The organism is Paenarthrobacter sp. GQ52 (assembly GCF_059759005.1).
Map to the genome: position 1 here is coordinate 288358 of NZ_JCAXEJ010000002.1, position 115343 is coordinate 403700.

86 protein-coding genes and 7 pseudogenes (2 of these 93 only partly in view) are annotated in these 115343 nt (G+C 60.0%); 45 read left to right on the top strand and 48 right to left on the bottom strand.

Going from position 1 to position 115343, the window contains the following annotated elements; translation table 11 throughout:
• Positions 1–1334, top strand: the 3' portion of a protein-coding gene (nhaA, locus tag AC6CH8_RS04880) for a Na+/H+ antiporter NhaA (protein WP_498189061.1). Its footprint begins 10 nt before the window's first position; only the last 1334 of its 1344 coding nucleotides appear in the window; the start codon falls outside the window, past its left edge; its stop codon occupies positions 1332–1334.
• Positions 1335–1411: 77 nt separating this feature from the next.
• On the opposite strand, the gene AC6CH8_RS04885 is transcribed toward nhaA, so the two are convergent.
• Positions 1412–2935, bottom strand: coding sequence for a SulP family inorganic anion transporter (locus tag AC6CH8_RS04885; RefSeq protein WP_498189063.1), 1524 nt, complete (start codon positions 2933–2935; stop codon positions 1412–1414).
• Positions 2936–3114: 179 nt separating this feature from the next.
• On the opposite strand from AC6CH8_RS04885, the gene AC6CH8_RS04890 reads away from it, so the two are divergent.
• The 3 genes from AC6CH8_RS04890 (at position 3115) to AC6CH8_RS04900 (ending at position 6165) form a co-directional block, all read left to right on the top strand.
• A complete protein-coding gene (locus tag AC6CH8_RS04890; RefSeq protein ID WP_498189064.1) occupies positions 3115–3495 on the top strand; it encodes a MerR family transcriptional regulator in 381 nt (126 codons plus the stop codon).
• A gap of 109 nt (positions 3496–3604) precedes the next feature.
• Positions 3605–4546 carry an ABC transporter ATP-binding protein gene (locus AC6CH8_RS04895; protein WP_498189066.1) on the top strand — a complete coding sequence of 314 codons (942 nt, stop codon included), beginning with the start codon at positions 3605–3607 and terminating at the stop codon, positions 4544–4546.
• Positions 4546–6165, top strand: a complete 1620-nt coding sequence (locus tag AC6CH8_RS04900) for an ABC transporter permease (RefSeq protein WP_498189068.1) — start codon at positions 4546–4548, stop codon at positions 6163–6165. The genes AC6CH8_RS04895 and AC6CH8_RS04900 overlap by 1 nt, the downstream gene beginning before the upstream one ends.
• Before the next feature lie 55 nt (positions 6166–6220).
• On the opposite strand, the gene AC6CH8_RS04905 is transcribed toward AC6CH8_RS04900, so the two are convergent.
• The 3 genes and pseudogenes from AC6CH8_RS04905 to AC6CH8_RS04915 all read right to left on the bottom strand — a co-directional run bounded on the left by AC6CH8_RS04905 (position 6221) and on the right by AC6CH8_RS04915 (position 8879).
• A complete protein-coding gene (locus AC6CH8_RS04905) occupies positions 6221–7507 on the bottom strand; it encodes a glycosyltransferase (RefSeq protein ID WP_498189069.1) in 1287 nt (428 codons plus the stop codon).
• A 170-nt stretch (positions 7508–7677) separates the two neighbouring features.
• A pseudogene (locus AC6CH8_RS04910) lies at positions 7678–7926 on the bottom strand (hypothetical protein); the annotation flags it as partial.
• An 11-nt stretch (positions 7927–7937) separates the two neighbouring features.
• Positions 7938–8879 carry a LysR family transcriptional regulator gene (locus tag AC6CH8_RS04915; RefSeq protein ID WP_091551424.1) on the bottom strand — a complete coding sequence of 314 codons (942 nt, stop codon included), beginning with the start codon at positions 8877–8879 and terminating at the stop codon, positions 7938–7940.
• A gap of 120 nt (positions 8880–8999) precedes the next feature.
• On the opposite strand from AC6CH8_RS04915, the gene AC6CH8_RS04920 reads away from it, so the two are divergent.
• From AC6CH8_RS04920 to AC6CH8_RS04945, 6 genes are all read left to right on the top strand, one after another.
• Positions 9000–9992: a DUF1852 domain-containing protein gene (locus tag AC6CH8_RS04920; protein WP_498189070.1), complete on the top strand. Its 993-nt coding sequence runs from the start codon at positions 9000–9002 to the stop codon at positions 9990–9992.
• 20 nt (positions 9993–10012) lie between these two features.
• Positions 10013–11059, top strand: coding sequence for a methionine synthase (locus tag AC6CH8_RS04925; protein WP_498189072.1), 1047 nt, complete (start codon positions 10013–10015; stop codon positions 11057–11059).
• 2 nt (positions 11060–11061) lie between these two features.
• Positions 11062–11634, top strand: coding sequence for a flavin reductase family protein (locus AC6CH8_RS04930; RefSeq protein ID WP_498189074.1), 573 nt, complete (start codon positions 11062–11064; stop codon positions 11632–11634).
• Between the two features lie 1022 nt (positions 11635–12656).
• Positions 12657–13325: a hypothetical protein gene (locus tag AC6CH8_RS04935; RefSeq protein ID WP_172325766.1), complete on the top strand. Its 669-nt coding sequence runs from the start codon at positions 12657–12659 to the stop codon at positions 13323–13325.
• 6 nt (positions 13326–13331) lie between these two features.
• Complete coding sequence (locus AC6CH8_RS04940) at positions 13332–13565, top strand: cold-shock protein (RefSeq protein ID WP_172325765.1); 234 nt, start codon at positions 13332–13334, stop codon at positions 13563–13565.
• Between the two features lie 930 nt (positions 13566–14495).
• Entirely contained in the window at positions 14496–15494 is a 999-nt protein-coding gene (locus AC6CH8_RS04945) for a DUF4192 domain-containing protein (protein WP_498189077.1), read from the top strand.
• Between the two features lie 526 nt (positions 15495–16020).
• Here the strand turns inward: AC6CH8_RS04945 and AC6CH8_RS04950 are convergent.
• The 12 genes from AC6CH8_RS04950 to AC6CH8_RS05005 all read right to left on the bottom strand — a co-directional run bounded on the left by AC6CH8_RS04950 (position 16021) and on the right by AC6CH8_RS05005 (position 32569).
• Complete coding sequence (locus AC6CH8_RS04950) at positions 16021–17484, bottom strand: APC family permease (protein WP_498189079.1); 1464 nt, start codon at positions 17482–17484, stop codon at positions 16021–16023.
• Positions 17485–17614: 130 nt separating this feature from the next.
• A complete protein-coding gene (locus AC6CH8_RS04955) occupies positions 17615–18289 on the bottom strand; it encodes a TetR/AcrR family transcriptional regulator (protein WP_498189257.1) in 675 nt (224 codons plus the stop codon).
• 51 nt (positions 18290–18340) lie between these two features.
• Positions 18341–19006 (bottom strand): carboxyltransferase domain-containing protein, encoded by a 666-nt coding sequence (locus tag AC6CH8_RS04960; protein WP_498189081.1) that lies wholly within the window; start codon positions 19004–19006, stop codon positions 18341–18343.
• Between the two features lie 613 nt (positions 19007–19619).
• Positions 19620–22559 carry an FAD-binding and (Fe-S)-binding domain-containing protein gene (locus AC6CH8_RS04965; protein ID WP_498189083.1) on the bottom strand — a complete coding sequence of 980 codons (2940 nt, stop codon included), beginning with the start codon at positions 22557–22559 and terminating at the stop codon, positions 19620–19622.
• A gap of 124 nt (positions 22560–22683) precedes the next feature.
• The gene (locus AC6CH8_RS04970; protein ID WP_402937213.1) at positions 22684–23652 is read right to left on the bottom strand and encodes a sugar ABC transporter substrate-binding protein; all 969 of its coding nucleotides are present in this window, start codon (positions 23650–23652) and stop codon (positions 22684–22686) included.
• A gap of 89 nt (positions 23653–23741) precedes the next feature.
• Positions 23742–24740: an ABC transporter permease gene (locus AC6CH8_RS04975; RefSeq protein WP_354226314.1), complete on the bottom strand. Its 999-nt coding sequence runs from the start codon at positions 24738–24740 to the stop codon at positions 23742–23744.
• Entirely contained in the window at positions 24737–25621 is an 885-nt protein-coding gene (locus tag AC6CH8_RS04980) for an ATP-binding cassette domain-containing protein (protein WP_402937215.1), read from the bottom strand. Before AC6CH8_RS04980 ends, AC6CH8_RS04975 begins: the two co-directional genes overlap by 4 nt.
• Before the next feature lie 630 nt (positions 25622–26251).
• Positions 26252–27259, bottom strand: coding sequence for an inositol 2-dehydrogenase (gene iolG, locus AC6CH8_RS04985; protein ID WP_498189087.1), 1008 nt, complete (start codon positions 27257–27259; stop codon positions 26252–26254).
• A 41-nt stretch (positions 27260–27300) separates the two neighbouring features.
• Complete coding sequence (locus AC6CH8_RS04990) at positions 27301–28764, bottom strand: APC family permease (RefSeq protein WP_498189089.1); 1464 nt, start codon at positions 28762–28764, stop codon at positions 27301–27303.
• 141 nt (positions 28765–28905) lie between these two features.
• On the bottom strand, positions 28906–29964 hold the full coding sequence (locus AC6CH8_RS04995) for a D-2-hydroxyacid dehydrogenase (protein WP_498189091.1): 1059 nt from the start codon (positions 29962–29964) through the stop codon (positions 28906–28908).
• Positions 29961–31721, bottom strand: coding sequence for an IlvD/Edd family dehydratase (locus AC6CH8_RS05000; RefSeq protein ID WP_498189093.1), 1761 nt, complete (start codon positions 31719–31721; stop codon positions 29961–29963). Before AC6CH8_RS05000 ends, AC6CH8_RS04995 begins: the two co-directional genes overlap by 4 nt.
• A 53-nt stretch (positions 31722–31774) precedes the next feature.
• A complete protein-coding gene (locus AC6CH8_RS05005; protein WP_498189095.1) occupies positions 31775–32569 on the bottom strand; it encodes an SDR family NAD(P)-dependent oxidoreductase in 795 nt (264 codons plus the stop codon).
• 161 nt (positions 32570–32730) lie between these two features.
• On the opposite strand from AC6CH8_RS05005, the gene AC6CH8_RS05010 reads away from it, so the two are divergent.
• The gene (locus AC6CH8_RS05010; RefSeq protein WP_402937225.1) at positions 32731–33915 is read left to right on the top strand and encodes a Gfo/Idh/MocA family protein; all 1185 of its coding nucleotides are present in this window, start codon (positions 32731–32733) and stop codon (positions 33913–33915) included.
• Positions 33916–33985: 70 nt separating this feature from the next.
• On the opposite strand, the gene AC6CH8_RS05015 is transcribed toward AC6CH8_RS05010, so the two are convergent.
• From AC6CH8_RS05015 to AC6CH8_RS05060, 10 genes are all read right to left on the bottom strand, one after another.
• Positions 33986–35341: an aldehyde dehydrogenase family protein gene (locus AC6CH8_RS05015; protein ID WP_498189097.1), complete on the bottom strand. Its 1356-nt coding sequence runs from the start codon at positions 35339–35341 to the stop codon at positions 33986–33988.
• An 89-nt stretch (positions 35342–35430) separates the two neighbouring features.
• Positions 35431–37380: a 3D-(3,5/4)-trihydroxycyclohexane-1,2-dione acylhydrolase (decyclizing) gene (gene iolD / locus AC6CH8_RS05020; protein ID WP_498189099.1), complete on the bottom strand. Its 1950-nt coding sequence runs from the start codon at positions 37378–37380 to the stop codon at positions 35431–35433.
• Positions 37381–37580: 200 nt separating this feature from the next.
• Complete coding sequence (locus AC6CH8_RS05025) at positions 37581–38714, bottom strand: Gfo/Idh/MocA family protein (RefSeq protein WP_498189101.1); 1134 nt, start codon at positions 38712–38714, stop codon at positions 37581–37583.
• 84 nt (positions 38715–38798) lie between these two features.
• On the bottom strand, positions 38799–40559 hold the full coding sequence (locus AC6CH8_RS05030) for a hydantoinase B/oxoprolinase family protein (protein ID WP_498189103.1): 1761 nt from the start codon (positions 40557–40559) through the stop codon (positions 38799–38801).
• A 2-nt stretch (positions 40560–40561) separates the two neighbouring features.
• Positions 40562–42652, bottom strand: coding sequence for a hydantoinase/oxoprolinase family protein (locus AC6CH8_RS05035; RefSeq protein ID WP_498189105.1), 2091 nt, complete (start codon positions 42650–42652; stop codon positions 40562–40564).
• Positions 42653–42683: 31 nt separating this feature from the next.
• Positions 42684–43583: a fumarylacetoacetate hydrolase family protein gene (locus tag AC6CH8_RS05040; protein WP_498189107.1), complete on the bottom strand. Its 900-nt coding sequence runs from the start codon at positions 43581–43583 to the stop codon at positions 42684–42686.
• A 2-nt stretch (positions 43584–43585) separates the two neighbouring features.
• Positions 43586–44875, bottom strand: coding sequence for an aspartate aminotransferase family protein (locus tag AC6CH8_RS05045; RefSeq protein ID WP_402937235.1), 1290 nt, complete (start codon positions 44873–44875; stop codon positions 43586–43588).
• An 18-nt stretch (positions 44876–44893) separates the two neighbouring features.
• On the bottom strand, positions 44894–45841 hold the full coding sequence (locus tag AC6CH8_RS05050; protein WP_402937237.1) for a C-terminal binding protein: 948 nt from the start codon (positions 45839–45841) through the stop codon (positions 44894–44896).
• A 225-nt stretch (positions 45842–46066) separates the two neighbouring features.
• Complete coding sequence (locus tag AC6CH8_RS05055; RefSeq protein ID WP_498189110.1) at positions 46067–47869, bottom strand: sigma-54-dependent Fis family transcriptional regulator; 1803 nt, start codon at positions 47867–47869, stop codon at positions 46067–46069.
• Positions 47870–47901: 32 nt separating this feature from the next.
• Positions 47902–48084 (bottom strand): hypothetical protein, encoded by a 183-nt coding sequence (locus AC6CH8_RS05060; protein ID WP_498189112.1) that lies wholly within the window; start codon positions 48082–48084, stop codon positions 47902–47904.
• A 227-nt stretch (positions 48085–48311) separates the two neighbouring features.
• Between AC6CH8_RS05060 and AC6CH8_RS05065 the strand changes: the two genes are divergently transcribed.
• The gene (locus AC6CH8_RS05065; protein ID WP_498189114.1) at positions 48312–48971 is read left to right on the top strand and encodes a TetR/AcrR family transcriptional regulator; all 660 of its coding nucleotides are present in this window, start codon (positions 48312–48314) and stop codon (positions 48969–48971) included.
• 1171 nt (positions 48972–50142) lie between these two features.
• The gene (locus AC6CH8_RS05070) at positions 50143–51060 is read left to right on the top strand and encodes a hypothetical protein (protein ID WP_498189116.1); all 918 of its coding nucleotides are present in this window, start codon (positions 50143–50145) and stop codon (positions 51058–51060) included.
• A 124-nt stretch (positions 51061–51184) separates the two neighbouring features.
• Here AC6CH8_RS05070 and AC6CH8_RS05075 read toward each other — a convergent pair.
• The 3 genes and pseudogenes from AC6CH8_RS05075 to AC6CH8_RS05085 all read right to left on the bottom strand — a co-directional run bounded on the left by AC6CH8_RS05075 (position 51185) and on the right by AC6CH8_RS05085 (position 54161).
• Positions 51185–52329: pseudogene (locus tag AC6CH8_RS05075) on the bottom strand (IS3 family transposase).
• A 99-nt stretch (positions 52330–52428) separates the two neighbouring features.
• Positions 52429–52752, bottom strand: coding sequence for an SdpI family protein (locus AC6CH8_RS05080; RefSeq protein ID WP_498189118.1), 324 nt, complete (start codon positions 52750–52752; stop codon positions 52429–52431).
• A gap of 467 nt (positions 52753–53219) precedes the next feature.
• Complete coding sequence (locus AC6CH8_RS05085) at positions 53220–54161, bottom strand: LysR family transcriptional regulator (protein WP_498189120.1); 942 nt, start codon at positions 54159–54161, stop codon at positions 53220–53222.
• Positions 54162–54281: 120 nt separating this feature from the next.
• Between AC6CH8_RS05085 and AC6CH8_RS05090 the strand changes: the two genes are divergently transcribed.
• Genes AC6CH8_RS05090 through AC6CH8_RS05100 form a run of 3 tightly spaced genes read left to right on the top strand, consistent with a single transcriptional unit; the run spans position 54282 to position 56916 of the window.
• The gene (locus tag AC6CH8_RS05090) at positions 54282–55274 is read left to right on the top strand and encodes a DUF1852 domain-containing protein (RefSeq protein ID WP_498189122.1); all 993 of its coding nucleotides are present in this window, start codon (positions 54282–54284) and stop codon (positions 55272–55274) included.
• A 20-nt stretch (positions 55275–55294) separates the two neighbouring features.
• A complete protein-coding gene (locus AC6CH8_RS05095; RefSeq protein ID WP_498189124.1) occupies positions 55295–56341 on the top strand; it encodes a methionine synthase in 1047 nt (348 codons plus the stop codon).
• 2 nt (positions 56342–56343) lie between these two features.
• A complete protein-coding gene (locus tag AC6CH8_RS05100; protein WP_498189126.1) occupies positions 56344–56916 on the top strand; it encodes a flavin reductase family protein in 573 nt (190 codons plus the stop codon).
• 1100 nt (positions 56917–58016) lie between these two features.
• Here the strand turns inward: AC6CH8_RS05100 and ctaD are convergent.
• Positions 58017–59767 (bottom strand): annotated as a pseudogene (gene ctaD / locus AC6CH8_RS05105) (aa3-type cytochrome oxidase subunit I).
• A gap of 5 nt (positions 59768–59772) precedes the next feature.
• Entirely contained in the window at positions 59773–60600 is an 828-nt protein-coding gene (gene ctaC, locus AC6CH8_RS05110) for an aa3-type cytochrome oxidase subunit II (protein WP_498189259.1), read from the bottom strand.
• 204 nt (positions 60601–60804) lie between these two features.
• On the opposite strand from ctaC, the pseudogene AC6CH8_RS05115 reads away from it, so the two are divergent.
• Positions 60805–61956 (top strand): annotated as a pseudogene (locus tag AC6CH8_RS05115) (Nramp family divalent metal transporter); the annotation flags it as partial.
• 1639 nt (positions 61957–63595) lie between these two features.
• On the opposite strand, the gene AC6CH8_RS05120 reads toward AC6CH8_RS05115, so the two are convergent.
• The 3 genes and pseudogenes from AC6CH8_RS05120 to AC6CH8_RS05130 form a co-directional block, all read right to left on the bottom strand.
• The gene (locus AC6CH8_RS05120) at positions 63596–66478 is read right to left on the bottom strand and encodes an aminotransferase (RefSeq protein ID WP_498189128.1); all 2883 of its coding nucleotides are present in this window, start codon (positions 66476–66478) and stop codon (positions 63596–63598) included.
• A 405-nt stretch (positions 66479–66883) separates the two neighbouring features.
• Positions 66884–68557 (bottom strand): annotated as a pseudogene (locus AC6CH8_RS05125) (amidase); the annotation flags it as partial.
• A 1249-nt stretch (positions 68558–69806) separates the two neighbouring features.
• Complete coding sequence (locus AC6CH8_RS05130) at positions 69807–70301, bottom strand: TetR/AcrR family transcriptional regulator C-terminal domain-containing protein (protein ID WP_350224300.1); 495 nt, start codon at positions 70299–70301, stop codon at positions 69807–69809.
• An 18-nt stretch (positions 70302–70319) separates the two neighbouring features.
• On the opposite strand from AC6CH8_RS05130, the gene AC6CH8_RS05135 reads away from it, so the two are divergent.
• The 11 genes from AC6CH8_RS05135 (at position 70320) to AC6CH8_RS05185 (ending at position 81946) form a co-directional block, all read left to right on the top strand.
• Positions 70320–70442, top strand: a complete 123-nt coding sequence (locus AC6CH8_RS05135) for a hypothetical protein (protein ID WP_498189261.1) — start codon at positions 70320–70322, stop codon at positions 70440–70442.
• A 594-nt stretch (positions 70443–71036) separates the two neighbouring features.
• Positions 71037–71573, top strand: a complete 537-nt coding sequence (locus AC6CH8_RS05140) for a nuclear transport factor 2 family protein (RefSeq protein ID WP_441864201.1) — start codon at positions 71037–71039, stop codon at positions 71571–71573.
• Positions 71574–72902: 1329 nt separating this feature from the next.
• Positions 72903–74447: an ABC transporter substrate-binding protein gene (locus tag AC6CH8_RS05145; protein WP_498189131.1), complete on the top strand. Its 1545-nt coding sequence runs from the start codon at positions 72903–72905 to the stop codon at positions 74445–74447.
• A gap of 123 nt (positions 74448–74570) precedes the next feature.
• Positions 74571–75575 (top strand): ABC transporter permease, encoded by a 1005-nt coding sequence (locus AC6CH8_RS05150; RefSeq protein ID WP_285241541.1) that lies wholly within the window; start codon positions 74571–74573, stop codon positions 75573–75575.
• Positions 75572–76474, top strand: a complete 903-nt coding sequence (locus AC6CH8_RS05155; RefSeq protein ID WP_285241540.1) for an ABC transporter permease — start codon at positions 75572–75574, stop codon at positions 76472–76474. The genes AC6CH8_RS05150 and AC6CH8_RS05155 overlap by 4 nt, the downstream gene beginning before the upstream one ends.
• Entirely contained in the window at positions 76471–77454 is a 984-nt protein-coding gene (locus tag AC6CH8_RS05160) for an ABC transporter ATP-binding protein (protein WP_285241539.1), read from the top strand. Before AC6CH8_RS05155 ends, AC6CH8_RS05160 begins: the two co-directional genes overlap by 4 nt.
• Positions 77451–78254 (top strand): ABC transporter ATP-binding protein, encoded by an 804-nt coding sequence (locus tag AC6CH8_RS05165; protein WP_285241538.1) that lies wholly within the window; start codon positions 77451–77453, stop codon positions 78252–78254. Before AC6CH8_RS05160 ends, AC6CH8_RS05165 begins: the two co-directional genes overlap by 4 nt.
• A 106-nt stretch (positions 78255–78360) precedes the next feature.
• The gene (locus tag AC6CH8_RS05170; protein WP_498189134.1) at positions 78361–79098 is read left to right on the top strand and encodes an alpha/beta hydrolase domain-containing protein; all 738 of its coding nucleotides are present in this window, start codon (positions 78361–78363) and stop codon (positions 79096–79098) included.
• Between the two features lie 32 nt (positions 79099–79130).
• Complete coding sequence (locus tag AC6CH8_RS05175; protein ID WP_498189136.1) at positions 79131–80762, top strand: amidohydrolase; 1632 nt, start codon at positions 79131–79133, stop codon at positions 80760–80762.
• A 122-nt stretch (positions 80763–80884) separates the two neighbouring features.
• On the top strand, positions 80885–81343 hold the full coding sequence (locus AC6CH8_RS05180) for a DUF3237 domain-containing protein (protein ID WP_434326567.1): 459 nt from the start codon (positions 80885–80887) through the stop codon (positions 81341–81343).
• Positions 81344–81388: 45 nt separating this feature from the next.
• Positions 81389–81946: a MarR family winged helix-turn-helix transcriptional regulator gene (locus AC6CH8_RS05185; protein ID WP_434326566.1), complete on the top strand. Its 558-nt coding sequence runs from the start codon at positions 81389–81391 to the stop codon at positions 81944–81946.
• A 71-nt stretch (positions 81947–82017) separates the two neighbouring features.
• Here AC6CH8_RS05185 and AC6CH8_RS05190 read toward each other — a convergent pair.
• The 10 genes and pseudogenes from AC6CH8_RS05190 to AC6CH8_RS05235 all read right to left on the bottom strand — a co-directional run.
• Positions 82018–82631: pseudogene (locus AC6CH8_RS05190) on the bottom strand (transposase); the annotation flags it as partial.
• An 80-nt stretch (positions 82632–82711) separates the two neighbouring features.
• The gene (locus AC6CH8_RS05195) at positions 82712–84187 is read right to left on the bottom strand and encodes an alpha/beta hydrolase domain-containing protein (RefSeq protein ID WP_498189139.1); all 1476 of its coding nucleotides are present in this window, start codon (positions 84185–84187) and stop codon (positions 82712–82714) included.
• A gap of 26 nt (positions 84188–84213) precedes the next feature.
• The gene (locus AC6CH8_RS05200; RefSeq protein WP_434326564.1) at positions 84214–84588 is read right to left on the bottom strand and encodes a nuclear transport factor 2 family protein; all 375 of its coding nucleotides are present in this window, start codon (positions 84586–84588) and stop codon (positions 84214–84216) included.
• An 81-nt stretch (positions 84589–84669) separates the two neighbouring features.
• Positions 84670–86286: an amidohydrolase gene (locus tag AC6CH8_RS05205; protein WP_441864183.1), complete on the bottom strand. Its 1617-nt coding sequence runs from the start codon at positions 86284–86286 to the stop codon at positions 84670–84672.
• Positions 86283–87992 (bottom strand): dipeptide ABC transporter ATP-binding protein, encoded by a 1710-nt coding sequence (locus AC6CH8_RS05210; RefSeq protein WP_498189142.1) that lies wholly within the window; start codon positions 87990–87992, stop codon positions 86283–86285. Before AC6CH8_RS05210 ends, AC6CH8_RS05205 begins: the two co-directional genes overlap by 4 nt.
• Before the next feature lie 74 nt (positions 87993–88066).
• Entirely contained in the window at positions 88067–89632 is a 1566-nt protein-coding gene (locus AC6CH8_RS05215; protein WP_434326561.1) for an ABC transporter substrate-binding protein, read from the bottom strand.
• Positions 89633–89646: 14 nt separating this feature from the next.
• Entirely contained in the window at positions 89647–90618 is a 972-nt protein-coding gene (locus tag AC6CH8_RS05220; protein ID WP_434326560.1) for an ABC transporter permease, read from the bottom strand.
• Positions 90615–91565: an ABC transporter permease gene (locus AC6CH8_RS05225; RefSeq protein ID WP_498189144.1), complete on the bottom strand. Its 951-nt coding sequence runs from the start codon at positions 91563–91565 to the stop codon at positions 90615–90617. The genes AC6CH8_RS05220 and AC6CH8_RS05225 overlap by 4 nt, the downstream gene beginning before the upstream one ends.
• A 5-nt stretch (positions 91566–91570) precedes the next feature.
• Positions 91571–93277, bottom strand: coding sequence for a CocE/NonD family hydrolase (locus tag AC6CH8_RS05230; RefSeq protein WP_434326558.1), 1707 nt, complete (start codon positions 93275–93277; stop codon positions 91571–91573).
• Between the two features lie 24 nt (positions 93278–93301).
• Complete coding sequence (locus AC6CH8_RS05235) at positions 93302–94609, bottom strand: NtaA/DmoA family FMN-dependent monooxygenase (RefSeq protein WP_285241525.1); 1308 nt, start codon at positions 94607–94609, stop codon at positions 93302–93304.
• A gap of 461 nt (positions 94610–95070) precedes the next feature.
• Here AC6CH8_RS05235 and AC6CH8_RS05240 point away from each other — a divergent pair, with 461 nt between their 5' ends.
• The 4 genes from AC6CH8_RS05240 (at position 95071) to AC6CH8_RS05255 (ending at position 98685) form a co-directional block, all read left to right on the top strand.
• The gene (locus AC6CH8_RS05240; protein ID WP_434326557.1) at positions 95071–95646 is read left to right on the top strand and encodes a MarR family winged helix-turn-helix transcriptional regulator; all 576 of its coding nucleotides are present in this window, start codon (positions 95071–95073) and stop codon (positions 95644–95646) included.
• A 37-nt stretch (positions 95647–95683) separates the two neighbouring features.
• Entirely contained in the window at positions 95684–96829 is a 1146-nt protein-coding gene (locus AC6CH8_RS05245; RefSeq protein WP_498189147.1) for a flavin reductase, read from the top strand.
• A gap of 48 nt (positions 96830–96877) precedes the next feature.
• The gene (locus AC6CH8_RS05250) at positions 96878–97099 is read left to right on the top strand and encodes a hypothetical protein (RefSeq protein WP_498189149.1); all 222 of its coding nucleotides are present in this window, start codon (positions 96878–96880) and stop codon (positions 97097–97099) included.
• Positions 97100–97563: 464 nt separating this feature from the next.
• Positions 97564–98685, top strand: coding sequence for an agmatine deiminase family protein (locus AC6CH8_RS05255; RefSeq protein ID WP_498189150.1), 1122 nt, complete (start codon positions 97564–97566; stop codon positions 98683–98685).
• Positions 98686–99343: 658 nt separating this feature from the next.
• Here the strand turns inward: AC6CH8_RS05255 and AC6CH8_RS05260 are convergent.
• Positions 99344–99931, bottom strand: a complete 588-nt coding sequence (locus AC6CH8_RS05260) for a PadR family transcriptional regulator (RefSeq protein ID WP_498189152.1) — start codon at positions 99929–99931, stop codon at positions 99344–99346.
• Positions 99932–100095: 164 nt separating this feature from the next.
• Between AC6CH8_RS05260 and AC6CH8_RS05265 the strand changes: the two genes are divergently transcribed.
• Positions 100096–101190 (top strand): aromatic ring-hydroxylating oxygenase subunit alpha, encoded by a 1095-nt coding sequence (locus tag AC6CH8_RS05265; RefSeq protein ID WP_285241522.1) that lies wholly within the window; start codon positions 100096–100098, stop codon positions 101188–101190.
• A 35-nt stretch (positions 101191–101225) separates the two neighbouring features.
• Positions 101226–102236 carry a PDR/VanB family oxidoreductase gene (locus tag AC6CH8_RS05270; protein ID WP_285241521.1) on the top strand — a complete coding sequence of 337 codons (1011 nt, stop codon included), beginning with the start codon at positions 101226–101228 and terminating at the stop codon, positions 102234–102236.
• Positions 102237–102441: 205 nt separating this feature from the next.
• Here the strand turns inward: AC6CH8_RS05270 and AC6CH8_RS05275 are convergent, their stop codons facing one another.
• Entirely contained in the window at positions 102442–102831 is a 390-nt protein-coding gene (locus AC6CH8_RS05275) for a MarR family winged helix-turn-helix transcriptional regulator (protein ID WP_434326552.1), read from the bottom strand.
• 203 nt (positions 102832–103034) lie between these two features.
• On the opposite strand from AC6CH8_RS05275, the gene AC6CH8_RS05280 reads away from it, so the two are divergent.
• The 8 genes and pseudogenes from AC6CH8_RS05280 (at position 103035) to AC6CH8_RS05315 (ending at position 108792) form a co-directional block, all read left to right on the top strand.
• Positions 103035–103967, top strand: a complete 933-nt coding sequence (locus AC6CH8_RS05280; RefSeq protein ID WP_498189155.1) for an SDR family NAD(P)-dependent oxidoreductase — start codon at positions 103035–103037, stop codon at positions 103965–103967.
• A gap of 16 nt (positions 103968–103983) precedes the next feature.
• Positions 103984–104877, top strand: a complete 894-nt coding sequence (locus AC6CH8_RS05285; protein ID WP_498189157.1) for an amidohydrolase family protein — start codon at positions 103984–103986, stop codon at positions 104875–104877.
• 150 nt (positions 104878–105027) lie between these two features.
• Positions 105028–105171, top strand: a complete 144-nt coding sequence (locus tag AC6CH8_RS05290) for a hypothetical protein (RefSeq protein WP_285241517.1) — start codon at positions 105028–105030, stop codon at positions 105169–105171.
• Between the two features lie 63 nt (positions 105172–105234).
• Positions 105235–105690 carry a MaoC family dehydratase gene (locus AC6CH8_RS05295; protein ID WP_285241516.1) on the top strand — a complete coding sequence of 152 codons (456 nt, stop codon included), beginning with the start codon at positions 105235–105237 and terminating at the stop codon, positions 105688–105690.
• Between the two features lie 8 nt (positions 105691–105698).
• Entirely contained in the window at positions 105699–107228 is a 1530-nt protein-coding gene (locus AC6CH8_RS05300; RefSeq protein WP_498189160.1) for an acyl-CoA synthetase, read from the top strand.
• Positions 107229–107544: 316 nt separating this feature from the next.
• Positions 107545–107973 (top strand): annotated as a pseudogene (locus AC6CH8_RS05305) (NAD-binding protein); the annotation flags it as partial.
• A gap of 163 nt (positions 107974–108136) precedes the next feature.
• Positions 108137–108352, top strand: a complete 216-nt coding sequence (locus AC6CH8_RS05310; RefSeq protein WP_498189161.1) for a carboxymuconolactone decarboxylase family protein — start codon at positions 108137–108139, stop codon at positions 108350–108352.
• A 122-nt stretch (positions 108353–108474) separates the two neighbouring features.
• Positions 108475–108792: a putative quinol monooxygenase gene (locus tag AC6CH8_RS05315; protein ID WP_434326549.1), complete on the top strand. Its 318-nt coding sequence runs from the start codon at positions 108475–108477 to the stop codon at positions 108790–108792.
• A gap of 732 nt (positions 108793–109524) precedes the next feature.
• On the opposite strand, the gene AC6CH8_RS05320 is transcribed toward AC6CH8_RS05315, so the two are convergent.
• The gene (locus AC6CH8_RS05320; RefSeq protein ID WP_441996129.1) at positions 109525–110679 is read right to left on the bottom strand and encodes an FAD-dependent oxidoreductase; all 1155 of its coding nucleotides are present in this window, start codon (positions 110677–110679) and stop codon (positions 109525–109527) included.
• A 129-nt stretch (positions 110680–110808) separates the two neighbouring features.
• Here AC6CH8_RS05320 and AC6CH8_RS05325 point away from each other — a divergent pair, with 129 nt between their 5' ends.
• The 3 genes from AC6CH8_RS05325 (at position 110809) to AC6CH8_RS05335 (ending at position 114561) form a co-directional block, all read left to right on the top strand.
• Positions 110809–111939, top strand: a complete 1131-nt coding sequence (locus AC6CH8_RS05325; RefSeq protein WP_498189163.1) for a tyramine oxidase subunit B — start codon at positions 110809–110811, stop codon at positions 111937–111939.
• A 157-nt stretch (positions 111940–112096) separates the two neighbouring features.
• On the top strand, positions 112097–112888 hold the full coding sequence (locus tag AC6CH8_RS05330) for a cyclase family protein (RefSeq protein WP_498189165.1): 792 nt from the start codon (positions 112097–112099) through the stop codon (positions 112886–112888).
• Positions 112885–114561: a thiamine pyrophosphate-binding protein gene (locus tag AC6CH8_RS05335; protein WP_498189166.1), complete on the top strand. Its 1677-nt coding sequence runs from the start codon at positions 112885–112887 to the stop codon at positions 114559–114561. Before AC6CH8_RS05330 ends, AC6CH8_RS05335 begins: the two co-directional genes overlap by 4 nt.
• Positions 114562–114808: 247 nt before the next feature.
• Here the strand turns inward: AC6CH8_RS05335 and AC6CH8_RS05340 are convergent, their stop codons facing one another.
• Positions 114809–115343, bottom strand: partial view of an APC family permease gene (locus AC6CH8_RS05340; RefSeq protein ID WP_498189168.1) — the end only. It continues 1028 nt past the right edge of the window; 535 of the gene's 1563 nt are visible here — the last part of the coding sequence; the start codon falls outside the window, past its right edge; it ends in the stop codon at positions 114809–114811.

Consider the following 115343-nt stretch of genomic DNA (forward strand, 5'->3'; position numbering starts at 1 on the left):
AGCACTTTGCCAGTCCGCGTCCTTCCATCCTGAGTCGGGGCAGCTATTCGGAGTCCTTGCGTATTGGGGCGATCCTGCGTAAGGAAACAGTGGGCGGTGCTTTGCTTGTTGCAGCCGCAGTCATCGCGCTGATTTGGGCCAATTCGCCGGCGTCGGAGAGTTACTTTGCTCTCCGGGACCACAAGATCGGCTACGAACCGTGGCATCTGGAGCTGAGCCTTGGTGCCTGGGCTGCTGATGGTCTCCTGGCTATTTTCTTCTTCCTGGTAGGTCTTGAACTCAAACGCGAGTTCGTAGCCGGTGATCTTCGACAATTCAGCAAATCCATCGTTCCGGTTGCGGCAGCAGCAGGAGGTGTAGCCATCCCTGCGGTGATGTACGTCCTGGTGAACCTAGCGAGCCCTGAAACCCTGAGGGGATGGGCCATCCCCACGGCCACTGACATTGCCTTCGCGGTGGCTGTGCTGGCGATCATCGGTTCACACCTGCCCAGCGCGCTCCGGATTTTCCTGCTGACCCTGGCAGTTGTCGATGACCTGATTGCAATCAGCATCATCGCCATTTTCTACACCAGCGATCTCCAAGCCCTCCCGCTGTTGTTGGCCCTGGCACCGTTGGCCATGTACACGTTCCTGGCCCAAAAATACAAGCGCTTCTTCGGCACCAGGCCATTAGCTGCGTGGCTGATTCTGCTCCCGTTGGGAATCGTGACCTGGGCCTTGGTGCACGCGTCAGGTATTCACGCCACGGTGGCGGGGGTGCTGCTGGGATTCGCCATACCGGTGATCCGGTCCAAGGCCAGCGGGGGGCCGGAAGCCGGTCCAGGCCTGTCCGAGATCTTCGAACACCGCTTCCGTCCGATTTCTGCCGGTATCGCCGTGCCGATTTTTGCTTTCTTTTCAGCTGGCGTCGCCGTTGGTGGATGGGATGGTTTGGGGTCGGCACTGACCGATCCCGTAGCTCTGGGCATCATCCTGGCGTTAGTGCTGGGCAAACCCATCGGAATCCTTGGAACCACTTGGGTGCTGACAAAAGCTACCAGGGCGTCCTTGGACAAGTCCTTTAAGTGGGTGGATGTGTTCGGTGTTTCAGTGCTTGCCGGTATCGGCTTTACCGTATCCCTGTTGGTCGCAGAACTGAGCTTCGGGCAGGGCAGCGCCCATGATGATCACGCCAAGGTTGGGATCCTGGCGGCCTCACTGATCGCAGCGGCCTTGGCGTCCATCATCCTGAGCACCAGAAACCGTCAATACCGACTTGCGGAAGCCGAAGAGGCCGTCGACACCGATCACGACGGCATCCCAGATGTCTACGAGCACGACCAGCGCAGCTGAATCGCATCCCTGGTCCGGCAAAGCCGTGGGCACCTTCCCATGCCGGGAAGGTGCCCACGGCTCCTTAAGTGAGAGCGTTAGTGCCCTCCGCCCAACTTCCCGCCAAGGCGTTGGCGCATCAGGATGCTGGCGTCGTTGAGACCGACAATTTGCACGTCTTTGCCATGGCGGTGGTATTTCTCGGTGATTGCGTCCAAGGCGGCGATGGTGGAGGCGTCCCAAAGGTGGGAGGCTTGCATGTCGATGATGATGTGGTCCGGATCGTGCGCGTACTCGAACTGAGTGAAGAGGTCATTGGAGGAGGCGAAGAACAACTCTCCATCGACGGTGTAGGTAGCCGTTTCATGGCCGTTTACGGTGGTGATGGTGCGTTCGACGGTGACGAAGTGCGCGACCCTGCGAGCGAACAGGACCATGGCGACGATGACGCCGATTCCTACACCGATGGCGAGGTTGTGGGTTGCGACCACGACGGCGACGGTGGCTACCATGACGAGGGTTTCGCTTTTGGGCATCATCTTCAGGGTGCGGGGGTGGATGCTGTGCCAATCGAACGTGGCCCAGGAAACGAAGATCATCACAGCGACCAGTGCAGCCATCGGGATCAACGAAACGATGTCTCCAAGGGCGACCACCAGGATCAGCAGGAAGACGCCGGCAAGGAAGGTGGAGATACGGGTCCTGGCCCCGGAGGCTTTGACGTTGATCATGGTCTGGCCAATCATCGCGCAGCCGCCCATTCCGCCGGTGAAGCCGGTGACGATGTTGGCCACGCCCTGTCCCCAGGCTTCGCGGGATTTGTGGGAGCGGGTGTCAGTGACGTCGTCCACCAATTTGGCGGTCATCAAAGACTCAAGTAGACCCACGAACGCCATCGCCAGGGCGAAAGGGAAGATCACCTGAAGGGTCTCAAGGCTGAAGGGCACGTTCGGGATAAAGAGCGTGGGCAGGGATTCCGGCAGTTCTCCCTTGTCTCCGACGGTGGGTACCGCGATAGATGCCAGGACTGCGATCAGCGTGAGCACCACGATCGCGACCAGTGGCGCGGGGACGGCCTTGGTGAGTTTCGGCAGTCCGAAGACGATAACCAGGCCGAGCACTGTGAGCGGGTAGACCATCCAAGGGACACCGAGGAGTTCCGGGACCTGGGACATGAAGATCAGGATCGCCAGGGCGTTGACAAAGCCCACCATGACCGAGCGGGGAATGAAACGCATGAGTTTCGCGACGCCGAGCAGGCCCAGGATCACTTGGAAGATGCCGGCGAGGATGACTGCCGCGATGAAATAGTCAATGCCGTGGGACTTCACCAGCGGCGCGATGACCAGGGCGATCGCTCCGGTGGCGGCGGAGATCATGGCCGGGCGTCCACCGACGAAGGCGATAGTCACGGCCATTGTGAAGGATGCGAACAAGCCGATCCTCGGATCGACGCCAGCGATGATCGAGAAGGCGATGGCTTCCGGAATCAGCGCCAGCGCGACGACCAGACCAGCGAGGACCTCGGTCTTGAGCCGGCGCGGCGATCTGAGGGTCTCGCGGACTGATTGGAGTTGTTCAGGGGTGAAGGGCGGGGCTTCCCCTGCGGTTTTGGCGGCCATTGCTGGCTCCGTTCATAGGTCATGAAGGCACATCGGTGTCTTCGCTTTTTCGAAGAATGAAGGGGGCGCGGCGTCGCGCCGGGATTGAGGGGAATTACGCTTGAAGGTCTCACCGCTCACCAAAAACTCTACCCTAACGTGATGGTAGAGTTTAACTCGGACAAGGATCGGAGGCCCTGATGATGGCCAAGGCCAGCAGCACGACCATGCACATCGGTGAACTGGCAGAACGGACCGGCCTGTCCCTGCGCACCATCCGGCACTACGACGAAGTGGGTTTGCTTCCGGCCACGTCCCGTACCGACGGCGGCTTCAGGGTCTATTCAGAAGAAGACTTCGAACGCCTCATGGTGATCAAGCAGATGAAACCGTTGGGGTTTTCGCTGGAGGAAATGGCTGAAATTCTCGAGCTTCTTTCCTTCGAATCAGTGGCGGATGCCGGTGATTCCCGGGCCAAGCTCGCCGCGTTCCTGGAAAAGGCAGTGACTCAACGAGCCAAGATGGCGCGAAACCTGATCCAGGCCGACGAGTTTATCGACAGGCTGAACGCGCTGCCCTAACGGCACCTCTTCCCCGGCGGACTGCAGAGACGTAGGCTGTGGATTGGAGAGCCGGGAAGCCTGGTCGGCCCGCTGGGTGAGGTGCCCGCGGAACGGCTCTGGTGTCCGCTTGGGTCGTTGGACCGAGGACAGGATCTCCGCCACGCCGTCATTTTCAGACCCAATCATCGACGCTACGCAGCTGGTCAAAGCTTTCGGCAGGTCACGTGCCCTTGACGGGCTGGACCTAAAAGTAGGCCCCGGCGAAGTCCACGGCTTCCTGGGACCCAACGGGGCCGGGAAATCAACAACGCTGCGTGTCCTTCTCGGACTAATGCGCCCAACCGCAGGAACAGCCCGCGTTTTCGGTCTCGATCCCTGGCAAGACCCCGTCCGCGCCCACCGCGACGTCGCCTACGTTCCGGGGGATGTGAGCTTGTGGCCGAACCTTTCCGGCGGCGAAGTCATTGATCTGCTGACAAGCCTGCGCGGGGGCGTCGATGAACGGCTCCGCCGGGACTTGATCGAAGAATTCGAGTTGGATCCGCGGCGCGAGGCAAGGACCTATTCAAAGGGAAACCGCCAAAAGGTAGCCCTGATCGCGGCGTTCGCGCGACCTGCGCGCCTGTATCTACTCGATGAGCCCAGCGCCGGTTTGGATCCTGTTATGGAGGCTGTCTTCCGTGGGCAGGTTCAACGCGTCACTGCGGAGGGTGCCACGGTGTTGCTGTCCAGCCACATCCTTAGCGAGGTTGAAGAGCTCTGCGACCGGGTGACGATCATTCGTGCAGGACGTGTCGTGGAATCAGGAACCTTGGACGGGTTGCGGCACCTGAAACTCACCCACTTCAGGGTTGAAGCCGCCGACCCGGGACTGTTTGAGTCCCTGCCGGGCGTGCAGGATCTTTTAGTCGACGGCGGAGTGGTTGAGTTCGACGTGGACCTGGCCGATCTTGCACAGGTACTGCGGGCGACCGCATCAGCAGGGCTCAGTGGGCTGTCCGTATCCCCACCGTCGCTAGAGTCCCTCTTCCTCAGCCACTACAGCGGCCAGAACAGTCAGGAGCGCTGATGTCCGGGGTGATGGCCCTGCTCCTGGTGCAGGCGCGAAGGGAACGGGTCCTGCTGCCCGTCTGGATCCTGAGCATTGCCTTTCTGGGTTTTGTCATCGCCAGTGCCGTAGCCACCGAATTCGGTGACGAAGCATCCCGGACAGCCATCATCACAGTGGCTGGGGCAAGCCCGGCGTTCCTATTCGTCCGGGGAGTTCCCGACGGGACCAGTATCGGGGCGGTGGTGTTCTTTCAGGGATATGCGTTCACCGCTGTCCTCGCAGGGTTGATGAGCACCTTCCTGGTCATCAGACACACGCGCGCAGATGAAGAACTCGGACGAGCGGAACTGATCGGCTCCGTTCCGGTCCGCCGGGCCGCACCAATCACGGCAACCCTTGTTCTCGGGGGCGCGGCGAACATGGTTCTGGCAATCTGCGTGGCAGCCGGTTTCGCTGCCGCGGGATTGCCCGTGCCCGGTGCCATCACTACCGGGGCGGCAGTGGGTGCGGTGGGCACGTTCTTCGTAGCCGTCAGTGGACTCGTGGCGCAGATCATGCCCTCAGGACGGGCAGCCAACGGCGCAGCCGCCGCCTTGGTGGGTGGAGCTTATTTCGTGCGGGGTATTGGCGACGCGTTCGGTACGCCGTCCGCTGATCTGACCCAGGTGACCAGTGGATGGTTTTCGTGGTTTTCCCCTATCGGTTGGGGGCAACGTTCCAGGCCTTTCACGGTGGCTGATCCCACACCGCTGCTGGTATTGACGGTGGTAAGCCTTCTTCTGGCCTTGGCCGTAGTCGTTCTCAGGAGCAGAAGAGACTTGGGCGAGAGTCTGCTGGCCGAACGCACCGGACGGGATCGGGCCGCGGCCGGTTCATCTTCTTTCCTGGGCTTGGCGTGGCACCAACAACGGTTCACGCTCCTGGAATGGTGTGTCTTCGCGGCCCTCCTTGGCAGCATCGCCGGCGGGCTTGGACCTGTAGTCACCAACGTCATCGGCGGCAATCAGTCGCTTCGCGAGCTGATTCTCCGGCTCGTACCCGGCGGCCAGGGAGAACTCATCGACATTTTCACCACAGCACTGCTGGGCATCGCAGGCGTCCTCGCCGCCGCCGCAGGCATACAGGTTGTGCTGCGGCTCCGGGCAGAAGAAGAGGAGGGACGAGCTGAACTACTCCTGGCGGCGCCACGTTCTTCGGCTCGCTGGCTCGCCGCGAACCTGATCCTCGCCACGACTTCTGCCGTCATAGTCGCTGTGGTCGCGGGAACCGCAGCGACGGCAGGTCTTGCCCTGTCAGGTGTATCAAGTGGACCGCCCGGCTTGCTAATTGGCGCCGCCCTGGCACATGTACCGGCCGCCGTCGTTTTCGTATCCCTCACGGCCGTGGCCTTCGCAGCTGTTCCCCGGGTGAGCATTGCCTTGGGCTGGGGGTTCTTGGCTGTCGGGCTGGTATTGGGACAATACGGCGAACTGATGCGCCTGCCTGCATGGCTCCAGGACCTTAGCCCCTTCAGCCACACAGCGGCGATGCCCGTCGAAGCGTTCGACCCCATAGCCGCCCTCACCATGACCGGCATTGCCCTGGCCGGGGCAGGAATAGCCGGCTACCTGCTCAGACAGCGGGACCTCGCAGCATAAGCCGCTCCCGTAGTCAGCTCGTGAGCCGTGGCAGCACAAGCTGGGGCCGCCGAAATCACGCCCATTTAGGGGTCCGGGACGATGGATCCGCGATCTGTTCCAAGGCAGCCACACCGGCGGCGAGGCCGTTCTCCGCCCGGACTGCGGCTCCCACCTCCTCGGCACGTGAAGCGTAGGAGGCGGTGTTGACGAGGTCGCCGAGGCTGCCGACCAAACGCGTGCGGAGATGCCTCGCGGGCACCGGGGCGGGCCCGACGCCAAGCGCGTGAACCCTTGCGCCCCAGAAGGGCTGGTCCCCCAGGAAAGGCACAATCAAGGTGGGCCGCCCCGCCCGGATGCCGGCCGCCGTCGAGCCTGCACCGCCATGGTGAACCACCGCCGCGACCCGTGGAAAGAGCCATTCGTGGGGAGCGCCCTTCAGGACCAGGACATCGTCCGTTCCGGTCTCCCCCGGCGCGATGCCGCCCCACCCGGTGGCGACGATTCCGCGGAGGCCGTTGGCCCGCAGCGCGAACAGAACCGCGTCCCGGCGCCCTCTCGCTCCCTTGCCGAACCCCATGGAACCGAACCCAACGTATACAGGAGGCTCGCCTGCCGCGAGGAAATCCACCAGCCGTGCGGGTGGAACCCAAGCGTCGCCGCTGTCCTCAGGAAACCAATAACCGGTGACGTGCGCCGACGGCGGGTAGTCATCGGGAATGGGCACAACATGTTTGCTGTAGGGGTACAGGACGTGGACCGGACTGCCGTCCGGGTTTATGAGTGGGTCGGCAAGGCGACGGAAGCGACTCAAGCCGATGTCGCGTCGGAACTCGCTGATCATGCCGCCGTACATGATCCCGCTCATCCGGCGGAATTCGTACGACGCACGGTTTCCCAGCGCACCGAAGGAGGCGCCGCCGAAGAACGGCATCGCGTGCGCCCGCGTCGGGGTAAAAAACGGTATCGGGAGGGAAAGCACACCAGGCACTCCCAAGGCCTCTGCGATGTGCGGCCCGGCAAGGCACTTGGGGTGGTAGACCACGACGTCGGGGCGCGCAGCCTGAGCGGCCGCCCAACACTCAGCGTTCAACTCCCGCATGGCTGAGGTCATGATGCCGAGCGTTCGGAGCGCATCCCGGGCACCACTCAGCTCGGGCATCACCTCCTGAAGGAGGCGCAGCATCCTGGAGCCAGCAGGTCGGTGTGTGATGGTCCCGGGTTCGGCGTGTGGCACCAAATCCGCGAATCCTTGGGGGACAGCAAGAGTGACGTCATGTCCCGCGCGGGCAAGTGCTCCGGAGAAGGCGGCGTAAGGCTGTATATCCCCGCGGGTTCCGAACGACATGATCAAAACATGCATGGCAGGCTCCTGTGGACGGACTCTTCACCGCCCGGAGACGGGGCAGCATCGCCGCCGACCAGACTTCCCGGCACACCTCTTCGGATGCTACACCCTCATGGGTAGTCATTGACCAAAACGGGAGAGGCGAACCTTTCGCAGGTCCGCCCCTCCCCCGCAGTGAAGTGCAGTTACGTGCTGGTGGCGTCCTGCACTTTACCGACAAGTTCTTCGATGATGTCTTCGAGGAACAGCACGCCAGTGGTGTTGACGGCGGCGTCGAAGACCCTTGCCACATGGGCGCCGCTGCGGAGCATGGAGGCCAGCTCGTCCTCGAGTTCGCTGCCGCTGTAGGCGGAGGCGAGTTTGCGGACCCGTTTGGCGGGCACTGGCTGGGCGAACTTTTCGCGGGCGGTCAGGTCCATGACGTCTTTGAGGTGCTCACCTGCGGTCAGTCGAGTAGCGCTACGCCGAACTCAGCGACGACGGCCCGCAATTCCCTGAGGTAGTGCTGCGCTTGGTCGGTGAGCGGAATCGCGGCATGACCGATCCAACCGATCTCGATGCGTTCGTCAACGTCGAGCGGGATGGCGACGATCTCCGGGTCGAGCTCCCCGCTGATGATGCCCGTGGAGATCGTGTAGCCGTGGAGCCCGATCATGAGGTTGAAGATTGTGGCACGGTCAGAGACCCGGATCTCCTGCTTACTGGACATGGTGGAGAGAATCTCCTCGGCGAAGTAAAAGGAATTGTTCGCACCTTGATCGAAGGTCAGCCGCGGCATCCCGGCGAGATCATCGAGGGTCGCACGCTCTTTCGAAGCGAGCGGGTTGTTCCGTGCAACAAAAATGTGAGGATCGGCGAGGAAAAGCGGAGTAAACGCCAGCCCGGATTCCCGGAGCAGCTTGTCGATGACCTTCCGGTTGAAATCGTTCCGGTAGAGAATGCCTATCTCGCTGCGCAGCGTCCGGACATCCTCGATGATGTCCCAGGTGCGGGACTCACGGAGCGAGAACTCGTATTCGGCCACGTCAGTGGCCTTGACCATCCGGACGAAGGCGTCCACCGCGAACGAGTAGTGCTGCGTTGACACCCCGAGCAGACGTCGCCGCGGTGGCCTGCCAAGGTATCGCTGTTCAAGGAGAGCGAACTGTTCGACGACCTGCCTCGCGTAGCCAAGGAACTCTACCCCGTCAGCGGTGAGGGTGGCCCCGCGGGCGGAGCGAACCAGGAGCGCACGGCCCACCCGGGCCTCAAGGTCCTTCATCGACGCGGACATCGTCGGCTGCGCAACGTAGAGAAGATCGGCAGCCGCGGAGATCGAGCCCTCCGCTGCAACTTCTATGAAGTACCGGAGCTGCTGCAGGGTCAATCCACTCGAAATCTGAGCCATAGGAAAATTCTATATCAACGCATAGCAACCACTAGTTACCTGATACCCCTCCTAAAGCTGCACCATGGATACATCACCTTCGGAAAGGCCGTCTCCGGCCCATCAACGGAATGGCAGCACATGGCAGACGACTTCACCTTCAGCATCACCACGACCCCCTTCGACGAGGACTACTCCCCCTCGGAAGGCTCGCGGATCACCACGAATTTCGCCAACCTCGCACGCGGCGAGCACCGCCAGGAGAACCTCCGCAACGCCTTGACCATGATCCGGCGCCGCTTCAACGATCTCGCAAGCTGGGACAACCCGGACCGGGACCGTTACACGCTCGAGCTTGAGATCGTTTCCGTGCAGATAGAGTTCACTGCCGAAGGCACCGACCAGAAGTTCCCCCTGTTCGAGGTTCTCGACATCCAGATCGTCGACCAACTGAACGGGGTCCGCCACCAAGGGATCGTGGGGAACAACTTCTCCTCCTACGTCCGTGACTTCGACTTCAGCGTCGTACTGCCAGCGGCAGCAGCGGAGGCAGGCAAGCCCACCGTTCCCGAGAACTTCGGCGATCTGCACGGCAAACTGTTCCAACAATTCCTCGATTCGACGGCATGCCAGGAACGCTTCCCGCAACCGCCAGTGGTGTGCATCAGCGTCTCCACGACCAAGACGTACCGCCGAACGGAAAACCATCACCCCGTCCTGGGCGTCGAGTACCAGCAGGACGAGTTCTCACTGACCGACGCCTACTTCGCAAAGATGGGGCTGCAGGTCCGCTACTTCATGCCACGCGGCAGCGTAGCGCCGCTGGCCTTCTATTTCCGCGGCGACCTACTCAACGACTACACCAACCTGCAGCTCATCGGCACGATCAGCACCATGGAGACGTTCCAGAAGATCTACCGCCCGGAAATTTACAACGCGAACTCCGCCGCCGCCGTCGTCTATCAGCCGAGCCTGGGCGAGCAGGATTACTCGCGGACCCAGATCGATTACGACCGCGTCGAGCGCAGTCAGCTCGCGGTCATTCAGGCGAAGTACACGGAGGAACACTTCATCACGCCCCACAAGGATCTATTGGACCAGTGGACCGCCAAATACCCCGCTCTCGTCAACTGACCCACGGAGAATCGTCAATCATGAACACACTTTTGCCCACCACCGTTGTTGGAAGCCTGCCCAAACCATCGTGGCTCGCACAGCCGGAGACTCTGTGGTCCCCGTGGAAGCTGGAGGGAGATGCGCTGCTCGAGGGCAAGCAGGATGCGCTGCGCATCGCCATCCATGAGCAGAGCCGACGCGGCATCGACATCGTCAGCGACGGCGAGCAAACCCGCCAGCACTTCGTCACCACCTTCATCGAGCATCTGAGCGGGGTCGACTTTGAACAGCGCAAGACCGTGCGCATCCGCGATCGCTACGACGCGAGCGTGCCGACCGTCGTCGGACCCGTGCGCCGCGAGCGGCCCGTATTTGTCGACGACGCAAAGTTCCTCCGTGCAACCACCGACCGGCCGATCAAATGGACTCTTCCCGGTCCCATGACCATGGTGGACACGCTCTTCGATGACCACTACAAGAGCCGCGAGAAGCTGGCCTGGGAGTTCGCTGCGATCCTGAACCAGGAAGCGAAAGAACTGGAGGCGGCCGGCGTGGACATCATCCAGTTCGACGAGCCCGCGTTCAACGTTTTCCTCGATGAGGTCAAGGACTGGGGCGTGGCTGCGCTTGAGAGAGCGGCAGAAGGGCTGCGTGCGGAGACCGCCGTGCACATCTGCTACGGCTACGGAATCAAGGCGAACAATGACTGGAAGGCGACGCTCGGCTCACAGTGGCGGCAGTACGAGGAAACGTTCCCGCTGCTTCAGAGCTCCAGCATCGACATCATCTCGCTGGAATCCCAGAACTCCCACGTGCCCATGGACCTCATCGAGCTCCTCCGCGGCAAGAAAGTCATGCTCGGGGCAATCGACGTCGCGAGCGAAACCATCGAGACCCCGGAGGAAGTCGCCGACACCCTCCGCAAGGCCCTGCAGTTCGTTGATGCGGACAAGCTCATTGCCAGCTCCAACTGCGGCATGGCCCCGTTCCCCCGGGACGTCGCACTGGCCAAGCTGAGTGCCCTCAGCGCAGGGACGAGAATCGTTCGCGAGGAACTCGCCCGCTCCACCCCCAAGGTGTCCTAGCGATGTTTCATGCCTACCCCCCAGACACCTGGCTGGGGGCTCCGAACCAAAGCTTCCCGTCCTCCCTCTCTGCCGACGAATTCAAAGCACTGTTCCGTGGCCACCCGGGAGGTGTCGCCGTCATCACGGCGGATGCCGGCGCAGGACCGGTGGCACTGACAGTATCGTCCGTGGTGTCAGTGAGCGCGGAACCTCCCTTGCTGATTTTCTCGGTCTCGGCACTGTCCTCTGCGTCAGAGGTGCTTTCGCGCGCCGAAACCGTCGTGGTGCACCTGCTGGACGCGCACGACGTCGACCTGGCGAAGTTCGGAGCGACCCCCGGCGCCGACCGCTTCAACCAGACGCACCGTTGGTCGGCCTTGGCAACCGGCGAAGCAGTATATGACGACGTCCGCGCCTGGGTGCGCTGCGCCGTCATCAATCGCATGGAGGTAGGGACCTCCACTATCATCGCCGTTCACGCCCTGGAGTCCCGCATGATGCGTGACGTGTCAGCGGGCGAACCCGGCGACGCATTGGTCTACCACAACCGCTCATGGCACCGCCTGGGCGAGCACTCCAAGCTCGAAGGCTAAGCGCCGCGACAACAACGGCGGGGCGCCAAGGCAAACGGACTACGACGGCGGGAGGAAAACTCCCGCCGTCGTCCTCGTTAAGATCGGAACGTCTTAGCGGCACCGTGCTGGCGATCGATGAGTTCCATCATGTCTCCGGGGACACCGAAGCGAACCCCTCGGCGTGATGACCGCATATCGAAGAGTGCCGGAGGCACTTGTCGACTTTGTACACACGTTAAGGCAAAAACCCCCTCTGACGAGAGGGTATGCCGTGCCCGAGGTGGGACTCGAAGGCGATTCCGAAGCTTGGGAACACTGGGAAGTGGCGGAAACATGCGGAGTCCGGGGCAGTCCGGCGGATGTACGGGCGAGTCCGAGGCCGGAGGTGTGGACTTTGTCCACACTTCCCTTTTTGCTTGATCGAACACCGCGGGGGCACTTGACGCGTCCCCGGAGTCACGCAACGGACGGAGCGGCGAGCCCGAAAATGGGGGCTCTACGGACGGAACTTTGACGCCCCAGACGCTGGCAGGCCACCGTCATCGCTCGGCTTACGTCGACCCGCGTCAACATGACCTCACAGGAGCCAGAGTAAGCATCAAAGCGGAGGAAATACCCCGAAGCTAGCCGGCCCTCAGAATATGGGGCAGTGCGGGGTCATCTCACGCATTAGCCCTCGAAACAACGGCGGAGTTATAGCAGTAATCCACTGATATAGGATCAGCCGAGGCTGTCGCCATGCTGCAAGACACCGATCGCCGCAGTACACGTCCGGACTCACGGATGTGGCGGCATGCACGGAGCGCAACAGCCTGCCTGGGACGCGGCCCAAGGATTGACAACCTCGGGCTCACAAAAGGGTTTCCGGAATGGGCTCCCCGCTCGCATCCGCTCCAGAAGATCATCGCGCGCGAACAGGCTACATGGATGCCGAACCTGGACCAGACACTTTGACTATCAACAAATCGTCGCCTAGCGTTGACAAAATTAGTCAACTATATGGGGGAAGTATGTCAATGAAAAGATTCAGGATGGCGAGCGTGTTGATCGCGATTGTCATGGCAGCCGGCTCGACCTCCGCTGCGGCCTTACCAGGCCCCGGCATTGAGCCTAATCTCTCGCCCGAAAATGCCCAGAAGATGCAGGAACTTCGCGGCGGCGACGGGCAAAACTGCGTCAGCTCTTCTACCGTCAAGATTCAAGTTGACGGGCGCGAGGGTGAGTTCACGCTCGACGACAAGGGAAATCTCGTATCCGGATCCGGTGAGCCAAAGTTCTCCGGTTGCTCATCGGAGAACAGCCGAGAAGCGAATACCTCGGGAGCGACTGCAGCCGCCTCGACATTCTCATACGCATTCGGGCCCGGCCGAACGACCTATGCAGCATCAGACGCGAACTCGAACTTCTGGGCACAGCAGAGTTATGCCAGCGGCCTGACCACGGCCTACCGATGGGAGCCTTCGGCTGGCGTGAGAGCTATTATCTATGGTGATGCGCTACAGGCGTACGCATTCAAGTCGCCGGACAACTGCTCGTACAATAAACCAGGCTACGACGCTGACTACATTTACCACTGGTCCTGCACGGGGCAAAGTAATCTGAACGCCTACTACATGTGGGGGCAGTGGTCATTCCGGGCATCCGGACCAGGTTGGTCGGGTACTGCAGATATCAACTGGGACTTTTCATACCAAATAACGTACGTCTAGGAATCAATGCAAAAGTCAAAGGGCATTGTGAAGTACTGGAATCCCGAAGAGGGTTGGGGATCAATCGTTATTGAAGGCTCCAGATTGGAATGTTTCGCTCACTTCTCCGCGATTCTTCAAAGCGAACATGAGTTCTTGGAGCTAATGCCAGGAGAAGAAGTTGAACTGGAATGGCACGAGGCGGAGCAGGATGGTTTCCACGCAGTCGCTGACCGTGTCGAAAGAAATCCACCAAAGTAGGCCTCAAGACCAAAGGGCGGCGTCCGCTGGACGCCACCCTTTGGTCTGCTTAGGTGGATCGCATCTGAGCAGTATCCCCGGACGCTCGACGGGGAAGCGCGTGGCTACCCAGACTCGTGTCCCGCCAACGTTAGGATGCCGCTGCAGCCTAGCTCACAGCGATGATTCTCACTTACGCTGCCGGGCAAGCGAGTCGCGAGCCAGTCAGGCAAGTCCGCACCCGCTACCGAGTTCTGGCTAGCGACCAAGAGACTTCCCTTAGTTCGACAGTTCTCCTATTGAGCCACAGCAGCCTGAAGCGGCCCCCCCCAGCGGTTGCGATGTTCAACCTACCAGCCAGATAGCCCATCAGAAGTCTCGTCCATCTCGGGGCAGGACGAAAGGCACATGTAGGTCGACCGCTCGGAAGAACAAGTCCGCACTGGCTAGTTCGTTAGCGATCGTCTGCGCGTTCCAGTCTGATGTGAGCAATGACCGGTCCCTCAATACCGATAACGGCGCATATGTCGGAACTAGACACGGTCCCCGGCCCCATCCTGCGCAGCAAACCCGCTCAACGATGGCAGACGCCGGAAAATAGGGTCGCTCCCGTCATGCCGCCACACCTCAACCTGCCCATGAACAGCCAGAAGCAACAACGCTGTTTGTCATTCTGATCTCCCGATCATCGCTAGATGGGCCTCCGCGCAACCATGACGTCACCACGCCGATTCCGAACCTTGGAAGTTAGCCCAGCGATCCCGCGTCACTTGGCCCCTTCCGAGGACCTGCCCCGGTCACCCTAGTTACGTTCCAGCTCCGTATCAACGCACAAGACCCCGATCAGAACGGCGCAAAGGCCAACGACAAAACGCACGCACAAAGGAACAGGACAATGAATGCGCTCACCATCAAAGACCCGGCAGACTTGCTGAGCTTCACCCGGCAGACTTGCTGAGCTTCATCGGGCACACCCTAGGGTTCTGGCCCCAAGAGAGTCTGGTCTGCATCACCCTGGACAAAGGCAAGGTCGGCGCCACCCTCCGCATCGACCTCCCTCGCCAATCCGGAACAGAACTCCCCTACGCCCGCACCGTCAGCAGCTACCTCACCAGCGACACCAGCGCGACAAGCATCGTCTTCGCCCTCTACACCTCAGCCCACTGTGAACCCGGCCAATCCAAACCACATGCAGCTACCATCGCCGCACTCACCGGGGTCCTCGCAGAAAACGACATCACCATCCGCGACGGAATCTTCGTCAGCGACGACACCCACTCCCCCTACGACAGCGAACCAGGACAAGACATCAGCCTGCCCATCAGTACCACCGAATACAGCCGCGTCAACGCCGAATTCATCTACCGCGGCAGCACCATCGAACCCACCAACCGAATCATCCTCCCGACGCCAACCCACGAAGCAGACCACGCCATCGCCGTCGAAAAACGCATGAAGACCATCCGATCACAGGCACCGCATCAAGCCGCGCTACAAGCCACCAGACTCTGGACAGCCATGCTCGACAGCAACGACTTCCCCAGCGACGAGAACTGCACCACGCTCATCGCGTACTTCCAATTCCCCCACATCCGCGACCGCCTCATGGCAGACATCCCCGGCATCGACGAACCACCACAGCACATCCTCTTCGCCCAAACCCAGTCCACGCCCAAATGGTCGAGGGTTGAGTGGGCCCAACAACTCCTCATCCACGCATACACCCGGACGAGCCCACAACACGCAGCACCTATCCTCACCACCATCGGCTACATCAACTGGTGGGAAGGCCGAGGATCCAAAGCACACCAATACATGCAACTCGCCCTAGACACAGACCCCGGCTACCGCTTCGCACGACTCACCGACCAAATGCTCGGCGCAGGAATCATCGCAGGCTGGAACACCAACAAAAACACCGCCTACAAAACCCGACTCGACATGCCCTGAAGGTTACAGCCGACCGATGATGCTCTGCGGGGTATCGGACTAGGGCTGGGCATCTACACAGTCCCGTGTCCAAGCCCTGGCACCGTCCGGGAGATTGAGTTCATGGATCGGAGCGTGGAAGTGATATTAACGAACATCCATCGATCATCCACCGTCCCACCATCCGAAAAGTCAAAACGCCGAAGCGCAATGAGTCCACCCGCTACTGGCGCGAAAAGCCTGGCTAGTGATCGATGCCGATGTGATCCTTCGGCTCAAGTGCCCACGCAACGCGATGGAGTATCGTTGCAACGCGCCCGCGTAGGGCATCCAACCAACGCGGTGAAGATTTTTCAGCGTAAGGGACGACAGGAGCGTTTGGCAGAGCACTGGTTGCGGTTTCAAAGGCGCTTTGCGCAGCTTCTTGTCGAGCGAGTAGAAGAGCGAGCGGGTAATAGCTGTTCATTCGAGCCTCCAATAATGGGAACGGCAACTAGCGGAGCATTTTCGGTAAGGAATTTCAGATTCCGGCAAGTCCTATCCAGGATCAGTCGACATTCTCCCGGCCCAGCCTCGCATAAACGTTGGGACGCTTGGTTCGGAGGAAGAGGGCGTACAGGATGCCACCCAAAAACAGCGCGAAGGTGAAACTCATGAAGATCACAGTGAGAGCGGCTGAACCGCCAATGAGTTCCGGGTAGTTGGCGATCGCCAAGTAGGTGATGACCCCTAGGAAAACGACACTGATCAGTGGCGCTATGATGCTCTTCCAAAGAGACTCCGGAGCAAACCGGCGGCGGCGAAGGAAGTAGACGAATACCGCAAAACTCGTGATAAACATCAGCAGCAGCACAGCAAAAGTGCCGCTTCCGCTTGCGATCGGATAAAGGTCATCCGGCGAGACACCCAGCGCTGTGAAGATGACCGTGGCGGCAGCCCAGATGAGTCCAACAGCCAAGGCCGAAATATAGGGAGACTTGTGCTTGGGGTGCACCCGACCGAGAACCGACGGCAAAGCATGATCGGTGGCCAATGCGAAGCTATATCTGGCAGCAATGTTCTGAATCGAAAGCATGCAAGCGAGTACCGAGGTGATAAGCAGCACTACAGCGACATCGGCAAAGACTTTTCCGACCAACGCCCCAACGGCGTCATCGAAGAGATTCACCGTGTTCGCCTCCGCTGCCGACTGCACATTCTCGGGTCCCAAAAACGCGATAAACGCCCACGCAGCGACTGCGTAGAAGAGCCCGATGCCGACGACGGCAATATAGGTGGCCCGGGGTATGGTCCGGTCGGGATTCTGTACTTCGTCCCGATAGATGACGGTGGCTTCAAATCCGAAGAAGTTACCGACGGCGAACAGGAGCGCCAAGCCTAGGGTTGCGTCACTTGGAGAGGGAAGGGCAAAGACCGCTCCCTGCACCGCCTCCATCCCCATTGCTAAGAACGACGCAATGTCAAACGTCACCACCACGGCCACTTCCAAAAGCATGACGACGGTGAGCACCTTCGCCGAGAGATCGATGCGGTTATACGCGAGGAGTGTGGTCACGGCTACAATGCCTAGCGCATACCAATACCAAGCGACATCCGGGCCATTCAGGGAATTCATAACGAAGCCCTGAAGGGTCACACCGAAGAACGAAGGTGCAAAGAATCCGATGAAGATGTAGCCAAACAGCGCGAGAAAGGCGCCTCCAAGACCGGCAGGCTTTCCCAATCCGGCCGTAACGAAGGAGTAGAAGCCGCCTGGTCCTTTGACACTGCGACTCATCTTCACGAAGCCGACAGAAAATATCAGCAACATCAGAGTAATAAGTACATAGATGGCAGGTGCTGTCTGCCCGCTGAACATCAAGAGAACCGGCAGAGTTCCGGCCACTGTGGCCAGAGGTGAGGAGAAGGCCAGCACGTTCATTACCAGCTCTCCCACCCCCATGTTGCCGCTGAGCCGGGTTTCTTGGGTATGACGCGTCGCCTGAGGAGCGTCAATTGTGGTGTTATTCATGTCGTCCCCGTCACTGAGTTGTGAGTTCTGAATCACAGTATCGACGCCGATTGCCGTGGTGGTGTGCCAGCTTGAGACACCGCTTGCAGCGGCGCAGTCGCCTGGGGTCGGCAACGGAGGACGCCGCTGACTAAGCGGGGCTGCGAATTCCGCTGTTGACTTTGAGGAGGGTGCGTGTCAGCGCAACAGAACGGTCGCCTAGCTGAGCAAGCTCCCCATCACTTCCGCTCCAATCGGCCCATCGCCGGGCACCATCCAGGAAAGTAAATATCACTCGGACGGTCTGAACAGATAGCTCGAAGCCCATCTCCTCCGCTGCGGCAATGAACATGTGCTCGTGCAGCCGCACCCATTGGTCAAGATCGGCGCGGACCTCGTCTTTGAGGAATCGTGCAACTTTGTCAGTGGCGACCAATAGGTCCCAGAGACCTGGTTCAGGTCTCTGGAGCTGTTGGGCCAGGTGGCCTCTAACGAGCGCAGCCCAGTATTCCTCGGCTGACGTCGCCTTCTCTGCTCCCGCAAGAAGGTCAAAAGCGAAGGCATGTGTAAACGACCGGAGCGCCTCAGCTACGATCTCGTCTTTTCCCTCGGGAAAGCTCGAGTAGATGCTGGGTGCCTTCACGCCTACCTCCCGAGCTAAAGTTCGCATGGTGACTGACTCAAAGCCGCGGGCCGTGGCGAGTCGCAGGAAGCCTGCCACGATTCGGCGCCGGGCCGGAGTCTGAATTGACCAATCACGCCCCGCCAAGAACCTTCTGACAGCGGCATTTGCTTGCACACGCGGCGATTCGCTCACATCATCCACTCCGTTTATCAACAATGATAACTCCAGCTTAGCTAACGAACACTCGTTAGCCTAGGGGGATGAATCTAACCGTCCTCTCAGCCATACATGATCGCCCATTCTCAAGAGCACGGCGGCTCTCAAGAGCACGGCGGCCTCGACCGAATTGTTGTTCACCCGTCCCAAGATGAGTTCGTCCGAATAAGATGCGCGGCTGGCAATAGTCAGGCCAGCCCCAGACAGTGTCAGCGACCCCGGATGCACAGCCCGTTTGCATCTGCTCGCCTGTACGGTTTGGAGACCACCGTCCGACCATGGCAATTCGAGGAGCGCAGATGCCCCGGGCTCCGAAAACATTCTTACAGTGTGTCTACTTCGGCAGATCCGCCTGATCAGGGTGTTCTCCGATGTACCTAAAAGAACACCTGCCACAGCCAGGTCCGGACCGGCTGGACCTCCAAACGTGACCGGCAAGATGTGCGTTGCTGGGCAATGCTTACCAGAGTCATAGGTGACCGTTGAATAGGCAGCCGCTAGGAAGGCCTTGAGGTCCTGCGCATCTATAGAACGCTCGTCGTATTCGAGAAGGACGCCATCCTTCATCTTCTTGAAACTATTGATAGCGACTGATTCAAGGGACTGGACGGCCTCCACAAACGCTTCTACTGGCGGTCGCGGAAAGGCTGGAGCCAGTATTTCCACCAGCAGCTTTCCCGGTTCACAGGCAATGAAAGCCATATCTTGGAGATTCACAAAGCCCTCAGATCTCCGCGCGAGGAAGGAAAGCGGCCGTAGCGCTTGAACACAGTGCCAGGAACAAGCGCTACGGACCGCAGCTTGCAGGGCTAAATGCCCCGAGTTGGCCACGGCCACACATCGCTCGTGTCGCGGCCCTCCGACATCTCCTGCAGGAGTCGATGAACAGTCCTGCCAGAGCGCTTTGGTGCATGGTCGGTGCGCTCTCCGGGATCCGTCTCACTGGAGTGAGGTGAGGTTCGCAGCCACTCAACGTGCCGTCCTTGTGCGAGCTTCCTGTTCATCATCGGGATCAACCCTTAAGAATTAGCTGTGCCGTTTGGTCCCTTCCAGTTTGGGTTTTTGCGGACCCTTCCATCCGTGTCAGTTTGAGACACCGCAAAAGAACTCAGCGACCCAAACGCGAGCTGATACTGATAACGAAGATGAAGATCCCAGATGCAGCAATCAGAAGCGCCGCTGCACCAGGCGGCACGCTGTGGACACCTCGCATCGTTGCTGTCGCTCGCGGTTGAGGCCCAGGCTTGGTCAAATGGTCGCCGACTAAACGCAGCCCGGCAGCAACTAGGACCAGGAAGATGCCGAAGTACTCCATTTAGCCAACCCAGCCGGCGCTATTCGGATCCAGCGCCACGGCCAGATGCTTGGTTGTGTAATCCGCGTCTACCTGCGAGACCTGCATGGCACAGCTAAAACCGTCCGTGAGAACAAGCGCCGAGCTATCCCCTGTCGCAAGGGCAGGAATGATCGAGTGCTCAGCGACTTTCATCGACATGTCAAAGTGCTCAGCCTCGAAACCGAAGTTGCCGGCCACCCCACAGCATGAGGACGATTCCACCAGTTTGGAAACCCCCCAGGCTTCCAGGACCCGTTTCTGGGCGCCCGAGCCGAACACGGCATGCTCATGGCAGTGCGTTTGCAATACTGCTGATTCAGGCGGCAAGGCCTTCGGTTTCCATCCTCCCGCAACGGCTTCATCCAAGGCGACTGCGAAGGATCGCACCCTGGCCGCGACCCTCGCAGCAGCGGCGCCGCCGACCAGTTTCGGACCTTCGTCGCGGATGGTGGCAGCGCAACTGGGTTCGAGGACAACAATGTCCCGGTCTGTGCCGTCGTCGAGCTTGCTGATCAACCGGGCCAGCCGTCGTCGAGCCCCTCCGCGCTGACCCGTGGAGATCCAGGTCAGACCGCAACAGGCGTCCGGCGTACAGCCTACGGTTTTGCCTGTGTCACCGAGCACTCGGGCAGCGGCCGGAACTACCTCGGGCCTGAAAGCGCGGGTGAAGCTGTCTATGAACACTAGGATTTCGGCGTTTTCCACGAATTTGGCCTCAGTCACCCGCCTTCGGATCTTGCCATTAGCCGCAAAAGCGGGAAGCCGTCGTCGAGCACTGATGCCCAACCACTCCCCCACAAGCCTGAAGGGCCGGAATGAGGTTCCCAAGTTGGCCAGTGGCGCCACCCGCGTCAGCACTGGAAGCCACCGGGGCAGCCACCCGATGGAGTAATGCGTGAAGGGCCGGATCCGTCCACGATAGTACTCATCGACCAATTCTGATTTCGCCTCGGCAATGTCTACGCCAGTTGGGCAGTCAGTGGAACAGGCTTTGCAAGATAGGCAAAGGTCCAGGGCCTCCCGGACTTCCGGGCTTGACCAACCATCCTTGCTGCTGCCATTTGCACGGGTCAGTTCCTGTAATACCCGGGCCCTGCCGCGAGTCGAATCCTTTTCATCCTTCGTAGCCCGGTAACTGGGGCACATGAACCCCCCGGTGGTGGAACGGCATCTGCCTACGCCGATGCAGGCGTGGGTATTGCCCACAAAAGGACTCGAGACCGGTAGCAGTTCGCGATTTCCAGAGGAAAGTACGACGGCGCCACCCGGGTCTGCGCTTAGCTCAGCATGGTTGGGTCCGGGTTTGACGACACCTTCCAAAGCCAGCGATGCATCGAAGGGAAGTGGATGAACGATGATCCCGGGGTTGAGAATTCCGGCCGGATCCCAGAGGTGTTTGAAGGCCCTGAAGATGCCCATCATCTCCTTGGAATACATCACTTCCAGCAATTCGCTGCGTGCCCTACCGTCGCCATGTTCACCGGACAGAGAGCCGCCATGAGCCACTACCAGCTTGGCCGCTTCACGGGTGAAGTCACCAAATACCTGGCGTCCAGCGTCGCTGCGAAGATCGTAGTCCAGCCGCATGTGAACGCAGCCCGCCCCAAAGTGGCCGTACATCAGGGCGGTGTATCCGTACCTTTTCACCAGTGGAAGGAGGTCCGACAGATAGTCGGCAAGCCGTTCCGGGGCTACCGCAGAATCTTCCCAACCCGGCCACGTTTGCACTCCGTCGATCCGCAGGGACGAGAGTCCGGCGCCGTCTTCACGCACACGCCACAGTTTTGCCCGCTCAACGGGGTCGGCGACGATCCTGAAATCAACAACGCGCCCATTCCCGCCGAGCCTGTCAGCCAGTTCCTGACACGAAGCGCCCGCCTGCTGCAAGGTGTCAGCCGAAAACTCCACCATGAGGAAAGCGCTGCCATCAGGCAACGACTCAACGCTGGCGGCTCCTCGCCGGTGCCGCATGATGTCCACGATAGAGACGTCCAGCCCCTCGATAGCGCTCGGCTTTGCAGCCAAAATGGAAGTGACATCACGTGCGGAATCGATGGTGTCGCGGTAGCCCAAACACAGCAGGGCTGTGCTGAGGGGCTTCGATACGAGGCCCACCTGTGCCCGCACAACAACTGCGCACGTACCTTCGCTGCCAGCTAATGCCGCGGCCACATCAAATCCGTGTTCCGGCAGCAGGTGGCCCACGTGGTAACCAGAGACCTGCCGGGGAATGGTCTGCAGCTCAACGCGGAGCCTGGCCATGTTCTCAGCGGCCAAGGCTTTCAGGCAGTCCGTGAGTTCCAGCGCTCGGGCAACTGAGTGGGTGTCAGTTTCGTCAACAGCGCGGAGGAAATTACGCCCGGCCTTCAAGTAGGCACCGTCCGCCGTGACCAGCTCCACTTCCCGCACATGATGCGTCATTCGCCCATAGGCCACCGAGTGATTTCCGCAGGCGTCATTGCCGATGGAACCGCCGATGGTGGCCCGGGTCAGAGAGGAAGGGTCCGGTGCAAATGTCAGAGTCCCCGTCGTGGACTTTTCAACGTGCGCGCGCAGCTCACCGAGGACAACCCCTGCGTCGGCCCAAACTGTCCTATCTTCGGCGTCGAGAGCTCCTACCGTCTTCATGCGGCGAGAGAGGTCCATCACCAAACCGTCGCCGATGGCGTTCCCGGCCATCGAGGTACCCCCGCCGCGCGTAGTCATGGGAACTCCCAGGGCCGAACATACGCGCATAACTGTTCGTACGTCGTCGACGTTCCTTGGGAAGGCGACAGCGGCAGGTCTTACCCGATAATTCGATGCATCGTAGGAGTACTCAGACCGCCTTCGCGGAGAGTCGTCCACCTCTACGCCGTGATGTTCCAACCGGGCGAGCAACTGCCTCAGAGCCGTGTCGCCGTTGTCACCATGGGACATGGTTGCGTTCTCCATTCGTAGGGTTCCGGAAGAAGTGTAGGCAGCTGGGGCACGCGCCAGACTGTGCCAAAACAGAACGGGCACAGCGGACGAATCCGCTGTGCCCGCTGGACTGATCAGCTGCTTACTTCAAGAACTCGGAAAGGTTGTCCTTGGTGATGAGCGTGAACGGCAGAGTGTAACGATTCTCCACATTTCCACCATTGAGGAAGTCAGTTACAACCTCAACTGCCTTGACGCCCTGCCCAGCAGAATCCTGTCGGACCGTAGCTGACATTGTTCCGGCTTTGATGTCCTGCATGGCTGGTTCAGTACCATCAACGCCAACTACTGCCTTGAACTCGGCCGTCCGTCCCGCGTCAGCAATGGCAGAGGCTGCACCAATAGCCATCTCGTCATTGTTGGCCACTACGGCATCGATTTGGCCGGCGCCAAAGCGCTGAAGGGTGTCTTCCATATTGCGCTTGGCGTCGTCACGGCTTCCCTTCGCCTGGAATTCCGCCACGACCTTGAAATTCTTGTTGATCTTGCTGTCGAAGCCGTTCTTGCGGCGATCGGTCCAGGAGGCGCCGTAAATGCCGGCGGCGAACACGATATTGCCGCCTTCCGGAAGGGCCTTGTTCAGGTACTCGGCCTGCATTTCACCGGCCACGGTGTCATCCACGCCAATGTAGCTCTTGTACTCAACGTCTGAACCTTCGGCGAACTCGGTGGACAGGATGAATAGTGGAATGTTGGCGGCAATGACGCGCTTTGCCGCATTCTGGCTGGCCTCGCCGTCCAACGGCTGCATGATGACGGCGTCAACCTGTCGGGTGAGGAGATCCTCAACCTGGTTCAGTTCACTGCCTACGTCCTTCTTGGAGTCGGTGATGTTGAGCTTGACGCCCTTTTCATCAGCCGTCTTCTTCATGGCGTCCGTCATGTGCGCCAGATCCGGGTCCTGAAGGTCAAGCACCACAACGCCGATGTTGTAGGACTTGCCTGCAGCCTCCGAGGTCCCGGGGGTACTGCTGCCCCCGCAGCCGGTGAGAGTGAGAGCTCCCGCGGCCAGCATAGCTGTGGTCACGGCGAGCTTCTGTCGCATTCCCATGATTGTTCCTTTCAGTGGTTCTGATTGCTTAGGAGATTGTTGGTTCTATGGACCCCGGTTGCTTTGGGGCATTTCGGTTGTTGTAGTGGCTAGTCCGACTTCCACCGGTTCAGGAGGACGGCGAGGACCAGGATGATGCCTTGGACACCTTGCTGGTAGTACGACGAGACACCCATCAGGTTCATGCCGTTCATGACCACACCCAGCAGGAGGACCCCGATGACCGTTCCGCGAATGGTTCCTACGCCACCGAAGAGACTCGTTCCTCCAATAACGACGGCGGCAATCACCTGAAGTTCGTATCCGGTGCCAGCAACCGGCGCGGCGCCGTCCAGACGCGCGGTGAGGACCAGACCTCCCAGAGCGGCTGTCACGCCACCAATGAGGTATACGGTGAAGAGCACGCGGCTGGTGGAGATGCCCACTTTCTTGGCGGACTCTTCGTTGCCACCTACGGCGTAGACGTGAGAACCGAATTTGGTTCGGCTGAGTACGAACTCGCAGATGACGGCGGCGATCAAGAAGATGATGACCGGGACGGGAACCGGACCGATGAAGCCCGAACCAAGCCATTCAGCAGGTCCGCTGAGTCCGGAGACAACCTGCCCGTCCGTCATGACCAGGACTGCCGTGCGGGCGATCGCCATTGTCGCCAGTGTTGCCAGGAAGGGCAGGATGGCCCCCCAGACCACCAACGCTGCGCTCAGGAATCCGACCAGCAGGCCTACTGCGAGGCCTGCAACCAGCGGCAGCCAGAAGGCGCCTCCGCTTGCCGGCGCCAGCAATGCGAAGGTCATACCGGCCAAACCCACAATCGAGCCGACAGACAGGTCGATGCCGGCGGTGATCATGATGAACGTCATCCCTAAGGCGATCAGCCCTATGATGGAGGACTGCCGGACGACGTTGACTATGTTGTTCAGGGTCAGGAAGTTTGGCGCAGCGACGGCGAGGAAGACGAGGATTACTACGAAAAGGATGATGATCCCATAGTCACCAATGAAGCGCTTGACTTTGGTGGCAGTCATTCCTTCTTTGAGGTCGGCGGGTCCGAGCTTGGTCTTGATGTTTTCCATTGTGAGACTCATGAGTGGCTCCCATTCGTAGTACCTGGAGTGGCCAACGCATCAACGACATCCATTGATGAGGTGCTTCCGATTTTGCGGCGTTCTTCCGGGATGCCTGCACCGTCGTCGATGTAGTCGTCCAGCGTGCCGTGGGAGATGAGGTGTGCCACCTGTGCTTCGGTAACTTCACCTACCCGGAAGCGGCCCACTACTTGGCCTTGGCGCATGACTGCGAAGCGGTCCGCCACGGCAAATGCCTCATCCAGTCGGTGAGTGATGATGATGACCGCGATGCCGAGATCTTTGAGTCGCTGGGTCACTTCAATGAGCTTGTCCACCTTGGCTACCGACAAGTTTGCCGTTGGCTCATCCATGATGATTAGGCGGGCATCGAATGCCAGTGCCCTGCCAATCGCGACTGCCTGGCGCTGTCCGCCGGACAAACGCTTGACCTTAAGCCGCGGATTGATGGGAATGTCCAAACGTTCGAGCACCCGCTTGGTTTCGAGTTCCATCTTTTTGCGATCGATGATCCGCAATAGGGGGCCGAGGATGTTTTTCTGTGGTTCCCGGCCCAGGAAAATGTTGGACCGAACATCCAAGTTATCCGCCAAAGCGAAGTCCTGATAGACCATCTCCACGCCCTGATCGCGGGAAGCCGACGGGGTTGGGAACTCTGTCGCCTTACCGTCCAGTTCAATCGAACCTCTATCTGGTTGATACACACCCGTAAGTACCTTCATCAGCGTAGATTTGCCGGCGGCGTTGTCGCCTAGCAGGGCAAAGGTTTCGCCGGGCTGGACATCGATGCTGACGCCGCGCAGCGCGGACACCGCTCCGAATGTCTTGTGTATGTCCTTGAGGGCGACCAGTGGAGGGGTCGCCGGTGGTGCTTCGGTCATCTCATCCTCGTTCGTTAGGGCCATGTGAATGATCCGGTGAAACACTTGAGTCGCGGTCAATCAAACTACGTTGTTTGACCTGCTGAGTCGGGATGGTGCTAAAGCCCCGAATCCGCGTGACCTTCGCCACACTGTTTCACTTACTAGAACTTTGACGGACTGGCGTTCAGAGGATGTGTGCCACTTTGGAACACGGAAATGATACGTTTCAACTACAAGCCAAATGTAGCTTCTAAAGTGAATAAAGGACGCTAGAAGCAGTTACTTATGGCCACACGACAAGGCTGTAGCCATCGGCTTTGTGAAATAGTCGACGCTCACCTAACGAAAGAACCCAAACGATATCACCGTCGGGAGTCCTATCGTCAACGTATCCGTCATAGGGTGGCCATCCAGGCCTCTGCAAGCGGACAGCGTCCCCTGGCTCCGTCTTCTCCCAGAATCCGGCTGGCGGTGTCCAGCTGGCCCGCATTTCGTTCTCTGACTTATGTGCTGCGTTCATTTGTCCAGTTACCGATCCTTCCCATTGGCAACGGATCACCAAGGTTCTTCCAATGAAAATGCCTGCTCTGGGCCGCAAATGTCGTTGCGAGAACATCTGCGGCCCAGGCAGGCGGCCTTGTTACCTGATTAGCTCAGGTCTACTTCAACGGCAGTACCGGTTCGGGCGGATTTCTCGGCGGCATCCGCAAGAATCAATGCAGCGCGGCCGTCCTCGAACCCGGGACTCCTGGAAGGCAGTCCTCGAACAGCACGGAGGAACTCTGCAACTTCCAGACGGTAGGCCTCTGCATAGCGCTCCAGGAAAAAGTCCTGGTAGGGCCCTATGGATTCAACGGATCGAGGTCCCCAGTGCCGAACGAGGTTGTCATTTTTATTCCCCACCTGTAACAGTCCCTTTGACCCGAAGGCTTCGATCCGCTGGTCATAACCGTATGCTGAGTGGCGTGAATTGATGATCGTCACTAGTTCGTCGTTGGACCCCCTCAAGGTGACAACGGTGGAATCGTAGTCATCCGCGAGACGGATGGCGTCGCTGAATACATTTGCACCTTGCGCTGAAACTTCAACGATGTTTGGGACGAAGTACCGCGCCATATCAAGGTCATGGATGGTCATGTCCCGGAAAATACCGCCGGACTGGGGAAGATAGGCTGCCGGCGGCTCGCCCGGGTCCCGGCTGGTGATCAGCAACTGCTCCAAGGCCCCGATTTCTTCGGCAGCCACGCGGCGTTTCAACTCCACAAAATGGCGGTCAAAGCGCTTGTTGAAGCCAAGGGCAACCGGAACGTCCGATCCTGCGGCTTTATCCCGGAATGTATTTACGCGGGAAATCTCCAAGTCGATTGGCTTTTCACACAGCACGGGCACATTGGCGTCGATTGCCTTCTCTACGAGGTCAAGATGAGTCGCGGTAGGAGAGGCCACGATGACAGCATCGATCTCCCCGGAGGCGAACACTTCATCAGGATCGTCGGTAACTCGACCACCGAATTCGGCAGCTGTTTGTTTTGCCCCCTCAATGAAGGGATCACAAACCCAGGACAGCGTTGCCTCGTCCAATGTGGCCAGGCTCATGGCATGAACTTGGCCTATACGCCCGGTTCCGAACAGGCCGACTCTGATCTGTTGCGTCATTGCAGATCTCCAGTTGTTGATGGGAAGTATGTTTTTGTTTGTTAGTCGACTTTTTGCCGGCCCAGGCGCGCATAAACATCAGGCCGTTTGGACCGCAGGAGATATGCGTAGACAATCCCGCCGAAGAACAAGGCAAAAGTGAAGCTCATGAAAATGGCAGTCATGACTGCAGAGCCGCCGATAAGTTCCGGGTAATTTGTGATGGCCAAGTAGGTGATGAGCCCCAGAAAAAAGACGCTGACAATCGGAGCCACGATGGTCTTCCAGACCGACTCCGGGTCCACACGCCGGCGGCGAACGAAATAGACAAGCACGGCAAAGCTGGTGATGAACATCAGAAGCAGGACTGCGAAGGTGCCACTCCCGCTTGCGATCGGGTATAAGGCCTCCGGGGCAACGCCAATGACGGTGAATACGACGGTTGCGACGGCCCACAGTAGGCCAACAGCCAACGCTGAAAGGTAGGGCGACTTATGACGGGGATGCACCCGGCCTAGAATCGAAGGCAGCGCTCCGTCGGCGGCCAGCGAGAAGCTATACCTGGCGGCTATGTTTTGGATCGAGAGCATTGACGCCAGGATCGAGGTGATGAGCAGGACAATCGCGATATCCGCAAAAATCTTTCCAACCAACATCGTCGCGCCGTCATTGAACAAGTTCACTGTGTTTGCTGCAGCTTCGCCTTGGACTTTGTCAGGGCCGATGAAGGCTGTGTAAGCCCAGGCCGCCACGGCGTAGAACAATCCGATTCCCACCACTGCAATGTAAGTGGCCCTGGGAATGGTGCGGTCCGGGTTTTTGACTTCGTCTCGGTAGATCACTGTCGCTTCGAACCCGAAGAAGTTTCCGACGGCGAACAACAGAGCCAGCCCCAAACCGGCATCTGTAATCCATGGCATGGAGAAGCCGATTCCCTGAACCACTTCTGCTGATCCCGTAGCGAAAGCCGCTACGTCGAAAATGATGACCACTGCTGATTCCAACAGCATGACAACAGTCAGAACCTTGGCAGAGAGGTCAATCCGGTTGTAGGCCAGGAGGGTAGTGATGGCGATGATGCCAAGCCCATACCAATACCAGGGGATGTCCGGGCCGTTCAGTGTGTTGACCACAAAGCTCTGGAGCGTCAGCGCGAAAAGTGAGGGAGCAAAAAATCCAATAAAGATATAACCGAAGAGCGCCAGCAGCGCTCCCCCAAGGCCAGCAGGCTTACCGAGTCCAGCCGTGACAAATGAATAGAAGCCGCCCGGAGCTTCAACGCTGCGGCTCATCTTGACGAAGCCAACTGAGAAGATCAGCAGCATGAGCGTCACCAGAAGGTAGATGCCCGGTGCCGTGTGGCCGCTGAAGAGAAGCATCACGGGCAGTGTACCCGCAACTGTTGTCAGCGGCGAGGAAAAGGCGAGCACGTTCATCACGAGCTCGCCAACGCCCATGTTTCCGCTGAGCTTATGTTCCTGGGGTTGGGTCGGCGTTTTCGTCGTACCTCTTGTTGTGCTTGACATGTAATCCTCGTCACGAAATTTAGAGTGCTGAATCACACTATCGACGAGGATAGTGAAAGCACTGTACCAGCTTGAGACACGGGATCCCATGGGATATTCCAGCCTGTTCAATTCTCGGAATATCCCATGGGAGCGCCTTTATCAGGTCCTGTTCTGCGCTGTAATCGAAGCGGACGGATCAAGCTTTTTCAGGTCCACAACGTCCTTCAACGGCTCATGGGCCTTCCACCGCCTCAGGTTCAGGGCAAAACAGTCCACCACTTTTCCCCTCCAACCGATCAGGTCACCGGAGGCATGCGGAGACACCAAGATGTCCCGTCGGCCCCACAGGGGGTTAGCGGCGTCCAACGGCTCATGCTCAAAGACGTCCAAGGCCGCCCCACCCACGTGCCCGGAGTCAAGAGAGTCCATAAGGTCTTGCTCTACCACTACCGCCCCTCGGCCCACGTTCACCAAACGAGCCCCAGGCTGCATTTTTCTGAATCGGGATGAGTTGAACAAACCGCGGGTTTCTTCTGTAAGCGGCAAGGTGAGCACCACATCATCAGCGTTGCCCAGAAGCCGGTCAAGATCATCAAAGCCGGAGATCTGTCCCAGTTGTGAATCATTTCTCGCAGATCGACCCACAATGTCAACGTCCATTCCAGCAGCACGAAGGAGAAGAACGGTTTCGCGGCCCACCGGCCCCGGCCCCACCACCAGGACCTTGCGCCCCAACAGCGGCTGGGTTTCGCGGTGCTGCCACGTCCGGGCCTGCTGAAGCTCGATGGTGCGGCGCAGGTCTTTGGTGAACATCAGCAATACCCCGAGTACCCATTCAGCTATGGGACGCTCGCACACGCCGCGGGAGTTGCTGACGACAATGTCGCTGTCGATGATCTCGCGGGTCATGAGGCTGTCAACACCGATGCTGGACGTGTGTATCCAGCGCAGTTCGCCGGGTCCTACCTCTCGAAGAAGTTTGGTCCGGAAATCGTTGAGGAACAGGATCTCTGTTCCTGGCTGGGCTGCCCGAAACTCATCTGCAGTCCGCACCACTGAGACATCAGCCTCAGCTTCCAGCCGTTCCAGCGGAGGCAGCGGCCGGCCCTCCTGAACAATTACCAGCACTTTCGGTCGTGACACAGATTCCTCTTCGCCGAACTTCCCCTCAACGGCACTCCCCCGGTTGTTCTCGTGTTTGGACGCGTAGCTGCTCACCAGCCGCCCTGCCAACCGCTCATAAGGCCATAGGGCAAGCGCTGTGGCTCCTCATCGGGAAGGCCCTTCAGGAAGTCGAAGTCGCAGCCTTCGTCGGCTTGGTTGACGTGATCTATAAAGAGCCGTCCGTAGCCCCGCCGATATTTCGGCTCAGGCAGTTTGAGTTCCGCGAGCCGGTTCTCGATCTCCTCGGCTGGAATATCCAGGTCCAGACGCTGGTTCTCTACGTCCAGCACAATAGGATCCCCGTCCCGCACAATCGCTAGCGGTCCACCTACCGCGGCCTCGGGAGACACATGCAACACTGTGGTTCCAAAGGCGGTGCCGCTCATCCTGGCATCGGATATACGGACGATGTCACGGATACCGCGCCGCAAGAGCCTCTCAGGTATAGGCAACATACCCCATTCAGGCATCCCGGGAGCTCCCACGGGCCCGCTGTTCCGCAAGACCAGAACGGAGTCCTCGGTGATGTCCAACTCGGGATCGTCAATCCGGCGCCCAAGGTCGTAAATGTCCTCGAACACCACCGCCGACCCCTTGTGCTGCAGCAGATCCTTCGACGCCGCACTACGCTTGATCACCGCCCCGTTGGGCGCGAGGGAGCCGCGGACTACGGCGATGCCTCCGGAGGCATCAAACGGGGCTTCAAGGGTGCTGACCACTACACCATCGGGCTCGGGGGCCGAACTGTAACCATTTTCAAGAGACTGCCCTGTGACGGTAATGGCCTCCTTGTTCAGTAGGGGCCCCAGTTGCTTGAGTACCGTGGAGATGCCGCCCACTTGGAACAGCTGCTGCACCAAGTACTCGCCCGAGGGGCGGACGTTGACGATGCGAGGCGTGCGCTGCGAGATCTCGTGGAATCGATCCAACGGCAATTCGTAACCAACGCGCCTAGCGAGCGCCAGAAGATGCACGACGGCGTTGGTGGAACCACCTACGGCCATCAAGAGGGTTATAGCGTTGTCGAATGCCTCTTTGGTCAATATTTCGCTGGGTTTTGGTCCCTGGGACATGGCCATTTCTACGGCCCGGCGCCCTGTGGCTTCGGCCGCTTGGGCGCGACGCGCATCCACTGCCGGGATGGATGCAGTGCCCGGCAAGCACATGCCGAGAGCCTCGACTAGTGACGTCATGGTAGATGCGGTGCCCATTTCGCTGCAGTGTCCGGCAGAGGGCTTAGCGGCCGATTCAAGCTCATCGAAATCCGCCTCAGTGATCTTTCCTGCGCGCAGCTCATCTGCGTACTTCCACGTGTCCGTGCCGACACCGAGCTGCTTACCCCTAAAGTGCGCCGGTTCTTGGGGGCCACCGGTGAGCATGATGGTTGGAACGTCCGCACTGGCAGCACCCATGAGCTGCGCTGGAACGGTCTTATCGCAGCCACCCAGGAGCACAATGGCGTCCAGCGGGTAGGCGCGGATGGACTCTTCAACGTCCATCGCCATCAGGTTTCGGAATTGCATGGCCGAAGGCTTCATCAGGCTCTCACCCAAGGAAATGGTGGGGAACTCCAGCGGCAGTCCGCCCGCCATGAGAACCCCTCGTTTTACGGCGTCGGCAAGTAACTTGAAGTGAATATTGCAGTTGACAAGCTCCGACCACGAATTAGCGATGCCGATGACCGGCTTGTCTTTGAGGGCGAAGCGCGAGAAGCCCTCAGCCTGAATCGCTGTGCGGTGAACGAATCCCGTGAGGTCGTGGGGTGCAAACCATCGCGCACTGCGGAGGTCCTTATAGCTGGACTCTTCCATGTCTTTTAGCTCCTTGGGCTTGATCGGTCTTGACAGGTAATTTGTGACGCTTCCTATGCGGCGGATGTGCCGCCGTCGAACGCCATGCTGGTTCCGGTGGCAAAGGTTCCGTCGACCGCCAGGAAATATATGGCTGCCGCGACCTCGTCAGGATCCGCGAGCCGGTTTAGCGGCACTGTGCTCTCTTTCAATCTCCGGGCTTCACTTGGATTGGGCGCCGCCGCCAAACCCTCTCGGACCATGGGCGTGTCAATCGGCCCTGGGCAGACAGCGTTCACGCGAACCAGGGGGGCGAGTTCTATTGCCATGGCGCGGGTCAGTCCCACAACGCCGGCTTTCGCCGCACAGTAGTGAGCAAGCCCGGACACACCCATGGTGGCGAGGTCGGACGCCACGTTGACAATCGAGCCTCCGCCGGACCGCCTCATGTGATGAGCGGCTTCGTTGGCTACATAAAAAGTGCCGGACAGGTTCGTCTGCAGCACCTCCTGCCAATGTTCCTCGGTGAGATCTTCCAAAGGGACGTGGCCGGCCACCCCCGCAGCGTTGATGGCTACATCCAAACCGCCCATTGCGTGAATTGCACTCCGAACGGCGTTCCTGACTGCTTGGGCATCGGAGACATCCACAACAACTGTGTGCGCACCGACGCCAATCTCCCGGGCCACTCGCTGCAGTTCCCCAGGACGCCGTCCCAGCAGCGACACTGTTGCGCCGCGTTTGGCGAAGAGCTTTGCGGTGGCTTCCCCAAGGCCTGATGTTGCACCAGTGATGAGAACCCGAAGGGGTTCCGTTCGAAGTTGTTGCTCGTGGTCCATCATCGGCGACGGGCTCCTCTTGCTTGGCATGGGCGGACTAGTACGTTCCACTAAAACAGCGCTCTTCTTTGTTCGGCTGTCTCAGATTGAGACACAGAGCACATCGCGAACCTTCCTAGGCTGATCAACAGATGCCGCCGTCAGTCCGCGGCACAGCACCGCCGGAAAGCGGTCGAGACTAAGGAGCGCTCTTGGAACAGCAAAACCGCATTGGGGTTGGCCTGATTTCGGTCGGATGGATGGGGAGACTGCATTCCCGCGCGTATCTGGCGACCAAGCAGTTCTTTCCTGAGTTGCCGCGTCATCCAGAATTGGTGATCGCGGCCGACCCGGACGATGCCGGACGCCATCACGCCGAAGACGCACTCGGCTACAAGGAAACCGCCACGGATTATCGCAAGGTGCTGGAAAACCCGGATGTGGACGTTGTATCTATTTGCTCGCCCAACTTCCTTCACCACGAGATAGCACTTGCCACCATTGAGGCAGGAAAACACTTTTGGATTGAGAAGCCCATGGGCCGCAGCGCCCATGAGTCGCGCGAGATTGCCCAAGGTGCCGAGGCCGCAGGACTCATTACCTCGGTCGGGTTCAATTACCGGCATGCACCCGCCGTGGCGGAAGCGCGGAGGCTGATCCGGTCCGGAACGCTGGGCAAGATCACCAATGTGCAAATTCGCCTCCTTACCGGATACGCCTCGGATCCGAACCAAGTCTTCACCTGGCGTTACGAGCAGGCACGTGCAGGATCCGGCGTCTTGGGCGACGTACTGAGCCACGGCTTCGACCTAGCTCAGTTCCTGGTAGGTCGCATCACGTCCTTGAACGCCGTCACCGAGACTTTCATCAAGGACCGACCGCTCCCCGCTGGCAACTCCTCGAATTCCTTCGATATGGGCCAGGCTTCCGAGGTCACGCAAAAGGTGGAAAATGAGGATTACACTGCCATGCTTGCCCGCTTTGAGGGTGGAGCAATCGGTATGTTCGAATCCACCCGCGTCGCCGTCGGCCCGCACGCCGAATACATCATCGAGGTCTACGGCACCGAGGGATCATTGCGCTGGAACTTCGAGCGGATGAACCAACTGGAACTCGCCACCGACCGCACTGGCTATCGCACCATCATGACTCCCCCGTCCTTCGGTGAGTTCGGACGCTTCCAGCCCGGACCCGGCCCCGGCATCGGCTTCAATGACCTCAAGACCATTGAAGCGGCACTGTTCTTGCGTTCAGTGGCCGAAGGGAAACAACTTGGTCCTTCCGTCGCGGACGGCTGGTCAGCGTCCGAGCTCGTTGATGCCTCCCTGCGTAGCGCCGGCTCGGGCGAATGGGTCCAGGTTCCGGAAGTCTCCGGGCGAACGACCTACCAGGCTTAAGCACCACAGCCATCTGCAAACAAGAGGAGGCCGGATCATAATGATCCGGCCTCCTCTTCTACGTATCTGTTTACTTGGCGAAGCGGAACAGCTTCTTGTTGGCGAACTCGAGCATGCCAACCTTGCCCAGTTCACGTCCATAACCGGACTTCTTGACGCCGCCGAACGGTACGTCGGCTCCGCTGAGGTCGTAGGCGCCAATGAAGACCATACCAACATCGAGCTGGTTCCCTACCCGCTCGGCACGCTCGTGGTCATCACAAATCACCACAGATCCCAGACCATACGGCGACGAGTTCGCGAGCTTGATGGCTTCCTCGTCACTGCTGACCTTGTAAAGCTGGGCAACGGGTCCGAAGAGCTCTTCACTGTAGACGTCCATGGCAGGGGTGATGTTGGTAATCACTGTCGGCGTGAAGACGTTGCCCTGCGGTTCGTTATTGCCCACCAGGATTTCGGCTCCCTGATCGAGGGCTCCCTGCACCTGCTCTTTCAGGAACTTGGTGGCAGAGTCTGAAGATAGCGGTCCGAAGTCGCCGTTCTCGTAAGACTGGCCGGCAATGGCTGCTTTGAACTTTTCGGAGAACTCGTCGAAGTACTTGTCCAGCACCACGATCCGCTTGGAGCCATTGCATGACTGACCGGTGTTGCCCATCCGACCCATGACAGCCTTTTTTACGGCCTGATCCACGTTGTCAGTGTCAAGCACAATGAACACGTCGGCGCCGCCGAGCTCCAGCACACACTTCTTCAAAGCACGGCCAGCTTGCTCCGCCACGATTGCGCCCACTTGCTCGGAGCCAGTGAGAGAAACGCCTTGGATGCGGTCGTCAGCGATGATGTCTGAGATCTGCTGATGTGTGGCGAAGAGGTTGACGTAGGCACCGTCCGGGAAACCGGCGTCGCGGAACAGTTCTTCAAGTGCCAGGGCAGATTCCGGGCATTGGCTCGCATGGCGAACTATCACCGTGTTGCCCAGGATGATGTTGGGAATCGCGAAACGTGCCACCTGATAGTACGGGTAGTTCCACGGCATGATGCCCAGAACTACGCCCAGGCCTTGGTAGCGGAAGAACGTCCGCAGACCATCGGCCACCTCGAGCTCCTCGTCAGCCAGCCATTCCTCTGCGTGCTCGGCGAAGGCTGCGGCGATGGAACCGGAGAATTCTGCTTCTCCGGCTGCTTGCGCGAGGGGCTTGCCCATCTCCCGGTTGATGATGGCTGCAAGTGTGTCCTTGCGTTCTACGAACAGTTCGGCCAGGCGCTTGGCCATGGCAGCCCGCTCAGCCACAGTGGTGGTGCGTGACCAGTTCTGGTACGTCGTCTGGGCTGCACTCAGGCCGGCTTCGACCTCTGCGTCCGTAGCCGCCGGGTATTGTGCGTGGGTAGTTCCCGTGGCTGGATCAATAACGGCAAATGCGCTCATGATAGTACTCCTTATCGGAAAATAGGGCTTGGGTTGACCCGGTAAAAGGGTCAGGCGGGACCGTCGCATGACGGTCCCGCCCGTTGCGCTTAGCGCTCGTCAGGTGCTGTGGTTGCTGCGTAGAAACGCTGGCGGGCGCGACCCTCCAGGTGCTTTGCAGTACCTTCCTGGCTGCCTGGGCGCTGCGAGGTCATGGGTACTCCCACGTCCCAGAAGGCTCCGTTGCCGGACAGGTACCGCCAAGGCTCTACGCGGGCAACGATGACTGCGGGCCCGTCCACTTCTTTGGCCTCCGTGAGCGCGTTCTGGAACTCCTCGACCGTGGAGGTTGACCAGGCTGCACAGCCCATGCTGGCGGCGTTGGCTGCAATGTCGAAGTCCAAGATCGCGCCGTCAAGGCGGCCTGACTCATTGCTGCGTTCCCGGTACTGTGTTCCGAACTCCCGGCCAGGGCCACCTTTGGAAACCTGCAGCGGCCAGATGCACTGGTGCCCCCGGTTGTCGATCACAATGGTGATGATCTTCTTCCGTTCCTGTACAGCGGTGACCAGTTCCGTAGGCTGCATGAAGTAGGTGCCGTCACCGATCAAAACGTACACCTCGCCCGGTGCATCTCCACGTGCGATCCGGTAGCCGAGGCCGGCCGGAATTTCATGGCCCATGCAGGAGTTCGCGTACTCAAAATGGATTTCGGCACCGTTGGAAGGATCCCAGGCCTTGTGGATACCCTCAACCACACCACCTGAGCCCAAGATCAGTGCGTCTTGATTGGTTGCCGTGCGGTTCAGAACATCGATGACCTGGGCCTGGCTCATGTTTTCACCAGGGAAAGCCTGCAGATCGTGCTTGCGTACCTCGAAGGTGGCTTTTCGCGCGTCCGCAATGTCACTGCGGTAATCATCGGAAGTGCCGTAGTCAACAGCTGCCAGGCGGTCCCGTAGGGCTACGAGGGACAGTTTTGCATCTCCGATGACGGGGAACGAACCCATCTTGTGGGCGTCGAACGAGCCAACGTTGAGGTTCACGAACTTCACGTTGGGGTTCTGGAACAACGAGTGTGAAGCGGTGATGAAGTCCTGGAGGCGTGAACCAACGGTGATGACAACATCAGCACCATCGGCGATTTCGTTGGCTCCCACCGTTCCGGTCACACCCAGCGCGCCCAGGTTCAGCTCACTAATGGGACCGCTGCCCTTACCTGCATAGGTCTCAGTAACCGGGATTCCGAAGTCGGCGCTGAAGCGTGCAAGTTCCTCCTGTGCTTTCGAGTAACGAACCCCGCCCCCTGAAATCAGCAGGGGACGCTCGGCGTTCGCAATGATCTCGGCAGCATCGCGGTATTCGTCCTCAACAGCCGGACGGCGACGGATGTGCCACACCCGCGGAGTAAAGAACGCTTCCGGGAAATCGAATTCCGCACCCTGAACATCCTGGGGAAGACAGACCACGACGGCGCCGGTTTCCACGGGATCGGTGAGGACTCGCATGGCCTCGGGGAGGGTGGACAGCAGCTGCGCCGGATGAGTGATCCGGTCGAAATAGCGGCTGACCGGGCGGAAGCAGTCATTGGCGGAGACATCCCGCTCTACCGGATGCTCGATCTGCTGCAGCACCGGATCGCCAAAGCGGTTGTTGATGATGTCCGCAGGAAAAAGAAGCACGGGCAGCCGGTTGGTAGTTGCCGTGGCGGCACCGGAAACCATGTTGGTAGAACCCGGCCCTGCGGATGCCGTGCACGCAAGGGTTGCTGCGCGGTTGGAAGCCTTGGCGAAGCCAATGGCCGCATGGACCATGGACTGCTCGTTTTTGCCCTGGTAGTGCGGGAAGTCCACGCCGTACTCGTCGATTCCCTGCGCCAGACCAACTGAGTTGCCGTGGCCAAAGATGCCGTACATTCCGGGAATGAGGCGCCGACGTTCACCGTCCAGTTCGCTGTACTGGACCTGAAGGTATTCAACGATTGCTTGTGCGACGGTACGGCGGCGGACGGCCTTGTTGCCGACCACGGTGCCGATGTCAGCAGCGGCTGTGCTAGTCATGCGATCTCCTAAATTCGAAGGTGCGTCGGCATTTGCAAACCGATTCGCCCGAACTTCAGGTTTTCACCGTCGCGGGGACGTAGTGTGTCCCACTTTGATACGCGGTCGTATCCGCAGTGGCAAATCGGTTAAGACCAGAAAAAAGCAGCCGACGGCGGTACGCGTGTACCGCCGTCGGCTGCTGTTTTCTTGATGCCTCTCTAGTCGAAGCGATAAGGCTCCTGCGGCCCCACCGAGGGCAGAGGACGTGGCCGCTCGCAGGTGCTTTCGATCTGGATGTGACGACCCTGTTCCGAAGAGGCCTCGAAGGCGAGCAGCACTTCGAGCACGTGATAGGCGAAGTCCCCTCCTGTACGAGGTTCCAGGCCCTTGCGGATGGCATAACCGAATTCAGCCAAGCCGATGCCGCGGTAGGCGTCGTCCCGATGCGTGATGAGCGTTTCGCGCCAGTCGCCTCCACCCGGAGGAGTCATGTCCAGAGCCAGGTCGCCGGGTTCGCCGCGGCGGAGGACGGGCGCGCCGGAGAAGTGGTCCGGGTTCGGCGCAGCAAGGGAGCCGCCCGTCCCATAGACCTCCAAATGCGGCAGATTGTGGTTCCAAATGTCCCAGCTGACCATGACGGTGGCGCTCGCACCGGACTCGAAGTCGAGGGTGCCGGTGACGTGCGTCGGGGTTTTGATATGGATGACTTCTCCGTCTTTGCCCGGACGCGGCCGGGTCTCAGATGAGCGCGGTGTAGTAGCAGAAACCCGTTTCACGGGACCGAAGAAGTTCACCAGGTTGGTGATCAGGTACGGCCCAATGTCCAGCATCGGGCCGGCGCCTGGGCTGTAGAAGGGGTCAACGTTAGGATGCCAGTGTTCGTAGCCGCGGCAGGCGAAAGATGCAAAGGCAGCTACCGGCTCTCCGATCCATCCGTCGTCGATGAGCTTGCGGCTGGTCTGCATGCCGGATCCGAGGAAGGTGGTGGGAGCGGATCCTACTTTGACGCCTGCCTTGCGTGCAGCATCCAGGATCTGTTGTGCTTCCTCGAGTGAAGTAGCGAACGGCTTTTCCGAGAGGACGTGTTTCCCGGCAGCGATCGCTTGGAGCGTCACCGGTGCATGGAGCTTGGGCGGAGTGAGGTTCAGGACCAACTCAACCTCTTCATCTGCCAGCAGCTCATCCGGTGTGAGCGCTTTGGGAACCGAATACTCCGCTGCCCGGGCTTTCACAGCTTCAGGGTTCACGTCCGCAAGTGCCACGACGTTCACGTCCGGGTGGACACCGATCTTGTCCAAATATTGGTTGAGAACGTTTCCGACGCCGATAATGCCGACTCGAATGGGTTCCATGTGAATCTCCGTCAGTAGTTGGTGAAACCTTCCGGGGCGAGGACTATACCCCGCCCCGGAATCAGTTGCTATGGCTGATACTTTTCAGCTGGCCAGACGCGATTCGCGCGTCTTTGCCGTGGCTGTTTCGTCAACGGCGCCGTCGCTAATAACGACGCCATACTTGGCGGCAGCCGCTTCCAAGGAAATCCGTGATTCGCGGTAGTCGTCCAGGACTGCGAGGACGTCGCGTTCCAGCGGATCACCGTATCCACCACCTCCCGGGGTGATGGATACAACCTTTTCACCGGACTGGAGATCGTAACGACCCACCACAGGGATCTCGCGTCGTTCGCCGGTTGTGAGATCTTCAACCCAGGTTGACGGCTCGGCACCGTCGTGGCCGCCGCGAACACCCTTCGGCGGGTTGATTTTGCCCTCAATTCCGTAGGTGAGCGTGACGCTTTCACCACGAGGTTCCATGGTCACGCGGGTCGCGAGTCCGCCTCGCTGCCTGCCGGCTCCGCCAGTGTCAGGAACCAGGGTGCGTTCGTGAACCAAAATGGGGTAGCGCTGTTCATCTACTTCGACGCTGTCGTGGTACAGCAATGCGCCGCATACGGGTCGCTGATACGTCGGCCAACCATCAACGTAAGGTGTTGCCGGGCCGCCTACGCCGCCAACAAGAATCTGGTTGACATAGGCGTTACCGTTGCGTTCGTCAATACCGGAGATGACCGACTTTGCCGGAGCCTGTCCGGCCGCTCCCTCAGCCGTACCGTAGCCGTCGTCGATTTGGGAGAAGGCGGCTTGAACAATGTTGACAACCCGATCGGCAAGGTTAGTAGTTCCCGATGAACACGAGTAGGGGTGTTTCGGGACTCCCACCGCGCAGCCGTCGCGCAGAAGCACTTCCACCCGACGGAAGGTGCCCGCGTTGCTCGGCAGGTTCTCCGGGATGCCGGAAAGGATGCCGGCCAAGGCAGCGCCCGTAGCTGTAGCCTTTGTGAGGTTCAGACCGTTGGGGAGATTGTCCGGGTTGTCGCGCAAATCAATGACGATCTTGCCCTGCTTGGGCTTCACCTCAAGGGTGGCCTGCAGGTGCACGCCGTCTGCGCTGGTCCCGGGGAAAGGATCGTGAACCGAGGTGCCGTGGAGTACGTACTCGGGCAGCGTTTCGATCGCAGTCGCGGTGAGGCGTTCCGAATAGTCGAACCAAGCATCCACGAAGTCCACCAGGTCATCTACACCAAATTTTTCGGCGAGTTCGTGAATGCGGCGTTCGGCGATGCGCGACGCACCGACCGAGGCCAGGTAGTCGCCGTACCACTGGTCAGGTACACGGATGCGGGAGCGGCACATACGGATGATGTCGTCGATGTCCTTATGGTCGCGCTGAACACGGACACACGGGAAGATCAGTGCGCCTTCTTCATAGACATCCCGTGCTGTGGCGAAGAAGGTGGTGGGCAACGAGTTACCGCAGTCGGCTTGGTGGGCCTTGGTCACAGCGGTGAAGAGATGACGTCCCTGTATGAAGATCGGAACGAGAATCACGTGGTCGGCAGCATGCGAGTTGCCCATATAGGGGTCGTTGTGAAGGAACGCGTCGCCTTCACGGATGTCGTCGTGCAGCTCAACCATGTCCTCGCCGAGCGGTCCGGCACCGAATACGTGCACCGGGACGCCCTCTGCTGCTGCCAAGAGCTGGTTGTCAGCTGTCAGAACAGCACACGAAAAGTCGCGGGCAGTGTTGATGACAGAGGAACGGGCGGAACGCAGCAGGCCGTTGGTCATCTCGCGGACAATGCCGTCGAATGCATTAGCGAGGACCGAGAGCTTTACGGGATCGAATTCGCGTGTCATGGTTACGCCTCCTTACGGGTGAGGTAGATGTTGGATCGTTCGTCGAGCGTGGCGTTCCACTCCGGTGGCACCACAATGGTGGTTGTGGGCTGGTCGATGACAGCAGGGCCAACGATCTTGTCCCGGGGAGCAAGGGTGACTCCGCGGTATCGCTGGGTGCTGAAACTTTCGCCCCCGAACACAATGGAGTCCGTACGGTGGACTTCAGTCCCACGGCCTACTTCGGCTTGGTCTTTTGTCAGCTCAGGCCGCGGGATTTCGACCCTGACGCCCCACGTGATGATCTCCACGCGGCTGTCCGGATCGTGCGTGCCGTTGCGGCGATCGTGCTCTTCGTGGAAGGCGCGCTCAACGATGCCCGCAGCATCAGCTGCAGTGTCGGGCGCAGCGTCCAAGTACACACGCAAATCCCAGGCCTGGCCCGGGTAGCGGGCGTCAACAAAGTAGGTGACATTGGGAGCGGCTCCCACACCAGCGAACCTCTTGGCGAACACCTCGGCCTTCCCCGTTAGCTCCTCAACGGCCCGCGAAGCGGAGCCAGCGTCGAAGCTACGGGTGTCGTTGTGCAATGGCGAGAGGAATTCCGTAGCGATCGGAGCGCGATGCGCGCCGTAGGCCGCGAGCACGCCCGCGGTCGCGGGAATCAGGACGGTGTCAGCTTCCAGGAGTACGCCGATGGCGGCCGCCACCATGGCACCTGCACCGCCGCCCGCCACAATCAAGGCACCTCGCGGGTCAACACCCTGTTCCAAGGAAGCCTGGCGGATTGCTGTTGCCATGTGGTTTGCGGATACATCCAAAATGGCCTGTGCCGCCTGCAGAGTATCCATGTTCAAGGGGCCAGCGATGCGAGTATCGATGGCGCGGACGGCAGCCTCACGGTTCAGCGTGAATCCGCCTTCAAATCCGTCGGCGTCGAGGTAACCCAAAGCTACGCAAGCGTCCGTGACGGTGGGTTCCTCGCCACCGCGACCATACGCGGCCGGTCCGGGGGTACTCCGGGCACTCTGCGGACCCACGCGAAGCAGACCGCCGCCGTCGATCCATGCGATACTGCCACCGCCGGCGCCAATGCTGGAAACAGCCACCGAGGACAAACCTGTCAGGTGGCCCACAAAGGGCTCTCCCAGCCAGGCTTCCCTGGTGTGGCGAACGACGCCCTGTTCAACCAAGGACACGTCAAACGTGGTGCCGCCCATATCGCAGACCACCACAGTGTCCCGGTCCGGAGCAGCGGCCGCGCCAACCAAAGGTGCCATGGACGGGCCGGAGTTCAAGAGCAGTACCGGGCGGTCGAGAACATCTACGACGTCGAGCACGGCGCCTTCGGAAGTCACTACCAAAAGGTCACCACCGAATCCGTACTCTTCGAGGTCGGAGCGCAGTTTGCCAAGGTGGTCTGCCATGAGCGGCTTCAGCGAGGCATCAATTGACGCCGCCGACGAACGGCGGTATTCGCGAATTGTCGGGTTGGCCTCGTTGGACAACGTGTAGGGCACATCGGGCAGAATCTCTTCGATGAGTTCCGCGACGCGCTTCTCGTGGGCGTCGTTAATGATGGACCAGAGGAAGGAAACCGCGACTGCCTCGATCCCCTGCTCCTTGAAGGAACCAAGTACTTCGCGCACTTTCCCTTCATCCAGGGGCACCAAGATATCACCCTCAGCAGAGATCCGCTCCGTAATTTCGAAGGTCAGATGACGAGGGATGTACGGCGGGGGGTAGGCAGCTTTGGAGTCAAAGGCGTCCCGGCGTCCGCCTTCGCGGAGCAGGAGGGTGTCGGCGAAACCGTCAGTTGTCAGGAGAGCAGTCTTGGCCACCTTGCCGGTGAGGACTGCGTTTGTTGCGTGCGTTGTGCCATAAACGATGACGTCGGCATTGCGCAGAACTTCGTCGCCGCTCCAACCAACGGATTCGGCCGCCCTGCGAACAGATGCTTCAAAGCCTGTGAACACACGGTCATAGGTAGTTAGTGCCTTACCTACCGCCATGTCGCCTGTGTTTGAACCAACCACCACGTCCGTAAACGTGCCACCGGTATCAACGGCGATGCGGTACCTCGCTTCACCTGGTTGTGTCTGTACTTCACTCATGGGTCATCTAGCTTTCGTAGAGTTGGAGGGGTTATAGCTGGGGCTTGCCGACGCGATTACGCAGCAGTCCCACCTTGTCGATTTCGATTTCCACCGTGTCGCCCGGTTCAAGCCAGACTGGAGGATTCCGCTTGGCACCAATGCCTTGGGGCGTGCCTGTGGCGATCACATCTCCCGGCTCGAGAGTGAGGAAACTCGACAGGTAAGAGACGATGCGGGCTATGGGGAAGATCTGATGCTGGGTATTCGAGCGCTGAACTTCGATGCCGTTGACCCGTGTCGCGATGTCCAGCTTCTGCGGGTCTCCAACTTCATCCAACGTGACAATGGCGGGGCCCCACGGGGTTGATCCGTCCACGGCCTTGCCGGCTAGCCACTGGGTCCCGCGGTACTGGAGATCGCGTGCTGTGACATCGTTGAGGGGCGCGAGGGCTGCGACGTAATCAAGTGCTTCGTCCTCGGAGACCTCGGATGCCCGTCGACCAATGATGACGGCGACTTCTCCTTCGAAATCGAGGTTGTTGCTGACGTGAGCGCCGCCGATTTCGTCCTCCGGGCCAACCATGGTGGAGGCGAATTTGGCGAAGACGTCCGGATACTCGGGGAACGCACGCCCGGTTTCTGCAACGTGGTCTTTGTAATTGAGACCAATGCACAGAATCTTCGCCGGATCGGTGACCGGCGTGGTCAACCGGACCTCGTCCACTGCGCCTACCCGGGCCACGGGATCCTCGGAGGCAAGGGCTGTGATGCCGGAAGAAATGGCAGGGATCCGGTCACCGTAAAGCGACAGGAATTGCCGTACGGAAGTTGTGGCACCGTGGATGGCTTCGGTGGAGCCTTGAAGGAGCAACTCCAGGTCATAGATGGCATCGTCTATCAGGACTCCGCCGCGGACACCCGATTCGTGGTGGTAGGAAACGATCTTCATGGTTACTTAGCACCTTCCGTTGCCGGGTTCTGGTTTGCCACAGCAAGCACAGCGTCGGCCAAGCGGTCAGCGATGTCCCCTGCAACCTTTTCGTCCATAGGGGTGGACAAGGACAGCAGATTGGCTGGAGAACCGAGCAAGCCGCGCTCATACGAAGCCCACCACAACTCGTGCTGAGTCTGCTCGTTAACCTTTTCCGCACCAGCAGGAACCGCGCGCAACAACGAACCGCGGCCGCGAATTTCCCAGCCAGCGTCAGCGATCTTCGCGTTCACAGAGTCGCGGGTGGTGTCGCCCAAGTGATTCAGCCTCTTTACTTCTTCTTGAGTGAAGAGCCTCAAAGCGACGGCTCCGGCGGCCATGCTGACGGGGTTGCCGGAGAATGTTCCACCGTGGGGCAAGCTGCCGGGACGAGTGGGATCCACTTCGGCCATCAGCTCAGCCCTACCGGCAACAGCGCCAACGGGGAAGCCTCCACCGATCAATTTGCCCGTGGTGAGCAAGTCCGGGGAAACACCATATTCACCGCTGAAGCCGTTGAATCCCAAGCGGAGGCTGATGACTTCGTCAATAATCAGGACAATCCCGTACTGCGTCGCGAGGTCCCTCGCGGTGTGCACGAACTCCTCGGAAATCCTGAGAAGACCGGCTCTGTTGGGCAACAGGTCCAGAATGATGGCTGCGTAGGAGTCGGGTGCTGCTTCAACTTCCTGGCGCAGGACATCAATGTCATTGAGGGGCACTGCGGTGACATCGTTGATCACGCCGCGGGTTACTCCACGCTGGTAGGCAGGCCCGCCCGGGACCAAGGCCACTTCAGATGTTCCGTGGTAGCCGCCCTTGGTGACGATGACTCGCTCCCGTCCGGTGCTCGCTCGGGCGATGCGGATTGCGGACATGACGGCCTCGGTGCCGGAGTTTGCAAATCGCACCTGGTCAAGGTCAGGCAGGCGGGAAAGCAGGAGATCCGCCAATTCCCACTCGTAGAGATTGGGGATTCCCCAGCTGGCACCGGCAGTGAGTGCTTTGGTCGCGGCCTCTGTAATCTCGGGGTGCGCGTTGCCATGAATCAGTGAGGTGAAGTTGTTGTTCGCATCGATTAGTTCATGACCACGGTCATCCCAGACCCTGTAGCCCTCACCTCGGATGGCATAGGGGCTCGGGGCTCCCGTGTAGTACGTCGAGCGGCCGTAGCCGCCAGGCAGCAGAGGGAATCCACGAGGTCCTCTGCGCAGGTGCGGGTCCTCCGAGAGGTGGCTCTGCGGGGTTGTTTTCTGGTTTTCTGTTCCCACTTGGTTCTCTCCAGTCTTTCAGTTCACGAGGTCGATGAGCGGTTGCCCGGTCAGGGCCAGGCGGACACGTTCAACGGCACCCTCTTGAAGTGCGCCTGTGGAACGGTTGGAGCGCCAGGCAATGTGGGGCGTCAGGATGGTGTTGGGCGCTGAGCGAAGCGGGTGTTCTGCCCCGAGGGGTTCCTCGGCAAAGGTGTCGATGCCTGCACCTGCGATGTGGCCGGAGGTGAGTGCCTCGGCGAGGGCTGATTCCTCGATGAGACCGCCACGGGATACGTTGACCACCACTGCTCCCTTTCGCATGCGCGCCAGAACATCCTTGGAGATCAGGTTTGCGGTATCAGCGGTCAGCGGCAGGTGAAGCGATACGACGTCGGAATTTTCCAGGATGTCGTCCAAGGTGGTCAGGTCCACAAAGCTCTCCGTCACGAACGGGTCGTAGGCCCGGACCCGCGCCCCAACGGCCTGGTACATGCGGGCAACGTGCTGGCCAATGCGCCCCATTCCCAGGACCCCGACCTCAAGTTCGGACAGAACCGGGGTGTCGTAGCCGATGGTCCCGGCCCAACCAAGGTTCTGGATCGATGCGCCACCTGCCGGCAGACGGCGGGCCAGTGCCAAACCCATCGCAAACGCGTGCGATGCCACCTCCTCTGAGGCTGTTCCGGGGACGATTGACACGGGGATCTCTGCCGCGGTGGCTGCATCAACATCGATGTTGTCGTAGCCGATTCCATACCTGATGACAGCCTTGCACTTGGACATCACAGGGAAGTCTGCGGCTGTGAGTTTCGCGTAAGGGGTGATCATCACGATGTCGGCTTCGGGAAGGCCTTCCCGGAAGGCTTCAACGTCGGCAGCCGGGTTGAGTGTGTAACCGAACTCCTCTGCGAGCGCGTGCTCGCGGTCCAGGTTTGGAAAGTGATGGGGGGCCACAAGAATGGTTCCCTGGGCATCGCGGGTCATAGTCGTCGTCCTGTTCGTTGAGTACCCTCTTCATCTGCCGAGCACCCGTTGTAGGGTGCCGGTGTGCGGGTGATTTCAAGTACAACGCGATATGTGCAGGTTCATCCGTACCAATTCGAGACACTGGGGTGGGACAGTGTCCCACCGGTTACTGTCGGGGGGCCAGGACCCAAAAAGGCAGCCGGCCATCAATGGTGGTCGGCTGCCTTACTGCGCAGTTTTGGGTTATAGGTCGAAGCCTCTACTGCGGAAGTAGTCCATCCGGCGGTAGAGGGTGGAGCGGCCAATCTGCAACGTCTCTGCCGCAAGGCTCCTGTTACCCGACGCTTCCTGCAGCGCGGTTCGTAGCTCGCTGAGTTCGGCGTCCTCCAGACGGGACAACCGCCCTTTGGTCAAGACCCGGTGGAACCCTTGCGGGAGATCGTCTACGGTAACTTCCGCTCCGCTGGCGCGTTCAACGGCATTGGACACTACGGCGCGGAGCTGGTCGATGTTTCGCGGCCAGTCAGCATGCGTCAGCGTTGTTAGTAGCCGTCGGGACAACCTTCGGTCCCCCATCTCTTCTGCAATCGCCACCGCAAGCTGGGGAATGTCCTCCCGCCTGTTTCGCAGCGGCTCAACCATAATTTCCAAGACGTCGAACGCCTCTGACAGTATCAATGTGGCATCCGTTGGGTGAGTGATGGTGAACGCAAGCTTGGTGGTGGCATTGCCCCGAAGGTTCCGGGCGAGCTCTGCTGCCTCGCTCTGGGAAAGTTCGTCGGCATGTTCGACGATCAACGTCGATGGCAGCTCAGTGGATACTCGATGAATCACGTCCCGGAGTTGGTTGTTCCGGAGCGAGCCACCCCTCGCATCCACCACCACGTGCTGCCCACGAGTGTCCGCAATTGCGCCAGCGAGCCGACGTTTTCCGCTACCGAGCTCTCCAATGATGACAACGGAGCGCTCCTGCTCTACTGCCTTGCGGGCAAGGCTCAAGGTGCGCTTGAAGCCCATGCTCGTCCCGTCAAGATGCTTCACGAGTCTGTCTGCCGCATCCGGCAAGGCAGCCTGCGGCTCTACCTCGTCGCTATGGGGTTGGGTTGGACGTTCCTTAGTGGGTGAGTGTGGGCGGACCACCACGATTGCCCCTACGTTGGCTGCAGATAAGGTCACGGGCGAAACTTCCAGGGTGGAGATCCCAGGCCCCTGGAGCGAGACCTCACAATTGAGTTCGCGGCCGGAGGACATGACCGCTTTCGCATACCCGGAGATGACGGAGACGTCGCCGTCCTCCAAGGTCGCCGTTGCCGTTGCGTTGAGCAGGGAGTTCTTGCCGTCCAGGGCAATCACTGCCCGGTTACCGCGCCGGCGGGAGATCCTCAAGTATTCGCTGAGTAGAGCCCGCTCCTTTGATGAGGTCCTCACTTCGATGTCGCGCTCAATGCGAGAAGCTACTCCTTCCAGCATCAGCAAAGTGGACGACGGCTCCAAAGAGGTGACCCGGTTGCCGGGTAGAGTCAGTCCGATGACGGCCCGCACCCTGTTGTGGAAAGGGTCGCGGACGAGGGAAGCGAAACACCAGTTACCGCGCATGTCCTCACGGAAGTGCTCTTCGGGTGCGAGCCATACCCCCCGTCCCTCTTCAAGGGCTAGACCTTCACCATTGCTTCCACAGCTCTCCTCCAGGAGTGAATATCCGGCGGGGAAGCCGTCATCCCGTAGGTAGTCCGCTTTGACCAGTACACCGTTGGGTGCCGTCAGGTTGACGTAACCGCCAAGGTCCGCGGCGACCTCGTCCAGCTTCTGCAGGTGTGGCCCTGCCGCCTGGATGGTGTGTTCGTCCACGCGACCCTCGTCAAAGAATCCTCGGTCTGCCACAGCATCAACGCCGGCTGCCCTGCTCCTGTACCAGGAGCGCGCGACGATGGGTCGGATTCCGCTGAGGTCGGCATGGGGCTGCATGAGGAAGAGTTCGCGTAACCGATCGATTTGAAGCAGCGGCTCTCGCGGCACCCAAGGGGAAAGTACTTCTGCAGAGGACATGTCAATTGGTTCTTTCTGCTGGAGCCAGGTATTCAGGAAACGACGGCGGTACCACCGCGACGGCGGGAGTCAAGCCACTTGCGCGCCCGGCCTCGACTCTTGGGGCGGAAAGCCTGTTGCGCGTGCCAGTTGTCGTTGTGAGCCGCATCGTCTTCCACAGCGCGCGCGCTGATATAGGCGGCGATCATGCCAGAAAGCCCACTGCCAAAGGTCATGCTGCTTCCTTTGGCCCCCCGGTTCGAATCTTCGCTAAACATGATCCGTTCCTCCCTGTTAAGGCACTGATAGTGACGGGACCAGCCTGTGCTGGCTTGCGCCACTTTCAGAGTAGCTAACTAATGGTCGTTAGCCAAGAGTTTGCGTAAAGTTGGACCATGCGCAATGTGCCACGGCGATGGACCGCTTCCGAAGGGTCAACCCCCACGACTGTTAGGGTCAAAGCATGAGCAGTTCCTCCTACAAGGCCGCCCGCGACACGTTCGCCCACCGCTTGGAAGAATGGAATTGGGCCGGTCAAGGGGCTTCAAGACGCCACATACTCGAGGCATTTCTGCAACTTGCCATCGCCAACGGGTTCGGTTCAGTCTCCATGCGGACCATCGCCAACGCCGTCAACATCAAACCGCCGAGCCTCTACTCGCATTTCCCCAACGGCAGGGACGAAATCGTCGCGGAATCACTGCGCTGGCACTTTCACCGTTTCGGCACGGCACTTCTCGAGGCCGTTGATCATGCGGAATCAGCAGGTGACTTCTGGGACGCCATGGTGAGGCTGCATTTCACCAGACAGGTCAGGCTTCCCGAAAGCAATCTGTGGGACCTGCTCGTGGCAACCGACAGGATGGCCTCGATCCTTCCCGCAGACCTGCGGGCCCAGGTGGATGACTGGGTTGCACTCCACGAAAACATGTACGCAGCTGCCGCCCGGGACATGGGCCACCCACATCCCGAAGAAAAGGTCCGGATTGTGGTGACCCTCCTGGAAGGAGCCACACGCTGGGCTCCAAACCACTACAACGATGTGGAACTCGAAGCTATGGCGGACAAGGCCGTGCTGTTGTCCCGCATCATTCTTGGGGCCGAACTGCCTGGCGAACCGTAGCGCCCTCCTCCTCCCACCCCCCGGGCAGGAGTATGGATTCCCGTGATCTGAAAGGCATGGAACGCAGGCTCGGCGCCTTTCAGATTTAGCTTCACCTCAGGGCTACGGCGGCTGCCTGGTGCCTACAACCAGTCTCCGACACCCGGGTCTCCCAGGTTCGTCTACTGCTGGCTTTGGCCTGACAAAGCATGAGCCTGGCCAGCTTCCTCACTTAAGGAACGAGCCGAACCCAGGATCTTCGACGCAAGTTCTCAAAGTCATGTTGCGCTCGTCCCCCTACCCATGAAGAGGTGTAGGCCAACCCCGACCTACCCGACGAACCAAGAAGGGAACCCATAGCCCCAGTTCAGAGTAAGCGGAGGGCCCACCAGCCACGACCCTGAGCCCGCTCCCCCACAACCAAACAGGCGACCCGCGGCGCCAGGCACACCCCGCGGCCAGTGTCAGAGGGACCTGACCAAACAGAACGCACACACGTTAAAGCAAAAACCCCCTCCGTAGAGGGGGCCTGCTGTGTCCGAGGTGGGACTCGAACGGGCTTCCAGGCCTTGGAACCATTGGGAAGTGGCGGAAACGTGCGGAATCCGGGGCAGTCCGGCGGGTGTACGAGCCAGTCCGAAGCGAGAAGTGTGGACACTGTCCACACTTCTTTTTTGGTCCATCGAACACCAAGAAGCGAGGACTTGAAGCGTCCCCTGCACACTCATTGCATGGGCAGGGAAATCGGCGCTCCCTCTGCAGATTGCCTAATAGGGAACTGGACACATCGACCCAAGGCTCGTCCTTGCATGCGGGCCGGCGATGGAGTGGACTTTGTCCACACGCTCTTCGGCCTGACAAAACGTCCACCAGTCGGGTTCCTGTCCTCAACGAAGGAGCCGAAGTCAGAAGCTTACTGCGCAAAGTCGCGAAGTCATTCGCGCTGACATTTTTTATAGACCCCTCGGCACATTTGGCCGGCGGGATGAGCAGCGACCTAATCTAACCTTCAAACGACACAGCTCGGTTCACTAGAAGGAGCCGACCCTTATGGGACAACGACCTTGGAGCCTCCCGAGATCGCCATGCAAAAAGGGTTGCTGACGGAGGTATGGTGCTGTTCCTTTGGATATCTGAGTAAATGTATCCTGCCGGGACAGAGGGGTAACCGCGCATTGGTACCGTGGAGGACATGAATACGGACCCTGTGCTCGCTGCCGCCGCTGTAGTGATTTCGTTTATTTCGCTTGCGATTGCAGTACGTTCAGCACGGGTCAACCGTCGCGCGGCAAAGATTTCCGAATGGTCGGCGGCGGTCGGGAATGCTTACGCCAGCATGCCACCCATCACGGTGCGGCTCGATCGGGTGAGCTACCAGTGGGCGAACCCGCGCTCGGACCAATTAAATCCCACCAGGGATGAACGAATTGTTTTGGCTGAAGCAAGCCGAAGAGACCTGTTCGCGGAAGTCCTGGTCGAGGGGACGATTACGGCAGGGGACCAAGACGCTCTTCTGACGTACCGCGATCACGCAAGATGCGGGCGGAGCGTCTGGTATCCGTTAAGGAATCAAAATGTTTTCTCGGTTGGCAGCAGGCACAATGTTAGCTGGAGCGTACTGGGAGCAGGCGAAAGCGAGAATTTCACATGGGTCGATAGACGATCCGCCCAGGAATGGGCCAATATCTATGCGCTGTACAACAGAAATTTGTGGGATGACCCAGAACTGGAATTGCCGCAGCTGAAGTGGAAAGACATCCCGCAAATTCTCCGGATGCTTTGGAATTTCCGCATGACAAACCAGTCGTTAGCCATGAAATTGATTAGAGAAGACAAGGTCGCCCGCAGTGGGTTCAGAATTATTGGGGAATCTCGACTGGACAGACGGGTCACCGTCGAATGGTCAGCCGAAGTCATCTGCTCTGCACTGGAAGCGTTCGGCCGCGAGGAGCCCTCGAGCAAGGATCCCTCAGAAGCATTGCTTTGGAGGGTCGCGCAAGACGTACCGGGGCCTATCGATGACGATGTCATTCGCTACCGCGCCAATCTCTCCCATGTTCTAGCAGCGATAATTACGCCACGATCGCGCCGAGTCCCAGGTCGTGATTAGGCCAACCCGGTCGGGTCAGACGCCCACGATTGTCGGAGCTACTTGGCACGCGTACTTGTAACGCGATCCTCGTAGTGGCGACTCTGATTCCCGGGACTGCCCCGGCTTTTGTTGACTCGGGTTCTTAGGCCGCTGTGAGCGGGGTCCGGTTGATTGTTTCATATTCGATGGGCGTGAGTTTTCCCAGCCGTCGTTGCCGTCGCCGGCGGTGGTAGGTTCTCTCGATCCAGGTTGTGATGGCCAGCCGGAGGTCTTGCCGGGTGAGCCACCGCTGACGGTCCAGGATGTTCTTTTGCAGTAGCGAGAAGAACGATTCCATCGCGGCGTTGTCCGCGCACGCACCGACCCTGCCCATCGACCCTGTCAGGCCATGGTGGCGGAGCGTTTCGACGAACCGGCGGGACCGGAACTGGGACCCACGATCCGAATGCACCACGGGCCCTGCAGGGTTGCGTGCCCGCACAGCGTTCTCCAGTGCCGCCGCGGCAAGCGAGGAGTTCATCCGCGAATCCATCGAATACCCGACGATCCTGCCGGAATAGACGTCCTTCACCGCGCAGAGGTAGAGCGTGCCCTCGGCCGTGGGATGTTGGGTGATGCCTGTCAGCCGCAGCTCGTTCGGTGCCGCGGCGGTACAGTCCCGCTCGACCAGATCGTCATGAACCTGCGGCCCGGCCTGCGGTTCAGGCCGCGTTTCTTCGAGAACTCCGACCAGATTCCGTGGTCCCTGCATAGACGCTGGACCCTGTTTTCACCCGCCGTGATGCCCTTCCCAGGAAGTTTGTCGGCGATAAAACGGTACCCGAATGCCGGGTCGTCGGCGTGAATGTCCATGGCAGCGTTGACCAGGTGCGCATCTACCCAGTCCCGTTCCGTCACCGGGCTTGCCCTCCACCGGTAATAGCCTTGCTTGGCTGTTTCCCAACACCCTGCAGGTCACCGCCACTGGAACACCGTTGACGGCAAGGTCCGTGACCAGCGGGTAGATCATGTTGGGTTGATGTCCCTGGCCAAATAGGCAGCCGCCCGGCGCAGAATCTCGTTCTCCTGCTCCAGCAGGCGGTTGCGTTTCTTCAGCTCACGCATCTCGGCCGAATCACCGCTTGCCGGGCTGGCTCCGGATTCTTTACGTTCGGCAATGGCAATCCACCGCTTGAGCGTCGTGACTGACAGCCCGAAGTCCTTTGCAATCTGCGCCAGCGGCGCTTGGCCCTTTCGGGCCACATCAATAACATCTTGGCGGAACTCCGCCCCATAAGCCGTGGGCATGGTCAACATCCTTCCACGAGCACAAGCCCGCTAGGTCAAGGAGTCAACAAAACCGGGGGCAGTCCCAACTTTTATTTAGAAAGTGATCTCTGCTTTGGGTTACTCATCACCCGCAGCAATACGACGAGCCAGAGAATCAGCCTTGTAGTACATGTGCATGAGCAGGACCACCATGATGGCCGTGAACCCCATGCCCGGGAAAAAGATCCACGGGATGCTTGAGTCATCCTTAGGTAGGGCTGCGAATATTATCCACAACGTGGCCACAAACCCGATTAGCGTTACCGGAATGGCTTTCAGCGCACCAAGAGCTGAAGTGTGTGCAGCGTTCCATGCACGTTCAGACGACAAAGTGGCCTTCGAACGGATGCCAAACGTATAGTTGGGTTTTGAATCGCCGGACTTGACCTGAGAAGCCAGCATTTGGAGTAGACCTGCTACTACCAAGAACGCAATCGTGAACATAGTCGTGCTGAAAGCCGCCCCCAAAACGATCCTTCCACTGGTACATACTCGGATAACCGAAGAGTCTTCAGATTGAAATGCCACGTTAACAGCCGCCACAACACTTCGTAAATAACCTATACCGATTTGCTGCGGCTGCGAGCGGGGCTCCGTTATCAGTCCCAGTCACTGCGAAATACGTAACTAACATGTCGGCCGAGCTGCGTTTTTCTGGGATCCGAATGGCCCCACCGTGGCGGCCTTACAAGCCCCGCGTGATGTCCCCGGGCTGGATCGTCACCACCTGGAACAGGCCGGTTTCCTCGCTGGCGTCTGCCCCGGCCATCCCAACGACGACGGCGGGCACATGCGACACCTGCGCCCCGCTCGGATGCAACAACTACGTCCAATCACCGAAGGGGTAACACTCGCCGGCTCACCTGCGGTCAGTCGAGTAGCGCTACGCCGAACTCAGCGACGACGGACCGCAGTTCCCTGAGGTAGTGCTGCGCTTGGTCGGTGAGCGGGATCGCGGCGTGGCCGATCCAGCCGATCTCGATGCGTTCGTCAACGTCAAGCGGGATGGCGACGATCTCCGGGTCGAGCTCCCCGCTGATGATGCCCGTGGAGATCGTGTAGCCGTGGAGCCCGATCATGAGGTTGAAGATCGTGGCACGGTCAGAGACCCTGATCTCCTGCTTACTGGACATGGTGGAGAGAATCTCCTCCGCGAAGTAAAAAGAGTTGTTCGCACCTTGATCGAAGGTCAGCCGCGGCATCCCGGCGAGATCATCGAGAGTCGCACGCTCTTTTGAGGCGAGCGGGTTATTCCGTGCAACAAAAATGTGCGGATCGGCAAGGAAAAGCGGAGTGAACGCGAGCCCGGACTCCCGGAGCAGCTTGTCGATGACCTTCCGGTTGAAATCGTTCCGGTAGAGGATGCCTATCTCACTCCGGAGCGTCCGGACATCCTCAATGATGTCCCAGGTGCGGGACTCACGGAGCGAGAACTCGTATTCAGCCACATCAGTGGCCTTGACCATCCGAACGAAGGCGTCCACCGCGAACGAGTAGTGCTGCGTTGACACCCCGAGCAGACGTCGCCGCGGCGGCCTGCCAAGGTAGCGCTGCTCAAGGAGAGCGAACTGCTCCACGACCTGCCTCGCGTAGCCGAGGAACTCCACCCCGTCGGCGGTGAGGGTGGCCCCGCGGGCGGAGCGAACCAGGAGCGCACGGCCAACCCGGGCCTCAAGGTCCTTCATCGATGCGGACATCGTCGGCTGCGCTACGTAGAGAAGATCGGCAGCCGCAGAGATCGAGCCCTCCGCTGCAACTTCTATGAAGTAGCGGAGCTGCTGCAGGGTCAATCCACTCGAAATCTGGGCCATAGGAAAATTCTATATCAATGCATAGCAACCACTAGTTACCTGATACCTCGCCCCAGGCTGCACCATGGATACATCACCTTCGGAAAGGCCGTCTCCGGCCCATCAACGGAATGGCAGCACATGGCAGACGACTTCACCTTCAGCATCACCACGACCCCCTTCGACGAGGACTACTCACCGTCGGAAGGCTCGCGGATCACCACGAATTTCGCCAACCTGGCACGGGGCGAGCACCGCCAGGAGAACCTCCGCAACGCCTTGACCATGATTCGGCGCCGCTTCAACGATCTCGCCAGCTGGGACAACCCGGACCGGGACCGTTACACGCTCGAGCTTGAGATCGTTTCCGTGCAGATAGAGTTCACTGCCGAAGGCACCGACCAAAAGTTCCCCCTGTTCGAGGTTCTCGACATCCAGATCGTCGACCAGCTGAACGGGGTCCGCCACCAAGGGATCGTGGGGAACAACTTCTCCTCCTACGTCCGCGACTTCGACTTCAGCGTCGTACTGCCGGCGGCATCAGCAGAGGCAGGCAAGCCCACCGTTCCCGAGAACTTCGGCGATCTGCACGGCAAACTGTTCCAGCAATTCCTCGATTCCCCGGCATGCCAACAACGTTTCCCGCAGCCGCCAGTGGTGTGCATCAGCGTCTCCACGACCAAGACGTACCGGCGAACGGAGAACCATCACCCCGTCCTGGGCGTCGAGTACCAGCAGGACGAGTTCTCACTGACGGACGCCTACTTCGCAAAGATGGGGCTGCAGGTCCGCTACTTCATGCCACGAGGCAGCGTAGCGCCGCTGGCCTTCTATTTCCGCGGCGACCTGCTCAACGACTACACCAACCTGCAGCTCATCGGCACGATCAGCACCATGGAGACGTTCCAGAAGATCTACCGCCCGGAAATCTACAACGCGAACTCCGCCGCCGCCGTCGTCTACCAACCGAGCCTTGGAGAGCAGGACTACTCCCGGACCCAGATCGATTACGACCGCGTTGAACGCAGTCAGCTCGCGGTCACTCAGGCGAAGTACACGGAGGAACACTTCATCACGCCCCACAAGGATCTATTGGACCAGTGGACCGCCAAATACCCCGCTCTCGTCAACTGACCCACGGAGAAACGTCAATCATGAACACACTTTTGCCCACCACCGTTGTTGGAAGCCTGCCCAAACCATCGTGGCTCGCACAGCCGGAAACTCTGTGGTCTCCCTGGAAGCTGGAGGGAGATGCGCTGCTCGAGGGCAAGCAGGATGCGCTGCGCATCGCCATCCACGAGCAGAGCCGACGCGGCATCGACATCGTCAGCGACGGCGAGCAAACCCGCCAGCACTTCGTCACCACCTTCATCGAGCACCTCAGCGGGGTCGACTTTGAACAGCGCAAGACCGTGCGCATCCGCGATCGCTACGACGCGAGCGTACCCACCGTCGTCGGGCCGGTGCGCCGCGAGCGGCCGGTGTTCGTCGACGACGCGAAGTTCCTCCGCGCAACCACCGGCCGGCCGATCAAATGGACTCTTCCCGGTCCCATGACCATGGTGGACACGCTCTTCGATGACCACTACAAGAGCCGCGAGAAGCTGGCCTGGGAGTTCGCTGCGATCCTGAACCAGGAGGCGAAAGAACTCGAAGCGGCCGGCGTGGACATCATCCAGTTCGACGAGCCCGCGTTCAACGTCTTCCTCGACGAGGTCAAGGACTGGGGCGTGGCTGCGCTCGAGAGAGCGGCAGAAGGGCTGCGTGCGGAGACCGCCGTGCATATCTGCTACGGCTACGGGATCAAGGCCAACAACGACTGGAAAGCGACGCTCGGCTCACAGTGGCGGCAGTACGAGGAAACGTTCCCGCTGCTTCAGAGCTCCAGCATCGACATCATCTCGCTGGAATCCCAGAACTCCCACGTGCCCATGGACCTCATCGAGCTCCTCCGCGGCAAGAAAGTCATGCTCGGGGCAATCGATGTCGCAAGCGAGACCATCGAGACCCCGGAGGAAGTCGCCGATACCCTCCGCAAAGCCCTGCAGTTCGTCGATGCGGACAAGCTCATTGCCAGCTCCAACTGCGGCATGGCCCCGTTCCCCCGGGACGTCGCACTGGCCAAGCTGAGTGCTCTCAGCGCGGGGACGGACATCGTTCGCGAGGAACTCGAGCGCTCCGCCCCCAAGGCGTCCTAACGATGTTCCACGCCTACCCTCCGGACACTTGGCTGGGGGCTCCGGAGCAAAGCTTCCCGTCCTCCCTCTCGGCTGACGAATTCAAGGCACTGTTTCGTGGCCACCCGGGAGGTGTCGCCGTCATCACGGCCGATGCCGGCGAAGGACCGGTGGCACTCACAGTATCGTCGGTGGTGTCCGTGAGTGCGGAACCTCCGTTGCTGATTTTCTCGGTCTCGGCACTGTCCTCAGCGTCGACCGTGCTTTCGCGCGCCGAAACCGTCGTCGTGCACCTGCTGGACGCGCACGACGTCGACCTGGCGAAGTTCGGAGCGACCCCCGGCGCCGACCGCTTCAACCAGACGCACCGCTGGTCGGCCCTTGCAACCGGCGAAGCAGTGTATGACGACGTCCGCGCCTGGGTGCGCTGCGCCGTCATCAACCGCATGGAGGTAGGCACCTCTACAATCATCGCCGTTCACGCCCTGGAGTCCCGCGTGATGCGTGACGTCTCAGCGGGCGAACCCGGCGACGCCTTGGTCTACCACAACCGTTCATGGCACCGCCTGGGCGAGCACTCCAAGCTCGAAAGCTAAGCGCCGCGCCAACAACGCGGGGCGCCGAGCCGAACGGCGCACGACGGCGGGAGGTAACTCCCGCCGTCGCGGTCGTTAACGTCGTGGTCATCCAAATCGGAGCGTCCATCGACTTCCTCAATGGCTCGGATCCAACCCTGTTCTGCACGCAGGCGCCGCTTCGGTTCGCACTCGAGAATCACCCACCGACAGCGTTGTGACGGCACCGTACTGGCGTTCGATGAGTCACATCATGTCTCCGCGGACACCGAGACGGACCGCTCGGCGCGCTCCTGCGTGAGGTCATGAACGGCTCAAACGTACACATCGACGCGATGACCACTCATCGAAGAAGACCGGAAGCCCACACCCTGGAAACGAGATCGGGCCTAGGAACTGCGGGAGCGCTTTCGACAATCCTCAACGAAACATACCGCCCGATATCGGCGTTAGCCTCGGACGGGTAGAAGTAGCGGCAAGGCTTCCTTTAGATGGCTAGATTGATGCTTTCCGCAAGGCTGCGTCAGAGACTGAAGTGCCTCAGCAACGGGCCATAGCCTTTGGAACTTGGAGCCATCCCTGCCTTCTGAACTGACGGTTGAACAGACATTTCCCGCCACAATGACGCCTGGCTGCAACTCCGCCCTTGTTCCGCCGAAGCCAACGGACGCAACAACTAGTGGGCCTCCGGATGTCCCAGTTCCTTAGAAGTGGCAGGGCAATGGACAGACTGGTGTCCGAAGTCCCTATGCACAAGCGCGCGAGCGACGGGGGCTCACATGCCCGGCTCGCTGGGTGGCTAAACCACGAGGATGACGCGGCGCGTTGAATGGTCCGGTGGACGGTGGAAGGGGCGAGGCCTGAGAGTTCCACGATTTCGGTAGTGGCGTGTGCCCATCCCGGTGTTGGCTAATGTGGTGGGTTGCTTGGGACTGGAGCGTTTGGTTGCTTCCCCGGAAGGCCCCTGTGGCCATGGCTACTGCCATTCCCACTTTTGTTCTGCCATGGATGAGGTCAAGGACAACTTGCATGGGAGTGATGAAAGCGTCTGCGTTGACTTCTTTGCGGGCCGGGGCCGCCACCGTGGTATTCCTCTGGGATGAACTGGGTAATTCCTGAGGCTATTTGTCGGGGTTGGGGTCTTTGACGTTCTGTGAGCCGATGTCCGCGGCGCCCAAGACATCCGCCGCTGGATTGTCTACAGGTTGATGCTCCCGGACGCGCAGCTCGGGGTGGTGGAGATCCAGGGCTGGGCGCTCGGATCGAATCCGAGGTATGGAGGTGAAGTTGTGGCGCGGGGGCGGGCATGAGGTGGCCCATTCCAAGGATGCGCCGAAGCCCCAAGGATCATCCACTGTGACCTTCTTCCCGGCCCGCCACGTGACAAAGACGTTCACGAAGAAGGGCAGAAGTGAAGCTCCCAGCAGGTAGGAGCCAGGCTGGAAAACTGATTCATGGCGGTGAAGTTGTCTTCCGGCATGTAGTCGGCGTACCGGCGTGGCATCCCTTCAACTCCCAGCCAGTGGTGGATCAGGAACGTTGCGTGGAAGCCCAGGAACAGCAGCCAGAAATGGATCTTGCCAAGCCTCTCGTTGAGCATGGTGCCGGTCCACTTGGGCCACCAGAAGTAAAAGCCCGCGAACATGGCGAACACCACGGTTCCAAACACTACGTAGTGGAAGTGTGCCACCACGAAGTAGGAGTCTGTGACGTGGAAGTCCAGCGGTGGCGAGGCCAGGATGATGCCCGTGAGCCCGCCGAAAAGGAAGGTCACCAGGAATCCCAGGCTCCACAGCATGGGCGTTTCGAACGTGATGGAACCGCGCCACAGGGTGCCGATCCAGTTGAAGAACTTCACGCCGGTTGGCACCGCGATCAGCATGGTGGTGAAGGCGAAGAAGGGCAGGAGCACTGCACCGGTGGCATACATGTGGTGGGCCCAGACGGTCACTGACAGTGCGCCGATCGCAATGGTTGCGTACACGATCCCCTTGTAGCCGAACAGGGGTTTTCGGCTGAACACGGGGAAGATCTCGGACACGATGCCGAAGAACGGCAACGCGATGATGTAAACCTCGGGGTGGCCGAAGAACCAGAACAGGTGCTGCCAGAGGATGGCACCTCCGTTGGCCGGATCAAAGATGTGGGCACCGAAGCGTCGATCCGCGCCGAGCGCGAACAGTGCGGCGGCCAGCGGCGGGAACGCCATAATGACCAGTATTGCGGTGATCAGGGTGTTCCACGTAAAAATGGGCATACGCCACATGGTCATGCCGGGCGCACGCATGCAGATGATGGTGGTGATGAAGTTGACGGCACCAAGGATGGTGCCGAAGCCCGAAAGCGCCAGGCCGAAGACCCATAGGTCACCGCCGACGCCGGGGCTGAAGGTTGTGTTCGACAACGGCGCATAGGCGAACCAGCCAAAGGACGCTGCACCTTGCGGGGTGATGAAACCGGACACCGCAATGGTGGAACCGAAGAGGAAGAACCAGAAAGCCAGGGCGTTCAGTCGGGGGAAGGCAACGTCCGGGGCCCCTATCTGCAGCGGCATGATGACGTTGGCGAAGCCCGCGAACAGTGGAGTCGCGAACATCAGGAGCATCACGGTGCCGTGCATCGTGAACATCTGGTTGTACTGCTCTTTTGTTTGCAGGATCTGCATCCCGGGTTCGAACAGTTCGGCCCGGATCAGCAAGGCCATCACGCCGCCGAGGCAGAAGAACACGAACGAGGCGATCAGGTACATGAACCCGATGGTTTTATGGTCCGTGGAAGTGATCCAGTTGACCACCACGCTGCCTTTGCGGCGCCTGGTAACGGCTGGAGCAGCTGTGGTGGTGCTTTCCTGGGATCGGCTGTCTATCGCCATCCTGGTCACCCCTGTCCTTCATCCAAGAGCGCTGGTTGCCCGGGCGCGCGATCATATTCTTCTCCGCGGATTCCCACATTTCCTTGGGAACGCAGCTGGTTGATGTGGGCGTCGTACTCCTCCGGGGAAACAACTTTGACCCTGAACAGCATCTCCGAGTGGTATTCGCCGCACAGTTCGGCGCATTTGCCGTCGAAATCTCCGGTGCGGGTCGGGACGATGTTGATGTATCGGTTGGTCTGCGTCGGGTCCGGATACAGGTCCCGTTTCTGCAGGAACGCAGGCACCCAGAAGGAGTGCTGTACATCGCGGGAGTTCAATTGGAGCTCCACTTTCTTGCCTACGGGAAGGTAAAGGACCGGAACGCGTTCCCTGGCGCCCACTTCACCTGTCAGATGTGCCTGTACCCCGGGATCCTCGTGCACGCCTTCCTTGACGTAGTTGAAGTCCCAGGACCACTGCTTACCTCGGACATCGATCACAACGTCCGGATTCTGGTGCCGGGCATCGATGATTGCCTGATCACGGGTGGTGAAGTAGAAGAACACGCCTACCACCATCAGGGGAATGGAAAGGTAGAAGACCTCCAGAGGGAGGTTGTAGCTCAACTGCCGAGGGAAGCCGACGGTCTTGCCTCGACGCCGATAGGCGATGATGCACCAGATAATGAGTCCCCAGGTGATGAGGCCGATGATCAAAGCGGCAATCCACGAGTTGACCCAGAGATCGGTAATCAGGGGCGTGAGGTTGGTGTTGTCCCGCTCGGCGGGAAGCCATCCGCGCTGGACCTCCGCTGAACATCCGGACAATCCAAGGGCGGCAGCGGAGAGCATGCCAACGGTCACGAATCGCGTGGATCGAAAGGGTTCTTGTACACGGGCCACGAGTGTCCTCCGAAAAGGCAACGGATGGCCCCCTGCACGAGCCTGATGAGCTGGGGCGGCACCCCATGATTGATAAGGGTACTTTCCGTTTTGCCGTGATGGAAGAGCACACTCCAGGAAACGGATGGCAGATCAGCAGCAGCCTTCGTAGTCGGAGCCTGGCAGTTCGGCCCTGGAAACCTCACCACCGCTGTCCAAGCGGGCGGCCGGTTCGACTACAGCCTTGTCTGGGTAATCGCCGTCTCCACCATCCTGATGATCTTCTTCACCGACATGAGCGTCAGGCTCGGCATCGCCACACCGACTTCCCTGATCACCTCGATCAAGGAACACCTCGGCAAACCAGTCGGCATCCTCGCTGGGTTCGGCGTCTTCGGAATCACATTGATGTTTTCCGTGGGCAACGCCGTCGGTTCCGGCTTGGGGCTATCCCTGATTTTCGGCGGCTCCCCCGTCCTGTGGACCGTGGTCTGCACCATCGCCGTTGGCGTCGTCCTGGCCTTCAAGAACGTCTACGGAATCGTTGAAAAAGCCCTCTTGGTCATCGTCGTCCTCATGGGTATCGCCTTCATCGCACGCACTGTCGTGGCTCAGCCCGACTGGTACCGTTCTATGGCAGGCATGGTCCCGACGCTCCCGCCTGGCAGTGAAATCCTGATTGTGGCGCTGGTGGGCACCAACTTCTCCATCAACGCCGCGTTCTACACCTCCTACGGCATCAAAGAACACCGCCGCACCCGCGCCGACTACCGAGACATCACGCTCGTGGACACTATTCCCGGCATCATCGCACCCGGCATCATGACCGCCCTGGTCATCATGGTTGCCGCAGCAGTCCTAGGCAAAGCCGGAGCCGAAGCCGGAACCATCAACGCCCTCGCCTCCGTCTTCACACCCCTGGCAGGCCCCGTCGGCGCGATGATCTTCGCCCTCGGCCTCTCAGGAGCAGCCTTCTCGTCCATGATCGCCAACGCCACCGCCGGCGGCACCATGCTTTCCGACGCCCTGGGACGTGGCGCCAAAGCCGGATCACCTGTCGCTCGCATCGTCACCGGCATCATCCTGGCCTTCGGACTGATCATCACGCTCGCCTTCCAGTCCTCACCCGTGGCCTTGATCGTAATCGCCCAATCCCTCACAGTCCTCATCGCACCACTGCTCGGCCTACTGATCGTCATCATGGCTAACAGACGGTCCGTCATGGGTGACCTGCGCAACAAGTGGTGGCACAACCTCTTCGGTGCAATTGGACTCATCACCATCATCGCCTCCTCCATCAGACTCATTGCCGCCCTGCTCGGCTAAAGCGCCGGCACCGCTTTCAACCCATAAAAAGCGCCCCCTGCATACGCAAGGGGCGCTCCTGCTTGGCCTTGGAATGGTCAACAGAGACAACCGCAGTAAAGTGTAGGGCACACCCCAAGCCGGGTTGCGACGATCAGCCCTTTAGCGAGTTCACGTGGGCGGCCCTATCAGCGATCGCGCCGGATTTCGAGAGCTAGGAGCCAGGGCCCTCCAAATGATCCACAACGCCTATCCGGAGTCAAGAACATACCGATGCTTCCGCGGCGCTCTTACTCTTGCAGCGAGAACCCACCAGTCTTCAAGGTCTATGGGAGCCAAAGGTAACTGATGCCATGGGACGTCATGTTTGTGCAATTTCCAGATCCTAGGGCGTAAGCGCGGGCTCGACATATGGGCCATTATCGGCAGACTGTTCCGCTAAGCCGTGCTCAGCCGACGATCGCGTGGGCTGCAATGTTCCGCAGGCTCCGCTGGGGAGCGGTCAGCTGGGTCGGGCCCGCCTCCAATGGATTTCAAGGTGCGCGTCGATGACACGGCCAAGGCCAACTTGAAAGCACTCAACCGACCGCCCCTGAATCCCCACCTCGGAATGACCTACATACGTAGAGTGCTTCCTGATCGGCCTACTATCGCAATAGACACTCACATACATGAGTAGATATAGGCCCAAGGAGGGACGAGCACGTGGCTCCGATCAGTCGCAAATAAAGAAGAGTTAGGTGCGGACACTGTCCACACATCCTTTGGCCGGACAAGGCATCGGCAATGGAGGCTTCACGACGTCAACCGCGAGCCAAAACCAAAAACTTTGACGAAGGATCTCGAAGTCATGTTGCGATCAGTCCCCCTACACATGAAGAGGTGTAGCCCAAACACGACCTACCCGACGAGCCAAGAGAGGGAGGAACGCATAGCCCCAGTTCATAACGAGTGGAGGACGCACCAGCCGACGCCTTGGACCTGCTCCCCCACAACTGAACACGCCAACCGGCGGCCAGGCACAAGCCGGACCTCACACCAGAGACTCGTGTCAACAATTGTCAACACTTTAAAACAACAACCTCCTCTGACGAGGGGGTATGCCGTGCCCGACGTGGGGCTCGAACGGTATTTCTAGCCTTGAAAAGGCTGGGACGTGGCGGAAACATTCGGAATCCGGGGCAGTCCGGCGGCGCTACGAGGCAGTTTGAAATGGAAGGTGCGGCATTGTCCACATGCCTTTTGCCCATCAGCCAGTCTGGAGCCGCGATGTGCGCTCCATGCTGCGTCGTCCCCCAGCTGGAGATTCATTTGGCAGCCCCACCTTTTGCGTCTAAGAGCTCCACAGGAAGTACCCCCCTTTCTACCCCTGTCATCGTGCAAACCGGGAGAAGCAACATGACCAGTCACCGAAGCCTGAATCCGGTCAGCCATCCAGGTATAGGAGTGCTGACTCTTACCAGCACTTGCTAGTTCCCCGTCGCGCGTCAGAAAGAGATGCCTAGCCGATCGGCTGAATGGCCTCAGTAGCAGCTGACAGTACCCACACCAACCAAAGCCTATCCTTGGGCCGACAGCCTCTGCGCTAACCATCTCGAGGGAAGGCCATCCAAGTTCGCGTGTATTCGGCGGCCTCTGAAAGCATTTGCCACACCATTCCTCACCACCCCGTTTCGAGAACGTGGGCCAGGCTGTCAACAAAGTAGTCGGCAGATTCTTGGGAGATGCATAGCGGTGGCTTGATCTTCAGGACGTTCAGATGATCGCCAGTGGGCTGCATGAAGACTCCTAGTTCGAGCAAGCGATTACAGATCGCCGCTGTTTCGTCCGTTGCAGGTTCGAGAGTTGAGCGGTCTTTGACGAACTCGAGACCGAGGTAGAGCCCCGAGCCGTGGACGGCCCCGATGAGGTCATTCTCTTTGCTCAATGCCTCTAGGCGATTCTTGAGGTGTCGGCCAACGACGCGTGCGTTTTCCTGTAGGCCTTCGTCTTGGATGATGTCAAGTACAGTCATGCCAATCACTGACGAAACGGGGGATCCGCCGGTCGATGAGAAAAAGTATCCCTGTGTGCGATATCGATCAGCGATCTCGCGACGGGTAACAACTGCTCCGATGGGTTGCCCCGCTCCGATGGACTTGGCGACAGCAACGACGTCGGGAACAGCTCCCTGCTGCTGAAAACCCCAGAACCATTCGCCGAGCCGACCGAAGCCAACCTGCACCTCATCGGCGATGGCGATGCCGCCATGTTTGCGGATTGCCGCGTAAACGTCCGTTAGATAGCCATCCGGCAGTGCGATGCCGCCTGCGTTACCGAAGTAGGACTCGCAGATAAAGCCAGCAGGCAGCGTGCCCCCAGCGGCAAGTTCGTCGATGATCTTCACTGCATTCGATGCATATCCGGCAGCTTCGTTGCCCCGTAGCTCTCCTCTATAGGAGTTGGCTGCTTCCACGGTATGGACCCATTCAGGGCGTGACTCAAGGGCATTTGGATTGTCGGCGATCGATGTGGACACTGCGTCGCTTGCAAAAGTCCACCCGTGGTAGGACTCCCGCATCGCGACGATGTCACGCCGCCCCGTGCTGGCCATTGCCAGTCGGATGGCTAGGTCAGTGGCTTCGGAACCGGAGTTGACAAAGAACACGGTGTCGAGCTCGTCGGGCAACGTAGCGGCAATCCGCTCGGCATAATCTGCGATTGCGCGGTAGTGAAACCGGGAGTTCGTGTTGAGGAGTCTCATTTGCCGGCTCGCCGCCTCGGCTACTCGAGGGTGGGCGTGGCCCACAGAAGCGACATTGTTGACCATATCGAGATAAACACGGCCATCAACTCCTATGAGGTATTCCCGCCACCCACGTTCGATCTGGGGTGGCACCGCATAGTAATGTTCCTGGACGTTCGCGAGGACACCTTTGCGACGCTCCAGGACGTCATCGTTGGTAGATCTGTTACTGGAGACGAGTCCGAGTGCCGGCGCAGGATCGCTCAAAATCGCAGCCCATCCTGCCATGAGATCGGCTGTCACCATCGCAGGGGCATCGGATACTCCGCGCCGGTCGAACTGAACAAAGAGCTTCCTGCGTGCCGGCAAAAGATGAGTGTTTTTACGACCCAGGCCCACGGCCGATATCGTGAGCACCGCGCCGGCGATTGCGACGGCGATGGAGTCGTCATTGATTCTGGAAACCAGGGCTTCCGCTGACAAAGATGTTGGCCTTGAAAGCCAGAGCGTCAAACCTGTCGGAAACGATTCTGGCACCGTCGGCGTCCGGATCGGCGCAGCGGTAAGAACCGCGGACCAGGCGGGCAGCACAACAGCGTCAACTCCGGTGCTCAGAGCCGCGGCGGCGGCCTTATCAAGCGTTGACTCTCTCATCCAGGCACCATTGTCATTGAGGCTTGAGGTGGTTCCTGCGTCAAGAGTTGTAACGACGCCCAGGGGCGGCAGTACGGGTTTACAGGTCCAAGATGGGTTGTCCTTGGTGGGCATCCCGAGAGCTTGGCGGACTACCCCCGTCATCACCTCGGGTGGTACGGATGCTGCAACGGTGAGAATTCGCAGCTCGCGCTCGAGGGCGGCGTCCGCATAGGAATTGTCGGCATCCAGCCTGACCTGACACCGCCCACTTAGAACGAGGACGGCTCCTCGCAAAACCACCAGTGCCCAAAGTGCAGAAACTTCGCTCTCATCGAGGGGACGCAACTTGTGGAAAGCACGGATCGCGGGCAAGGTCGTCGCCGGGGTCGCTCCATCATGGTGTAGGAGCGAAGAGATGGTGACCGCGAGTTCCCCCACCCGCCACGACGTGCACACATCGCCGAAGTCTATAACCGCATCAGGCAACCGTCCTCCATCCGGACGAAGAACGTTGTCATCGGTAATGTCGAAATGCCCCGCTTGCACCGGCAGCCTGTCTTCGACTTCTTCAAGAACCAGTCCCGCGCGAAGAGCCGATTCCTCAACGAAACGCCGGATGGATGAGTCCGGTTCCAGTGGAAGAAGCCGGTCGATCACTCGGCGGGCGTGCCGTAGATCCCACTGCAGGACCCGATGTGTTCCGGCATGTTCAAAATCCGCTAGTGCCAGACTCGTTCTAGCTGCGATTTCTCCCATACGACTGACAACATCGGGCGCCAAGTAGTCGGACCCCGTCAGCGTGCGTCCCGCGATATTCTCAATCACGCGCGCGTGGAGGAGACCTTGTGAAGTTTCCCACCATGCTGACAGTGGCCCCCGTGGACCCGTCACGATACGAGGTACGCGAAGCGTGTTCTGGTTTTGCGCTAGAAGCAGCGCGGCCTGATCCTGCATTTGGATCTCGGCGAAACTGAAAGCCGGGTTGCTGATCTTGAGCACCCCTTTGGGGTGGGGCGACCCGTGTTCGAACAATCTAAAGTTCTGATCCTGCTGGCTGCCAAGGGCTTCGACCGAGACCTCTAAACCGAAGGTGCTGGCGACAAGATCCAAGACTTCAGTGGGTTCGAGTGTGGGAGTCGGCAGTTCGACCTGATCGAAATAGTTGAAAATATTTTGAGGCATGGTGCTCCTTTGCGGGGGAAGTGTGTGCGCCCAGTCTTCAGATGGGCAGTCAGCTTAGAGGGGCGCGTGCTTGGATGTTCCCAAGGCGCCAGCCACGGCGCCGCTGGAGCTGCGGACAGCGAGCGTTACCAAGGGACCGTATGCTGGCCGCCACTCGCTGTGTCGATGGTTGTAGGCATTGGCATGGGTCGACCAGCTCCCCACGATCCGAGTTCCTTCCAGCACTGTCGGTGCAGGTTGCCCGTCCACGAAGGCTGCACACTCTGATGCGCTACCTGCTGTTACCGTTGCGACGAAACGGACAGTGGTGTTGGTGGTGGTTCTTTCTACCTCGACGTCTTCGATTCGCACCTCGAGAGAGTCCGATCCGGGAAGGAGGCTGACCGGAAACAGCGCCTCCCCCGGTAGCGGTGGCGTTCGCGGAGGTACGGCGCGTCGTGGTCGGAGTTTTTCCATCGTTGAGGCCAGTTGCAGTAGGCGCATGTCGTCGTATGCAGGGCCAGCGACGGTGACGCCAACCGGCATTCGGGTATCTGACATTGTCCCCAATGGAAGGGTCCAAGTGGGAATGCCAAGGTGTCGTGGTACAAGGTTGCCGTTCGAAACCCAGACGCCGTTGCGCCAGGCGACATCGGCAGACGACGGGTTAACATCTGAGTCGGAGGGTCCAACGTCAGCGGCGGAAGGGAATATCACCGCATCAAAGCCGTTTCCTGACAACCAATCCTCGAAGTCCTCTTTGCGTGTGCGTTCGAGACCACGCAACCCGTCTTCGAGAGTCACAACTTGCTTCCACTCGGTGACCCCATCCTCGGCCATTGCAACAAAATCTGAAAGGTCGTAGGCGATGTCAAACTCAAAGATGCCGTATCTGTCAGGCAGGGCTCCTTTGGGCTGCGGAAAGATGAGTTCAGCCTTCGCTTTGGCCAAGCCATCGATTGCCGGGTCGCCGTTCTGACGCAGGAAGTTGTCCAGCGCCCAGGCCGATAACATTCCGACTTCATCGCTGAGGAAGTCTTTACTCACCCATCCTCGATCGACAAAATCCCGATCGCCATCGTGGAGCCGCTCGTAGTTGTCCACTACAGGGAATGGAGTCTCGATGACCTCGGCACCGGCCTTCCGTAGATCATCACACAGCCCCTCCCACAGGGCCATAATCGATTTCCGGGTCTCAATAGGGTATCTGCTCGTCGGGTCAGCATTCACGTAGTTCCGGGGTACCGCCAAGCGAAGCCCGGCCAATGGAAGGTCGGGAATGGCGGTATATGAATCCGGCCGCATCGTGGACGGCTTTGGTAACGGGATCCACGGCTGCAAACGCCACAAATCGCCCTCCGACGATGGGTCGTCAGCGACGATGACGTCGAGTATGTGCTTCATGTCGGAAATCGAACGGGTGTGCGGCACAACAACGTCCATCGTCGGCACAAGGGGCCAGTTGCCTCGGACGGAGATGAGGCCGCGAGAAGGCGTGTATGCGACCAGCGAGTTGTTCGAGGCCGGCGCTCGCCCTGAGGACCAGGTCTCTTCGCCGAGACCGAAGGCCGCGAAACTGGCCGCGGTCGCGGTCCCGGAACCGTTGGAGGAACCGGAGCCGAACGCCGATGTCAGAAATTCGCCACTATAGGGAGATTCTGCTCGCCCGTAAACACCGCGCTGCATGCCTCCCGCGGCCATAGGAGGCATGTTCGTAAGACCAAGGAACACGGCCCCAGCATCCCGAAGACGTGAAATCGCGAACGCATCTTCACTGGCCGTCAAGTTGGCGAAAGCCGGTGATCCGGCAGCAACCGGCAGGTCCCGGACGCAGTAGCTGTCCTTTGCGGTGAAAGGTATTCCGTCCAACGGCCCAAGCATTGCCCCCCGTGAACGCCGGAGGTCTGAGTTCCGGGCCTCCGTCAACACACTCGGATTGATTGTTGATACAGAATTCAGCCTAAGTCCGGAGCGATCATAAAAGGCGACGCGGTTGAGATACCGGATCACTAACTCGACGCTGCTCACGAGCCCTGCCTCAAGTGCGCCGGATAGGTCGTCGATGTCGGCTTCGACGACTGTGAAGCTCCGCAAATCCATGGTACTCACTCTCAAGTGGAAGGCTCAGGCTACTACCTGAAGGACATATGATTTAAAACATACACCGTTTGTTTAGATAGCACTAGGCCCTTTAAAGTAGGCAAGCCTATCAATTGACAAGGCATTTCACGCACCATTCCTTCAGAGCTTGATCGATTCCCGGACAAGGTTTTTCACAGCCTGTCCCTGCTGTCTTGGCCCTTCGTCTGCTCCGGTTCCCCCAAAAAGCCTGTTTGCCATGTCATTTTCGACCTCAAAGGCGCCACCCCGCAGATGCCCGCCCTGGACGCAGTAATCGGTCTGGGCAGGAAAGGGTGGCCAGAGGATAGGTTGGTGTTCTTGCACTGGTAGAAGGGATCTCGACCTGCGCGTCGGCAATCACTCTGGCAGCGGCAACCGGACCAGAGGCATGGGTCGTTAGCGATCAGATGCCGGCCATCTTTCTCGTGGGATTCATCCCGATGCTTCTTGTCGCTCTCGGATACGGGCCCCGAACACCGCCATGCCCGACTCCGGAAACCTCATTTACCCGGGGATCCCGCGCGTTCGGACCGTGGCTTGGATGGCTTACCGGGTGAGCTCGTAGCTTTCACCGCTTGTTCTTTTCAATCTTGCCGGAATTGCCGTCGATTTTTTGTCAAACACTAGCCATCGTCCCTAAAGATAAGTCGTGCGTCGGTCTAACCGACAACCACTTAATCAACCTCGTGATGTGCTTGTCATTCATGGCATTGTCGACGGCATCTCCTACCTCGGGATGACCTCGGCCATGATCTTCCAGTACTGCACGGTCTCGTTCCAGATGGCGGATCTGGGGTGATTCCTCATCGAGCTAGGCAAGGAAGCTGCGTCTTCTGACAATCCTGCTGGACCCACGCCCGATATTTCATGGTTTGACCCCACCCGGATGAATAGTTTCAGTGCCTTCTCAGCGGGACTTGCGGTCTCGATCTTCGTTTACTGGGGCTGGGCCACTGTCGCCACAACGGGAGAAGGAACCTAAGTCTCGCGGGGTCCTACTTCCACGGAGAGCACGGCGGCATCGATTCTGGTGGTTGTTTTCGTTAGGCATAGCAGCGGCGATGCTCTCCATTAATGGGCCAGGAGACACCGCAAGCAGCTTGGAAATCCGGGCTTAGCCGAGAGCGTGTTCGTGGTTCTCGTCCACCGAGTGATGGGTTCAGCCGCGATCTTTCTTACCTTCGCCATCCTCCTCGGCGCAATGGGATCGATAAACTCCACAGCGATCTCACCCGCATGCCAGCTGCTGGCCTTCAGAAATTGGGCTGCGTCCTGGCCTGGCGGACGCTACCAACATACTCAAACCCATCTCGAACGCGCGTGACGCGACTGGATCACTTGGGTCCTCAGTTGACAAGGACGCGAACGCCAATGAAAACCTCGGAAGTCGCTCTTCTTGGCCAGTTGGATCGAACACGATGCTGGGCCCCGACATGTCGAGAACACTTCCTAAAATAAAGGACTCGAAGGCAGTCAATAGGGGCAGGACGTCCCTACTTGTCCATCCAACGGCTTCTGCAGCGACCACAAAATCCTCGTACTCCGATAGCAGGACGGGTGACGAGGCGCGCGTTGTCATCAATAAAGGAACCACTCGCGGGTGACCGGCGAATGCCAGTCTGTACGAATGCGCCCATAGCCGGAGTCCTTCTTCCCAAGGGCATTCCCGAAGAGGCCGCGAATCGATGTCCGCAGAAACGATCGCCCTCACGTCTTCAATCATGGCGGCGCGATTTGGTACATGGTTATACAGCGAGGTGGGGTTTACACCGAGCGTCGCCGCGACGCGCCGAATACTGGCACCGTCGGCGCCGATGCGGTCAACGAGGGCGAGGGCGGTACTGGCAATCAACTCGCGGCTTAGCAGTGGTTGGGATGGGCGGGCGATGGCTGACCTCCTTGGGGATCTGATACCCACCCTACCCATCATGGCCAACGGCGCTGCCGCCTGACGTCCCAAATGCTCGCACTACGCGGCTACGGGCTTGGCATTGATCTCGTACGCGACAATCTTGGTGTCCTTCAGCGACCCCTTGTCCGGTGCCGCCAATGACGTTGCCCGCTTTGTTGTTCATTGCCCCTCCACCGCACATCAGATGGATGAATCCCCGCATCATGACCGATTGTCCAGAGGAAAACGACTGCCACAGCTGCCCCGCGGCTGCAGGGCAGCCATTGGACGCGCTTCGGAACTCCTGGCCGTTAGGCGTTTCAGATTACGCTTCTGTTGCTTATATCGTCTACAAGTGAACTTGTTTTGCGGTAAATTGGGCTCCAGCACAGCCGGTCTGCTTCAAAAGTAATTCACTACTTGACTAAAATAACTGCTATACGTAGTGTGGCTTCATTCGGAAAACTGGTGACGAAGGCAGGACGGCTGGACTGGCTTGTCCCCCAAAATGCAGCGTGGGCAGTCGACAACCAACCTGCGCAGTTGACAACCAAGGAGTGTCAGACGATGAATCATGAGGATCTAACGCGGCATCTGATAGCGCTGGAGCGTCGGGTCGAAAATCTCGAGTCGGCACAGGCGATAGCCACGCTTCACCACAAGTACATTCGCGATCTCGCGGCGCGCGACTGGCAAGCAGTGGCTTCCGCCTATACGGAGGACGCGGTATGCGACATCCGTCATCACGGAGTGCACCGGGGACGCGACGCCATCGGCGCGATGTTTACTAATGAATTGGTTCCCGTCGTACACAGCAACGATGGCTACATCCTGTCGTCGCCGGACATCGTGGTAGATGGAGACACGGGGCGCGCCACGTGGACGTGGCACCGGCTGCAGGCTGATTTTAAAACGTCCCTCGGCATGCTTCGAGTATGGGGTCCATGGTCCGAGGGGCGCTACGAGACGGAGTATGTCCGGCAGGACGGCGAGTGGAAAATCTCCAAACTTTGGTTCCGTGTCCACGCGCCCGATCCTGATCAGGAGATGGTCGACATCGGTATCGCTGGCGGCGTGATCGGTGGTGGAACTCGGCGGATTTGAAGTCCCCTAACATGGGCTGGGTCGCCAATGTCGCTCGGGAGAGATGCTCGATCACCTTTGTCTTATCGAGTCCGCATTCTACCCAGGTCTTGAGAGGCTCGTACAAAGCGGGAAGGCAAGAAGCCGGATCGCCAAGGTCCAAAGGCCAACCTCAGCGCAATGGTTGGCGCTGATGAGCCGAACCCGCTCGGACTCGTTCGTCATGGCACTTCAAACCAGGGAGCACGCTCCATTGCTGGCCGACCAAGAGGAAACCAACCTCAACCAATTGGCGATGTAGCACCAGGCGGAAAGATCGGCGAACCGCACGGACGGCAAGACCTGCCGTCCGTGCTTTCTGCGTCGCGCCAACCTTTCAGCCTCATCTGGAGACGCCCAACACGTACCTGGTCAGGTCGAAGCGCCGGGGTTGCCAAAACATCGGAGATCTTAAATCGGCCGCTCGAGCAGTGGGACTTAAATCAAGGCGAGCTGGTGATTCCCTGTCGCAGCCAAATCTGGCTACTCGCCGGCACCCTGAATAACACATCTTCTCGTGTCCGCTGCCCCGTGGCCCCTCGTCCCGGTGTCGTGCCGTGTTCCCAGCTGCCCCCGCGCAGCGCATGTGCAACGCGACGTCGGAATGCCGGCGTGATGGGATGGTTCACCTATCCTCCAGCAAGGCCGCCTCAAGACAGAGAAGTTGGTCGTAGAACCGATCCCGTCCTCGACGTCGGTTTGGCGGAGCGCTTTTGCAGCTTAGCCTCAGTTATGGGGCCACAGTGACATCCTTCTTGGCGGCTACGCCGTTCACGGTTGCGAGCGACCGTGACGACCACTCCTTGGTGACGACCACTCCTTGGTATGGAGCCGGCATGCGGACAGATCAGCTTTCACCGCCTTCTCCCGGTCGTCAGGCACGGGTCACGAGCCGTCGGCGATTGTTTGGGGCAGGCACCTTCACCTCAAGCCGCAGACCCACACCGCTGGCTTTATCTCCCCGGCGTACTCTGCCCACGCCCCCCGCATATCGATCAAGGCAGGGTTCACCCTTGGATAACACGAAGCAATCAGTTCAGTCATGAACTGTCGTAGATTTCGTCGTTCATCATGACCCGCGTTTTTCCGGGGGTTTTCGGACTACTCCGCCCCTAAAAGTTTCCCAAATATAATTCAGTTGTTGACTACATCACATTTTGCTCTTAGCCTTGTTTTGATGCAGGACCCGGCCGCAAAAACAAGCGGCGGTACTTCGACAACCGCGAAGCCGCTCGACCTCAACGAAGACGACAGCTCCACAGCATGTGATATCCCAAGAGACTCATTCCATCGCACTACAGAGGAGTAGAGATGGCTCAAATTTGGAAGCCCCGAACCGCCCACCTATCGGGAGCGGCGCTTCTCGTCGCCGCTACCCTGGCCCTCAGCGCATGTTCCGGCAACGGGACAGGTGAAGGCCTGTCGCAAGCCAACCTCGACGAGGTTCATATCGATCTGTCTACCGCAGTAACCTCGATTGATCCGGCCGCGGGCCCTTACTTGTCCGACTCAGTGATCGTTGGATTGACTACTGGCCGGCTGGTGCGGTTCGTCAAGGGCAGTGCGACCAAGACGGAGCCCATGCTCGCCGAGAGCTTGACCGCCTCTGATGACGCCAAGAACTATACGGTCGTTCTTAAGCCCGACTTGACGTTTTCCGATGGTTCGCCTTTGACGAGCACAGACGTGGTTGCCTCCCTCACCAGGTTGCGCGACACCCCTGGTCCCAATCAAAGCTATGCCGAGCTCATCGCCGACCTGGCAGCGCCGGACAAGACAACAGTGAAGATCAGCCTGAACGCTCCCTCAGCGGACTTTGGGCAGATGCTGGCAGTGCCAGCGATGGGCATCCTTCCTGCCGCAGCGGCGACAGATAAAAACTACTTCCAGGGTAAGCCGGTCTTCTCCGGTTCTTTCGCTCCCGAGGGAAATGTCAAGGAGAATTCGTTCACACTGGTCAGAAACGAGAGGTTTGGAGGAACGAAGCCCAAAATCAAGAAGCTGGCGTTCAGCGTCGTGGCCGACACCCCGACCAGCGTCAAGCGGTTGCAGAGCGGAGATGTTGACCTCGTTCCCACATTGCCACAGGACGTGTCGGATCAGATCTCAGGGGATCTGACGGCTCCGATGGTCGACGGCCTGGCGAGTATGTTCATCGTGCCGAATAACCGCGAAGGCAGCTTGTTCCATGACGCGCGCATCCGCAAGGCCATAGCGTGGGCTATCGATCGCAAGACACTCGCGACTCCGGCGTACGGCGCTGATGCCAAAGTACAGACCGGTCCTTACCCTGTCATAGCCGAATACCCACAACCCGTAAAGGTCTATTCCCAGCAGGATGTCGCGCAGGCGAAGACGCTGCTCAAAGGGACGGCTTGCCAAAGCGGCTGTACATTCACCGCCAGCTACTTCGCCAGTGCTTCCGACGACGCTGGACGTGTGGCCACCGTGCTACAGCAGCAGTTAGAGCCGCTTGGGATGAAAATGAACATTCAGCCCGTCGAGGATCAGCAGTTCATCCAGAATTCCATCAACGGCGGATTCGACCTCAATGTCGTCACTTTCAGCAAATTCAATGTGCCGAGTTCCGCCGAGGGCATCTTCGATCCGAAATCCACCATGTGCATTTTCGCTGGTTGCAACAACGATGACATAGAGCCCGCGTTCAGGGCCCTGTTCGGGGCGCAGACACCACAACAGCAGGAAGCGGCATCCACTCACGTTCTGCAGGTTTTCGAGGACTGGACTCCGATCATCCCCATTGCAGGTGTGACGAGTCGCTACGGTGTTCGCTCAAATCTCGTTGACGTCATTGGCCTGCAGCCGAACTCGGAGTTCTGGATTGCAGGGCAGTAGGCTGCGCGCCGAAGTGTGGGATGGCGTGTTCCCTGGGGCAGAAGAAAACTATTTGAAAGCTGCCGCTGGCACCCTCCTTCCTGACAAGCCGGCTCCTTCATTTCCGGCGTCTGGTCAGCACGGATGAGCGCCACAGTAGAGGTGATTTCAACCACCCCCAGCGGCCACGGAAGGCAGCGCGGCTGGAAGCGTTTGATGCGGAGAGTCGCGCGGAGCGTTCTGCAGCTCGTGATTGTTGTCGTGCTGATTGTGGTCGGAACTGCCGTGCTTGTGCGTCTGGTGCCCGGCGATCCTGCCCAGTCAATTTTGGGTATGCAAGCTACGCCCGAATCACTGGCTGCCCTGCGCGCTCAGCTTGGTCTGGACCAACAGCTCTCTTCCCAGATCCTGAGTCAGCTCTCAGGGCTCATGCACGGAGACTTCGGGACTTCGATGACAACTCAGCGGCCCGTTATTTCCATGGTTGGCAGCGCACTTCCCATCACGCTGTCGCTAGTGGTCACGGGAATTCTGTTCGCGCTGGTTATCTCCTTCCCGCTTGGCCTCCTGCCCGCCTTCGGAATGGGGCGCCGGGGCGTTCACGCCCTCCGTATCTCCATGGTCGTACTTGTTGCCATTCCGTCCTTCCTGGTCGGAATCTATCTATTGATCTTGTTCAGCGTTCAGCTTCACTGGGCGCCCGCGGGAGGTTGGTCGAAGGACGGGCTGAATGCATTGCGCTATCTTTGGCTTCCCAGCCTGGCTCTTGCACTGTTCATGACACCGATCTTCGTCCGATCCATTGAGCGAGAGACGACGAGGCTGATGAGTGAGGAATTCGTGGAAGCCGCGATCAGTCGTGGTATATCCCGGGTGTCCCTAATCACCCGCCACGTCTTGCCGAACGTACTTCTTCCCGTCATCACTCTCATCGGGTTCAGTATGGCGGTACTGATTGGAGGTGCTGTGATCATCGAGGCTCTGTACGGGATTCCGGGAATCGGTTCAGTGGTAGTGACCGCTGTCGGGCAGCGCGATTACCCGGTGATCGTAGGGGTGACGGTTTTCACAGGGATTTTCACGGTCGTCATAAGCCTCATCACTGACGTCGTCTACACCATCGCTGACCCAAGGGTGCGTGTCCAATGACTAACATTCCTCTCAACACGCTCGTCGCCGCGCAGCCTAGGAAGCGACGTTCCAAAGAGCGCGGCTCGTTGCCCATAGTAGCTGGCGTTCTGGTGCTGGTGTTCTTCATCGTCATGAGCTTCCTTGCCCCTATCCTGGTCGGACATGGCCCGAATGCAGTGAGTGGTCCCCCGCTGGACCCGCCCTCTCCTGGGCACCCGTTCGGCACAGATGTTCTCGGGCGCGACGTTTTCGCCCGCACGTTCGTCGCCGTTCACGTCGACTACCTGGTAGCAGTACTTGGCGCATTGATTTCCCTCGCCATCGGCACCATTTTGGGCACACTGGCCGGCACAGCCAAGCGGACGCAATGGGGTACGGTCCTGATGCGGGTAACGGACGCGCTCATTGCCGTACCCTTTCCGTTGCTGATTCTCATGATCCTGCTTACGGTCGGGAATCAGGTCAGTGTGCTGGGGACGGCTCCGGGAGTGTTTCAAATCCTCGTCGGTGTCGTCACCGTGGGCTGGTCGATTTACGCACGGCTCGCACGGGCGGAGTCTTCCGGACTGAGGTCGCGGGAGTATGTTATTGCCGCCGAACTCATGGGGTATGGGAAGTATCGGATTACATTCCGCCACATCATGCCTGCGGTGATTGCGGTCACAGGTACTTACGCTGTCGCCGATGCCGTGATGATCGTCGGGTTCGTGGCCAGCCTCCCGTTCCTGGGGGCCGGGGTCCCCCCGCCCACTCCGGAGTGGGGATCCATGATGTACGAAGGACGGGCGTCGATTGTTTCCGCTTGGTGGCAGGTCATATTTCCTGCGCTTGCTCTCACCGTCTCGGCAGTCGCAGCGTCGATCATCGCCGACGGATTGCTTGATCGAACTTCGAAGAAACTAAGGAAACACGAATGACTCTGCATACTGCTTCGGGTGCGCAGCCAACCCTGCGAGTCCGAGACCTTGAGTTCTCGTTAGGGGATAATGTCCGGCTGGGCCCGATCAACTTGGAGGCCGCGCCCGGAACGACCTTGGGTGTCGTAGGAGAAACGGGTTCGGGCAAGTCGCTGCTGTGCCGCGCTCTCGTCGGAATGCTAAGCCTCACAGGTGGAACTATCGATGCTGGCTCAATTAAGTTCCAGGGTGAAGAGTACGCGCGGGCCGACCGCCGCCGGTGGGCTCACTTGCGACAGCGACGCGTCGGGTACATGCCGCAGGCCTCAATGGCGGGCCTCAATCCTGTGCGCAAGGTGGGTGGTCAACTTACCGAGATTCTCGCCGGTTCCCGGGCAGCGAAGGTCGAGAAGGCGCGCTTGCTGATGCAACAGGTACAGATGCGCGATCCTGACCAGGTTCTTCGCAGCTATCCACATGAGCTCTCCGGCGGGATGCGTCAGCGCGTAATGCTGGCATTCGCACTGGCAAGCGATCCAGCTATTGTGGTCGCCGACGAACCAACGACGGCACTGGATGCGACAGTCCAGAACGAGGTGCTCCGCCTGATCCAGCAAGTGCAGAAAGAACGCGACATGGCCATGGTGCTGGTCTCCCATGACATGCGCGTGATCCGCCGCGTATGCGATCAAGTGGCGGTGATGTATGGCGGCCGCATTGTGGAGATGGGCCCCACAACAACCGTTCTCTCCACACCGTCCCATCCATATACGAAGGCGCTCCTACAGGCAGATCCTATGCTTGCCCAGCGCAAGACGATGCTCGGTGCCATCGGAGGCGCGCCCCGACCTCCCGCCGAATGGCGGGACGGTGGTTGTGTCTTCCGCGAACGGTGCCCACTGGCCACTGAGCTTTGCGCCAGCCAGGTGCCTGAACTACGGACCGTGCGCGAGGGTGCCACTGCGGCGTGCCACTATGCAGAGGAGGTCCTGGCGGCATGAGCGACATTCCGGCAGTCGAGCTATGTGATGTTCGCTATCGCTACAGGAGAGGCGGCCCTGAAGTCTTGAAGGGCATTTCTCTCACAGTTGGCGCCGGCACGATCATGGGCCTCGTGGGTGAGAGCGGATCTGGGAAGTCAACCTTGGGAAGACTGATAGTAAATGAGCGCCAGCCGACTGGGGGCAGCATACTCATCGAAGGTAGCCGCTGGGATAGCCAATCGCGGAAAAACGGCCTGCGCCGATCTGTGCAGATGGTATTTCAGGACCCGTTTGCCGCACTGAATCCTTATCTGACCCCCGTCGCCGCCGTAACTGAAGCGGTTGCCGTCGCGGACAGGCAAGGACTACCCACCGCACGGGAGCGTGCGATCGCACTGCTCAGGCAGGTTGGTCTAAGTGGCGCCATCATCGATCGCGCGCCCAGTTCCCTTAGCGGCGGCCAACGACAGCGTGTGGTGATCGCGCGCGCCTTGGCCTGCCGCCCTCGGATCCTGGTGGCTGATGAGGCGACGTCCGCGCTCGATGTTTCTGTGCAGGCACAGATTCTGAACCTTCTCATGGGGCTGCAGCGGGATCTCGGATTGACGATGCTCTTTATCAGTCATGACATATCGGTTATAGACCACCTGACCGATGAGGTGGCCGTCCTCAAGGATGGCCTGATCGTCGAAAGCGGTGCGACGGAGCAGATCCTGAACGCGCCGCAGCACGACTACACTCGCGCTCTGCTCTCGGCGTTCCGAGAATCCGATCGCGAGCAGGACATGGACAGGATGAACCGGGGGCAACAGGTCTGAGTCCCCGCGGACACTGCCGTTGTGGACTCAAAGGAAACAGATGATGCGCCTTTTTCGTATCAAACCAACACCAATTCCACTGAAGACCTAGGATGAGGCACTCCACATGATTTACGAGCTTAGCGGTGCGACGGAATCACCATCGCACCTCCCCCAGCAAATCTCGGAGAATGTTGCCGTAATCAAGGACTCTGGCTACGACATCCGAGAGTTCACAATTACCGACATGGGACGCCAGTTCGCAGAAAACAACGGCGCTATGCCCCACCCGGTGCTCGCAACGCCTTATTTCACTAACCATGTCCTTACTGTCGTCCCGCTCCGACCTGAGAGGTTCAGCGGATATGTCCATTTAGAGCTTCTGAACCCTTCCGGCGGAGTGGAGTCGTCCATGTTCTGGCCCGATGCAGCCGGGTACGTCCTGCGGCGTGCCGACGCCTACGTAGGGCTCACCTGCAAGAGCGTCATCGTCGATGCGCTCAAGAGGAGCGCGCCTGACAGGAATGCACGATTGTCGGTGGAGTATGACGGTCTTCTCTGGGACGCGATCGCAGCTGTAGCACGAGCTCTCCGCGCCCCCGCAGGTGGCGGACTGCTTCCGGGCCTCAAAGGGGCGGAACGAATCGTCGCGAACGGATCATCGCAGTCAGGCAGTTTCCTCCGCAGCTATCTGTCGGGGCATCGCGCACTCTCAAGAGGTGAAACGCGTGCTCTGTACGGATCGCTACAGGTGTATAGGGAACGCGTTGAAAGGCGATTAGCGGAGCTCGTCGAGCGGCGTTGGTACCTGCCTGAGCACACCCCTGCTGCCCTTAACCTCGCCCTCGGCGGCGTCCGATTCTGATGGTCCGAAATGAGCTCGACAGGAGACAGGCAATGAATTCCACGATTTTTACAAACGGTTCAGTCTATGTGACCGGGGTCGGTTCGCGACCGGCCTCGGTCGGCGTTGTCGATGGTGTTATCGCTGCAATCGGCCCCCGCGAGGAAGTGCGCGACCGAGTCGGTCATGCTGATGAAGTCGACCTTGCCGGCGGTCTGCTGAGCCCGGGTTTCATCGACGCCCATTTACACCCGATGATGGGAGGCACGGAACGCGGTCAGTGCGATCTCAATCATGCGACAAGTCGTGACGAGGTTCTGCGGATCATTGCCGAATTCGCAGCCGCCCTGCCCAAAGATGCGTGGGTGGTCGGCGGAGGTTGGCAGCAGGACCTTTTCCCAAACGGTCTGCCAACCCGCCAGGAACTGGACGCGGCAGCGGAGGGCCGCCCGGCCGTGCTACGCAGCGCGGAGAGACACAGCGCCTGGGCGAGTAGCGCGGCTCTACGTGAGGCGGGCATCAACTCGACCACACCTGATCCTTCCGACGGTCGCATCGAGCGAGAAGCGGACGGCTTCCCATCCGGGGCGCTGCACGAGGGAGCCATTATACTCGTCCAGTCCATCGCGCCCGAACCTGACTTGCACGCAATGCATCGCGGGCTGCTCGTTGCCCAGGATCACTGCTTCTCGCATGGGATCACCGGCTGGCAGGATGCCCTTCTCCGAATCCATGACAACGGTGTTGATGCCCTGGACGTCTACCTTCACGCATTGGCTCGCGGCGACCTGATCGCAAAAGTTCGCGGAGCTCTGTGGTGGGATCGCAATCGAGGGACTGACCAGGTTGCCGAGCTGATCGATCGTCGAGATCGTGCACGAGAATGGGCCCCCCGATTCCGTGCCAACTCCATTAAGATCATGTTGGACGGCACCTGTGCCAACTTCACCGCGCTGCTAACCCAGCCCTACCACGACAGTCACGGCCATCCGACCGATAACCAAGGAATGCGGCTGGTACCGTTTGAGCAGCTGGGGTCTGCCGCCAGGCAACTCGACGCCGCCGGCTTCCAAATGCATTTTCACGCCCTCGGCGATCAGGCAGTTCGTGATGCACTCGATGCGATTTCGCCCCTTCCCCGCCCAGCCGAGCGACGACATCACTTGGCACACTTGCAGGTTGTGCAGCCCAAAGATGCGGATCGTTTCGCCGCGCTCGGGGCGATCGCGAACCTGCAACCGCTTTGGGCCCAGAATGACGCGTATATGCAGGATTTGACTATTCCGTTCCTGGATCCTGACCTTCGCGGGTTGCAGTATCCCTTTGGAACCCTAGAGAAGGCTGGCGCCCGGTTCGCGGCCGGAAGCGATTGGCCCGTCTCCGACATCAATCCAGTCGTAGGTATGCACGTTGCCGTAAACCGGCAAGCTGCGGGAGCCCCGGGCACCGAGCGCTTCCTTCCGGAGGAAGCATTGTCGCTGACTTCGATTTGGGATGCATATACAGCTGGTTCTGCCTACCTCAACGGACAAGAGGACAGAGTTGGCAGGCTTTCCGTCGGGTATGACGCCGACTTTGCGATCTTCGACGTTGATCCATTCGCCCAATCTCCCGAGCAAATTGGTGAGGCACGAGTGACGTCGACTTGGGTCGACGGACGTGAAGTTTTCTCTCGCCACGTTTGAGCCTGGGCGGAGCGCGGAAGCGCCTTCTCCCTGCATATGTCTGTTTCCCTAACAATCTCACAATGTCCGGATCCCGGGCACGATCATGTCTCGCGGAATCCGATCCGCAGAAAGGAGCCCCCATGCGTGAACCAGGGCTAAAACTTCTCTTCGAGGCCACCGGCGACCTCTCACCAACCGTCACTATCGGTAACACTGCCCAGGGACTCGAAAGGGTAATTCCTATCCCCGCAGGAGGGCCATTCGAGGGCCCACGTATCCGAGGAACCATGGTCGGAGGCTATGACTGGCAATTGACCCGGCCGGATGGCGTCACCGTCATCGATGCGCTTTATCTTCTCGAAACGGACGACGGCGTCCACTTGCGCTGCCGCAACCGCGGGCTTCGTCGCGGGGATCCGGCTGTTATGCAGCGGTTGGCAGCTGGCGAAGATGTGGACGCTGACGAGTACTACTTCCGATGCGTGCCCGAATTCTCCGCTCCAGCCGGACGGTACGGATGGCTCAACGACAGCGTCTTCGTCAGCACGGGCGCGCGGTACCCTGACGCCATCAAGGTTCGCTTCTACCAACTGACATGACGCGCGGCAATGTAACCGACGTACCGCGAAGCCCAAGGTATGGTGATGACGATGACAGTGCAACAGGAACCGCCGAGTCCCCCTGACGACAGCTTTCTAAGGTTCGTGAAAGCGGCCGGGGATCGCACCGTTGCCGAGCTGGGGCATCTCGGAAGTGGACCCGGCGTGATATTGACGTTGCTCCTGCGGCGCGCTTCGCGGCTGATGGCTGATAGCGACACACTTGAGCTTCCCGACGGGCTCACCTGGGCAGGCTTCCGCGTTTGCTTCACCTTGTGGGTCGCCGGCCCCCTTGAACCCCACCGTCTGGCCTCATTCACGTCCATGAGTCGCGCCGCAATTAGCGCCGCACGCAAAGCGCTCGAGGCCCAACAGCTCGTTACATCTGTCGCCTCATCCACCGACCAGCGTTCGATTCTCATGTCGCTGACGCCAAAAGGTGGCGACCTCACCCGCGAGATCCACGAACGCGCTATGCGTAACGCTACTGCAACGCTTAGCGCCCTGACACTCCCCCAGCAGCACATGTTGGTAGGGCTCCTCGGGCAGCTCGTGGGCGATGATACGACCGACATCGATCGGTCCGTCACTGACTTGGGATGAGTGATGGATGGCCATGACAGTGCTTTGGCGATTTTAGAGGTCGTAAGAGGTGAGGGACGGGTCTTGGTGCGTCAGTTGCGCCAGATCCCGGAGGCAGGTGCAAGGAGTTTTGAGGCGGCTCGTGCGTAGACACCTTCGAGGGTACGCCCGCCGTGGTGTTCCAGGTCGAGTTGGCCTTTGAGCGTGTCCAAGACCGACTCTAACCATTGGCGGATCCCGCCGGACCGCCCGAACCGTGGTTTCACGTCTTTGCGGATCGGCCGGATCAGCGTGACACCGAGGTCTTTGGTGATGAACCGTTCAAAGTGATGGCCGGCGAGGATGACGCCGGCGTGGATGTGCCTGTGCTCGCGCTCGAGCAGCGCCTGGGCGACTTCGCGTTCTCCGAGTTCAGGGTTCGCGAGCCCCAAATCACAGGCATGCCTTCGGGGGTGATAATCAGATAGAGCCGGAATCCCCAAAAGAAGCGCCAGTGCGAGGCGCAGGACCCACAGTCTGCGTGGCCGGACAAGTCGGAGCGTTTGACCGTTCCCCGCGACATACTGCAGCGCAGCGGAGTGGAGTCGATAAGGCGCAGGATCTCGTGCCAGGACGGGCCAGCGTGGTGGCCGGAGATTAGCGGTCCTGCCGCCGGGACGCGCTTATCGTACCCGGACTGGTCCGGAATCTCCGGGAAGTGGCGGGTTTAACACCCCCGCCAACAATTGGCAGACCCCCGGCGCAAACAGCATCGGGGGTCTGCTCTGCATAAGGCCTAGCTAAGAATTACTCATCTAGGTGTGACGGGTATTTTTCACATGCCGCCCGTATGGCCAGCTCCGTGTGCTCGGGCAGTAGCCAGCCCTGGCTTACCAGCTGGGCAGCACGGCGCCTTGCCAGCTGCGCATATGCGGCTTCGCCGCCGTATCTGGCATCGGCCTCCGCCCGCGTGAAGGGGACGTGTTCCCAGGGACGCATGATGTGTCGTTGGCTAGGCACGACATGCATGCGTGCCAGGGGCAGCTCGATCTCCAGGTAGCGCAGTCCGCCCATCGCGTGCCCGGTCTCATCGTGTACTGGGACGATCCCCGTGTAGTCGACCCCCAGAGTGTCGCGTGTCAAAGCTCTTGGCACATCGAACGGGATCGGGTCTGCCCGCGGGGGCGGGGTGCCTTCGCTCCACAGCACCAGATGCGTGATGGTGGCCGCGATGAGCCATTGGCTTCCATTGTGGCGCGGCGGATCTTCGCTGTCGAGGTCTTCTCCATCGGACAGCCCATTCTCAGAGCGTCTCGCTGAGGTAGGAAGTAGCCCTGTCTCATGGCCCCGAGCTGGCACCTGGTAGCAGCGGTACTGGTCGCCAGGCAGGTCGCTGTCAGGGCGTTGGTGCCAGAGGTGCTGCACTGCCTCGTCCTCGCTGAGGTATTCGATGACCGGAACCGGTGGCCGGCTGATGGTACGCCTGTGGTCATCAAGAGCAATAAGGCCGGGCAGCGACCCAGTTGGAGTGAAGCTCGTATCCAGCTCCATCTCCCCGTCTCGGTCGATTTCGACGTAGCCCATCGGACCAAAGCCTCCGCTCGAGACTCCTATGAGGTAGCCATCTATAATCTGCGACTCTGGTTCGCCGCCGTTGGGCACCCCTCCAGCGAGGGCGGACGAGTGCTCCTCATGGAACCGCTCCGAGAGGTAACTGCGGAGGAAGCTTCCGGATTGGGACCAACCAGTGGCGAAGCGCCTCGACGGCGCACGCAATCCAAGGAGCATACCTCCAGCCTCCTCTTGATGCGTTGCCCCCGCTACTGAACCCAGAAGATCCCAGATCATGCTGTCATGCGGGATCAAAAGTGATCCGTAACGCTCCGGATCGCGGCTACGAAGGTCAGCAATAGTTACCGACTTGCAAGTCACCCCGAGGTAAGCATCGCCGCGGGCCATCAGGTGGAAGCCGGCGTCTGGCCAGAACATCGGGAAGTCTGAACCGCTTGAAGGGTTCAGTAATTCAATATGGACGACGCCGCTGAAGTCGGCGTCACGCTCCGGAGCGATAACCATCACCCGTGTGGCGTATCGCTCAGACGAAGGGATGGCATCGGGTGTCCGAAAAACGCGGGCTTCACCGGATACCCGGTACTCGCGGCTTCGATATCCTGCCGAAGCCAGCGATGGATGCGTCAGCGTGTCCCACCCATCCGGGGACAGGAATGGGGGTCGGTCCGCGAGTTGGGCAATCTCTTCTACGAGAAGGTTCAGCTTGGGCATTTCACATTCCTCTGTTTTGAATCTACTCATCGAATTCGAGTGATCTTTCGCTGGTCGAGCGTATACGTCATTTCTCCGGCCAGTTGGATGATCTCGCCCTTGACGTAGGGGCGGAGCGGAGAGTCCGGCCAGTCCTCGATGACTTCGAGCGTGTTCTGGACCAACGCGCGGATATGCGTCTCGTCGGCCTCCAGAACTTGCGCACGGACGTTCTCGCGCAGATGGCGCCACGCCACTCGGTAGAAGTCAAAGAATGCGTCACGGCCCACGAGGTCGTCCATCGCGCCATCCCAGTCAAAGACGATCTCGCTGTGTAGGTAGCGCTGGAGTGCGCCGATGTCCTGTGAATTGAACGCAGACAGATAATCGTCGTACCAAGTTTTAAGTGAAACATCCTGCATGGTTGATCCTATTCTTCGAATACCGTACTGAATGAGGCGGCGGTGGCTCCAGAGCGAGTCATGATCGGCCGTGGGCCGCGTTCACGTGCGCCGCCCGGCCACGAAGGTTGCAAGAACCGGCACATCCTCTAGTGCATCCGCCTCGACTGTCAGCGGGTCTGATTCAAAGATGGTGAGGTCCGCGAGAGCGCCCAGTGCGATCACACCTTCGGTTGTCTCCGTGCCGTGAAGAGTCGCTACGGCCGACGTGTAGGCCGTCAGTGCCTGCCTGGCCGTAACTGCTTCCGCGGGCAGCACGGGGTCCATATCGGTTCCGGGTGCGCGCCGCGTCCGCGCCATGGCCATGATGGTCCGTGGATCGAACGGCCCGGTTGGCCAGTCCGAACCCAACGCCACGACGACTCCCGCCTCGATAAGGGAGCGTACACGGAAGACAGTTCCGGTTCGCTCGGCAAGTCTGCGCGAGAAGACACTGGAGCCATCGACACCGAGTGACATGGCAGCATGTGCCGGCTGCATGCTGGCGATCGCGCCGCTAGCGGCGAACTCATGGACGAGGTCGTCGTCGGCAATCTCGACATGTTCGATGCGGTGCCGTGGTGAATTCTCCCGCCGTTCAAGCGAGGCGATGACGCGCAGCGCGTGTTGGACCGCGGCGTCACCAATGGCGTGCGTTGCCGTGGAGATCCCTGCGTCGTGGAACTGCCGCAGGGCGGCCGAGTACTGCTGGGGATCGTCCCAGACTGAACGGGTCGATTCGCCGAAGGTGTCCGCTTCGCGGAGCCACGCTGTACCGTTGTCGATTGTGCCGTCGAGGAAGAACTTGGCCCCCTCGATCATCCAGTCCCTGCCACCTACGCCTTGCATGCGTATGATCTCATCGATCATGTAATCGCCGTCTTGCGCCCCACTGCGGCATACCGGTGAGAGCCGGACCCGCAGCGGCAGGTCTGTGTCTGTTTCGATCAGCTCGAGAGCAGACACACAGCTCTGATCGAACGTGAGGGAGTGTGTCGCGGTCAGGCCGCTGGCCGCCATCTCGCGCAGCAACTGCAGGAGTGCGTCGGCGCGCTCCCGGTCGCTCTGCACGGGCGCCATGTCTTCGACGAGCCGCATCGCGGCGAACTCTTTCAGGTATCCAGTCGGTGCTCCCGCCGTGTCGAGCACCACCTCGGCAGCGCCTGGCAGCGGAGTCGCCCCGGTAATCCCTGCCTCTTTCAACGCGCAGGAGTTCGCCACACCAGCATGGAAGTCAATAAGACGGAGGAAAACGGGATTCTTCGGGCTTCCAAGGTCGAGGGGTTCACTGTTTGGGTCTCCCTCGAAAACTTCGGGATGTAAGTCGCGACCGATGATCCACTGACCGGGATCCAATCGCGCTGCCTCCGCCGAGAGCCTCGCGGCCAGTTGCCTCGAATTCTGGACTTCACCAAGGTCGATGCCGCGCATGCCGAGCAAACCGTGCACCGGGTGTGAGTGCGGGTCCGACAGACCAGCGCAGACAGTAGCGCCGGCGAAGTCGTGGTGGGCTGTGGAGCCGGCTACCGGCCAGTCAGCCACTTCGGCGGAAGTGCCGAGGGCGACGATTCGGCCTCGTCTCACTCCAAGCGCGCTGATTCCGGTTTGGCCTCCCTCACCGGTATCGATGCGCCCGGCCGTCACGACGAGGTCGAGGGGAATGTGGGAGTCACTGATCATGCTGTATTCCTTTCTTGCGCCAGCTCGGTGGCCTGAAGCAGCTGCTGTGTGTATTCCTCGCGCGGGGCTGAAAACACCGTTTCTGTTTCTCCGTACTCGATGAGTTCCCCCTGCCGCATTACGGCCACGCGGTGCGAGAGGTGCCGGATGACCGCAAGGTCGTGCGAGATGAAGAGCATGGTCACGCCCGTGCGCGCTTGGATGTCGGCTAGGAGATTGAGGATCTGCGCCTGCACTGAGACGTCGAGTGCGCTGGTTGGCTCGTCCAGCACGATAAGTTCCGGGTCTGTCGCCAGGGCGCGTGCAATTGCGATGCGTTGACGCTGTCCACCCGAGAATTCGTGCGGGTACCGACTTGCCGCGTCGGCCGGAAGCGCGACAAGTTCGAGACACTCCTCCACTCGCGCCGCGACGGCGGGGCCGCGCCGGCCTTGGGCTGACATGGGCTCAGCGATCGACCGGCCTACGGCGTGCCTTGGGTCAAGGGTGTCGTTAGGGTCCTGAAAAACGATTTGTACTCGACGGCGATGGTCACGTAGTGCACGACCCCGCAGGGTTGCGAGGTCCACTCCTTCGTAACTTACCGTTCCGCTTGTTGGGGCCTCGATACGCATGGCCAGCTTCGCGAGGGTGCTCTTTCCCGAGCCCGATTCACCGACCACACCGAAGGTCTCGCCGCGACGTAGACCGAAAGTGATGCCCTTGAGCGCTTGGGTATGACCAAAGGACGATGTGCGGTAGTCCTTGGTGACCGCGTTGAATCGAACGAAGGATTCGGGCCCCTCGGCATCCCAGCCGCTGAGCGTCGGGGTTGGCTCGACGAGCGTCAAGGTCGTCGCTGAGGGGCGGTCCTCAGAATCCGCCGACGATGTCTGCCGCTCCATCACTTCGCTGACGACGCTCAACCGTGTCCGGGGCGGGATATGAGCTCCAGGGGCGCACTGAAGTAGTGCAGCAGTGTAGGGGCTGCGGGGGGACTGCAGCACCTTCCCTGCCCTGCCTTCCTCCACGATTCGGCCCTTGTACATGACGTTGATGCGGTCGCAGTTGGCGCCGATCATCGTCAGATCGTGGGAAATCAAGAGGATGCCCAGATTGAGCCGGTCCCGAAGCTCGAGCAGCAGAGACAGGATCTGGGTCCGTACGGTGACGTCGAGCGCAGTGGTCGGCTCGTCCGCGACCAGCAGTGCCGGATCGGCCGCGAGTGCAATGGCGATCATTACACGCTGCCGCTGGCCGCCCGAGAGCTGGTGGGGATATTGGCGCATGCGCATCTGTGGATCCGGCATGTGTACCAGTTCAAGGAGTTCAAGGGCTCGTGCGCGGGCTGCCTGGCGAGTCGCGAGCTTGTGGATACGCATTACCTCGACAATCTGGTCGCCGATGGACATTACCGGGTTGAGCGCTGTCATTGGCTCCTGGAAGACCATTGAGGCCACTCGCCCGCGCATCGCCCGGAGCTGACGTTCGCTGGCTGTTAGAAGGTCGCGTCCTGCGACCTCCAGGCGCTCGGCTTGGATCATGGCACTCGGTGGAAGCAGCCCCATCGCCGCCGTGGCGATCGTCGACTTGCCTGATCCGGATTCGCCGATTATGCCGACAACCTCACCTGGGGCGACATGCAGCGAGACGTCGGATACCACGGGCGCGCCCGTGCCGTAGGCGATGCTGAGCCGCTCGACGTGGAGGGCATGCTGCTGGTTCATTGCTCGGTCCTTAGTTTAACCGGGGGGTTCCCGCCGGAAGGCGGGAACCCCGTTCGCTGTTGGGCTTGGACGTCTCAGCCTTGGAGCCAGGCGTCTTTCAGGTGAATCCGGCCCATGAAGGGGTCGGGCTTGTAGCCCTGCACCTTCGTGGAGAGGAACTCGTAGCCGAGTACGCGCGAAGCAGGAATCAGCACCAGTACATTTTTGGTGTATTCATCTGTTGCCTGCTGAGCCAGCTTTTGACGCTTCTCGGGGTTCGGCTCGTGGATCATCTGCAACACAATTGCACGGGCCTGCTTGGCATCGGGGTTTTCTCCCCAGAAGTCGAGCACGCTCCCGCTTGTAGGCGCGAAATAGCCACTGATGTCGGACTGGGCGATGGCCGGGATCATGATGAGTCCGGAGGGAGCTGGCGCTCCGCCGAAAATCGCTGAGATCGTTGACCAGGCTTCTGCTTTGAGGTTGAGTGTGATTCCGACACGCTTGAGCTGTTCTTTGATCACTTCGAGGATGGGGACATCGGCCGCATTGATGTCTCCCGCGTAGGTGAGGTCGATGGAGATATCGCTGAGCCCCGACTTCTTTATTAGGCTCTTCGCCTCCTCGAGGTCGTGCTTGTAGTAAGGAGCATCAGCGGGATTCTGCTCGAGTTTGCGCGGATCGCCTGGCGGTATCGGCAGTGCTGACTCGCCCTTACCGGTCATGCCCACGCGGATGATCTCGTCGCGGTCCATCGCGAGCGAGACGGCACGGCGTACGTCGATATTCTCCAACGGCGTCCCGGCTGCGGAAATCATCAGGGACATGTTCCGCAGCACGGGCGCGGCGCCCGCAACGAATCCCGCGGCCTTGGCCTGGTCGGCGATGACTGGGTCGGTGACCTCAGCTGCCTCAAGAAGGCCTTGCTGCAGCATAGCTAGCCGGGTGGAGTTGTCGGGGGCTTGCACCCATTCGATGCCGTCGAGTTTGACGTCATTGGCACTGTGGAACTTCTCGTTCTTCTTAAGCGTGAGCTTGACGCCGTCCTGCCAGCTGTCGAAGACGAATGGGCCGGAGCCGTCGGCCGAGCGCATGCGCTCATCCTTGGGGGTGCTCTCGTACCATTGCTTGCTGAAGATAAACATGCCCGACCATGCCGAGGCAATCGGAAGGAAGGACCCGTTCGGCTGGTCGAAGGTGACTACGACCTTGCCGCCGTCGGCGACACGCGCCTGTGAAAATCCAGCGAGCTGGTCGGGCGCGTTTGGCGCGGCGGCGGAGATTGAGTATGCGACATCCTCGGGGGTGAGCGGTTTACCGTCTGCGAAGGTGACGTCATTGCGGATGGTGAAGTCGAATGTCCTGCCGTCGGCAGACTCTGTCCAGGCGCTGGCGATGCCCGGCTGGATTTTGCCGGCTTCGTCGACGGTGAGCAGCGTCTCGTACATTTGGGCAAGCACGATGCGGTTGGCCAGAGCTTGGGTACCTTCGACAGGGTCCAGACCACCGACTACCGGTAGGGAGTCGACGCCGTAGCGGAGCACCCCGCCAGTTCGTGGGGAATCTTGTGACGTTGGGGCCGGGCCGCTGCAGGCGGTCAGAGCAAGTGTGGTTGCGAGTGCGGCGCCGATGCCGACTCGCAGGAGCGTGCGTTTCTTCATGCTTGATACTCCAATCAATAAATGTCGGTAGTGCGTGTGGTGGTGTGCTGCTGGTGGGGGTCGGGCGTGAGGTCCTCCGTATGCTTCGTGGCCCCGCGGGCCGGTCTCCAGCCGGCGATCAGCGCCATCAGGGCGCTCCACCGGGTGCGGGAGCCGCCGCGAATGACCCTCTGTAAACCATCAGCGAGCAGGTTCCAGGCGACCACTTGCAGAAGAATGAGGATGGCAGGCAGCACGATCAGATGTGGATACACGAGCATGTACTTTTGAAACTCATTGACCATTCGGCCAGCGGAGGGGCTCGGGGGCGGCGTACCTTGGCCGAGGTAGCTAAGGGTGGCCTCGACGAGGACGGTCTGGCCGGCGATGCCGGCCGCGGTGACAAGCAGGGGCGTGAGTACGTTCGGAAGGATGTGCCCGGTCGCAATGCTCCAGCGAGAGCACCCTGCAATCTCGGCTGCAGTCACGAAACCGCGTTCTTGGACGGCGAGCATGGGACCTCGCATGATGCGCGCGAGCACCGGGGCGAACAACACCGTCATGGTCACAAGAAGTGTGATCATTCCTGGCCCAAGAATGGCTTTCACTACGAGTGCCAGGAGCAGGCCGGGAATCGAGAGTACAAGATCGGCGCCGCGCATGATAATCAAGTCCCAGAGACCACCGAAGTAGGATGCGACAAGTGCCAGGGCTGTGCCCACAACCGCTGCAAGGAGCGTGGCAACTACAGCGAGCAGTAGCCCGCTGAGCGCTGCGGTCGAAAGTCGGGCCGACATCTCTCGTCCTAGATTGTCGGTGCCGAGCAGGTGCTGGGGTGATGGAGCGGACAGGGCGGTGGATCCATAACCCTCCGCATCGACTCCGGGCAGCAGGCTCGTCAGCGCGAAGAGCGCAAGGCCGGCGAGCAGAGCGATTCCGAGCCACAGCTCCCAGTTTCCGCCTCGCTTGTGTGTGTAACGCCTTGGGGTTTGTGCGGTTGCGGTCACTTCTTCACCAGCCTTACTCGAGGATCAATCAAGGGGTAGCTCACGTCGACGAGCAGATTGATCACGACGTAGAACGCGCCGAGGATCACGACGTAGCTCTGGATTGCTGGGTAATCGCTCGTGTTCATAGCCGTGATAAGTGCGGTCCCCATCCCAGGCAGCGAGAACACGTTTTCGATGACGACGGTGCCACCGATTAGAAGTGCCAGCGAGGTTCCGATGACTGTAACGACCGGGATCATGCTGTTACGGAGCGCATGTGCGAAGACGAGCCGTAGATGAGAGGCGCCCTTGGCGCGCGCGGTGCGAATATAGTCCTGATCGAGGGCATCAAGCAGCGAGCTGCGTACATAGCGGGTCAGCACGGCCCCGCTTGCGAGACCGAGCACGATGCCAGGAACTAGCAACGACATGATGTTCTTTGTAGGGCTCTGCTCCCACGGCACGTAACCAAGTAGGGGAAGGCGGAGCGTCAGCGAGTTGACGACCACCACGAGGGTCGCGGCGATGAACTCCGGGAGCGCGAGCAGGATGAAGGCGAGTGCTCGGATCGAGACATCGGGTACCCTGCCACGCCAATAGGCCGAGGCCGTTCCGAAGCACAATCCGAAGATCACCGCGACGATTGTGCCGATGACGGCCAGTTCGATCGTTACGGGCAGGCGGGTCGCGACCTGATCCTGGAGCAGTACGGGCAAGGTCAGCGAGCGGCCGAGGTTGCCCGTGAGAAGTCCGCCGAGCCATGTGAGGTACTGCTCGGGCCAGGGCCGGTCCAGACCTAGTTGCGCCCGGATGGATGCGATGTGTTCGGGTGTGGCGGAGTTGCTGTTGACGATGTTGGCAACCGGGTCCCCTGGGATAAGCCGGACGATCAAGAAGCACAGCACCGAGAGGGCAAACAGCACAGCAACTGCGGCTGCTACGCGTCCTGCAATATAACGGAGCAATGGACTCACCACTGCCCGTCGCGGACAGAGGCCTGGTCGACAGGTATCCGCAGACGACTGTCGTAACAGGGCCCCGCCAGAAGTGTCCAGGCGCCGCGGTTGCGCAGATCCTCGTGCAGGATCTGCAGCGGAGGACGTCCGGCAACTGGGGGCCGCACGTTGTAGTCTCTGCCTTGCACCACAAGCATCAGGCTCTCGCCTGCGGCGAAGTGGGTCGCCTGTGGCCAGACCTCAATCTCAAGTGGTACGGGCACTCCGGTTTCGAGCGTCTGTTCGCCCGTGTGCGGGTGCCAAGGTACGAGTGCTGTCGAGCGAACCGGGTCAAGTGCGCGATGGCTTGCACGTAGCCATCCAAGGGCGACCGGACCATCGGAGAACAGGGCATTAATGGGAAAAGTCACTTCGTCTCCAGCGCGATCCAGCTTGCGCACGATGACGAAAACGTCTGCGTCGAGCGCGACCTCCGGATCGGCCCCTTCGCCAAGGTCGACGCGCAGCCACAGCCGAAGGGACATCGGGCCGATGAGGTCGGTGTCGCGGTCGAAGACGTAGCGGAGCTCCACTGACTCACTGAGTGGGTCGATCCGCAGCTCTCCGGCTGGTGTGACCTCAGGGGTGAGCTGGCGGGTCGCCATGTCAAGGTTTAACGAACGGTAGTCCCCAGCAGGGGGCCAGAAGGCTTGCTCAACCCACCGTGCGCGATTCTTGCGGGGATCGTCCCGTACCTCGAGCCGTACACTCGGCCATCGCTCGAGCCCGCGGTCCTCCCCCTTTAGGAAGGTGTCAAAAAACGCGAGTTGTCTGGCCCGGCTTTCCGGGGCGTAAAACTGACGCCATTTCTTCTGGCCGTGCACCTCAAGCCACTTTTGTTCGGAACCTATTGCGGAGTACGCCGCGAGCGTGCCACGAGTGTGGAGGCCGTGGTCGCTCCAGGACGCGACCACATATGCCGGGATGTCGATCTCATGCAGTTGCCCGTATTTATCGGCATAGTAGGGATCGTCGAGTGGGCGGGCTATTACGTTCGCCTCAGGATCTTCGGTGCCGTTCAGCGAGTACGAAACATTCTGGGAGACCCGTGGCCGGAAGCCAGTCTCGGGGATGCCGCCGTGGTAGGCGAACTCCCGATACCAATCCGAGAAGCACTCCCACGGGTTGATGGCCTTCAGCGACGGCGGACGAGCAGCTGCCGCCTGGTACTGACTCCCCGCCAGGTAGGACACGCCCAGCATGCCGACGTTACCTGAGCACCAGTGCTGGCTGCCGATCCACTCGATAGTGTCATAGAGATCCTCGCGTTCCTGGGGGCCGTTGTGCGGGAAGATTCCCTCCGAATGCCACAGTCCGCGTGGGTCCACGAGCACGACGGCGTAGCCGTTCGCGCACCAAAATACGGGATCGGGCGCCTCGAAGCCGGTCAGAGGCGAGATCCACTCCGGGTCAACGTCTGCCCCCGGGAACATGCGGTCCGTGACCCAGTGTTTTCCGTAAGGTCCCCATGCAAGCAAAACAGGGTAAGCCTCCTCGAACTCCGGGAGGTAGGCGTCAGCATAGATGGTCGTGTTGTCACGGAGGACGATGGCGAGGTCCTTCTCGAGCCGCAGGCCATGTGTCGTGATACTCTCCCGCCGCAGAGGCGGCGGCGCCGGCTTGCCGACGACCTCGCTCGGATGAACGCCAGGCCGAGTGATTGTCGTTCGTGATGTCTTCATGGTTCCCTCGCTGATCGTCATCGGTCAGAACCGCACATTCGGGCGGGGCAGGCCCAGATGGTCGCGCAGAGTATTACCTGTGTATTCGCTTCGGAAGATGCCGCGGTCCTGTAGCTCGGGCACGAGCTTGCTGCAGATACGTTCGAACCCGTCAGGGTTATAGGGAGCATTGAGGTTGAAACCGTCGCACGCCCCTGAGTCGAACCACTGCTGCATTCGATCTGCCACCGTGGATGGGGTTCCAACGATCCACTGGTGGCCGGTGGATCGTGCACGATCAAGAACCAGCTCGCGAAGGGTAAGGCCGCCGTCCACGGCCTTACTCCGGAAGATGTTCTGCCTGCTGCTCAGCCGCTCCGGCGCTGGGAAGCGGTCTTCCGGGACACGGTCATCGAGGTCGATGTCATCGATATCGATACCAAGCTGGGCTGCGATCTCCAGACGCCCTTGACCGTAGTCCAGCAGTTCCCCGAGCGCCTGCGCAATCTCATTCGCCTCGGCTGCAGTGTCGGCGACTACCGGAACGATGCCCGGCAGGATCTTGACGTGGCCGGCGTTGCGGCCGGCTTCCGAGATAAGCCCTCGACACTCCTCGGCGAACTCCACAGCAGCGGGAAGCAGAGACTGGGCGGTATAGATTGCATCAGCAACAGCACTTCCGAGTGCCTTGCCTGGCCCTGACGAACCGGCCTGCACGATCACCGGGCGCCCTTGAGGTGAACGCGGCCCCGGGATTGGACCCTCGACGTTGAAAAATTCTCCTTCGAAATTGAGCCGGCGTAGCTTTCCCGGATTGAGCCATTGACCGGCGGCACGGTCGACGAGCACTGCGTCATCCGACCAACTGTCCCAAAGCGCGAGCACGACCTCCACGAACTCTTGCGCACGGCGGTAACGCTCGATCGGGTCAGGCACTTGTTTGATTCCGAAGTTGGCGAACCCGTCCGTTGAGGTTACGACATTCCACCCTGCCCGGCCGCCCGAAAGGTGGTCCAGTGCGGCCAGTTGACGAGCCGCGTTGTAGGGCTCGGTGAAACTGGTCGAGAGCGTACCGATGAGGCCGATTTTCGTCGTGCGGGCTGCGATGGCAGAGAGCACGGTCATCGGCTCGTAGAAGCCGTTCATCATCGTGTCACCGCGCATGGCTCCGTTTGCATGGGAGATGTCGCCGAAGAATACCGCGTCCAGTTTGGCCTTCTCGGCCATCTGCGCAAGAGATACTACGAATTCGAGGCCCGGGACCTCTTCGGCGCGGCTACCGGGAAGCCGCCAGCTGTTGCGGTGGTAGCCCAAGGGCAGCAGGAAGGTCGTGAGGGTCATCTGGCGGGTCATGCGATGCCTTTCGGGTACTTGGGGTCAAGGGAGAATTGCGGCTTTCGCTGGTAGTCAGCCACACAATCCCGATCGCGTTCTGCCAGGGCAGCCCACGTAGTCATAGTGAAATGCGGAAATCCGCTCTAGAGATCCGTAGCAAACAATCCGGGCGGGGATATCGGCCTCTGCCGTTCGGTGACGACTTTGACATTGACGCTCCATCCATTTTGGCGACTTCACTGCGGCGCCTTACTGGCCCGGCTCGATCGTCTTCGGCGGCTCCACTTTGTGCTGGAGATCACGCTAACACCGCTTCGCAAAGTAGTCAATGAGTGAACTACTTTCAGAGAAAAGTCGGCCGAGAGCCTTGCTTTTGCTGGAGAATGAACCCAAGATGGTAGCAAATAGCTGAACTAGTTCCACAGATCGAGGGTTCTAATCTGGGAGCAGACCTCCTCATCGGGGCAGAGAGAGTGCAAATGAGCGAAACAGTCGAATCTCCGGACCTTGCGACGGTTAACCAGGCCGGGGACCGCTTTGGCACGTTCCTTGATCGTGCTCGGAGCCGCGCCCGTGACGAATTCGCCGATGCAAGATTGGAGGACGCCGCCGCAATCGGTTTGCTGCTTCGCCGCGTCAATCGCCTCATGTTAAACGACGCGGAGGATGAGGTATTGCGGCCAGCAGCTCTCTCCTGGACCGAGTTCAGGGTCTGCTTCTCGCTATGGATAGCGGGTCCGCAGCAGCCGCACGAAGTTGCAACCTCTACAGCTATGAGCCGGGCCTCAGTCTCATCCACGATGAAGACGCTTAAGAAGAAAGAGCTGGTCACGACGCGCGATTCCACGACCGACCTGCGATCGATCGTTATGACCCTAACCCCAACCGGTAGCGAGTTGGTAAGCCACGCGCACGCCAGGCATCTCGCTCTCATCGACGAGTGGCTCAACCCCCTCTCCGCACCCGAGCGGATGGTTTTGCAAGGACTCCTCGGCCAGATCATGCTCGGGCCGCGCGCCCGGCCCTATGCCGACGGACATGCCGTGAACAGCTGACCGCGACGAAACTCCTCAAATACACGAAAGGCCATTCATGCCAGTGAACCTCCCGCAGCTTCCTCCCATCGATGACGTCGCATTTCGCAACGTCATCGGCCACTTCGCCTCCGGCGTAACCATCATCACCACCACCAAAGGTGACCAGCTTTTCGGTACTACAGTCTCGGCCTTCAGTTCACTTTCAGTTGACCCGCCGATGGTACTCGTCTGCTTGAACCAATCGAGCAGCACGCACGATGCACTCCTGAGCACCGGGAAGTTCGCTGCGAATGTGCTATCGTCCGCCCAAGGCGAGTTGGCAGTACGATTTGCCCGTCCGCTTGATAATCGTTTTGAGGGGCTTCGGCTTGAGACCGGGGCTGCAGGCCAGCCACTGCTTCCCGGTCGGCTCGCAGGTATGGAATGTGCCGTGGAAGAGACGCACATCGGGGGTACCCATACCGTCTTCTTCGGGCGGGTGCTTAGCGCGGAAGCCCACCTCGGTGAGCCACTCGCCTACTACCGCGGACAGTTCGGGGAGTTCCATGAGACCCGTGAACGTCATGCATTCCTGGCTGCTCGCCGCTGGATCCTGCAGCGCGCGGTGACAGTGGGCAGTGAGGTCGACCTCGAACACATGGCATCAGACTTTGGCATCACGACGACTACCGTCTACAACACGCTGATGCGGCTGACCGCAGCAGGGCTGGTGGACAAAAACGAGGCCGATGGTTCCTTCACCGTCACACCGCTAACGGCAGATGCAGTGGATGGCGTGTATCGCACCCGTTATGCGCTTGAGAGCGGCGTGATCGATAAATACCTTAGCGACGCAAGTGATGATGAGATCGCATCGCTCGTACTGAACGCCCAGAATCTTGCCGCGATGCCGCTGGAAACCAGCGGTGACCTGGAGGCTTTCCTCGAGCTGAACCTTGACTTCCACGCTGCGGTCGTCGGGCTGGCGCACTCACGCGACCTGGTCGACCGCTTCCGGGAGTGCAGCCTCGCTGCGGCTTGGCTGGGAACCTACGACGACAAACTTTGGCAGGAGCGCCGCGGCCACAATCTGCTGGCATCCTATGTGCGCGCCCTAAGCGAACGCGACGTGGACGCTGCAAAGGGACTTTTACGTGAGCAGAACGATCTCGTCCGCGGTGCCGTCCGCAGCGCTGTACACGCTTGGGGCGGAGTGTTCTAAATGGCTACTGCCCTTTCCGTCTCAACGCACTTATAAGGAAAACCGCCAATGGAACCGGACCTCAGAATACAAAGCAAGCACGGTCCCGAAGATAGCCACGAGCTTTTAGGACGAATTGTGAAGGTCATGGAAACGGGCACCATGGTCCGGGTGGGACGCGTTGAATGCGTGAGCGCGAACGGAGACTTGATCTGGATTGAGGCTTCAGGTTGTGAACCCAGGGCCCTCTACGGCCTGGCGCTTGGCCACAGCGTTGTTCCCGTGGAGTAACAACGTGAGCACGGATGGCGTCACCGCCGGTAGCAGAGCAGGCTGCTATGCAGATGCTTCTCCTCGACAGCGTGATAGTCGTGTGACATCGGAAGCAATCGATTCACAAAAAGAGCATGGATGTCCTGTCGAAGACCTTCAGCCCGGCGAGTATATCCAAGCCTGGCACAACGGGAAGATCTATCACTCCGGAAGCGTCGTTAGGACATTTCCTTCATTGGGGCTGGTCAACCTTTTGAGCCCGGACGAGACCAGAGTGCGTCTCATCGATGCGGAGGTATTTCTCATCATCAAGACCCACGGACAGGTACTCGTGGAGCTCTGATGGGGTCTCCGACGAACCTTAGAGAGAACCAACGGCAGTCCAAAATTGACATTTCCAATAAAGGGCCGTCCGGGCAGGCATCGTCGACGCGTATGGCCTGCTTCGGAGCCCCTGACGAATCGAAGGAACCGGATCACACATGACCTCCGCCGATATAGCAAAAGCCGCATCTGCCGCCCCTCTTGCCGCCACCCTACAAAGCCGTATGCCAGCCGAATGGGAAACGCATGACCGGACCTGGATGGCCTTCCCTCCAGCCAACGCCACCTTCGGCGCTAAGGGAAGCCCAACCTTGGAGCGCGCCCGCACCGCTTGGGCCACCGTAGCGCAAACGATCGCCAGGTATGAGCCGGTGACCGTCCTGGCTGACCCCGGCGACTTGGACGTGGCCAGAACTTGGCTTGGTGGTGGTATCACCGTCATCGAAGTGCCCTTGGATGACGCGTGGCTAAGGGACAGCGGCCCCACTTACACGCACCAAGCAGATGGGTCCCTGTCGGCCGTCGACTGGGTCTTCAACGGCTGGGGAGCCCAAGCCTGGGCTTCGTGGGGCAACGACCAGAACGTGGCCCGCGCTGTAGCGTCCGCAGCCTCGATACCGGTCAAGCGGAGTTCCTTGGTGAATGAGGGCGGCGGTTTCCACGTAGACGGTCAGGCAACCGTTCTGTTGACCGAAACCGTTCAGCTCGATCCGGGCCGCAATCCTGGCGCAACCAAGGAAAGCGTCGAAGACGAGATTCATGCGGCGCTGGGTACCACCAAAGCCATTTGGCTGCCAAGAGGACTCACTCGTGACTACGACGAGTTCGGCACCCGCGGCCATGTTGACATCGTGGCGGCATTCGCGGGCCCGGGCACTATACTGTTACATCGCCAAGATGACCCTACACATCCCGACTACGCTGTCTACCTACAAGTCAAGTCCGTCCTGGAACGCGAGATTGATGCTCAGGGTCGTCCGCTGCGCCTTGTTGACGTTCCAGCCCCTACCACGCTCAGAGATGAAGAAGGCTACGTCGATTGGTCGTACATCAACCACTACGTTGCCAACAACGTCGTCATCCTTTGCGCTTTCGATGACCCAAATGATGCCATTGCGCAAGGGATTTTGGAACGCGCCTACCCTGGCAGGACGGTGGAACTGGTGGATGCCCGGGACATTTTCGCCTTCGGCGGCGGAATCCACTGCATCACCCAGCAACAGCCCGCGCCGGCTTCGGGCAACGGGAAGCGAACACGGCATGAGCGCTCAACGTCGTAGAGGCCACCATCACTCTGCTGCGGTCGGCGTCGAAAGCAGGTGAAATCACTAACGAGCAACTGGTGCGCCGGTACCTGCAGCGGATCGAAGAATTTGATTCGTCCGGGATGTTCCTCTACGCACTGGTGGTGATCAGCCCTGATGCGATCAAAGAGGCGACCGCCTCCGGTAGACGGCGAGCAATGCAAGCGGTGCTTGGGCCCTTAGACACAATCCATTTGGTAGTCCGCCCCGCATTGAGCACGACGCCGTTAGGGTCCGCTCCATGCACCCGCCCACCTCCGGCAGGCGCCCCTCGACGCTCGTAAGAGTTAGTGCCGAGCGAGTGGTCGTGCACCGCCCCTCCGGACAACAACCAATGTGACGATGACAGCCCGAGCGGCTTTGCCACGACTCGCAGGGGCAGGGGTTGCCAGCCCCTCGCATGGGCACGTGCGGATGAGGCATGGCTCAGGGCCACCACGGCTCGCCGTAGTACTCGCCTGAAATTGGGCTGATGTTGGCTGGGATATGCATCTGCGCCGGGATTTCTTGGGCTCGTTGGAGGGCGTTCTTGGCCACCAGGTAAAGAGCTGCCGCGGAAGCCGACCGGGGAATGCGCAAGGCAGACCTGCACCGGAGGTCCGCCGGAAGTTAGGAGCCAATCGGCTTGTTGCAGTCAGGAAGCATCATCTAATGAATCAACGAGTTTCAGGCCGCGTCGGGCCCACTCTATTTCCGTCTCAGCGCGGGCGATCAGACCCTCATAGGTGAAGATCTTGTAAGCGGTGGTGCGCCGCCGGTCCGCTTCCGGGGTCACGGCGAGGCGTTTGCTCAGCATCACATTCGTGCCCGTCCGCAGTTCATTGATCATGCCCTCCCACTGTCGCCTGCGGAGAGTGTGGTAGTAGATGTGGGCCTGCATGTGCGCCCGCGCAGACTCCGGGTCGGCCCATTCCAGATAAGCCGCCTTCAGGTGCACCGGATCCCGCTCACGGGAGTACTCCAACGGTGTGTTCATCCACGCCCGGAACGCTGCAATGCCGGACTCCGTTATCCGATACCGCGTCTTCTTGCTGTTCGGACCCCAGGGTATTTCTTCCGCGGCCAGGAGCTCGCCCTTTTCCATCCGCCTCAGCTCCGGGTAAATCTGCGAATCCGGGGCATGCCACACATACGCAACTGATGATTCGAAGCGTTTTGACAGGTCGTAACCTGTCATCGGCTCCACCGACAGCAGCGCCAACAGTGCGTACCGGAGACTCACAGAATGACCCTCTTTTCCTCCAACTCTAGTCAATAACTATATCCATAGATAGTCTGGAATCAAACGCACTAACTATGCCGATAGTTATCTAAGTGGGACAGTCCATCGTTCCCTAGCAACCCTTCGGCGCCATTGTCGACGCCCACTGTGTATGAAGGAAAACCATGACTGCTGCCAATACCCAGAGCTCCACAACCAATAAAGTTCTCGGCTATCCCTTGAACGTCTGGTACGTCGCCGCCTGGGACAAGGAAGTGACCCGTCAACCAATGTCGCGGAAAGTCGCCGGCCGCTCGCTGGCGCTTTATCGCACAGAGGACGGCAAGGCAGTGGCCCTTGCCGACGCCTGTTGGCACAGGCTCGCGCCGCTGTCCCTCGGCAAGACCCTCGGCAAGGACCAGATCCAGTGTCCCTACCACGGCATCGTGTACAACTCGGCTGGACGCTGCGTCTCCATGCCAGCGCAGGAGACCATCAACCCCAGCGCAACGGTTCCGTCGTTTCCCGTCGTCGAGCGCCACCGCTACGTGTGGGTTTGGCTCGGTGACCCAACCAAGGCCGACGCCGGGCTGGTGCCCGACATGCACCAGTTGGATTCATCGGCGTGGGCAGGCGACGGCGAAACCATTTACGCGCCGTGCAATTTCCAGCTGGTGCTGGACAACCTGATGGATCTCACCCACGAGGAATTTATTCATTCCTCTTCCATCGGACAGGACGAGCTGAGCGAATCGGACTTCGTTGTTACCCACGATGACAGCACCGTCACCGTTGCACGCTGGATGTTCAATATTGATGCTCCTCCGTTCTGGCTCAAAAATATGCGCGACAAATTCCCAGGCTTCGAAGGCAAAGTCGACAGGTGGCAAATCATCACCTACCGATCCCCGTCAGTGATCAACATCGATGTTGGAGTCGCCAAAGCAGGGTCAGGAGCATTTGAGGGTAACCGCAGCCAGGGCGTAAACGGCTTCGTGATGAATGCCATCACCCCTGAAAGCGAGAAATCCTGCCACTATTTCTGGGCATTCATGCGCAATTATCGCCTCGACAGCCAACTGATCACGACTCAGTTGCGGCAGGGAGTCCATGGTGTGTTCGGTGAGGACGAAGCCATGCTTAAGGCCCAACAGGCTGCCATTGATGCCAACCCGGACTACGAGTTCTACAACTTGAACATCGATTCCGGCGGCATGTGGGTTCGGCGCCTGATCGAGCGACAGCTGCAATCCGAAGGCCGTCTGGTTTCCCTCGCCTAGAGCGGGACAGACAGAACTAAAAAGGTGAAATTGACATGGCAGCAACAAACATAGAGGTCTGGCAACGGGGAACAGTTGTTGAGGTCCAGAAGATCGCCACCAACATCCAACGAATCGTACTCGCGTCGGATCTTCCCAAAAAAGCAGAACCTGGCACACATGTTGACGTGAGGGTCCGCATTGAGGGGCACGAGGACACGAGGTCCTACTCAGTCGTCGAGTCAAGCGAGGACGGCACGCACCTCGTCATTAGTGTTCTGAAGGTTCCCCTGTCCCGGGGCGGATCGATCTTCATGCACAACCTCAAAGCGGGCGATGTGCTTGAATTCACGCAGCCGTTGCAGAACTTCCCACTCCGAGTCGGTGCCGAACGCTACATCTTGTTGGCAGGTGGCATAGGCATCACTGCGATGACCAATATGGCCAAAGTCCTGAGGAACCTGAGCTTGGACTACACCTTGGTCTATGCCGGCCGCAGCCGCGCGGCGATGGCCTATGTGGAGGAGCTACGGCAGCTCCACGGCGAGAAGCTGGCCGTCCACATCGATGACGAGGGAACGCCGCTGAACGTAAACGAACTCGTCGCAGGCGCCACGGACGATACCGAACTGTACATGTGCGGGCCCATCCGTCTCATGGACGCCGTCCGCCGTACCTGGATCGAACGCGAACTCAGCTACCCCAACCTGCGCTACGAAACATTTGGCAACAGCGGCTGGCACGACCCGGAGGAATTCATCGTTCGGGTTCCGAATCTGGGACTGGAAGTTACGGTGGGACAGGAACGCTCCATGCTCGAAGCTCTCGAGGATGCCGGCGCGGATATGATGTTCGATTGCCGGAAAGGCGAATGTGGACTTTGTGAGGTAAGAATCCTCAAGCTTGACGGGGCCATCGACCACCGCGATGTCTTTTACAGCGCCCGCCAGCGGGCCGCCACCGAGAAGATGACATGCTGCGTGTCACGGGCAGTCACCTCACGAAAAGGCCTGATGGCCAGCGCCTCCCTCCCCGGCCCCGCGGTGGTGACCGTAGAGATTTCCTGACCATAGCGAATGTAGCCCAACGCGGAATGCCCGAGACACAGCGCGTCCTGCCGTCGGCATTCCGCTGCAGGATCGGACCCAGGGGGAGCAAGAGAACAGGACCTGCAACGAAAGTGGTGTGGTGCCATTAAACGGCTCATCCTCAGGAACCGTAATGCGGGCGACCCCGCCTGGCCTCTCCGCCACAGGAGTTGAAGGCTGTGCCTCAGCGGTTGAAGGCTACGCGCGCCAGCAGCTCGCGCAGTGTTTCCTGCTCCGCCGCGTTCAGCTGATCCAGTGCTATGGATGCACCCTGTGCGGTGACCAGACGCGCCTTCCTGTACAACTCGTGCCCGGCGGATGTTCCCGCAATAATCTTGGAACGTCGATCCTTGGGATCGGCGCGGCGCTCGACGAGTCCACGGCTCTCCAGGTGATCGACCAGAGGCACAATCTGACTGGGTTCCAGGGAGAGGAAGTCAGCCAGTTCCCGTTGCGTGGGAGCGAGACCGCTGCAGGACAGGGACAGCACCGAGTAGGAACGGACCTTCAGCCCCAATGGCTCCAGCAGCTCATTGGCCCTCGCGACGCCCAACGCGCGGGTTCGTGCCGTCAAAAATTCGATTTCACCTGCCAGTTCACACGAGAGGAAACGATCAATCGGGTCGGTGCTCGTACTGCTTTTGCTTACCAAGTCAGTGCCTCGTGAAGTAGATAATAAAATTAATCATTGATTTTTTTAAGAGTTTAAGTTCTTATGTACCAAGCAAGGTTCCCACGATGCTTTGGTGGGAACAACACCACTTTGAAGGAGCGGACATGTCACTGGCTGGAAAAGTAGCGGTAGTCACCGGTAGCGGGCGTGGCCTCGGTCTGAGCTATGCCCAGGAGCTGGCCCGCCTGGGTGCCGCCGTGGTTATCAACGACGTCGACGCCGATGTCGCGGCAAAGGCTGTGGACTCGATCGTTGGCACGGGCGGCAACGCCGTAGCCGTGGTGGCGCCGGTTGGCTCCAGCGAAACCGCCAAGGCACTGGTTGCGGCAGCCACCCGGAACTTCGGCCGACTGGATATCCTTGTCACCAACGCCGGCGTGCTGCGTGACAAGTCCATCCTGAAGATGACCGACGAGGACTTCGATCTCGTCATAGACGTACACCTGCGTGGCACCTTCACGTGCGTTCGCGAAGTGTTCGGCTACTTCAAGGAAAACGGCGTCGCCGGGCGCATTATCACCATCGGTTCGCCCACGGGCCAGCGCGGAAACTTTGGCCAAACCAATTACGCAGCTGCCAAATCCGGCATCGTGGGGATGGTGCGCACTTGGGCGCTGGAGATGAAGCGCACGGGAGTCACCGTTAACGCGGTCATCCCGGTCGCGGCCACCGCCATGACCAAGACTGTCCCCTTCTTCGCCAAGGCCGTGGAGGCCGACGAGCGCGGCGAGGCAATGCCAGATTTCTTCCGCAAGGATCTGGGCTTCGGCACCGCCGACGATGTCGCCGGGCTGATCGCGTTCCTGGCCTCGGAGGAAGCGGGCAAGATCACCGGTCAGGCCATCGGTGCCGGCGGAGACCGCTTGCAGCTGTGGAGCCACCCGGACGCCATTATTTCTGAGTATCATGACGGCGGCTGGGACTACTACACCCTGCAGGACAAGTTCGATGCACTCTTCGGCGACAAGCTGCAGTCAGTAGGCGAGTCCTTCCCCGAGCTTCCGGCCGAGCTGCAAACCGAAGCGGCAGCAAAGTAGCAAGGAAACGCACGCCATGAGCATCCGCTACGAATCCGGGATCGACCCCGGGTCGATCACCGTGATTGACATGCATGTCCATGTTGAGGTCGACGACTGCGGTCACAAGGCCATGCCTGAGGACCTCTTCGAGGCATCGGCCGCCTACTTCAAGTCCGAGGAGCGCACTCCCTCAGTGGACAGGATCGCCGAGGTCTACCGTGAGGCGAGGATGGCCGCGGTCCTGTTCACCGTCGATGCACGCACCGCGCTGGGACATGAACCGAACTCGATCGATGACCTGGTTGCCGGGGCGGCGCGCAACAACGACGTGCTGATCCCCTTCGGCTCGGTTGATCCGCGCACCGGTCGGGCCGCCGTCGCCGAGGCCCGCCGTCAAGCCCAACAGCTCGGCGTGCGTGGCTTCAAGTTCCACCCCTCGCTGCAAGGCTTCGACCCCTCCAGCGAAGAGTTCTACCCGCTCTGGATTGCACTCGAGGAACTCGGGCTGCCATGCATTTTCCACACCGGACAGAATGGCATGGGTGCCGGGCTACCCGGAGGACGCGGCATCAAGCTGCGCTACTCCAACCCACTGCTCCTTGACGACGTGGCAGCCGACTTTCCGGGCCTAACGATCATCATGGCGCACCCCTCGATGCCCTGGCAGAACGAGGCCAACTCGATCGCAACGCACAAGGCGAACGTGTACATCGACCTTTCCGGCTGGAGCCCGAAGTACTTCCCGGCCTCGCTGGTGAAGATGAGCAACAACGTACTGGCCACCAAGGTGCTCTTCGGAACCGATTACCCGCTGATCACCCCTGAGAAGTGGCTCGGCGCCTTTGCCGAGCTGCCGCTCAAGGACGAGATACGCCCGCTGATCCTGAAGGATAATGCGGTCCGGGTCCTGGGACTGAACTCTCCATGACCGGCTGCGCCGGGAGTGAAGCTGGGCAGGGCCGAGAGCAAAACCAGCCTGCGGATCATGCAGGAGAACCTGCCCGGTAGCTGACCAAGGTCGCCGCGTCCCTTGCCACGTTAGGCCAGCCTCACCCAGGCGCAAGACAAAGGCATCTACGTGGACGAGAACTCAGCGATGGCCAAAACATTGACCGCGCGGATGCTGCGGGAGACCGCCGCGCTGGCCCGGGAAGCCTGCGGGGGCAACGAGTTAAACGCGTTGATTCTAGGACACGCCACCGCCGTCGGGGCTTTCCGCTAGACGGAAGCCTCGGCGCTACCAGCGATACCCAAACCACCATTATCTATTGAAGGAGGACCCTTCATGGGCCAGACAGTTCTTTCCTACGAGCAGCTCGCAACCGCCGCTGGCACCGACCTGGGTTACAGCGAGTTCAGGATGGTCACTCAGGACCAGGTCAATACGTTTGCCGATGCGACAGACGACCACCAGTGGATCCATACCGACCCGGAGAAAGCCAAAGAGGGCCCGTTCGGTGGGCCGATCGCCCACGGCTACCTCTCGCTAAGCCTGCAAATCGCATTCTGGTCCGAGCTTTTCGATGTCACCGGTGTGAGCACCCGGGTCAACTACGGCCTGGACAAAGTCCGCTTTCCATCACCGGTGCCGGTCGGCGCACAGATCCGCATGAAGGCACAGATCGCAGAAGTCGAAGAGGTCAAGGGCGGCTACCAGATCGCCGTCGACCAGGTCGTCGAGGTCGACGGCGCCCCGAAACCCGCCGTCGTCTCGCGCGGCATCTACCGCTTCTACGCCTAAGACCTGTGATGTTGAACCAAGGATTGGGCAGCTGGATCCACAAACGCCGGGTCAAGTCCCGAGGGCACACCGCCATCACCGACGGCTCCTTGACCCTGACATACGAGCAACTGGCCGAGCGCATTGACCGGTTGTCCAACGCCCTGACGGGACACGGCGTCAAACGCGGGGACCGGGTGGCCTATCTGGGCAACAACCACCCCGCGTTCCTGGAAACGCTCTTCGCCTGCGGAAGCATCGGCGCGGTCTTTGTTCCCCTCAACACCCGCTTGGCCCCGCAGGAAGTGGCATTCGCCCTTGAGGATTCCGGAACGAACCTACTCATTAATGCCCGGCAGTGCGACGACCTGGCCCTGGCGGCCAGCACCGTGGCGCGCATAGCGGGTCGACTCGTCGTGGAATCAGGGCCCAACGTCGGGTCCTATGAGAAGGCGATCCGCGCGGCCTCGGCAGAGCACCAGGAGTATGCCGTTTCGCTAAACGACACGTGCATGATCCTCTACACCTCCGGAACCACAGGGAACCCCAAGGGCGCCATCCTGACCCATGGCAACCTGACATGGAATGCCTTGAACGTGCTGGTCGACTACGACGTCACCAGCACGCAGGTGGCGCTGATGATTGCCCCGATGTTTCACGCCGCTTCCCTGGGCATGGGTGCGCTGCCGACGCTGCTCAAGGGAGGCACCTTGGTCCTGCAGGACAGGTTCGAACCTGCAGCCGTCCTGGCTGCCATTGAACACCACGGCATCACCACGCTTTCCGGGGTGCCCACGACTTACCAAATGCTGAGCGAAGATCCGAACTGGCATTCCACCGATCTTTCCTCGATCCGCATGCTCACCTGCGGCGGATCGGCGGTCCCCATGCGCGTGCTCGACGCCTACGAGGCTCGTGGACTGTCGTTCTCCGGCGGATACGGCATGACCGAAACTTCCCCGGGCGCCACATCGCTTCAACCCCGTTACTCCCGGGAGAAGGCAGGGTCGGCCGGGCTTCCGCACTTTTTCACCGATATCCGAATTGTTAACGCCGAAGGCCGGGACGCAGTTGGAAATGAGGTCGGGGAGATACTCATCCAGGGCCCCAACGTCATCCCCGGATACTGGAACAGGCACGACGCCACGGCGAGTTCCTTTCAAGACGGAAGCTGGCTCAAGTCTGGCGACATGGGCTACGTCGATGACCAGGGGTTCTTATACATCGCCGACAGGATCAAGGACATGATCATTTCCGGCGGGGAAAACATATACGCCGCCCAGGTCGAGCAGGCCATCATGGAACTGCCTTCAGTGGCCTCCGTAGCGGTCATTGGGGTCCCCGACGAGAAGTGGGGTGAGTCCGTTCACGCCGTTATCGTTCCCTCCGAGGGACGCTCTGTCACCAGGGAAGACATCGTCGCGCACCTGGACGGAAAACTGGCGCGGTACAAGATCCCGCGGACTGTCGATATCGTCCAGGATCTGCCTCGCACGGCCAGCGGAAAAATCCGCAAGACCGAGCTGCGCGAGACTTACCGCAGGAGCACCCTGGCATAGCACAGTACCCAGGTAACTGCCACGGGCAAGCTGCCTGCGGTCGCCGCATGTATTTGCAATTTCGGCGCGTCGAGGCGCTACCCAAGAGCACGTGCAGCGGATGCCGCATGTCCCGACGCCGCCGTGACCGTCACGCGGATCCCCTCAGACGGGATCCGCGTTTAGCGTGCACCCTGGGTGCGCGCCAGGTTCGCCCCGAAGGATCCTCCTCGATGATCATCGACATGGGATCATCGGAACCGGGCAGCACCGACGCACTCGCGGAAGAAGCTGATACAGGGGCATCGCCTACGTCGACGCCCCAGTCTCGGGTGGTGTGCCGCGTGCCATCACCGGTGAGCTAGCCATCATGGCCGGTGGGACAACAGAGGCGTTCGATGCCGCCTCACCGCATCTGCAACCCAGGGGTTCCAACATCGTGCACGTGGGAAAGGCAGGGACTGGTCATGCCGCCAAGGCGCTGAACAATCTGCTTTCGGCGGCCAACCTGTCCGCTGCGGCAGAAAACCTCTGCGCCGCCGCAGCAGTAGGCAGCAAGCCCGAAACCATGGTCAAAATCATCAATGGCTCCACCGGACGCAGCCAGGCAACCGAGGTCAAATACCCCCGCCATATCCTCACCCGAAAGTTCGACTCGGGATTCGCCATGGATCTCATGCTCAAGGACCTTCGCATCGCCCGCAGCATCTTCTCCGACCATTCGATCGAAGCCCCCGTTGTCCTTGCGGCCGAAGCAACGGCTCAGACTGCGCGCGGCCACCTGGAAGCCAAGAGCCCGGATCACACCGAACTCGTTAGGCACTACGAACGCGTCAACGGGATGCTTCTGCGGGAAACCGAATCCCCGCTCACAGCGCACCCTGGACCGCAAAACCAAAGAACTGATCTTCATCGTCAGCCTCACCGTGATGCGGGCCGCCAAGGGCCACATCCAAAGCCACATCCGTGTAGCCCTGGACCTTGGACTGACATCGACAGAGATCCTCGAAGCCATCGAAATCTCGCTGCCAGAAGCCGGCATTGTTGCCTTCCAGGCAGGCTTCGAAGCATGGCGTGAAGTCGTTGGCGTGGACGGCATCGAACCCACAGTCCAGGTACACGAAGGCGGCAGCGGCACCTCCTAAGTGGCCATACAGTCCCAAAACTAGTGGTTGTCCCGGCCCGCCCTGGTCGGGACAACCACCGCTGCGTTCAACCATTTCATCCGAGAAAGAAATTACACGTACCCGACACTACTTTTGAGGTGGTGGCAACCTACAAAACTACCCCCGGCTCCGAAAACGATGTATTGGCCCACTTGCGGCGCCTTGCCGAAGCCAGCAGGCAGAAGGACGGGAATCTCCGCTATGAATACTTCCGAGGCGTCGAAGATCCACAAAAATTCGTCATTCTCGAGTCTTACCGCACGGCTGCAGACTTCCAAGCCCACCGTGAAAGCCAACACTTCCAAGAGATCGGCGTTGAAACCATCATCTCGCTCCTGCACCACCCACTAGTATCCACATACGACTCCCCCACCGGAACTTCCGGCATCCGTCCCTCGCAAACTTCTGATCGGCAGTGAGTGGCAGGCTACTTCCGCCGGCGGCACCACGGCGTCCACGACCCGGCCACCGGGAAGTGGCTCGCCATCCTTGCGTAGGCGGTAATCGCTTTCAGCCGTTTATGGCTTATTTCCCGCCGCAGTAGCCCCCTGCTGTCATTGGTGACTTCCTGACCGATCCGCGTTCCGGCGGGAAACCGATCAGCCTGAAGACGCTACGCTCCTCTAGCACCGCGGTGGCGATTATTCTGCCCGTACATGAAACGTCTTGGCTACGCGCAAGGCGAGTTCTGCGAAATTTAGGGCCTGCCATGCCTAACGCCTCGGCCGACGCCTACTACCATGCTTGACGATCGTTTCGAGTCTCGCACGGTTATGAACGGTGCCGCTCCTTCCCTATATCCATGGAATTGGGACGTGCTGATCTGCTCTCAGGGAAAGTTTTGGGAGCAGGTCAGCTTCGTGGTTTTCTGCTGTCAGAAGTTTCCTGTGCGCCACTCAGCACGGGCGCCCGGTGCCCGGCTCCGTGGAGCGGGATACGGGACTCGCAATGATCCATTTAGCGGCTGAGCCATGGTGTGTAGGCATGACAGTTCCTTCTCCTATGAACCTCGCTGATTGCGGGTCCATGTCGGCAGCCCACCAGCCGGTGGCAGTGCAGTGATCACCAGTTTGGAGGGCTGCGGTCAGAGCGTTTTCTGCCGCATGGGGGAACCTCATTGGATTTCGTTTCTTCATGACAACTTCCTTCCCTTATGAGATGTGCGCAACCCGGTCCGGGTGGTTTGAGAGGCCGAAATCGGCACTGTACAGCGGATCGTTGACACCGGTCAGGAGGCTGGTTGCGAGCTGGCCGAGAGCGGGTGCAAATTTGAAGCCGTGGCCTGACAGCCCGGCGATGGTCACAATGCGTCCGCTCGGGTCCAGGTCAACGATGGGTACTCTGCTGACCGTAACGCTCTCGTGGTGCATGCTGTGACGAACCGGTTCGGGTGAGAGATCCGCGAAGAAGGTGGTGGCGTTGCGGCTGATCTCCTCAATGGCGGCTCTGCTGACCGTGGCCGGGACATCGTCGACTGATTCGTACTGGGTGTCGGCTGCTGTGTGTGAGACAACTTTTACGCTGTAGCTGTCCAGCGTTGGTACTCCGAACATGTGAACACCGTCCTGGTCGCGAAGGAATGCCGGGAAAACGTCCGGTGCGTAGCGACTCGGATCGTTCGGCGCGAACCATGTCAACGCGATGTCGGCGACTTTTACGACGTCGCGTAGCTGCGGGCGCAGCTGCGCTGCCCACGAACCGGTGGTGACAACCACCTGCGCGACACGGAGAGTCCGCGTAGCGAGCCGAATAACGATCGCTTCCCCCTGCTCCTCTATGCCCAAAACCGCTTCGCCGTCGATGACCGTCCCGCCAGCTGCTATTGCGGCTTGAACTCCGGCCAGCACAGCAACTTCCGATCGTATGCCGCCCCCCAGGAGGTCAAGCACTGCTTCCGTCCCGTCGGTAACGATGTGTTGTGGATATGTCTTCCGAAGCTCGGTAGTGCTGAAAAAACGATGCGGGAGTTCGAACCGACGGATGCTCTCGAGAGTCGTTTCATAGGGGGCGTGCCCGGGGGTGTCCACGGCCAACATCCCACCGTCAAGAAACAGATGCCGCCCCGTCTTCTTCTCAAGGTCCAGCCACAATTCCCTGGATCGGAGGAGCAAGGGGACGTAACGCCAGCCCTCGTGGTACGCAGCGCGGAAAACCCTGGATTCGCCGGCGTATGAACCATAGGCATGCCCCACCCCCCATTGCTCTATGCCGACAACCTTCAGGTCAGTATCTGTGCACAGCTGCCACATCGCCATGGAGCCCACAGAGCCCAAACCGATCACCGCTACATCGAAATCTTCGTACATTCCCAACTCCATATCCTCACAAGATTGCGGGTAAATCAGCCAACCCGTAGAAACTTTGTGTTCCTCGGTCTACGCTATGGTTCATCAAGCGATGAAAAATAACAAGCCTTGATCCCAACTGGAGGAAACATGACTGATCAACGCATAGATTTTCTGTACCTCAATGAGCAGGACATGGTGGCCGCGGGTGTTACCGACATGGCGTCCTGCGTGGACACCATGGTCGAAATGTTCTCCGCACTAGGTGTTGGCGACTACATCATGGGCGGTGCCAACCGCAACTCCCACGGAGTCTTTCTGGACTTCCCCGAGACCTCTGAATTCCCGAACATGCCACTGGCAGGACCGGATCGCAGGTTCATGGCGATGCCCGCATACTTGGGGGGAAGTTTCGATGCAATCGGGGCGAAATGGTATGGCTCGAACGTCGCAAATCGGGAGCGAGGTTGGCCCCGATCCATTCACATGTACACATTGTCCGATAAAGAATCCGGCGCGCCATTGGCTGTGATGTCGGCGAACCTTCTGAGTGCGTACCGCACCGGAGCGATTCCCGGCGTTGGTGCCCGGCTTCTGGCCGTTGACAATGCGCGGGTCCTCGGGATGATCGGCCCCGGGGTGATGAACTCGACTTCACTGGAGGCCTTCGTGGTAGCACGTCCCAGCCTCGAAGTAGTCAAGGTGTTCGGCCGCAGCGCAGGCTCAACCAAGGCATTTGTCAACCGAGCAGCCGAACGATTCCCGCACCTCAAAATTGACATAGTCGACAGCGCCGAAGCTGCAGTGCGGGAATCCGACATCGTCAGCGTCGCAACCTCGACCGCTGCCGGTGCGGAGAACTACACATTCATCGAGGAACAATGGATAAAGCCCGGAGCTCTGATATGCCTGCCAGCGACAATCAACTTGGACCCTGACTTCGTGCTGAAGAGAGCGCGTAACGTTGCTGACAGCTCGCGTATGTACGAAAGCTACGCAGAAGAACTTGGCGCACCAGCGCACGACATCGTCGGCATCCTGGGTGTCCTCTGGAATGATCTGATCGCTGCTGGCCGTATGGATCGGAGTTCTATCGGGGACCTCGGAAGTATTGCTGCGGGCCGAGAAGCAGGCCGGGTCTCCGACGAAGAGATTATCCTGCTGGCTATCGGCGGGATGCCCGTTGAAGACGTAGCGTGGGCAAGTGTTGTGTACCGGAACGCCCTTGAACGAGGAATCGGCACCACGCTCATGCTCTGGGATAAGCCACTTCTAACCTAGGATCCGTGAAACTCCCCTCGAGTTGACCTCCCCCACGACTACGAGGCCCAGGCGCGATCCACTCCCACCAGCCCCACAGGGCTCGGCACATGCGGCCCAAACACAAACAACTCATTTTCTAAACCCATCTTTATGAAGAGCAATTGATAGGAGAACAATGTCTGTTCTGGCCGGGCTCACTGCAGCCCTTTCGAGTGGTTCGGTGGAAATCATCGACCTCACCACGCCCCTGAGTTCTGAAACCCCCATCCTGAACCTGCCGCAGCCGTTCGCGAACACGGTGGGTTTGTCCGTTTCGCCGGTCAGTAATTTCGACGACGCCGGGCCGGCTTGGGCGTGGAACGACGTCACCGTGGGTGAACACGCCGGAACGCACCTGGACGCGCCGGTGCACTGGGTTACGGGCAAGGACGGCAAGTCCGTGGACCAGATCGAGCCGCACCGCCTGGTGGGACCGGTAGTGGTGATCGACAAGACCGGCGAGGTTTCCGCGAACCCGGATTTTCTGCTGGAACCGGAACACTTTGAGCAGTGGCAGGAGGAGCACAGCACTTTTCCGGAGAACTGCTGGGTCATTTTCCGGACCGGTTGGGCGGCCCGGGGCACGGATGCGGCGGCTTTCGTCAACGCGGACGACGCCGGACCCCACACTCCCGGGGTCTCCCCCGAGGGTGCCAAGTGGCTTGCCGGGAACGCCTCGATCAGCGGTTTCGGTGTTGAGACCGTGGGCATCGACGCCGGTCAGGCCGGTTCGTTGGACCCCATGTTCCCCGTGCACTCGTTCCTCCTGGGCGCGGACAAGTACGGCGTGACGTCGCTGCGGAATGTGGACCGGCTCCCCGTCACGGGCGCCACGTTGGTGGTTGCGCCGTTGCCCATTGTGGGTGGCACGGGAAGCCCCAGCCGCGTGTACGCACTGGTTGAAAAAGATGCGGTGGAAAAGGCATGAGCGAGCAGGTACGGGTGTCAACGCTGGTAGGCAGGACGCTGGCGAAGCTCGGCGTCGGCCACGTTTTCGGCGTGGTGGGCTCCGGCAACTTCGATGTCACCGGCACCCTCATGGCCGAAGGCATTCCCTTCACCGCGGCCCGGCACGAGGGCGGCGCTGCCACCATGGCGGACGCGTACTCCCGGATGTCCGGCAAAGTGGGTGTGGTCTCCACCCATCAGGGCTGCGGGCTGAGCAATGCCATCACAGGAATCGGGGAGGCAGCCAAAAGCCGCACCCCCATGATCGTCCTCACCGCCGACACCCAGGCCGCAGCCACCAGGTCCAACTTCAAGATCGACCAGGACGCCCTGGCCCGAAGCGTCGGCGCCGTGGCCGAGCGCATCCACTCCCCCGCCACAGCTGTCGCGGACACCGTCAGGGCCTACCGGACGGCGGTGAATGAGCGCCGCACCGTGGTGTTGAGCCTGCCGTTGGATGTCCAAGGTGCCAGTTCGGCGGACGAGGTGGATGCCGTCGTCGTGCCTGAACCCTTGAAGGTCCGCCCGGACGCTGCCGGGGTGCAGCACCTGGTGGCGCTGATCGCCGCGGCGGAACGGCCCGTGTTCGTCGCCGGACGTGGCGGCAGGGGCGCCCGGGAAGAAATCCTGGAGCTGGCCCGGCACGCCGGTGCGCTGGTGGCGACCTCCGCCGTGGCGAGCGGACTGTTCAACGGCGACACCCACAACCTCGGAATTTCCGGCGGTTTCTCCGCACCGCTGACGGCCGAGCTCATCAGTAGCGCGGACCTGATTGTGGGCTGGGGCTGCGCGCTGAACATGTGGACCATGCGGCACGGGCGACTCATCTCCGCCGGCACCAAAGTAGTGCAGATCGACGTCGAAGATTCCGCGCTCGGCGCCAACCGCCCCATCACCCTCGGCCTGCTGGGGGACTCAGCCCTGACTGCCGCGGATGCGCTGGCGGCCCTGCGGTCCGGGCAATCCGAGCCGGCTGAAAAGTACCGCACTGAAGCCAACGCCCTGGCCATCAAGCAGGGCTCCAGGTGGCGGGACGTGGACACCGAAGACCTGTCCACCGAAACAGCCATCGATCCCCGCGTCCTCACCCGCGAACTCGACACCCTGCTCCCCACAGAGCGGATCGTGGCCGTGGATTCGGGCAACTTCATGGGCTACCCCAGCCAATACCTCGCCGTGCCGGACGAGGACGGGTTCTGCTTCACCCAAGCGTTCCAGGCTATTGGCTTGGGCCTGTACACAGCGATCGGCGCGGCCCTGGCCCAACCACACCGGCTGCCCGTGCTGGGCGCCGGAGACGGTGGCTTCCTCATGGGCATCAGCGAACTCGAAACCGCCGCCCGCCTGAAACTGCCCCTGGTCTGCATCGTGTACAACGACGCCGCCTACGGTGCAGAGGTCCACCACTTCGCGTCCGAACACACTCAGGCGGAGCTCTCCAGCGTGGTGTTCCCGGAAACGGACATCGCCGCGATCGCCCGCGGGTTCGGGACGGAAGGAGTGACCGTGCGGACTGTGGCGGACCTGGAGGCTGTGCGCCCGTGGATCGCGGCCTACCAAGCCGGAACCCAGGACCGGCCCCTCGTGATCGACGCAAAGATCGCGTCCGACGGCGGATCGTGGTGGCTGGCGGAGGCGTTCCAAGGCCACTAGCGCGGGGCTCCCCCAAACAACGAATACGTCACAGATCAGGCCGTTCCGGGAATCCGGGACGGCCTGACTTGTGCTATTCGTGAGCGGTTTCAGCTTGGAATCCACCTGACGCAATACGGGCACCTGCGGAAAATTCAAGGACCTCCCCCGCCGTGCGAGCCCGTTAGGGCTCCGGCACAAGCGCGGGAGGTCCTTTTGCTTCTTACTGTGGCCAGGATGGGTATTGGGCAGTAATCACTTCCCGTGGCTAGGCGGCATCGTCTTCGACGTCGGTAATAGAGGCGTAGAGACTTCTGTTCCTCCGTCGCATCCACAAGGCCTGGCAAAGGCCAAAGAGGGGCATGGGGACGAGCAAAAGGAGAAGGAGCACGGAAGTGGAACCAAACTGGGGAGTTCCGTCAGCACCGATATCTCCCACAAGGAGGGGGAAGTTGGACACAATCAGGTATGCGGTAATAGCCAATCCCGCAAAGCCCAAGACTGGAGCGATGAGCGTTTTCCATACATTCCGGTCAAAACGTGTTCGGAGGAAGAAGACGACGACGGCAAGCGCCGTAACCGCCATCAGGAAGGCGATTCCGAACGTAGCCATCCCGGATGTCCAAGCGAGCACCTGAGTTGCTCCGTCGAGACCGAAGAGTCCCGCTAGCAATATTGCAGTCAGTGCAACGCCACTTGTGAGGAGAGATGCCAGTCGCGGTGAGTTGTGGCGATTGTCGACTTCTGAAATCGATCTGGGGAGGAACCCGTGGCTACCTAAGGAGTGAAGGTATCTGGTTACC

Excerpts from the sequence above, each read along its gene's own strand:
- AC6CH8_RS05090 (WP_498189122.1), top strand. The coding sequence starts at position 54,282 with ATGGCAGACGACTTCACCTTCAGCATCACCACGACCCCCTTCGACGAG.
- AC6CH8_RS05255 (WP_498189150.1), top strand. The coding sequence starts at position 97,564 with ATGACCTCCGCCGATATAGCAAAAGCCGCATCTGCCGCCCCTCTTGCC.
- AC6CH8_RS05035 (WP_498189105.1), bottom strand. The coding sequence starts at position 42,652 with ATGAGTGAAGTACAGACACAACCAGGTGAAGCGAGGTACCGCATCGCC.
- AC6CH8_RS05285 (WP_498189157.1), top strand. The coding sequence starts at position 103,984 with ATGAGCATCCGCTACGAATCCGGGATCGACCCCGGGTCGATCACCGTG.
- AC6CH8_RS05160 (WP_285241539.1), top strand. The coding sequence starts at position 76,471 with ATGACTCTGCATACTGCTTCGGGTGCGCAGCCAACCCTGCGAGTCCGA.
- AC6CH8_RS05130 (WP_350224300.1), bottom strand. The coding sequence starts at position 70,301 with ATGATTGAAGACGTGAGGGCGATCGTTTCTGCGGACATCGATTCGCGG.
- AC6CH8_RS04925 (WP_498189072.1), top strand. The coding sequence starts at position 10,013 with ATGAACACACTTTTGCCCACCACCGTTGTTGGAAGCCTGCCCAAACCA.
- AC6CH8_RS05280 (WP_498189155.1), top strand. The coding sequence starts at position 103,035 with ATGTCACTGGCTGGAAAAGTAGCGGTAGTCACCGGTAGCGGGCGTGGC.
- AC6CH8_RS05185 (WP_434326566.1), top strand. The coding sequence starts at position 81,389 with ATGACGATGACAGTGCAACAGGAACCGCCGAGTCCCCCTGACGACAGC.
- AC6CH8_RS05195 (WP_498189139.1), bottom strand. The coding sequence starts at position 84,187 with ATGCCCAAGCTGAACCTTCTCGTAGAAGAGATTGCCCAACTCGCGGAC.
- AC6CH8_RS04990 (WP_498189089.1), bottom strand. The coding sequence starts at position 28,764 with ATGTCAAGCACAACAAGAGGTACGACGAAAACGCCGACCCAACCCCAG.
- AC6CH8_RS04960 (WP_498189081.1), bottom strand. The coding sequence starts at position 19,006 with ATGGCTTTCATTGCCTGTGAACCGGGAAAGCTGCTGGTGGAAATACTG.
- AC6CH8_RS05145 (WP_498189131.1), top strand. The coding sequence starts at position 72,903 with ATGGCTCAAATTTGGAAGCCCCGAACCGCCCACCTATCGGGAGCGGCG.
- AC6CH8_RS05005 (WP_498189095.1), bottom strand. The coding sequence starts at position 32,569 with ATGCCAAGCAAGAGGAGCCCGTCGCCGATGATGGACCACGAGCAACAA.
- AC6CH8_RS05050 (WP_402937237.1), bottom strand. The coding sequence starts at position 45,841 with ATGACCCGCGATGCCCAGGGAACCATTCTTGTGGCCCCCCATCACTTT.
- AC6CH8_RS05000 (WP_498189093.1), bottom strand. The coding sequence starts at position 31,721 with ATGGAAGAGTCCAGCTATAAGGACCTCCGCAGTGCGCGATGGTTTGCA.
- AC6CH8_RS04905 (WP_498189069.1), bottom strand. The coding sequence starts at position 7,507 with ATGCATGTTTTGATCATGTCGTTCGGAACCCGCGGGGATATACAGCCT.
- AC6CH8_RS05095 (WP_498189124.1), top strand. The coding sequence starts at position 55,295 with ATGAACACACTTTTGCCCACCACCGTTGTTGGAAGCCTGCCCAAACCA.
- AC6CH8_RS05165 (WP_285241538.1), top strand. The coding sequence starts at position 77,451 with ATGAGCGACATTCCGGCAGTCGAGCTATGTGATGTTCGCTATCGCTAC.
- AC6CH8_RS05270 (WP_285241521.1), top strand. The coding sequence starts at position 101,226 with ATGGCAGCAACAAACATAGAGGTCTGGCAACGGGGAACAGTTGTTGAG.
- AC6CH8_RS05335 (WP_498189166.1), top strand. The coding sequence starts at position 112,885 with ATGAGCGAGCAGGTACGGGTGTCAACGCTGGTAGGCAGGACGCTGGCG.
- AC6CH8_RS04940 (WP_172325765.1), top strand. The coding sequence starts at position 13,332 with ATGCAAAAGTCAAAGGGCATTGTGAAGTACTGGAATCCCGAAGAGGGT.
- AC6CH8_RS05210 (WP_498189142.1), bottom strand. The coding sequence starts at position 87,992 with ATGAACCAGCAGCATGCCCTCCACGTCGAGCGGCTCAGCATCGCCTAC.
- AC6CH8_RS05325 (WP_498189163.1), top strand. The coding sequence starts at position 110,809 with ATGACTGATCAACGCATAGATTTTCTGTACCTCAATGAGCAGGACATG.
- AC6CH8_RS04885 (WP_498189063.1), bottom strand. The coding sequence starts at position 2,935 with ATGGCCGCCAAAACCGCAGGGGAAGCCCCGCCCTTCACCCCTGAACAA.
- AC6CH8_RS05100 (WP_498189126.1), top strand. The coding sequence starts at position 56,344 with ATGTTCCACGCCTACCCTCCGGACACTTGGCTGGGGGCTCCGGAGCAA.
- AC6CH8_RS05155 (WP_285241540.1), top strand. The coding sequence starts at position 75,572 with ATGACTAACATTCCTCTCAACACGCTCGTCGCCGCGCAGCCTAGGAAG.
- AC6CH8_RS05085 (WP_498189120.1), bottom strand. The coding sequence starts at position 54,161 with ATGGCCCAGATTTCGAGTGGATTGACCCTGCAGCAGCTCCGCTACTTC.
- AC6CH8_RS05330 (WP_498189165.1), top strand. The coding sequence starts at position 112,097 with ATGTCTGTTCTGGCCGGGCTCACTGCAGCCCTTTCGAGTGGTTCGGTG.
- AC6CH8_RS05170 (WP_498189134.1), top strand. The coding sequence starts at position 78,361 with ATGATTTACGAGCTTAGCGGTGCGACGGAATCACCATCGCACCTCCCC.
- AC6CH8_RS04900 (WP_498189068.1), top strand. The coding sequence starts at position 4,546 with ATGTCCGGGGTGATGGCCCTGCTCCTGGTGCAGGCGCGAAGGGAACGG.
- AC6CH8_RS05245 (WP_498189147.1), top strand. The coding sequence starts at position 95,684 with ATGCCAGTGAACCTCCCGCAGCTTCCTCCCATCGATGACGTCGCATTT.
- AC6CH8_RS04965 (WP_498189083.1), bottom strand. The coding sequence starts at position 22,559 with ATGTCCCATGGTGACAACGGCGACACGGCTCTGAGGCAGTTGCTCGCC.
- AC6CH8_RS04975 (WP_354226314.1), bottom strand. The coding sequence starts at position 24,740 with ATGAGTCTCACAATGGAAAACATCAAGACCAAGCTCGGACCCGCCGAC.
- AC6CH8_RS05015 (WP_498189097.1), bottom strand. The coding sequence starts at position 35,341 with ATGAGCGCATTTGCCGTTATTGATCCAGCCACGGGAACTACCCACGCA.
- AC6CH8_RS04920 (WP_498189070.1), top strand. The coding sequence starts at position 9,000 with ATGGCAGACGACTTCACCTTCAGCATCACCACGACCCCCTTCGACGAG.
- AC6CH8_RS05320 (WP_441996129.1), bottom strand. The coding sequence starts at position 110,679 with ATGTACGAAGATTTCGATGTAGCGGTGATCGGTTTGGGCTCTGTGGGC.
- AC6CH8_RS05120 (WP_498189128.1), bottom strand. The coding sequence starts at position 66,478 with ATGCCTCAAAATATTTTCAACTATTTCGATCAGGTCGAACTGCCGACT.
- AC6CH8_RS05140 (WP_441864201.1), top strand. The coding sequence starts at position 71,037 with ATGAATCATGAGGATCTAACGCGGCATCTGATAGCGCTGGAGCGTCGG.
- AC6CH8_RS05205 (WP_441864183.1), bottom strand. The coding sequence starts at position 86,286 with ATGATCAGTGACTCCCACATTCCCCTCGACCTCGTCGTGACGGCCGGG.
- AC6CH8_RS05295 (WP_285241516.1), top strand. The coding sequence starts at position 105,235 with ATGGGCCAGACAGTTCTTTCCTACGAGCAGCTCGCAACCGCCGCTGGC.
- AC6CH8_RS04890 (WP_498189064.1), top strand. The coding sequence starts at position 3,115 with ATGATGGCCAAGGCCAGCAGCACGACCATGCACATCGGTGAACTGGCA.
- AC6CH8_RS05040 (WP_498189107.1), bottom strand. The coding sequence starts at position 43,583 with ATGAAGATCGTTTCCTACCACCACGAATCGGGTGTCCGCGGCGGAGTC.
- AC6CH8_RS05215 (WP_434326561.1), bottom strand. The coding sequence starts at position 89,632 with ATGAAGAAACGCACGCTCCTGCGAGTCGGCATCGGCGCCGCACTCGCA.
- AC6CH8_RS04915 (WP_091551424.1), bottom strand. The coding sequence starts at position 8,879 with ATGGCTCAGATTTCGAGTGGATTGACCCTGCAGCAGCTCCGGTACTTC.
- AC6CH8_RS05250 (WP_498189149.1), top strand. The coding sequence starts at position 96,878 with ATGGAACCGGACCTCAGAATACAAAGCAAGCACGGTCCCGAAGATAGC.
- AC6CH8_RS05060 (WP_498189112.1), bottom strand. The coding sequence starts at position 48,084 with ATGACCTTTGGCAGTGGGCTTTCTGGCATGATCGCCGCCTATATCAGC.
- AC6CH8_RS05055 (WP_498189110.1), bottom strand. The coding sequence starts at position 47,869 with ATGTCCTCTGCAGAAGTACTTTCCCCTTGGGTGCCGCGAGAGCCGCTG.
- AC6CH8_RS05240 (WP_434326557.1), top strand. The coding sequence starts at position 95,071 with ATGAGCGAAACAGTCGAATCTCCGGACCTTGCGACGGTTAACCAGGCC.
- AC6CH8_RS05265 (WP_285241522.1), top strand. The coding sequence starts at position 100,096 with ATGACTGCTGCCAATACCCAGAGCTCCACAACCAATAAAGTTCTCGGC.
- AC6CH8_RS05200 (WP_434326564.1), bottom strand. The coding sequence starts at position 84,588 with ATGCAGGATGTTTCACTTAAAACTTGGTACGACGATTATCTGTCTGCG.
- AC6CH8_RS04970 (WP_402937213.1), bottom strand. The coding sequence starts at position 23,652 with ATGGGAATGCGACAGAAGCTCGCCGTGACCACAGCTATGCTGGCCGCG.
- AC6CH8_RS05025 (WP_498189101.1), bottom strand. The coding sequence starts at position 38,714 with ATGGAACCCATTCGAGTCGGCATTATCGGCGTCGGAAACGTTCTCAAC.
- AC6CH8_RS05070 (WP_498189116.1), top strand. The coding sequence starts at position 50,143 with ATGAATACGGACCCTGTGCTCGCTGCCGCCGCTGTAGTGATTTCGTTT.
- AC6CH8_RS05030 (WP_498189103.1), bottom strand. The coding sequence starts at position 40,559 with ATGACACGCGAATTCGATCCCGTAAAGCTCTCGGTCCTCGCTAATGCA.
- AC6CH8_RS05180 (WP_434326567.1), top strand. The coding sequence starts at position 80,885 with ATGCGTGAACCAGGGCTAAAACTTCTCTTCGAGGCCACCGGCGACCTC.
- AC6CH8_RS04930 (WP_498189074.1), top strand. The coding sequence starts at position 11,062 with ATGTTTCATGCCTACCCCCCAGACACCTGGCTGGGGGCTCCGAACCAA.
- AC6CH8_RS05235 (WP_285241525.1), bottom strand. The coding sequence starts at position 94,609 with ATGACCCGCCAGATGACCCTCACGACCTTCCTGCTGCCCTTGGGCTAC.
- iolG (WP_498189087.1), bottom strand. The coding sequence starts at position 27,259 with ATGACGCAACAGATCAGAGTCGGCCTGTTCGGAACCGGGCGTATAGGC.
- iolD (WP_498189099.1), bottom strand. The coding sequence starts at position 37,380 with ATGACTAGCACAGCCGCTGCTGACATCGGCACCGTGGTCGGCAACAAG.
- AC6CH8_RS04950 (WP_498189079.1), bottom strand. The coding sequence starts at position 17,484 with ATGAATAACACCACAATTGACGCTCCTCAGGCGACGCGTCATACCCAA.
- ctaC (WP_498189259.1), bottom strand. The coding sequence starts at position 60,600 with ATGCTCTCCGCTGCCGCCCTTGGATTGTCCGGATGTTCAGCGGAGGTC.
- AC6CH8_RS05135 (WP_498189261.1), top strand. The coding sequence starts at position 70,320 with ATGGTTATACAGCGAGGTGGGGTTTACACCGAGCGTCGCCGCGACGCG.
- AC6CH8_RS05310 (WP_498189161.1), top strand. The coding sequence starts at position 108,137 with ATGCGGGCCGCCAAGGGCCACATCCAAAGCCACATCCGTGTAGCCCTG.
- AC6CH8_RS05065 (WP_498189114.1), top strand. The coding sequence starts at position 48,312 with ATGAGCAGTTCCTCCTACAAGGCCGCCCGCGACACGTTCGCCCACCGC.
- AC6CH8_RS05300 (WP_498189160.1), top strand. The coding sequence starts at position 105,699 with ATGTTGAACCAAGGATTGGGCAGCTGGATCCACAAACGCCGGGTCAAG.
- AC6CH8_RS05080 (WP_498189118.1), bottom strand. The coding sequence starts at position 52,752 with ATGCTGGCTTCTCAGGTCAAGTCCGGCGATTCAAAACCCAACTATACG.
- AC6CH8_RS05150 (WP_285241541.1), top strand. The coding sequence starts at position 74,571 with ATGAGCGCCACAGTAGAGGTGATTTCAACCACCCCCAGCGGCCACGGA.
- AC6CH8_RS04980 (WP_402937215.1), bottom strand. The coding sequence starts at position 25,621 with ATGACCGAAGCACCACCGGCGACCCCTCCACTGGTCGCCCTCAAGGAC.
- AC6CH8_RS05230 (WP_434326558.1), bottom strand. The coding sequence starts at position 93,277 with ATGAAGACATCACGAACGACAATCACTCGGCCTGGCGTTCATCCGAGC.
- AC6CH8_RS05175 (WP_498189136.1), top strand. The coding sequence starts at position 79,131 with ATGAATTCCACGATTTTTACAAACGGTTCAGTCTATGTGACCGGGGTC.